The sequence below is a fragment of the Pseudomonas sp. H11T01 genome, assembly GCF_048515765.1.
Taxonomy (GTDB): domain Bacteria; phylum Pseudomonadota; class Gammaproteobacteria; order Pseudomonadales; family Pseudomonadaceae; genus Aquipseudomonas.
On sequence record NZ_JBLYED010000010.1, the window covers coordinates 1 to 110,313 of the forward strand.

Here is a 110,313-nt window from a genome sequence, read left to right on the forward strand (position 1 = left end):
ACTCAGCAGTGAAACGATGCATCGCCGATGGTAGTGTGGGGTTTCCCCATGTGAGAGTAGGTCATCGTCAAGATTAACTTCCGAAACCCCTATCTGCTTCTGCAGGTAGGGGTTTTGTTTTGCGCGCAAGAAACTCAGTCTTTTACGCTTTCTATGCAACGACTCTAGGCATGGCTATCATGCGTGCCTCATTGTGAGGCGGGATGTGCATGCTGACATTGTTAAAGCTTCTGAAGGATGGTCGATTTCACTCGGGACAGGCGCTTGGTGCTGCTTTAGGCATCAGTCGTAGTGCTGTGTGGAAACAGCTTCAGCATTTGGAGGCGGACCTGGATCTGTCCATTCACAAGGTGCGTGGTCGTGGCTATCAATTGGCTACACCGCTGACGCTTCTAGATCCTGCCGAGATCGCCAGCCAGGCCCGCGCATGCATATGGCCGGTGATGGTTTTCGACTCTATCGATTCCACTAACGCACAAGCCCTACGTTCCATCGATAAGGGGGTGGTCGCGCCATTTATTGTGCTTGCAGAGCGGCAAACTGCTGGGCGGGGTCGGCGGGGTCGAAAGTGGGCAAGCCCTTTCGCAGAAAACATCTACTACAGCCTGGTGCTGCGTATAGATGGAGGTATGCGACAGCTTGAAGGTCTCAGTCTCGTCGTCGGCTTGGCTGTAATGCAGACCCTGCGCGAGTCAGGGGTGCGGGGCGCGGGCCTGAAATGGCCGAATGATGTCCTGGTTGGTCAGAAAAAGATTGCCGGTATATTGCTGGAGTTGGTCGGAGATCCTGCTGATGTGTGTCACGTCGTCTTGGGTGTGGGCGTCAACGTGAATATGCAGGCGACCGAGGAGGTAGATCAGCAGTGGACCTCAATGCGACTCGAGTCGGGTAATACTTTCGATCGCAATCATCTAGTGGCTAGCCTGGGAATGATGCTTCAGAGGTATTTGAATCGTCATCAGGAGTCCGGCTTTGCGGCCATCCAGGCCGAATGGGAGCAGAATCACCTATGGCAAGGATGCGCGGTTTCGTTGATTGCTGGAGTTAACCAGATTGATGGCATTGTAATGGGCATTGATCGGCAGGGCGGGTTGCGTTTGAAGGTGGGTAATGTGGAGAAAGTCTTCAATGGCGGTGAGCTCAGCCTGAGGTTGCGCAATGATTCTTGAGCTCGACTGCGGTAACAGCTTCATTAAGTGGCGCGTGCTTTTTGCTGATGCAGTCGGTGTATTTGCCGAGGGTGTGGTCGATTCGGATCTCGCATTGCTCAATAGCTTGCGTGAGTGTAATGGGTTGGCTCTGAAGCACTGTCGGTTAGTAAGTGTTCGGACCAATGCAGAAACCGGTGCGCTTATTTCATCGCTGGGTGATGCGTTCGGCATATCTGTTGCCTGCGCGGTGCCGGCTCGTGAAATGTCTGGAGTTCGTAACGGTTATGAGGAATACGAACGGTTAGGTCTTGACCGCTGGCTTGCAATGCTCGGAGGGTTTCATCTGGCGTCCGGAGCTTGCGTGGTGCTCGATTTTGGTACTGCGGTGACGGCTGACTTCATTGCTGCGGATGGCGAGCACCTGGGAGGCTTTATCTGCCCGGGGATGCCGTTGATGCGTAACCAGTTACGGACCCATACACGGCGAATCCGCTATGACGATCTCGCGGCTGAGCGCGCACTGGAAAAGCTGGTGCCGGGCATCACAACGGTCGAGGCGGTCGAGCGTGGTTGCTCGCTGATGTTGAGGGGCTTCGTCCTGACCCAGCTGGAGCTGGCGCGTAGCTATTGGGGTAAGAATTTTGTTGTGTTTCTCACTGGTGGTGATGCTGGGCTGGTTTCAGGGGTTGTGCCTGAGGCTAGGGTTGTCCCGGATCTTGTCTTTGTAGGCTTGGCTATGGCGTGCCCCTTGTCCTGAGGTTTTTATGCGTTGGTTGTTTCTGCTGTTGCTGGTTCTTAATGGGTTCTATTACGTCTGGCATCAGCAAGAAGCACCTTTGCGGGCAAAAGAGGTGATGCCGCTTACCCTGTATCGTGGTTCGCAGCAGGACATCCGGCTGCTGAGTGAGTCGGCTGATAGCGTGGCGAAGGTCAAGCCAGCTGATGCGGATAGCAATTGCCTCTATGTGGGAGGCTTTGCTCGTCAGGAAGCTGCTCAGATGCTTGAGCGGCGGCTGGGAGGTCTGGATATCAAGGCCCGATTGCAGTCGGTTGGCCTCGTTGATTCTGCGGGTTACTGGCTGCGCGTGGCGCCGGAGAGTCGGCATCTCGCGGATGATTCGCTTCTGCAAAACCTTGCCAAAGAATTCAATGAGTTAAAATATAAAATAATGCCGTGCGAAGGCATTGCAACTGTCGAATAGTTTGCATAGAATGGCGCCCGCTTCGCAGTGATGATCTCTTGGGATCAAAGGTGTGAAGTGATAGTCAACGCAGCTAACCTCAGGTTTTTAATGAGAAAATGCTTGACAGAAGGGTGGCATGATATAGAATGCTGCCTCGCTTAGGAGGGGTTCCCGAGCGGCCAAAGGGATCAGACTGTAAATCTGACGTCTACGACTTCGAAGGTTCGAATCCTTCCCCCTCCACCATTTTTAGCGTGAGCTGCAAGCTTACGCGGGTATAGTTTAGTGGTAGAACCTCAGCCTTCCAAGCTGATGATGCGGGTTCGATTCCCGCTACCCGCTCCAAGTTTGCAGGTTGTGCAAAGTGTTTCGCTCTTGTAGCTCAGTTGGTAGAGCACACCCTTGGTAAGGGTGAGGTCAGCGGTTCGAATCCGCTCAAGAGCTCCATATAACAAGGCAGATATGAAAATATCTGCCTTTGTTTTAATGGATGGTTTGACTTGCTTAATTCTTCTCCTGGGGGTGATTTCGATGGCTAAGGAAAAGTTCGAACGTAATAAGCCGCACGTCAATGTTGGTACCATTGGTCACGTTGACCACGGTAAAACCACCTTGACGGCTGCCCTGACTCGCGTTTGCTCCGAAGTTTTCGGTAGCGCGAAGGTCGACTTCGACAAGATCGATAGTGCCCCGGAAGAAAAAGCTCGTGGTATCACCATTAATACCGCTCACGTTGAGTACGATTCGGCTGTGCGTCACTACGCACACGTTGACTGTCCTGGTCACGCCGACTACGTAAAAAACATGATTACCGGTGCTGCTCAGATGGATGGCGCAATCCTGGTTTGCTCGGCCGCTGATGGTCCGATGCCGCAAACCCGTGAGCACATCCTGTTGTCTCGTCAGGTTGGCGTTCCGTACATCGTTGTCTTCCTGAACAAGGCTGATATGGTTGACGACGCTGAGCTGCTGGAGCTGGTTGAGATGGAAGTGCGCGATCTGCTGAGCACTTACGATTTCCCGGGTGACGACACTCCGATCATCATCGGTTCCGCTCTGATGGCTCTGAACGGCCAAGACGACAACGAAATGGGCACTACTGCCGTTCGTAAGTTGGTTGAGACTCTGGATAGCTACATTCCAGAGCCGGTTCGTGCAATCGACAAACCGTTCCTGATGCCAATCGAAGACGTATTTTCGATCTCCGGTCGTGGCACTGTGGTAACTGGTCGTATCGAGCGCGGAATCGTCAAGATTCAGGAAGAAATCGAAATTGTTGGTTTGCGTGACACCATCAAGACTACCTGTACGGGTGTCGAGATGTTCCGCAAGCTGCTCGACGAAGGTCGTGCTGGCGAAAACTGCGGTGTGCTGCTGCGCGGCACCAAGCGTGACGATGTTGAGCGTGGCCAGGTGTTGGTCAAGCCGGGCAGCGTCAAGCCGCACACCAAGTTCGTTGCTGAAGTTTACGTTCTGAGCAAGGAAGAGGGCGGTCGTCATACTCCGTTCTTCAAAGGCTACCGTCCACAGTTCTACTTCCGTACGACTGATGTGACTGGTAACTGTGAGTTGCCAGAAGGCGTTGAAATGGTAATGCCAGGTGATAACGTTCAGATGACCGTTACCCTGATCAAGACCATTGCGATGGAGGATGGCCTGCGTTTCGCCATTCGTGAAGGCGGTCGTACCGTCGGCGCTGGTGTCGTGGCAAAAGTCATCGAGTAAGTTGTTGAAGTATCTTTGTCGGGCCGACATAATGGTCGGCCTGATTTTGTTTTTAGGTCAGTAGCTCAATTGGCAGAGCGACGGTCTCCAAAACCGTAGGTTGGGGGTTCGATTCCCTCCTGACCTGCCAGATTCACTCGGTGTGTCTGGCTTTCTTTTCACAGGATTTTCTTAGATGACTCCCAAGGCTGAAGCTCTAGGTTCTCGCTTCGATCTGCTTAAGTGGCTTGTAGTAGTCGCTTTGGTGGTTGTTGGTGTTGTGGGTAATCATCATTACTCCGGTTCGCCAATCCTGTACCGCGTACTCGCTCTGCTCGTCATTGCTGCTGTAGCTGCTTTTGTAGGCCTACAGACTGTCAAGGGCAAGTCTTTCTTTGTACTGGTTAAGGAAGCTCGCACCGAAATCCGTAAAGTCGTGTGGCCAACTCGCCAAGAAACCACGCAGACCACATTGATTGTTGTGGCTGTTGTTCTGGTTATGGCGTTGCTGCTGTGGGGGCTTGATTCCCTGCTCGGCTGGCTTGTTTCCTTGATTGTTGGCTAAGGATGTCCCGTGGCTAAGCGTTGGTACGTTGTGCATGCTTACTCGGGTTACGAGAAGCATGTTATGCGCTCGTTGGTCGAGCGTGTAAAGCTGGCTGGCATGGAAGAAGGCTTTGGCGAAATTCTGGTTCCCACTGAAGAAGTGGTTGAAATGCGTAATGGCCAGAAACGCAAAAGCGAACGTAAATTCTTCCCGGGTTATGTGCTGGTCCAGATGGACATGAATGAGGGTACTTGGCACTTGGTCAAGGATACTCCTCGCGTGATGGGTTTCATCGGCGGAACTGCCGACAAGCCTGCGCCAATCACTGACAAGGAAGCGGAAGCAATTCTGCGCCGTGTTGCTGATGGTAGCGACAAGCCGAAGCCGAAGACTTTGTTCGAGCCAGGTGAAGTTGTACGCGTGACTGATGGTCCGTTTGCGGATTTCAACGGTACTGTCGAAGAAGTTAACTACGAAAAGAGCCGGATCCAAGTGGCAGTGCTCATTTTCGGTCGCTCTACTCCGGTAGAGCTAGAGTTCAGTCAGGTCGAAAAGGCATAACTGAACAAGCATCCCATACCCCGCAGCCCTAGGCTGTGGGGTTTTGTCGTCACTGGGATAAACGCGCAAGTAACCGGGGAGCCTTTCGAGGCGTTCGAACCCGTAATTGGAGTGCCTCATGGCCAAGAAGATTACCGCTTACATCAAGCTGCAAGTGAAGGCCGCTCAGGCCAACCCAAGCCCACCCGTCGGTCCAGCTCTGGGTCAGCACGGCGTGAACATCATGGAATTCTGCAAAGCCTTCAACGCCCGTACTCAGGGTCTTGAGCCAGGTCTGCCGACTCCAGTGATCATCACTGTATACAGCGACCGTAGCTTCACCTTCGAAACCAAGTCGACCCCGGCTTCGGTTCTGTTGAAGAAGGCTGCTGGTTTGACTAGCGGTTCCGCTCGTCCGAACACTGTTAAGGTTGGCACCGTTACCCGTGCTCAGCTGGAAGAAATCGCGAAAACCAAAAACGCGGATCTGACTGCAGCTGATATGGATGCAGCCGTGCGTACTATCGCCGGTTCTGCTCGTAGCATGGGCCTTAACGTGGAGGGTGTGTAATGGCTAAGCTGACCAAGCGCCAAAAGGCTATCGCCGGCAAAATCGAAGCAGGCAAGGCCTACAGCTTTGTAGACGCTGCTGCTCTGCTGACCGAGCTGTCGACTGTCAAGTTCAGCGAGTCGGTTGACGTCGCTGTAAATCTGGGTGTTGACCCGCGTAAATCCGACCAGGTTGTTCGTAGCGCTACTGTGCTGCCACACGGCACTGGCAAGACTGTTCGCGTTGCTGTCTTCACTCAGGGTCCAGCTGCTGAAGCTGCTCTGGCTGCGGGTGCTGATCGCGTAGGTATGGACGATCTGGCTGCCGAAATGAAAGGCGGCGACCTGAACTATGACGTCGTTATTGCTTCCCCGGATGCAATGCGTGTTGTCGGTCAGTTGGGTCAGATCCTCGGTCCACGTGGTCTGATGCCTAACCCGAAAGTCGGCACCGTTACCCCGGACGTCGCTACCGCGGTTAAAAATGCCAAGGCTGGTCAGGTTCGTTATCGCACCGACAAAAACGGCATCATTCACACTTCCGTTGGCAAGGTCGGTTTCGACGCCGTTAAGCTGAAGGAAAACGTTGAAGCCCTGATCGCTGATCTGAAGCGTATCAAACCAGCTTCCTCGAAAGGCATCTACGTCAAGCGCGTTACCCTGAGCACCACTATGGGCCCAGGTCTGGTCATCGACCAAGGCTCGCTGGACGTATAAGACATAGATTGGCGCAAGCGATTGAGCCACTCGAAAAATTGGGGTCCCTGCCTGGCGGGGGCTATCCAAGACCGTAGGCGACGCAAGTCTTAAACCTCAAGCCTACGCAGATGGTGCTCCCGGTTCCTTACCGAATCAGACACCAAAACGACATTCGGCCTCGGCTGGATGAAACGGTAACAAGCAGGAGTTAAACCCGTGGCAATTAAACTTGAAGACAAGAAGGCCATCGTCGCTGAAGTCAACAAGGCTGCCCAAGTTGCTCTGTCCGCTGTCGTGGCTGATGCCCGTGGCGTAACAGTAGGCGCTATGACCGGACTCCGTAAAGAGGCTCGTGAAGCTGGCGTTTACGTACGTGTTGTACGTAACACCCTGCTCAAGCGCGCCGTTGCTGGCACTCAATATGACGTGCTCAACGACGTGTTCACAGGCCCGACCCTGGTTGCGTTCTCCAACGAACATCCTGGCGCTGCTGCCCGTTTGTTCAAGGAATTCGCCAAAGGTCAGGATAAGTTCGAGATCAAGGCAGCTGCGTTCGAGGGCAAGTTCCTCGCAGCTAACCAGATCGACGTACTGGCAACTCTGCCGACCCGTGACGAAGCAATTTCTCAGCTGATGAGCGTGATCCAAGGCGCAACCAGCAAATTGGCTCGTACTCTGGCGGCTATTCGCGACCAAAAAGAAGCTGCAGCAGCCTAAGGCTCAGCACCTCCTTTCGCGTTTTTTGTTTATTTCGATGGTCGCGTAGGCCGTCCACCCAATACAGGAAATTAGAGTCATGTCTCTGACTAACGAGCAAATCCTTGACGCAATCGGCGCGAAATCCGTTATGGAAATCGTTGAACTGATCAAGGCAATGGAAGAGAAGTTCGGCGTTACCGCTGCTGCTGCTTCCGCTGGCCCAGCTGTAGCTGCCGCCGTTGTTGAAGAACAAACTGAATTCAACGTCATGCTGCTGGAAGCTGGCGAGAAGAAAGTTAACGTGATCAAGGCTGTACGTGAGCTGACCGGTCTGGGCTTGAAAGAAGCCAAGGCTGTAGTTGACGGCGCTCCAGGCATGGTTCTGGAAGCTGTAGCTAAAGACGCTGCTGACAAAGCCAAGGCTACCTTGGAAGAAGCAGGCGCTAAAGTCGAGCTGAAATAAGCATCGACCTTGCGTCTCCAGCCCAAGCGTTAAGCAGAAGGCTGATGGCTGGTGGCTCTTGCCACCGGCCTTTTTCCGTTATTGGCAATCGACTCGGTCGTCGCCACTAACGCGCTGTAACCACCCGATGCGGTGGCGCAAACCATGGGGTTTGCAAGATTTTCTGGCTGCTCCCGTCGGGAGGGGCCAAACAAGCAGGTGACCAAGCTGGGGAACGCTGATGGCTTACTCATATACTGAGAAAAAACGTATCCGCAAGGACTTTAGCAAGTTGCCGGACGTCATGGATGTGCCGTATCTCCTGGCAATCCAGCTGGATTCGTATCGTGAATTCTTGCAGGCGGGAGCGACTAAAGATCAGTTCCGCGACGTGGGCCTGCATGCGGCCTTCAAATCCGTTTTCCCGATCATCAGCTACTCCGGCAATGCTGCGCTGGAGTACGTCGGTTATCGCCTGGGCGAACCGGCATTTGATGTCAAAGAATGCGTGCTGCGCGGTGTCACGTACGCCGTACCTTTGCGGGTAAAAGTTCGTCTGATCATTTTCGACAAAGAATCGTCGAACAAAGCGATCAAGGACATCAAAGAGCAAGAAGTCTACATGGGTGAAATCCCCCTGATGACTGAGAACGGTACCTTCGTAATCAACGGTACCGAGCGCGTAATCGTTTCCCAGTTGCACCGTTCCCCGGGCGTGTTCTTCGACCACGACCGCGGCAAGACGCACAGCTCCGGTAAACTGCTGTACTCCGCGCGTATCATCCCTTACCGCGGTTCGTGGTTGGACTTTGAGTTCGATCCGAAAGACTGCGTGTTCGTGCGTATCGACCGTCGTCGCAAGCTGCCTGCATCGGTACTGCTGCGTGCGCTCGGCTACACCACTGAACAAGTGCTCGACGCGTTCTACACCACCAACGTATTCCATGTGCAGGGCGAAAGCATCAGCCTGGAGCTGGTGCCTCAGCGTCTGCGTGGTGAAATCGCTGTCATCGATATCCTGGATGACAAGGGCAAGGTTATTGTCGAGCAGGGTCGCCGTATCACCGCTCGCCACATTAACCAGCTGGAAAAAGCCGGGATCAAAGAGTTGGTTATGCCCTTGGACTACGTCCTTGGCCGCACTACCGCCAAGGTCATCGTGCATCCGGCAACCGGCGAAATCCTGGCTGAGTGCAATACCGAGCTGAACACCGAGATCCTCGCGAAGATCGCCAAGTCTCAGGTTGTTCGCATCGAAACTCTGTACACCAACGATATCGACTGCGGTCCGTTCGTCTCCGACACTCTGAAGATCGACTCCACCAGTAACCAATTGGAAGCGCTGGTAGAGATCTATCGCATGATGCGTCCTGGCGAGCCGCCAACCAAAGACGCTGCCGAGACCCTGTTCAACAACCTGTTCTTCAGCCCTGAGCGCTATGACCTGTCTGCGGTCGGCCGGATGAAGTTCAACCGTCGTATCGGTCGTACCGAGATCGAAGGTTCGGGCGTGTTGTGCAAAGAAGATATCGTTGCGGTCCTCAAGACTCTGGTTGATATCCGTAACGGCAAAGGCATTGTCGATGACATCGACCACCTGGGTAACCGCCGTGTTCGCTGCGTAGGCGAAATGGCTGAAAACCAGTTCCGCGTTGGCCTGGTACGTGTTGAGCGTGCGGTCAAAGAGCGTCTGTCGATGGCTGAAAGCGAAGGCCTGATGCCGCAAGACCTGATCAACGCCAAGCCAGTGGCTGCGGCAGTGAAAGAGTTCTTCGGTTCCAGCCAGCTGTCCCAGTTCATGGACCAGAACAACCCGCTGTCCGAGATTACCCACAAGCGTCGCGTCTCTGCACTCGGCCCTGGCGGTTTGACTCGTGAGCGTGCTGGCTTTGAAGTTCGTGACGTACACCCGACTCACTATGGTCGTGTGTGCCCGATTGAAACGCCGGAAGGTCCGAACATCGGTCTGATCAACTCCTTGGCGGCCTATGCGCGCACCAACCAGTACGGCTTCCTTGAGAGCCCGTACCGTGTGGTGAAAGACGCTCTGGTCACCGACGAGATCGTGTTCCTGTCCGCCATCGAAGAAGCTGATCACGTGATCGCTCAGGCTTCGGCCACGATGAACGACAAGAAAATGCTGATCGACGAGCTGGTAGCTGTTCGTCACTTGAACGAGTTCACCGTCAAGGCGCCGGAAGACGTCACCTTGATGGACGTTTCACCGAAGCAGGTAGTTTCGGTTGCTGCGTCGCTGATCCCGTTCCTCGAGCACGATGACGCCAACCGTGCGTTGATGGGTTCGAACATGCAGCGTCAGGCTGTACCGACCCTGCGTGCCGACAAGCCGCTGGTGGGTACCGGCATGGAACGTAACGTTGCCCGTGACTCCGGCGTTTGCGTCGTGGCTCGTCGTGGCGGTGTGATCGACTCCGTAGACGCTAGCCGTATCGTGGTTCGTGTTGCTGATGACGAAGTTGAAACCGGTGAAGCTGGTGTCGACATCTACAACCTGACCAAGTACACCCGCTCCAACCAGAACACCTGCATTAACCAGCGTCCGCTGGTTCGCAAGGGTGATCGGGTTCAGCGCAGCGACATCATGGCTGATGGTCCGTCCACCGATATGGGTGAGCTGGCTTTGGGTCAGAACATGCGCATCGCGTTCATGGCCTGGAACGGTTACAACTTCGAAGACTCCATCTGCCTGTCCGAACGCGTTGTTCAGGAAGATCGCTTCACCACGATCCACATCCAGGAACTGACCTGTGTGGCACGTGACACCAAGCTTGGGCCAGAGGAAATCACTGCAGACATCCCGAACGTGGGTGAAGCTGCACTGAACAAGCTGGACGAAGCCGGTATCGTTTATGTAGGTGCTGAAGTTGGCGCCGGCGACATTCTGGTCGGTAAGGTCACTCCGAAAGGCGAGACCCAGCTGACTCCAGAAGAAAAGCTGTTGCGTGCAATCTTCGGTGAAAAAGCCAGCGACGTTAAAGACACCTCCCTGCGTGTACCTACTGGCACCAAGGGTACCGTCATCGACGTACAGGTCTTCACTCGTGACGGCGTCGAGCGTGATGCTCGCGCTCTGTCCATCGAGAAGACTCAGCTCGACGAGATCCGCAAGGACCTGAACGAAGAGTTCCGTATCGTTGAAGGCGCGACTTTCGAACGTCTGCGTTCCGCTCTGGTCGGCCATAAAGCCGAAGGCGGCGCCGGTCTGAAGAAAGGTCAGGAAATCACCGACGAAATTCTCGACGGTCTTGAGCATGGTCAGTGGTTCAAACTGCGCATGGCTGAAGATGCTCTGAACGAGCAGCTCGAGAAGGCTCAGGCCTACATCGTTGATCGCCGCCGTCTGTTGGACGACAAGTTCGAAGACAAGAAGCGCAAACTGCAGCAGGGCGATGACCTGGCTCCAGGCGTGCTCAAAATCGTCAAGGTTTACCTGGCAATCCGTCGCCGCATCCAGCCGGGCGACAAGATGGCCGGTCGTCACGGTAACAAAGGTGTGGTCTCCGTGATCATGCCGGTTGAAGACATGCCGCACGATGCCAATGGCACCCCGGTCGACGTCGTCCTCAACCCGTTGGGCGTACCTTCGCGTATGAACGTTGGTCAGATCCTCGAAACCCACCTGGGCCTAGCGGCCAAAGGTCTGGGTGAGAAGATCAACCGTATGATCGAAGAACAGCGCAAGGTTGCTGACCTGCGCAAGTTCCTGCACGAGATCTACAACGAGATCGGCGGTCGTAACGAAGATCTGGACAGCTTCTCCGACCAGGAAATCCTGGATCTGGCGAAGAACCTGCGTGGCGGCGTTCCAATGGCCACTCCAGTGTTCGACGGTGCCAAGGAAAGCGAAATCAAGGCCATGCTGAAACTGGCGGACCTGCCAGAAAGCGGCCAGATGCAGCTGACTGACGGCCGTACCGGCAATAAGTTCGAGCGCCCGGTTACTGTTGGCTACATGTACATGCTGAAGCTGAACCACTTGGTAGACGACAAGATGCACGCTCGTTCTACCGGTTCGTACAGCCTGGTTACCCAGCAGCCGCTGGGTGGTAAGGCGCAGTTCGGTGGTCAGCGTTTCGGGGAGATGGAGGTCTGGGCACTGGAAGCATACGGTGCTGCATACACTCTGCAAGAAATGCTCACAGTGAAGTCGGACGATGTGAACGGTCGGACCAAGATGTACAAAAACATCGTGGACGGCGATCACCGTATGGAGCCGGGCATGCCCGAGTCTTTCAACGTGTTGATCAAAGAAATTCGTTCCCTCGGCATCGATATCGATCTGGAAACCGAATAACACGTGACGCGAATCGAGAGCGGGGCAGGATTGCCCGCTCTCTGCTCCGCCAGGAGGAAAGGCCTTGAAAGACCTACTGAATTTGCTGAAAAACCAGGGTCAAGTCGAAGAGTTCGACGCCATCCGTATTGGATTGGCATCGCCTGAGATGATCCGTTCGTGGTCGTTCGGTGAAGTTAAAAAGCCGGAAACCATCAACTACCGTACGTTCAAACCTGAGCGTGACGGCCTGTTCTGCGCCAAGATCTTTGGCCCGGTAAAGGATTACGAGTGCCTGTGCGGTAAGTACAAGCGCTTGAAGCATCGTGGTGTGATCTGCGAGAAGTGCGGTGTCGAAGTCGCGCTGGCTAAAGTTCGTCGTGAGCGCATGGCGCACATCGAACTGGCCTCGCCAGTTGCCCACATCTGGTTCCTGAAATCGCTGCCGTCCCGTATCGGCCTGCTGATGGACATGACCCTGCGTGATATCGAGCGCGTTCTCTACTTCGAGAGCTATGTCGTTATCGATCCAGGCATGACCACCCTTGAAAAAGGTCAGCTGCTCAACGACGAGCAGTACTTCGAAGCGCTGGAAGAGTTCGGCGATGATTTCGATGCCCGCATGGGTGCCGAAGCTGTCCGTGAGCTGCTGCACGCTATCGACCTGGAGCACGAGATTGGCCGTCTGCGCGAAGAAATTCCGCAAACCAACTCTGAAACCAAAATCAAGAAGCTGTCCAAGCGTCTGAAGTTGATGGAAGCCTTCCAGGGTTCCGGCAACCTTCCAGAGTGGATGGTGCTGACCGTTCTGCCGGTTCTGCCGCCAGATCTGCGTCCACTGGTTCCGTTGGATGGCGGTCGTTTCGCGACTTCCGACCTCAACGACCTGTATCGTCGAGTGATCAACCGTAACAACCGTTTGAAGCGCCTGCTTGATCTGTCCGCTCCGGACATCATCGTGCGCAACGAAAAACGTATGTTGCAGGAAGCGGTCGACGCCTTGCTCGACAACGGTCGTCGTGGTCGCGCTATCACCGGTTCCAACAAGCGTCCTCTGAAATCCCTGGCTGACATGATCAAGGGTAAGCAGGGTCGTTTCCGTCAGAACTTGCTCGGCAAGCGTGTTGACTATTCCGGTCGTTCGGTAATTACCGTAGGTCCGACCCTGCGTCTGCACCAGTGCGGTCTGCCGAAGAAAATGGCTCTCGAGCTGTTCAAACCGTTCATTTTCGGTAAGTTGGAAATGCGTGGCCTGGCCACCACCATCAAAGCTGCGAAGAAAATGGTTGAGCGCGAGCTGCCAGAGGTTTGGGACGTTCTCGCTGAAGTGATTCGCGAACACCCGGTACTCCTCAACCGTGCACCGACCCTTCACCGTCTGGGTATCCAGGCGTTTGAACCGGTACTGATCGAAGGTAAGGCTATCCAGCTGCACCCGTTGGTCTGTGCTGCGTACAACGCCGACTTCGACGGCGACCAAATGGCCGTGCACGTACCGCTGACACTGGAAGCCCAGTTGGAAGCGCGTGCGTTGATGATGTCGACCAACAACATTCTGTCGCCAGCTAACGGTGAGCCAATCATCGTTCCGTCGCAGGACGTTGTATTGGGTCTGTACTACATGACTCGTGAAGCGATCAACGCCAAAGGCGAAGGTCGTGTGTTCGCGGATCTGCAGGAAGTTGACCGTGTATTCCGCGCCGGCGAAGCCGCGCTGCATGCCAAAGTCAAAGTGCGGATCAACGAAACCGTCAACGATCGTGATGGTGGCAGCGTCAAGAACACCCGTATTGTCGACACTACTGTCGGCCGTGCGCTGTTGTTCCAGGTCGTTCCACCAGGCCTGTCGTACGACGTGGTCAACCAGCCGATGAAGAAAAAGGCGATCTCCAAGCTGATCAACCAGTGCTACCGCGTGGTTGGTTTGAAAGAGACCGTGATCTTCGCTGACCAGTTGATGTACACCGGTTTTGCCTATTCGACCATTTCCGGCGTTTCCATCGGTGTTAACGACTTCGTTATCCCTGATGAGAAGGCGGCCATCATCGGTGCTGCTACCGATGAAGTGAAAGAAATCGAAAGTCAGTACGCCTCCGGCCTGGTAACCCAGGGCGAGAAGTACAACAAAGTGATCGACCTTTGGTCCAAGGCGAACGACGAAGTTTCCAAGGCGATGATGTCGAACCTCTCGAAAGAGAAGGTGATCGACCGTCACGGCGTCGAAGTCGACCAAGAGTCCTTCAACTCGATGTACATGATGGCCGACTCGGGCGCACGGGGTTCTGCTGCGCAGATCCGTCAGCTCGCCGGTATGCGTGGTCTGATGGCCAAGCCGGACGGTTCCATCATTGAAACGCCGATTACTGCGAACTTCCGTGAAGGTTTGAGCGTACTTCAGTACTTCATCTCTACTCACGGTGCTCGTAAAGGTTTGGCGGATACCGCGTTGAAAACTGCGAACTCCGGTTACCTGACTCGTCGTCTGGTAGACGTAGCGCAGGATCTGGTTGTTACCGAGATCGATTGCGGCACCGAACACGGTCTGTTGATGACTCCGCACATCGAAGGCGGCGACGTTGTAGAGCCGTTGGGTGAGCGCGTATTGGGTCGTGTTATTGCTCGCGACGTATTCAAGCCGGGTACTGAGGACGTTATCGTTCCTGCCGGCACTCTGGTCGACGAGAAGTGGGTCGAGTTCATCGAGCTGAACAGCATCGACGAAGTGATCGTGCGTTCGCCGATCAGCTGCGAAACCCGCTACGGCATCTGCGCCAAGTGCTACGGCCGTGACTTGGCTCGTGGTCACCAGGTGAACATCGGTGAAGCTGTCGGCGTTATTGCTGCTCAGTCGATCGGTGAGCCAGGTACACAGCTGACGATGCGTACGTTCCACATCGGTGGTGCGGCAAGCCGGACCTCTGCTGCTGACAGCGTTCAGGTGAAGAATGGCGGTACTGTCCGTCTGCACAACCTGAAGCACGTTGAGCGAGTGGATGGTCACCTGGTTGCTGTGTCCCGTTCCGGTGAGCTGGCAATCGCTGATGACTACGGTCGTGAGCGTGAGCGTTACAAGCTGCCGTACGGTGCTGTGATTTCTGTGAAAGAGGGTGACAAGGTCGACGCTGGCGCAATCGTGGCCAAGTGGGATCCGCACACTCACCCAATCGTTACCGAAATGAAAGGTACCGTGACCTACGTGGGCATGGAAGAAGGCATCACGATCAAGCGTCAGACTGACGAATTGACCGGTATGACCAACATTGAAGTCCTCGATGCCAAAGACCGTCCAGCTGCCGGCAAGGACATCCGTCCAGCCGTTAAGATGGTTGGTGTGGATGGCAAGGATCTGCTGTTGCCGGGTACCGACGTACCGGCTCAGTACTTCCTGCCGGCTAACGCCTTGGTTGGTGTGGCGGATGGTGTGCAGGTTGCGATCGGTGATGTTATCGCTCGTATCCCGCAAGAAACTTCGAAAACTCGCGACATCACCGGTGGTCTGCCGCGTGTTGCCGACTTGTTCGAAGCCCGTCGTCCGAAAGAAGCCTCGATTCTGGCTGAAGTCAGCGGCACCATCGCGTTCGGTAAAGAGACCAAAGGCAAGCGCCGTCTGGTCATTACCCCGAACGACGGCAGTGATCCGTACGAAGAGCTGATTCCGAAGTGGCGTCACCTGAACGTCTTCGAAGGTGAACAGGTTAACCGCGGCGAAGTTATCTCCGACGGTCCGAGCGATCCACACGACATCCTGCGTCTGCTGGGTGTGAGTGCGCTGGCCAAGTACATCGTTAACGAGATCCAGGACGTTTATCGTCTGCAAGGCGTGAAGATCAACGATAAGCACATCGAGACCATCCTGCGTCAGATGCTGCGTAAAGTTGAAATCGCTGAATCTGGCGATTCCACCTTCATCAAGGGCGACCAGATGGAGTTGACTCACGTTTTGGTCGAGAACGAGCGTTTGAGCGCCGACGAGAAATTCGTGTCCAAGTTCACTCGCGTTCTGCTGGGTATCACCAAGGCCTCTTTGTCCACCGAATCGTTCATCTCGGCAGCCTCTTTCCAAGAGACTACCCGTGTACTGACCGAGGCGGCGGTAACCGGCAAGCGCGATTACCTGCGCGGCCTGAAAGAAAACGTTGTCGTGGGTCGTTTGATCCCTGCCGGTACCGGTCTGGCTTATCACAGCGAGCGCAAGCGTCGTCGTGAAGCTGACAAACCGTTGCGCGTGAGCGCCAGTGAAGTGGAAGCTGCACTGACCGAAGCGCTGAACTCGAGCGGTAACTGAGTTCTGCGGTAAATAAGCGCCGGGCCCTGGCTGCCCCGTTCAGCGGATCGAGACATTTTGTCGAGGTTCGTTGAGCGGGGAGGTCGGGGCCTTGCCTTGACTGGGGGCAAGATCCTCTTTAGACTCTTGTACCCCTAAATTTGGCGGGAATTCGTTCCTGCCATTTTGCTTTTCTTGCAAGACAATAGCGTCGCAAGACAACAGTGGAGCTAGTAGATGGCAACTATCAACCAGCTGGTACGTCAGCCGCGTAAGCGTATCGTCGAGAAATCCGACGTGCCTGCGCTGCAGAACTGCCCGCAACGTCGTGGCGTATGCACCCGTGTGTATACCACCACGCCGAAAAAACCTAACTCGGCACTGCGTAAAGTATGCCGTGTGCGTCTGACCAACGGTTTCGAGGTTTCCTCGTACATCGGCGGTGAAGGCCACAACCTGCAAGAGCACAGCGTGGTACTGATCCGCGGCGGTCGTGTAAAAGACTTGCCAGGTGTTCGTTACCACACCGTTCGCGGTTCTTTGGATACTTCCGGCGTTAAAGGTCGTAACCAGGGTCGTTCGAAGTACGGTACCAAGAAGCCTAAGTAGTAGCGGCTTTTTGTAAAAAACTGAATTCTATTTTTCTGAGTCGATAAGAGTAAGGTCGGAGGCGTCCCGAAAGGGCACCGATTCCGAGCGAACCTGAAGACCGTTTGAGGGCTTATCCATGCCAAGAAGACGCGTAGCAGCCAAGCGCGAAGTGCTTGACGATCCAAAATACGGAAGCCAAATCCTGGCCAAGTTCATGAACCACGTAATGGAAAGCGGCAAGAAAGCCGTTGCCGAGCGTATCGTTTATGGCGCGCTGGACAAGGTTAAAGAACGCAAGAACAGCGATCCCCTGGAAATCTTCGAGAAAGCTCTCGACGCCATCGCTCCGCTGGTCGAAGTGAAGTCGCGCCGTGTAGGCGGTGCTACTTACCAGGTTCCGGTCGAAGTTCGTCCGTCCCGTCGTAACGCCCTGGCAATGCGCTGGTTGGTAGACTTCGCCCGTAAGCGCGGCGAGAAATCTATGGCCCTGCGTTTGGCTGGCGAACTGTTGGACGCTGCTGAAGGTAAAGGTGCTGCAGTTAAGAAGCGTGAAGACGTGCACCGTATGGCTGAAGCCAACAAGGCTTTCTCGCACTACCGCTTCTAATTTTAGCGTCACTAATTTTGCGAGGGCTTTATGGCTCGTACTACTCCGATTAACCGCTACCGTAACATTGGTATCGTTGCCCACGTGGATGCTGGTAAAACCACCACCACCGAGCGCGTCCTTTTTTACACTGGCGTAAACCACAAAATGGGCGAGGTGCATGACGGCGCCGCGACCATGGACTGGATGGTGCAGGAGCAGGAGCGTGGTATCACTATCACCTCCGCTGCAACCACGGCCTTCTGGTCGGGTTCTGCCAAGCAGTTCGACAAGTATCGCTTCAACATCATCGATACCCCGGGCCACGTTGACTTCACCATTGAAGTAGAGCGCTCGTTGCGCGTACTCGACGGCGCGGTCGTTGTGTTCTGTGGTACTTCGGGTGTTGAGCCTCAGTCGGAAACCGTATGGCGTCAAGCCAACAAATACGGCGTTCCACGTCTTGTTTACGTAAACAAGATGGACCGTGCTGGTGCGAACTTCCTGCGTGTGATCGGTCAGATCAAGCAGCGTCTGGGTCACACTCCGGTGCCAATCCAGTTGGCTATCGGTTCGGAAGATAACTTCCAGGGTCAGATCGATCTGATCAACATGGAAGCGGTCTACTGGGATGACGCTGACAAGGGTATGGCTCCTCGTCGTGAAGCAATTCCGGCGGACATGCTCGAGCTGGCTGAAGAATGGCGCAGCAACATGGTCGAGGCTGCGGCCGAAGCCAACGAAGAGCTGATGAACAAGTACCTCGAAGGTGAAGAGCTCACCATCGACGAAATCAAGTCTGCTCTGCGTCAGCGCACCATTGCTGGTGAGATCGTTCTGGCTGTTTGCGGTTCGTCGTTCAAGAACAAGGGTGTTCCACTGGTTCTCGACGCCGTTATCGACTACCTGCCGGCACCGGTCGACATTCCTGCCATCAAGGGTACCGACCCGGATGACGAGACTGTTGAAATGGAGCGTCATGCAGATGACAGCGAACCGTTCTCCGCTCTGGCATTCAAGATCGCTACTGACCCATTCGTGGGTACCTTGACCTTTGCTCGTGTTTATTCGGGCGTGTTGAGCTCCGGCGACGGCGTGATCAACTCGGTTAAAGGCAAGAAAGAGCGCGTGGGTCGTATGGTGCAAATGCACGCAAACACCCGCGAAGAGATCAAAGAAGTACGCGCTGGCGACATCGCGGCCCTGATCGGCATGAAGGATGTCACCACCGGTGACACCCTGTGCTCCGCTGACAAGCCAATCATCCTGGTTCGTATGGACTTCCCGGAGCCGGTTATTTCGGTTGCTGTTGAGCCTAAGACCAAGGATGACCAGGAAAAAATGGGTATCGCTCTGGGCAAACTTGCTCAGGAAGATCCATCTTTCCGCGTTAAAACTGATGAAGAGACTGGTCAGACGATCATCTCTGGCATGGGCGAGTTGCACCTGGACATCCTGGTTGACCGGATGCGCCGTGAGTTCAACGTCGAAGCCAACATCGGTAAGCCGCAGGTTTCCTATCGTGAGCGCATCACGAAGAGCTGTGAGATCGAAGGCAAATTCGTTCGCCAGTCCGGCGGTCGTGGTCAGTTCGGCCATTGCTGGATCCGTTTTGCTCCTGCTGACGAAGGTCAGGAAGGTCTGCAATTCGTGAACGAAGTAGTGGGTGGTGTGGTTCCTAAGGAATACATCCCGGCTATCCAGAAGGGTATCGAAGAGCAGATGAAGAACGGCGTAGTTGCCGGCTATCCGCTGATCGGCCTGAAGGCTACCGTTTTTGATGGTTCTTACCACGACGTCGACTCCAACGAGATGGCGTTCAAGGTGGCTGCGTCCATGGCAACCAAGCAATTGGCTACCAAGGGTGGTGGTGAGCTGCTAGAGCCGATCATGGCTGTAGAGGTTGTTACACCTGAGGACTATATGGGTGACGTGATGGGTGACCTGAACCGTCGTCGCGGCATGATCTTGGGTATGGAAGACACGGTTTCCGGCAAAGTGATTCGTGCCGAGGTTCCGCTGGGTGAGATGTTCGGTTATGCGACCGACGTCCGTTCCATGTCTCAGGGTCGCGCAAGCTACTCTATGGAATTCAAAAAATACGATACGGCTCCTGCGCACGTCGCTGAAGCTGTTACTAAAAAACAAGGCTGATTCAGCCCTTTAGGCAAGGAGTTAATTGTCGTGGCTAAAGAGAAATTTGAACGTAGCAAACCACACGTCAACGTTGGCACCATTGGTCACGTTGACCATGGTAAAACCACGCTGACCGCTGCTCTGACTCGCGTTTGCTCCGAAGTTTTCGGTAGCGCCGTTGTAGCTTTCGACAAGATCGACAGCGCTCCGGAAGAGAAGGCTCGTGGTATCACCATCAACACTGCGCACGTTGAGTACAACTCTGCGATTCGTCACTACGCTCACGTTGACTGCCCAGGTCACGCTGACTATGTGAAGAACATGATCACTGGTGCTGCCCAGATGGACGGCGCGATCCTGGTTTGCTCGGCTGCCGATGGTCCGATGCCGCAAACTCGTGAACACATCCTGCTGTCCCGTCAGGTTGGCGTTCCGTACATCGTTGTCTTCCTGAACAAGGCTGACATGGTTGACGACGCTGAGCTGCTGGAACTGGTTGAGATGGAAGTGCGCGATCTGCTGAGCACTTACGACTTCCCGGGCGACGACACTCCGATCATCATCGGTTCTGCTCTGATGGCTCTGAACGGTCAAGACGACAACGAAATGGGCACCACTGCCGTTCGTAAGCTCGTTGAGACTCTGGATAGCTACATTCCAGATCCAGTACGTGCTATCGACAAGCCGTTCCTGATGCCAATCGAAGACGTATTCTCGATCTCCGGTCGTGGCACCGTGGTAACTGGCCGTATCGAGCGTGGCATCATCAAGATCCAGGAAGAACTGGAAATCGTTGGTCTGCGTGATACCGTCAAGACTACCTGTACTGGTGTTGAGATGTTCCGTAAGCTGCTCGACGAAGGTCGTGCTGGCGAGAACTGCGGCGTGCTGCTGCGCGGCACCAAGCGTGACGACGTTGAGCGTGGCCAGGTTCTGGTCAAGCCAGGTTCGGTCAAGCCGCACACTACGTTCACTGCAGAAGTTTACGTTCTGAGCAAAGAAGAAGGCGGCCGTCATACTCCGTTCTTCAAAGGCTACCGTCCACAGTTCTACTTCCGTACAACTGACGTGACTGGTAACTGTGAGCTGCCAGAAGGCGTTGAGATGGTAATGCCAGGTGATAACATTCAAATGACTGTTACCCTGATCAAAACCATCGCGATGGAAGAAGGCCTGCGTTTCGCTATTCGTGAAGGCGGTCGTACCGTCGGCGCTGGCGTCGTAGCCAAAATCATCGCGTAAGCGTTGATTGATGAAAAAGCCCCCGCTTGCGGGGGCTTTTTTATTGGGTTGACACTATGTTGGCCCGTCTATAGAATTGCGCCTCCTTTTAACGGGCGTATTGCGCTCGGTGGGAATAGCAGCCTGGAGTCTGAAATCCAATGCAAAATCAGCAAATCCGTATCAGGTTGAAGGCTTTTGACCATCGCCTGATCGACCAATCCACCCAGGAAATCGTGGAAACCGCGAAACGTACTGGTGCTCAAGTGCGTGGTCCAATTCCACTGCCTACCCGTAAAGAGCGGTTCACCGTTCTGGTCTCCCCGCACGTCAACAAAGACGCGCGTGACCAGTACGAGATCCGTACTCATAAGCGCGTACTGGACATCGTCCAGCCAACGGATAAAACCGTTGATGCACTTATGAAGCTTGATCTTGCGGCCGGTGTGGAAGTGCAGATCAGCCTCGGCTAAGACTCGGTCTTAGTCGTGTAACGCTCTGAAATGGGCGGCCATAGCGGGTGAAAGCCCCGTACACTCATGAGGTTTACAACATGACTATTGGTGTAGTCGGTCGTAAATGCGGTATGACCCGTATTTTCACCGAAGAAGGTGTCTCCATTCCGGTCACGGTCATTGAGATCGAGCCGAATCGCGTCACCCAGTTCAAAACTGAAGAAACCGATGGCTATCGTGCAGTGCAAGTCACTGTCGGTGAGCGTCGTGCTTCGCGTGTGACTGCTGCTCAAGCAGGTCACTTCGCTAAAGCAAACGTTGCAGCTGGTCGTACCGTAATGGAATTCCGCCTTGAAGAAGGCGAGTACCAGGCAGGCGATCTGATCAACGCTGAAATCTTCGCCGCTGGTCAGCTGGTTGATGTAACCGGTCAGTCCAAAGGTAAAGGCTTCCAGGGTACGATCAAGCGTTGGAATTTCCGTGGCCAAGATAACACCCACGGTAACTCCGTTTCCCACCGCGTCCCGGGCTCTATTGGCCAGTGCCAGACTCCTGGTCGTGTATTCAAGGGCAAAAAAATGTCCGGTCATATGGGCGCTGAGCGCGTGACCGTGCAGTCCCTCGAAGTAGTGCGCGTCGACGCTGAACGCAATCTGTTGTTGGTCAAGGGTGCTGTTCCTGGCGCTACTGGCGGCAACCTGGTTGTACGTCCAGCGGCCAAGGCTCGCGGTTAAGGGGAAGCTGACATGCAATTAAATGTAAATGACGCTCAAGCGATCGAAGTTTCCGAACTGACATTTGGCGGCGAGTTCAACGAGACACTGGTTCACCAAGCAGTCGTGGCCTACATGGCCGGCGGCCGTCAGGGTACCAAGCAGCAAAAGACCCGTTCCGACGTTCGTGGTGGCGGTAAGCGCCCATGGCGTCAGAAAGGTACTGGCCGTGCTCGTGCCGGTACTATCCGTAGCCCAATCTGGCGTGGCGGCGGTACCACTTTCGCAGCTCGTCCACAGGATCACTCCCAGAAGCTGAACAAGAAGATGTATCGCGCAGCAATGCGTTCCATCCTTGCTGAGCTGGTGCGTACTGATCGTCTGGTCGTGGTTCAGGACTTCGCTGTTGAAGCACCGAAAACCAAAGATCTGCTGAACAAGCTGAATGGCATGGGTCTGACTGATGTCCTGATCGTGTCCGATGCTGTTGATCAGAATCTGTACCTGGCTGCTCGTAACCTGCCACACGTTGATGTACGTGACGTGCAAGGTTCCGATCCAGTTAGTCTGATCGCATACGACAAGGTGTTGATCACCGTGTCGGCCGTGAAGAAATTCGAGGAGCTGCTGGGATGAACCAGGAACGCGTATTTAAAGTTCTGCTTGGCCCGCACGTTTCCGAGAAGGCTACGGTTCTGGCAGACAAGAAAGGCCAGTTCGTTTTCAAGGTTGCTACTGATGCAACCAAGCTGGAAATCAAGAAGGCCGTCGAAAGCCTGTTCAGCGTGAAAGTAGAGCGTGTTACTACCCTGAATGTTCTGGGTAAGAGCAAGCGCACTGCTCGCGGTCTGGGCAAGCGTAATGACTGGAAGAAGGCAGTTATCTCCCTTCAGCCAGGCCAAGATCTCGATTTCAGCAGCAGTGCTGAGTAAGGAAGGGGTGCATCATGGCAATCGTTAAATGCAAACCGACTTCCCCTGGCCGCCGTTTTGTGGTCAAGGTGGTCAACCAGGAGCTGCATAAAGGCGCTCCTCACGCACCGCTGCTCGAGAAGAAATCGAAGACTGGTGGTCGTAACAACAATGGTCGTATTACCACTCGTCACATCGGTGGTGGCCATAAGCAGCATTATCGTCTGGTCGACTTCCGTCGCAACGACAAAGATGGCATCGCTGCCACTGTCGAGCGTATCGAATACGATCCAAACCGTACTGCTCACATTGCTCTGCTGCTGTACGCAGATGGCGAGCGCCGCTACATCATCGCCCCTAAAGGCGTGAGTGCTGGCGACCAGCTGATCGCAGGTGCTTTGGCACCGATCAAGCCGGGCAACGCTCTGCAACTGCGTAACATTCCAGTTGGTAGCACCGTACACGGCATCGAATTGAAGCCGGGTAAAGGCGCGCAAATCGCTCGTTCTGCTGGTGCTTCGGCTCAGCTGATCGCTCGTGAAGGTGTCTACGTGACCCTGCGTCTGCGCTCTGGTGAAATGCGTAAAGTATTGGCTGAATGCCGTGCAACGCTAGGCGAAGTCTCGAACTCCGAGCACAGTCTGCGTTCGCTGGGTAAAGCTGGTGCCAAACGCTGGCGTGGCGTTCGCCCAACCGTTCGTGGTGTTGCCATGAACCCGGTTGACCACCCACATGGTGGTGGTGAAGGTCGTACCTCTGGTGGTCGTCATCCGGTATCGCCATGGGGCTTCCCGACTAAGGGCGCGAAGACTCGTGGTAATAAGCGTACCGACAAAATGATCGTCCGTCGTCGCAAGTAAATAGAGGGATACGACAGTGCCACGTTCTCTGAAAAAAGGTCCTTTTATTGATCTTCACCTACTGAAGAAGATCGAAGTGGCGGCGGAAAAGAACGATCGCAAACCAGTTAAAACCTGGTCGCGCCGTTCCATGATCCTGCCACAAATGGTCGGTTTGACCATTGCTGTGCATAACGGTCGTCAACATGTTCCAGTTCTCGTGAACGAAGACATGGTCGGCCACAAACTAGGCGAGTTTGCCGGTACCCGCACATATCGTGGGCACGTGGCAGACAAGAAAGCCAAGCGTTAAGGGGTAAGGAACGATGGAAGTAGCCGCTAAGTTGTCGGGCGCTCGAATCTCCGCCCAGAAAGCCCGCTTGGTCGCCGACCAGATCCGCGGGAAGAAGGTGGGCGAAGCGCTCAACCTGTTGGCTTTCAGCAGTAAGAAAGCCGCCGAGATCATCAAGAAAGTGCTGGAGTCGGCCGTAGCCAACGCCGAGCATAACGAAGGCGCAGACGTTGACGACCTTAAAGTCGCCACCGTTTTCGTCAACGAAGGGCGTTCGCTGAAGCGCATCATGCCGCGTGCCAAAGGCCGTGCTGATCGCATCGTCAAGCGGTCTTGCCATATCACTGTCAAGGTTGCTGACAAGTAACGGAGTCGAAGAGATGGGTCAGAAAGTACATCCCATTGGCATTCGCCTGGGAATCGTCAAGGAGCACACCTCCGTCTGGTACGCAGACGGTCGGACTTATGCGGACTATTTGTTCGCTGATCTGAAGGTGCGTGAGTATCTCCAAGACAAACTAAAAAGCGCGTCCGTAAGCCGTATCGATATCCATCGTCCGGCTCAAACTGCACGTATCACCATCCACACCGCTCGTCCAGGTATCGTTATCGGGAAGAAAGGTGAAGATGTTGAGAAACTGCGTCAGGACCTGACCAAGCAAATGGGTGTGCCTGTGCACATCAATATCGAAGAGATCCGCAAGCCGGAGCTCGACGGTATGCTGGTTGCGCAGAGCGTAGCTCAGCAGCTGGAGCGTCGCGTTATGTTCCGTCGCGCTATGAAGCGCGCTGTACAAAACGCCATGCGCATTGGTGCCAAAGGCATCAAAATCCAAGTGAGCGGTCGTCTCGGCGGTGCTGAAATCGCACGTACTGAATGGTATCGCGAAGGTCGTGTGCCACTGCACACCCTGCGTGCCGACATCGACTATGCCAACTACGAAGCTCACACCACTTATGGTGTGATCGGTGTAAAGGTTTGGATCTTCAAAGGCGAAGTAATTGGTGGTCGCCAAGAAGAGCTGAAACCACAAGCACCAGCGCCTCGTAAAAAAGCTGCTAAGTAAGGGGTACGCCAAATGTTGCAACCAAAGCGTACGAAGTTCCGCAAGCAGATGACAGGCCACAACCGTGGCTTGGCTCAGCGCGGTAGCAAAGTCAGCTTCGGCGAATATGCGCTGAAGTCTGTTGCTCGTGGTCGTCTCACCGCTCGTCAGATCGAGTCAGCGCGTCGTGCTCTGACCCGTCACGTAAAACGTGGCGGCAAGATCTGGATCCGTGTATTCCCGGACAAGCCTGTCACCAAAAAGCCACTCGAAGTTCGGATGGGTAAAGGTAAGGGTAACGTGGAATATTGGGTTGCCCAGATTCAGCCAGGCAAAGTCCTGTATGAAATCGAGGGTGTTACTGAAGAGCTGGCGCGTGAGGCTTTCGCCCTGGCTGCTGCAAAGCTGCCGCTCGCCACCTCCTTTGTTAAACGGACGGTGATGTGATGAAAGCGAATGAACTTCGTGAAAAATCCGCACAGCAGCTGAACGAGCAACTGCTCGGCCTGCTGCGCGACCAGTTCAATCTGCGTATGCAGAAAGCAACTGGCCAGTTGGGGCAGTCTCATCTGCTCTCGCAAGTTAAGCGTGACATTGCTCGCGTGAAGACTGTGCTCAACCAGCAGGCAGGTAAGTAATCATGGCTGAAGCCGAAAAAACTGTCCGTACGCTGACTGGCCGTGTTGTCAGCGACAAGATGGACAAGACCATCACCGTTCTGATCGAGCGCCGCGTTAAGCACCCGATCTACGGTAAATATGTTAAGCGTTCGACTAAGCTGCACGCGCACGACGAAACCAATCAGTGCCACATCGGCGACAAAGTCACTATTCGTGAAACTCGTCCGCTGGCCAAGACCAAGTCTTGGGCATTGGTTGATGTTCTCGAACGCGCTGTGGAAGTCTAAGGACTAGGGGTCGGAGAAATTATATGATTCAGACTCAATCCATGCTCGATGTGGCCGATAACAGCGGCGCTCGCCGTGTTATGTGCATCAAGGTGCTGGGTGGCTCCCATCGTCGTTACGCTGGTATCGGTGACATCATCAAAGTTACCGTCAAGGAAGCAATTCCTCGCGGTAAGGTGAAAAAAGGCCAAGTGATGACTGCTGTTGTGGTCCGCACTCGCCACGGTGTCCGTCGTGCTGACGGCTCCATCATCCGCTTTGATGGCAACGCTGCTGTTCTGTTGAACAACAAGCAAGAGCCGATCGGCACCCGTATCTTTGGGCCAGTGACCCGTGAACTTCGTACTGAGAAGTTCATGAAGATCGTCTCGCTCGCCCCAGAAGTGCTGTAAGGAGATCCGACATGCAAAAGATTCGTCGTGACGACGAGATCATCGTGATCGCCGGCAAAGACAAAGGTAAGCGCGGTAAGGTGCTTAAGGTTCTCGCTGACGACCGTCTGGTCGTTGGTGGTCTGAACCTGGTTAAGCGTCATACCAAGCCTAACCCGGCGTCGGGCGTACAAGGCGGTATCGTCGAGAAAGAAGCGCCACTGCACGCTTCTAACGTCGCCATTTTCAACGGCGAAACCAACAAGGCTGACCGCGTTGGTTTCAAAGTAGAAGATGGCAAGAAAATTCGTGTCTTCAAGTCGACCCAAAAAGCGGTTGATGCTTGAACACTGCTAGGTAGAAGACCATGGCACGACTAAAAGAGATTTACCGGAAGGAAATCGCACCGAAACTTAAGGAAGAACTTAAGCTTTCGAACGTGATGGAAGTTCCGCGCGTTACCAAAATCACCCTGAACATGGGTCTGGGCGAAGCGATCGGCGACAAAAAAGTCATCGAGCACGCTGTTGCTGACCTGGAAAAGATCACCGGTCAAAAAGTCGTTGTGACTTACGCTCGGAAATCCATCGCTGGCTTTAAAGTCCGTGAAGGTTGGCCGATCGGCGTCAAAGTGACTCTGCGCCGTGAGCGTATGTACGAATTCCTGGATCGTCTGCTGTCGATCTCCCTGCCTCGGGTCCGCGACTTCCGCGGCCTGAATGCCAAGTCCTTCGATGGTCGTGGTAACTACAGCATGGGCGTTAAAGAGCAGATCATCTTCCCGGAAATCGACTACGACAAGATCGATGCTCTCCGCGGTCTGGACATTACCCTGACCACCACTGCCAAGAACGATGATGAAGGTCGCGCTCTTCTGCGTGCTTTCAAATTCCCGTTCCGCAACTGATTGGAGTAGGACCATGGCCAAGATGAGCATGAAAAACCGCGAGCTGAAACGTCAGCTCACGGTTGCCAAGTACGCCAAAAAGCGTGCAGCACTGAAAGCTATCATCGTTGATCTGAACGCAAGTCCAGAAGCGCGTTGGGAAGCTACAGTAGCTCTGCAGAAGCAGCCACGTGACGCAAGCGCCTCGCGCATGCGTAACCGCTGCCGCCTGACCGGTCGTCCACACGGCGTTTACCGCAAGTTCGGCCTTGGCCGTAACAAACTGCGTGAAGCGGCAATGCGTGGTGACGTACCAGGTCTGGTTAAAGCCAGCTGGTAAGTACTGTCAAAGTCTCGATGTTCGGGATCGCAAGATCCTGACCGTCGGTGGCCTTGAATCTGAATCAAGCCCCTTTTGGGGCTTGATTCATTTGTGGGGTGTGTCTAGAATACCCGGCTCGCCTGAGCCCGTACTTTTTACGTGCGGAGTTTCTCGGCGAAGGTTGTAGCCGCAAGGCTTATTTTTTTTGTATCAGGAGCGTCTAGCCCATGAGTATGCAGGACCCGTTAGCGGACATGCTAACTCGAATCCGTAATGCCCAGATGGCTGAAAAGTCCGTCGTAAGCATGCCATCTTCCACGTTGAAGGTAGCTGTAGCCAAAGTCCTCAAGGACGAAGGTTACATCGCGGGTTATCAGATCAGCAGCGAAATCAAACCGTTGCTGTCCATCGAGCTGAAATATTTCGAAGGCCGTCCGGTCATCGAAGAAGTGAAGCGCGTTAGTCGTCCAGGCCTGCGTCAGTACAAGTCCGTCGATGATCTGCCAAAAGTTCGTGGCGGTCTCGGTGTGTCTATCGTCTCCACCAACAAAGGTGTGATGACGGATCGTGCTGCGCGCGCTGCCGGTGTCGGCGGCGAAGTTCTTTGCACTGTGTTCTAAGGGGGGATAAGCATGTCACGCGTCGCTAAGAACCCCGTTAAGCTGCCAGCTGGTGTCGAAGTAAAATTCGCCGGCCAACAGCTTTCGGTGAAGGGTACCAAGGGTACTCTAGAGCTGAACATCCATTCGTCTGTTGAGATCGTTGAAGAAGCTGGTGAGCTGCGTTTCGCTGCTCGCAATGGCGATCAACAAACTCGCGCAATGGCCGGTACCACTCGTGCGTTGGTAAACAACATGGTCCAAGGCGTAAGCCAAGGCTTCGAGCGTAAGCTCCAGCTGGTCGGTGTTGGTTACAAAGCGCAAGCTAAAGGCGAAGTGCTGTCCCTGGCTCTCGGCTTCTCGCACCCAGTGGAATACGAACTGCCGAAAGGCATCACCGCTGAGACCCCTAGCCAGACCGATATCCTCATCCGAGGAATCGATAAGCAGCTGGTAGGTCAAGTGGCCGCTGAGATCCGCGACTTCCGTCCACCAGAGCCTTACAAAGGCAAAGGTGTGCGTTACGCGGACGAAGTCGTCCGCCGTAAAGAAGCCAAGAAGAAGTAGGGCATAGCAAATGACCGACAAAAAAGTTACTCGACTGCGTCGCGCTCGCAAAGCACGCCTGAAAATGCACGAACTCGAAGTCGTGCGTCTCTGCGTGTTCCGCTCTTCGCAGCACATCTACGCCCAGGTCATCTCGGCCGACGGCAACAAAGTCCTGGCAAGCGCCTCGACTTTGGATAAAGAACTGCGTGATGGCGCCACTGGCAACATCGACGCGGCCACTAAGGTTGGCCAGCTGGTCGCTACGCGTGCTAAAGCCGCTGGCGTCTCGCAGGTGGCTTTCGACCGCTCTGGCTTCAAGTACCACGGCCGCGTCAAGGCGCTGGCTGATGCTGCTCGTGAAGCTGGGCTGGAGTTCTAAGTTATGTCAAATAACGACCAAAAGCGCGACGAAGGCTACATCGAGAAGCTGGTTCAAGTTAACCGCGTTGCTAAAACCGTTAAAGGCGGCCGTATCTTCACCTTCACCGCGTTGACCGTGGTTGGTGATGGCAAGGGCCGTGTTGGTTTCGGTCGTGGCAAGTCACGTGAAGTGCCTGCTGCGATCCAGAAAGCAATGGAAGCTGCTCGTCGCAACATGATTCAAGTGGACCTTAATGGCACCACTTTGCAGTACGCAATGAAATCCGCCCATGGCGCTTCCAAGGTGTACATGCAGCCTGCTTCTGAAGGTACCGGTATCATCGCTGGCGGCGCTATGCGTGCTGTCCTCGAGGTTGCTGGTGTTCAGAACGTCCTGGCCAAGTGCTACGGCTCGACTAACCCGGTAAACGTGGTTCACGCCACTTTCAAAGGTTTGAAAGCAATGCAGTCTCCTGAATCCATTGCCGCCAAGCGTGGCAAAAGCGTCAAGGAGATCTTCTGATCATGGCTACCGTTAAAGTAACGCTGATCAAAAGCATGACCGGCCGTATCCCTAATCACAAATTGTGCATTAAGGGTTTGGGTCTGCGTCGCATCGGTCACACTGTAGAAGTACTTGATACTCCCGAGAATCGCGGGATGATCAACAAGGCTTACTACATGCTGCGAGTCGAGGGTTAATCGATGAAACTCAATGATCTGAGTCCTGCGCCGGGTTCCCGTCGCGAGAAGCATCGTCCGGGCCGTGGTATCGGTAGTGGTTTGGGTAAGACTGGTGGCCGTGGTCACAAAGGTCAGTCCTCCCGCTCCGGTGGCACCATTGCTCCGGGCTTTGAAGGCGGTCAACAGCCGCTGCATCGTCGTCTGCCGAAATTCGGTTTCGTTTCCCTGAAAGCCATGGATCGCGCAGAAGTGCGTTTGTCCGAACTGGCTAAAGTGGAAGGCGACATCGTCACCGTGCAGTCCCTGAAGGATGCCAACGTGATTAACCAAAACGTACAGCGTGTGAAAATCATGCTGTCCGGTGAAGTTACTCGCGCGGTCACCATCAAGGGTATCGCAGCCACCAAAGGTGCGCGTGCGGCTATCGAAGCAGCTGGCGGCAAGTTCGAGGAATAAATGGCTAAGCAAGGTGCTCTCTCAGCGCTCAGCAAAGGCGGGTTATCCGAGCTCTGGGCTCGACTGCGTTTTCTATTCCTGGCGATTATCGTCTACCGGATAGGCGCACACATCCCAGTTCCTGGTATCAACCCGGACCGGCTGGCGGACCTGTTTCGACAGAATGAGGGGACCATTCTTAGCTTGTTCAACATGTTTTCCGGCGGCGCGCTGGAACGGATGAGCATCTTTGCATTGGGGATCATGCCGTACATTTCGGCATCGATCATCATGCAGCTGATGACCGCCGTCAGTCCGCAGCTGGAGCAGTTGAAGAAGGAAGGTGAGGCTGGTCGTCGTAAGATCAGCCAATACACCCGCTATGGCACTGTCGTCCTCGCTCTCGTTCAGGCTATCGGCATGTCCGTTGGTTTGGCGGGGCAGGGCGTTGCGTTCACTGGTGACTTTGGCTTCCATTTCGTTGCGGTATCCACGTTTGTGGCTGGTGCGATGTTCATGATGTGGCTGGGTGAGCAGATTACTGAACGTGGTGTTGGTAACGGTATCTCGATGTTGATTTTTTCGGGTATCGTCGCCGGTCTTCCGAGAGCGATCGGGCAGTCTTTCGAGTCTGCACGTCAGGGTGATATCAATATCTTCGCCCTGGTTGCCATCGGTTTGCTGGCAGTAGCGATTATCGGTTTCGTGGTGTTCATTGAGCGTGGTCAGCGGCGTATCGCCGTTCATTACGCCAAGCGTCAGCAGGGCCGCAAGGTGTTTGCTGCGCAGACTAGCCACTTGCCGCTAAAAGTGAATATGGCCGGTGTTATTCCTGCTATTTTCGCGAGCAGCATTTTGCTGTTCCCGGCTTCGTTGGGTGCCTGGTTTGGTCAGTCTGAAGGTATGGGCTGGTTGCAGGACATCTCGCAGTCGATCGCTCCTGGTCAGCCGTTGAATATTCTGCTGTTTAGTGCAGGGATTATTTTCTTCTGCTTCTTCTATACGGCGTTGATGTTCAATCCGAAAGACGTAGCGGAAAACCTGAAGAAGTCCGGTGCCTTTATTCCGGGCATCCGTCCAGGTGAGCAGTCCGCGCGCTATATTGATGGCGTTCTGACTCGCTTGACCATGTTCGGTGCTCTATATATGACGGCCGTGTGCCTGTTGCCCCAGTTCCTGGTGGTTGCAGCAAACGTTCCGTTCTACCTTGGCGGGACCTCGTTGCTGATCGTGGTCGTGGTTGTTATGGACTTCATGTCCCAAGTACAATCGCACCTCGTTTCGCACCAGTACGAATCCCTGATGAAGAAAGCCAACCTGAAGGGTTACGGCAGCGGCATGTTGCGCTGAGTACCCATAAGGTTCGAGGAGTTGGTGATGAAAGTTCGTGCATCGGTGAAAAAGCTGTGCCGTAACTGCAAAATTATTCGCCGCGAAGGTGTTGTTCGAGTAATTTGCAGCGCGGAACCGCGTCACAAACAGCGCCAAGGCTGAGTGTGATCCGCTTGAAGCCCAGCAGCTAGTGCGCTGCTGGGTTGATTATTTGTTATTACAGCGATATTATCTCGCGCCCTATTTCTTGGCTTCCGGGGCGTAGGTAGCTGTCAATTGGAGTCCCACTGAATGGCCCGTATTGCAGGCGTTAACATTCCAGATAACAAGCACACTGTTATCTCGCTGACCTACATCTATGGTGTTGGTCGCACTACTGCACAGAAAATTTGTGCAGTAACTGGGGTAAACCCAGCCGCAAAGATCAAGGATCTGAGCGACGAGCAGATTGAACAGCTGCGTGGCGAAGTGGCGAAGTTCACCACTGAAGGTGACCTGCGTCGCGAAATCAACATGAAAATCAAGCGTTTGATGGACCTCGGTTGCTATCGCGGTCTGCGTCATCGTCGTGGTCTTCCAGTACGCGGTCAGCGTACCAAGACTAACGCGCGTACCCGTAAAGGTCCGCGTAAGCCGATCCGCAAGTAATCGCCCCAGCGAATCGACAGGAAATTAATCATGGCAAAACCTGCTGCTCGTCCTCGTAAAAAAGTCAAAAAGACAGTGGTTGATGGCATCGCCCACATCCACGCGTCTTTTAACAACACCATCGTGACCATCACCGACCGTCAAGGTAATGCGCTTTCTTGGGCTACCTCCGGTGGTTCGGGTTTCCGCGGTTCTCGCAAGTCCACGCCGTTCGCTGCTCAAGTAGCTGCTGAACGTGCTGGTCAAGCTGCGCTGGAATATGGCCTGAAAAACCTTGACGTCAACGTCAAAGGTCCAGGTCCAGGTCGTGAGTCCGCTGTCCGTGCATTGAACGGCTGTGGCTATAAGATCGCCAGCATCACCGACGTGACGCCAATCCCGCACAACGGGTGCCGTCCGCCGAAGAAGCGCCGCGTGTAATCCAGGAGATTGTAAAGAATGGCTCGTTACATTGGTCCAAAATGCAAACTCGCTCGTCGCGAAGGCACCGATCTCTTCCTGAAGAGCGGCGTGCGCGCGATCGAATCGAAGTGCAACATTGAAGCAGCACCTGGTATCCACGGCCAACGCCGCGGTCGTCAGTCCGATTACGGCACCCAACTGCGTGAAAAGCAGAAGGTCCGTCGTATTTATGGCGTTCTCGAGCGTCAGTTCAGCGGTTACTACAAAGAAGCAGCCGGCAAGAAAGGCGCTACTGGTGAGAACCTGTTGCAGCTGCTCGAATGCCGTCTGGACAACGTTGTATACCGTATGGGCTTTGGCTCTACTCGTGCCGAATCCCGTCAGCTGGTATCGCACAAATCCGTCAGCGTTAACGGTCAGACCGTAAACGTCCCGTCCTACCAGGTTCGTGCTGGTGACGTGGTCGCGATTCGCGAGAAAGCAAAGAACCAACTTCGCATTGTCCAAGCTCTCGATCTGTGTGCCCAACGTGGCCGCGTAGAATGGGTAGAAGTAGACACTGAGAAGAAGTCGGGCGTTTTCAAGAACGTTCCTGCTCGCAGTGATCTGTCCGCCGACATCAACGAAAGCCTGATTGTCGAGCTCTACTCCAAGTAAGGGCTAGAAAATAGGTGCATCCATGCAGATTTCGGTAAATGAGTTCCTGACACCCCGCCATATTGATGTGCAGGTTGTCAGTCCAACCCGCGCCAAGATCACTCTCGAGCCTCTCGAGCGTGGTTTCGGCCACACCCTGGGCAACGCGCTGCGCCGCATCCTGTTGTCCTCAATGCCCGGCTGTGCAGTAGTCGAGGCCGAGATTGACGGTGTGCTCCACGAGTACAGCGCCATCGAAGGTGTACAGGAAGACGTAATTGAAATCCTGTTGAACCTTAAAGGTCTGGCTATCAAGCTGCACGGCCGTGACGAAGTTACGCTGACCTTGTCGAAGAAGGGTTCGGGGGTGGTTACCGCTGCCGATATTCAGCTGGATCATGATGTCGAGATCGTTAATCCCGATCACGTAATCGCTAACCTGGCGTCTAACGGCGCCCTGAACATGAAGCTCACTGTAGCTCGTGGTCGTGGTTATGAACCGGCCGACTCGCGTCAGAGCGATGAAGACGAAAGCCGCAGCATCGGTCGCTTGCAGCTTGACTCTTCGTTCAGCCCGGTTCGCCGTATCGCATACGTGGTGGAAAACGCCCGTGTCGAGCAGCGTACTAACCTGGATAAGCTGGTTATTGATCTGGAAACCAACGGTACTCTGGATCCTGAAGAGGCTATCCGTCGTGCTGCAACCATCCTGCAACAGCAGTTGGCTGCGTTCGTCGACCTCAAAGGTGACAGTGAGCCAGTGGTAATCGAGCAAGAAGACGAGATCGATCCGATCCTGCTTCGCCCGGTTGACGATCTGGAACTGACTGTACGTTCGGCTAACTGCCTTAAGGCGGAAAACATTTACTACATCGGCGACCTGATTCAGCGTACCGAAGTAGAACTGTTGAAGACTCCGAACCTGGGCAAGAAATCCTTGACTGAAATCAAGGACGTTCTGGCCTCCCGCGGTCTGTCCCTCGGCATGCGCCTCGACAACTGGCCGCCTGCAAGTCTTAAGAAGGACGACAAGGCGACTGCCTGATCGTCGTAATCACCGAACGTGAGTTTGGTAAGGAATGAACCATGCGTCATCGTAAAAGTGGTCGTCACCTGAGCCGTACCAGCTCGCACCGCAAGGCCATGTTTCAAAACATGGCGGTGTCGCTGTTCGAGCACGAGCTGATCAAAACTACACTGCCAAAAGCCAAAGAGCTGCGTCGCGTTGCTGAGCCGCTGATCACTTTGGCCAAGACAGACAGCCTGGCTAACCGCCGTCTGGCCTTCGACCGTACTCGTTCGAAAGCCATCGTTGGTAAGCTCTTCAACGACCTGGGCAAGCGTTACGCTACCCGTGAGGGTGGCTACCTGCGCATCCTCAAGTGCGGTTTCCGCGCTGGTGACAACGCGCCGATGGCGTACGTTGAGCTGATCGATCGTCCAGTTGGCGGTGAAGCTGTATCCGCTGAGTAAGACGTCAGTCTGTAACGAAGAACCGGGCCTAGTGCCCGGTTTTTTGTGTCCGTCATATTAGAAAATTTCTATCGATAGTCATTATTTAATGAATTTGATGGTGTCATGTCGATGGCCAATACTCCCTCTCAGCCGATTAGCCGGCAGTTCAAAGACTGACAGAGGGAAGATTGAGCATGAGCCAGAATAAAACGCTTACTACAGCCAGTGGCGCTCCTGTCGCCGATAACCAGAATTCCCGTTCCGCCGGCCCACGAGGCCCGCTGCTGCTCGACGATTTTCACTTGATCGAGAAGCTTGCCCACTTCAACCGCGAAAACATCCCCGAACGACGTGTTCACGCCAAAGGTTCGGGTGCTTACGGTGCGTTCACTGTTACCCGCGATATCACCCAGTACACCAGCGCCAAATTGTTTGAGTCCGTCGGCAAGCAAACCCCAACTTTCCTGCGTTTCTCTACCGTAGGCGGTGAGCGCGGTTCGGCCGACACCGAGCGTGATCCACGTGGCTTTGCTTTGAAGTTCTATACCGAAGAAGGCAACTGGGACATTGTTGGCAACAACACTCCGGTGTTCTTTATCCGTGACCCGCTGAAATTCCCAGATTTTATCCACACCCAAAAACGTCTGCCGCAGAGCAATCTGAAAAGCGCTCAGATGATGTGGGACTTCTGGTCGCATTCGCCTGAGGCGCTGCACCAAGTCACCATACTGTTCTCGGATCGTGGGATCCCGGATGGCTACCGTCACATGCACGGTTTCGGCAGCCACACCTACAGCCTGATCAACGCCAAGGGAGAGCGCCATTGGGTGAAATGGCACTACAAAACCAAGCAGGGCATCAAGAACCTGGCGCCGGCAGAAGCCGCACGCCTGGCCGGTACCGATCCGGACTACGCACAGCGCGACCTGTTCGGCGCGATTGAGCGCGGTGACTTCCCGAAATGGTGCGTGTGCATACAGATCATGACCGAGGCTCAAGCTGCGGCGCACTACGAGAACCCGTTTGACGTGACCAAGACCTGGTCGCAGAAAGAGTTCCCGCTGATCGAAGTGGGTGAACTGGAACTCAATCGTAATCCGCAGAATTACTTCGCTGAAGTCGAACAGGCGGCTTTTGGTCCGAGCAACATGGTGCCGGGTGTTGGTCTGTCACCGGATCGCATGCTGCAAGGCCGTGTATTTGCCTATGCCGATGCGCACCGCTACCGTATTGGAACCAATCATCAGCATTTGCCGGTGAATGCGCCGAAGAGTCCGGTCAACAGCTACCAGCGTGATGGTTCCATGGCATTCGGTAGCAACGGTGGCGCAGCTCCGAACTACGAGCCAAACAGCTACGCTGACGCACCGAAACAGGCGCCGCAGTATGCCGAGCCGGCGTTGGCCTTGAGTGGCGCGGCAGATCGTTACGATCATCGCGAGGATACGGACTACTACAGCCATGCCGGAGCGTTGTTCCGCTTGATGAGCGACGAGCAGAAAGCACTGCTGATCAACAACATTGCAGGTGCGATGGCGGGAGTTTCTGCTGACGTGGTTCAGCGCCAACTGCAGCACTTCTCCAAAGCAGATAGTGCTTACGGCGAAGGTGTCGCCAAGGCGTTGGGTGTACAGCTTAACTAAGTCTAAGTGATAAACGAAACCGCCCTCATTTGGGCGGTTTTCGTTTCCGTTCGCCGGTTTTTCTCGACTATTTCGCACTTTCCAAATCTTTTTGAAGTGACCTGCAAGTCAGCTTGGTTCAAACTACAGACTTTCAAGCAGGGAGATGTAGGGCGATGCAAGGCCATCCAGATGTAATCGATTACCTCAACACGTTACTGACGGGCGAACTGGCGGCGCGCGATCAATATTTCATCCATTCGCGGATGTATGAGGACTGGGGCTTCACTGAGCTCTACGAGCGCATCAATCACGAGATGGAAGAAGAGACCCAGCACGCTGACGCCTTGATGCGTCGCATCCTGATGCTCGAAGGTACGCCGCGCATGCGTGCGGACGATCTGGACATCGGTACCACGGTGCCTGACATGCTCGCCAGCGACCTGCGGCTGGAATATAAGGTGCGTGCCGCGCTCTGCAAGGGCATCGAGCTCTGCGAGCTGCACAAGGACTACGTCAGTCGCGAGATCCTGCGTGTCCAGTTGGCCGACACCGAAGAAGATCACACCTACTGGCTGGAGAAACAGCTGGGTCTGATTAAATTGGTGGGCCTGGAGAACTACCTGCAATCGCAGTTCTGATTCTTCAACAGACACAAAAAAGCCCCTGTCACTGACGAAGTGACAGGGGCTTTTTCATTGGGCTCAGGCCCTGTCGCGTTCCAGCAGCGGCTTCAAGTAGTAGCCGGTGTAGGACTGCGGCATTTCAGCCACTTCTTCCGGTGTGCCGACGGCAATGATCTGTCCGCCTTTGGAGCCGCCTTCTGGGCCGAGATCCACCAGCCAGTCAGCGGTCTTGATCACGTCCAGGTTGTGTTCGATCACCACCACGGTGTTGCCATGGTCGCGCAGGCGATGCAGGACATCGAGCAATTGCTGGATATCGGCGAAGTGCAGGCCAGTGGTCGGCTCGTCGAGGATATACAGCGTTTTGCCGGTATCGCGCTTGGACAGTTCACGGGAGAGCTTGACCCGCTGCGCCTCGCCACCGGACAGGGTGGTTGCCGATTGCCCCAGCTTGATATACGACAAACCCACGTCCATCAGTGTTTGCAGCTTGCGCGCCAGGGCCGGAACCGCGTCAAAGAACACTCGCGCTTCTTCGATGGTCATTTCCAGCGTCTCGTGGATGCTCTTGCCCTTGTACTTGATCTCCAGCGTTTCGCGGTTGTAGCGCTTGCTCTTGCAGACGTCGCACGGCACGTAGATGTCCGGCAGAAAGTGCATTTCCACCTTGATCAAACCATCGCCCTGACAGGCCTCGCAGCGTCCGCCCTTCACGTTGAACGAGAAGCGCCCAGGACCGTAGCCACGGGAACGCGATTCCGGCACGCCGGCGAACAATTCACGTATCGGCGTGAACAACCCGGTATAGGTCGCCGGGTTCGAACGCGGTGTACGACCGATCGGGCTTTGGTCGATATCCACCACTTTGTCCAGATGCTGCAAGCCATTGATGCTGTCGTGAGCCGACGCCTCAAGGGTGGTTGCACCATTCAGTGCCGTGGCGCTGAGCGGGAACAGAGTGTTGTTGATCAACGTCGATTTGCCTGAGCCGGATACACCGGTGACGCAGGTCAGCAGGCCGATCGGGATATCCAGGTTGACATCGCGCAGGTTGTTGCCACGGGCGCCCTTGAGCGACAGCGAGAGCTTCTTGTTGCGCGGTGTACGTTTGGCTGGAACTTCGATCTTCACTCGGCCGGACAGGTACTTGCCGGTCAGCGAGTCAGGGTGAGCCATGACTTCGGCCGGTGTGCCTTCAGCGACGATATGCCCACCGTGCACGCCAGCGCCAGGGCCGATATCCACTACGTAGTCGGCCAGGCGAATCGCGTCTTCGTCGTGCTCGACCACGATCACCGTGTTGCCGATATCCCGCAGATGTTTCAGGGTGCCGAGCAGTCGATCGTTATCGCGTTGATGCAAACCAATCGACGGTTCGTCGAGGATGTACAGCACCCCGACCAGGCCGGCACCGATTTGACTGGCCAGGCGAATACGCTGGGCTTCGCCACCAGACAGGGTGTCGGCACTGCGATCAAGGGACAGGTAGTCGAGACCGACGTTGACCAGGAACTGCAAGCGCTCGCGGATTTCCTTGAGAATCTTGTCGGCAATTTCGCCACGTCGACCGGTCAGTTTCAGTACGCCAAAATATTCACACGCATCGCCAATCGGCAGGTTGGTGACCGCCGGCAGGGTCTTCTCGCCCACCCACACATGACGCGCCTCGCGACGCAGCCGGGTGCCGCGGCAATCCGGGCACGGTTGGGTACTGAGGAACTTGGCCAGCTCTTCACGTACGGAGGCCGACTCGGTTTCACGGTAGCGACGATCCAGATTCGGCACGATGCCTTCGAACGGGTGCGAGCGTTTGACGATATCGCCACGATCGTTCAGGTACTTGAAATCGACGTTCTGCGAACCGCTGCCATGCAGGACGACTTTTTGTTGGTCCGCCGGTAGTTCATTGAATGGCACTTCCAGGCTGAAGCCATAATGGGAGGCCAGGGAGCCAAGCATCTGGAAGTAATAAACGTTGCGTCGGTCCCAGCCGCGAATTGCGCCCTCAGCCAGCGTCAACTCGCCATTGACCAGACGCTTGATGTCGAAGAACTGCTTCACCCCCAAGCCATCACAGGTCGGGCAAGCACCCGCTGGGTTGTTAAAGGAGAACAGTTTGGGTTCGAGTTCGCTGATGGCGTGGCCGCAGATCGGGCAGGCGAAACGCGCAGAGAAGATAATTTCTTCGCCAGGCTCGTCGTCCATTGGGGCGACCAGGGCAATACCGTCAGCGAGTTTCAACGCGGTTTCGAATGACTCAGCCAGACGTTGCTGCAGATCGGCGCGAACTTTGAAGCGATCGACCACGACGTCGATGGAATGCTTCTTCTGTTTGTCCAGCTTCGGCAGTTCGTCCAGCTCGCAGAGCTTGCCATTGACCCGGGCGCGCACGAAGCCTTGGGCGCGTAGCTCTTCGAACACCGAAAGGTGCTCGCCTTTGCGTTCGCGAATCACCGGCGCCAGCAGCATCAGTTTGCTGCCTTCGGGTTGCGCCATGACCAGGTCGACCATTTGGCTGACGGTCTGCGCTTCAAGCGGGATGTCATGGTCCGGGCAACGTGGAATACCGACGCGAGCGTAAAGTAGACGCAGGTAGTCGTAGATTTCGGTGATGGTGCCGACGGTCGAACGCGGGTTGTGCGAGGTCGATTTTTGTTCGATGGAGATCGCTGGCGACAGACCTTCGATGGTGTCGACGTCAGGCTTTTCCATCATCGACAAGAACTGCCGGGCATAGGCCGACAGCGACTCGACATAGCGGCGCTGTCCTTCGGCATACAAGGTGTCGAAAGCCAAGGATGATTTGCCGGATCCGGACAGTCCGGTGATGACGATCAGTTTGTCCCGTGGCAGGGTCAGGTCGATGTTCTTCAGGTTGTGGGTTCGTGCCCCACGTATCAGGATCTTGTCCAAGGTGGCCTCGCTCGGCGGGCGTAAACGTAGGAGTATAAAACTAAATACTGGATGGATGCACACTATCAAATGAGAGCGCTTGAGCCGCCCATGACAGGACGCGGCACAAGTGCGCGGAGCTAGCTCGCGACAAAGCGTCGCCATATACCCTCTCAATCGATGGGACTGGTAGAATCGCCGCCGGTTCACATGAGGTTTATCCATGCACGATCCCCACAGCGAACGCATGAGTGGCAGCGAGACCCGCGCAGCAAGCGGTCTGGCCCTGGTGTTCGCCTTCCGTATGCTTGGCATGTTTATGGTGTTGCCGGTCCTGGCGACCTATGGAATGGATCTCGCAGGAGCGACCCCGGCCCTCATCGGGCTGGCGATAGGCGCTTACGGCTTGACCCAGGCAATCTTCCAGATCCCGTTCGGTTTCATTTCCGATCGCATTGGTCGGCGCCCGGTGATTTATCTGGGGCTGATAGTTTTCGCCCTTGGCAGTGTGCTGGCGGCCAATGCCGATTCGATCTGGGGCGTGATCGCCGGACGAATCCTGCAAGGCGCCGGGGCGATTTCTGCCGCGGTCATGGCCTTGTTGTCAGACCTGACCCGCGAGCAGCACCGCACCAAAGCCATGGCCATGATCGGCATGACCATTGGTCTGTCCTTCGCGGTCGCCATGGTGGTCGGTCCGTTGCTGACCCGTGCGTTTGGGTTGTCCGGGCTGTTCCTCGCAACCGGGGGCATGGCACTGTTTGGCATCGTGATTGTGATGTTCATGGTGCCGCGCTCAACCGGGCCGCTGCAGCATCGCGAGTCGGGCATAGCGCGTCAGGCTCTTATACCGACGCTCAAACATCCGGACCTACTGCGTCTGGACCTGGGCATCTTTGTTTTGCACGCGATGCTGATGTCCAGCTTCGTCGCCTTGCCTCTGGCACTGGTGGAAAAAGCCGGGTTGCCTAAAGAGCAGCATTGGTGGGTTTATCTGACGGCTTTGTTGATTTCGTTCTTCGCCATGATTCCGTTCATTATCTATGGCGAGAAGAAACGCAAAATGAAACGAGTTTTACTCGGTGCAGTCAGTACGCTGATGCTCACTGAGCTATTCTTCTGGCAGTTCGGCGACAGCTTGCAGGCTCTGGTGATTGGTACGGTGGTGTTCTTCACCGCGTTCAATCTGCTGGAAGCCTCCTTGCCGTCGCTGATCAGCAAGGTTTCACCGGCGGGCGGCAAGGGCACGGCAATGGGGGTTTATTCCACCAGCCAGTTCCTCGGTTCGGCACTGGGCGGGATCATGGGCGGTTGGCTGTTCCAGCATGGCGGTCTGTCGGTTGTGTTCCTCGGATGCGCAGGTCTGGCTGCCCTCTGGTTGGCCTTTGCTGTTACCATGCGCGAACCCCCCTATGTGACGAGCCTGCGCTTGCCGTTATCGCCTGAAGCGATCCGCGAAGCTGGTCTGGTCGAGCGCCTGCTGGCCGTCGTTGGGGTAACAGATGCAGTGGTGGTCGCTGATGAAGCGGCCATTTACATCAAATTGGACACCGAACTATTGGATCGCACCACCCTCGAGAGCCTGGTCAACAACCCGGTCCCGACAGCGTGCGAAGCCTAGGAGAACGTTATGGCCCGTGGGGTTAACAAAGTCATATTGGTCGGCACTTGCGGCCAGGATCCCGAAGTTCGCTACTTGCCTAACGGTAACGCCGTGACCAACCTGAGTCTGGCGACCAGCGAACAGTGGACCGACAAGCAAACCGGTCAGAAAGTCGAGAAAACCGAATGGCACCGTGTGTCGATGTTCGGCAAGGTTGCAGAAATTGCTGGCGAATACCTGCGTAAAGGTTCGCAGGTCTACATCGAAGGCAAACTGCAAACCCGCGAGTGGGAAAAAGACGGCATCAAGCGTTACACCACTGAAATCGTGGTCGACATGCAAGGCACCATGCAATTGCTGGGCGGCCGTCCACAGGGCGACCAGCAAGGCCAGGGCGGCATGTCCAACTCGGCACCGCGTCCTCAACAGTCGCGTCCGCAGCAGTCCCAGCCGTCGCAGCAACCACAGCGTGAGTCGCGTCCAGCGCCACAGCAGGCCGCACCGCAGCCGGCTCCGGATTTCGACAGCTTTGATGACGATATCCCGTTCTAGAAATAACTTTTCATAAGTGAAAACAAAGGCCCGTAAGTTTATGACGTACGGGCTTTTTTAATGTATTGCGTTTTTTCAGGGCTCTGCTGTGGTTTTTGTTATCGAATAACTATCGTTTCGGTAAACACATGGCTTTGAGCGCTGGTCCGATCATAAGCTATCAAGCACCCACTTTTGAACTGCCGCAGTATCATTTATGTCCCCGTCAAAGATAAATGGCGGATCATAACTTTGATTGTTTCCTCGCGTTCGGTCTCTCCATACCTTTAACGGTATCCAGAACTGGGCACCGCTCGGCAGTGATTGAGAGCCTATATCAATATACAGTGTGTCGGCGCTCGTTGGTAATCCCAGATGGACAACCCCCGGAATAGCAAGAACGACGTCCGCAAAGTCTAGACAGGCGCTAGCGCAAAATGAGTCAGTCACCAGCGCAAGCTTACCTTTAAAGCCTTGGGCATTGAATCCTTTCAAAATCTCTTGATCGATTGAGGAAGTGCTCGGTTGTCGTAACCACTCTTTCTTCTCGTGAAGCGCGAGCTCCATGGACTGGGTTAAACTAAAAACAACTTTGTAAATTTCACTGTTTTTTCCATAATCGCGCTCCATGGAATTTAGAACGTTACTGAGCGTTGAGAATGCAAAAGGAGAAACTCGCCACATCGCATACGCACGAGATTGCTCATCTAAGCTACTTACTACTTGCGAGCCTAATAGCGCAGACAGTATTTCAATGCCAACTAAACTGTTACCACCGCGATTGCCACGTGTATCAAGCACAACCAGATTGGCATCATTGATATTTTTGATACGGCTGAGCATTGTATCGAGGGATGCATTCTCAGCGGCTGATGGCATAAAATTTGATACCTGTATCCAATAGCGCCCGCCCCCCAGGTTTTGGAGAGTTTGTGGCGGTTGAGGCTGGCGCAGGAAAGATTCCAACTCTCCGCGTTCTTCTTGCCATAGCAAAGTAAAGTTTTGTCGAGCTCCATTTGGGAGCACAACTAAACAGTTTTTTGGTAAGGCTCTGCCCAGCACGGGATAGTTGGCATCATCGACAGTTAAATGCATGGCCAAATGTAACCATGTCGACTGTAGATTAAGTCTGCGATCAATATAGGGCGATAGTTTACTCTCAAGTATCTCAGGGGCTGATTTGTTATCGCATGCTATGATCTTGGAGCCAATCGGCGGTAAAGGCACGGGCCAATTTTCAGAGATATTTTTTACAACGAAATTCCGCCCCTGCCTACCCAAAATAAAACCTGCCCAAGTAGACTTTTCCTGATTAGGTTGATTCAGCCCTACGTGCCCATCCTTGAAGCCAGCAATGTAAAAACGGAGTACGGCTAGAGAATCTTTCCTTGACTTGACACGTTTGGATAGCTGGCTCGCTTCTAAATAGCCCCGCTCAACCCAATCGGTAAAATCTTTATTATTACTATCTAAAGCACCTGGATGAGAGCTGACTATCAGTTGATGCATGGCAGAAAGATCACTGATAGTTAAAGCTTCCCAGTTTTTTATATTGCTTTCTTTGGCCATGGCGAAAGAGGGTGCAAAAATAATGAAAAAAAAGATTAAGCATCTGTTCTTGGGAAAACATATATTGGCAATAAAAGTCATTTTAAAACGCCACGAAGATAGATTGACCTTATGCCGAAGGCATCGAGTGGCGCGCTGAAGCGTGTACAGGCGATATCCCTTTCGGCAGTATCGTGTTGAAAGTACCGGCTCGGTGATGGCAAGTCCACTCCTGTAGTACCGAGTCGAAGGTTGTCTGCGATGCAAATCCGTATGTTTATCTTTTTCAGGTATGCATAACCGTTCTAAGAGATAGATCTCTCTAACGGCAAACAAAAGGCCCGTAGCGCTCAAACGCTACGGGCCTTTTGGTTTTTGGCGCTTTGATCAGCTCTTGGCAAACGCAGCATGTCCGCGTTGACCCTTTCCTTGTGGGTATCCGTCAGCCCATGGGGCGCACCCGGATACACAATCAACTCGGCACGCTCGATCAACCGCTTGCTCTCCAGCCCCGCGGGCTGGATGGGCACGATGGGTGAGGCTTAGTGGCTGGCAGCCAGGAAATCGTTGGTGGACACCACGCTTGCATAGGCAAAGCCCAGTGCCGACATGAAAGCGGCATGCACGTGGGCGGCCGGAACAGTCAGGCCATTGAACTCAAGATCACGGGTGGCACAGGCGTCGTGGATCACTGTGACCTTGTAGCCAAGGTCGGCTGCAGCTCGAGTGATGCCGTCGACGCACATGTGGCTCATGTTGCCGACGATCACCAGGTTCTCGATGTCCTGCTGGTCGAGGATTGACTGTAGTTCGGTTTCGCGGAACGAGTTGACGAAGTGTTTGAGCACCACCGGCTCGTCGGCGCGGTTGATGACTTTGGGGTGCAGGTGCGCGCCTTCAGAGCCTGGGGTGAAGAACGGCGCCGTGTCGGAGGTGAATTCGTGACGGATGTGCACCACCGCGTCACCGGCATCGCGAAAGGCCTGAATCATCCGTGCGGCGTTGTCGGCGGCGGCTTCGACGCCCACCAGCGGCCATTTGCCGTCGGGGAAGTAGTCATTCTGGATATCGACTACGATGAGTGCTTGCTTGGCCATGACTGTTTCCTCGGAGTGGGTGTGGGATCCAGTATTGGGTTTTCCACAGCGCCCGAGGATTGGCCGCACCGACAATAGAAGGGGGAAAACTGACAATGGGTGTAGAAAGCGCAGTCGTCGAATTGGGTGTGCTGATCTATCCCGGCGCGCAGATGGCGGCGGTTCATGGCTTGACCGATTTGTTTGGTGTCGCAAACCGCATTGCTACCGAACATCAGACTACGCAACTGCCGCTACTGCGGGTCAGCCATTGGCGGGCCGATGCAGATGAGGTGCCGGTGCGGGTGTTTGACAGCCATCCGGGGCCTGGCGGTGCACTGGCGGCGGTACTGATTCCGCCGTCGATTGCCGGGTTTTCTGCCGGTCAGGCTCCGTCAGCGCTGACCCAATGGATTCGCCAGCAACACGCCAGCGGTGCGATCCTCGGCGGGGTGTGCGTGGGTTCTGTGCTGATGGCTGAAAGCGGTTTGCTCAATGGCCGCAGCGCGACCACTCACTGGACCTCGGCGAAACAATTCGCCGAGCGTTACCCTGCGGTCAAGCTCAACGCCGACAAACCCATCGTCGATGACGGCGACCTGATTACCACTGCAGGCCTCATGGCCTGGGCCGAACTGGGTTTGCGCCTGGTGGACCGTTTGCTAGGGCCGAGCATGGCGACCAGCACTGCACGGTTTCTGGTGATCGAGCACAGCGACAGTGCGAGCCAGTGCGGCAGTAACTTTGCACCGATACTCGGCCATGGCGACCCGGCAATCCTCAAGGTACAGCATTGGCTGCAAGGTAACGGTGCGGTGGAGGTCTCGCTGACGGCGATGGCTCTGCAGGCCGGGCTGGAAGAACGCACCTTCCTGCGGCGCTTTCGAACGGCGACCGGTCTGAAGCCCACTGAGTACTGTCAGCATTTGCGGGTCGGCAAGGCCCGGGAAATGCTTGAGTTCACCAACGGCACCATCGACCACATTGCCTGGACCGTCGGCTATCAGGACCCGAGTGCATTTCGCGCCACGTTCAAGAAAATCACCGGTCTTGCACCCAGCGATTACCGGAGTCGCTTCGGCGTGAGTGCGCCAGCGGTGGTGGCGCGAGTTGAACAGGACTGAAGCACCCATCGTGCAAAATGCGCTGCCCACCACAGCGGTCGTGCAAAATAAGACAGGCTAAATGCCAGTAGCTTCCGATCAAGCCACTGATCCGGGGGATGTTGCGTCAGTCGGGTTGTTGGCCTGATCCCTGCACTTCTCCAATGACACCCATTACGCGCATTGCCAGAGGGGGAAAGCATGACCCCGGCACAACGCAAAAAACTGGTGGTCGCCCATTCAGTCCGGCCTCGGGCGCCACAGCATGAAGTCGAAACCAACCGTGCGCTGGCGCGATGGCTGGCGCAGATTCTCGGCCTCAAGTTCGGCGGTAGTTATGACGTCGGGCGACACGCCACGCGCGACCTTTATCTGGTGCCGACGCAAACCATCGTCGGCGTGCAGGGCGCGAGGCAATTCAGGCTCAAAGGCCCCAATGACCTGTGGGGTGGCTACGTTGAGCATGACTTTATCTGCACCAAAGCCATCACTCATGGCCTGTTGAATAAAGATGCGGTAGCACCCAAGGGCTGGGCGCCGCAGTTTTGCGAAAGAGTCCGCACCGTGGTGTTGGACGGCATCAGCGTTTTTTCGCTCAAGGATGCCCGGCCGGCGGCCACCCATCTGCTCTACAGCGGCCCGATCCGGATGAAGCCGATTCACGCCTGCGCCGGTCGTGGTCAGGAGGTTATCAACAGCCTCGATCAATTCGATGAAATCCTTGCTCGGCCTGAGGCGGCCAAGCTGTTCCGCGAAGGCGTGGTACTCGAACAGGATCTGCAAAACGTCATGACCCACAGCGTTGGCCAGACCGCTATTGCTGGCAAGCTCTTGAGCTATTGCGGCGAGCAGTACCTGACCGAAGACGGCCAGGGTGAAAAAGTCTACGGCGGCTCGGACTTGCTGGTGGTGCAGGGTGGCTATGACGATTTGCGGGCTCTTGAACTGCCGGATGAGGTACGTCTGGCCATCCAGCAGGCACAAGTGTTCGATGCAGCGGCGGATGAGGCTTATCCCGCATTCTTCGCTTCGCGACGCAATTACGACATCGTGCAAGGGCTGGATGCCAATGGCCAGCGTCGCAGCGGCGTGCTGGAGCAATCATGGCGCATGGGTGGCGCCAGCAGCGCGGAAGTGGCGGCGCTGCAGGCATTCGTCAACGATCCCGGGATGCGCGCGATCCGGGTGTCTTCGGTGGAGACCTATACTGATCAGGCGTTGCCGGCGGATACGATCGAAGTGTTCCGCGGCCCGGCTGAAAGCAGTGATTTTCTTCTCAAGTATGTAACGGTCAAACCCTATGACGGCTAGAAGCGAAACGATTCAGATCGATATCGACGATGAGCAGATGAGCGGGACCTTTCTCAGCCCCAAATCGAAAGTCCCGGGAGTGTTGTTTGTGCACGGCTGGGGCGGCAGTCAGGAACGGGACCTCGAACGGGCCAAAGGCATCGCCGGGCTGGGTTGCGTGTGTCTGACGTTCGATTTGCGCGGCCACGCCGGTAGCGGCATTGCGCTGTCGCGGGTCACCCGCGAAGACAACCTGCGCGACTTGCTCGCCGCCTATGACCGTTTGTTGGCGCATCCGGCGCTCGATACTTCAGCGATTGCCGTCGTCGGCACCAGCTATGGCGGTTATCTGGCGAGCATCCTGACCTCGTTGCGGCCGGTGCGCTGGCTGGCGCTGAGAGTCCCGGCGCTGTACCGCGATGACCTGTGGCACACACCCAAGCGCGATCTGGATAAAGCCGATTTGCTCGATTACCGCAGCAGTCTGGTACATGCCGGCAGCAATCGTGCGCTGCACGCGTGTTCGGCGTTTACCGGGGATGTGCTGATCGTTGAATCCGAACACGATGAGCATGTACCCCACGCGACCATCATGAGTTACCGCGCGGCCTGTCAGCAGACTCACTCGCTGACCCACCGAATCATTGATGGCGCCGATCATGCGCTGTGCGATCCGGTTTCCCAGCAGGCTTACACCTCGATTCTGGTGGGCTGGATCACCGAGATGGTGGTGGGCGAGCGGTTGAGCATTATTCAGTCGCAATGAGGGTGGTTTCAAAGTGATTGGGTTTAGCCTGTCGGTTTCTTCTTCACCCGCGGCGCCTTGGCCTTTGCCTCGATCAGCAGGTACATCACCAGCGCAATCAGCAGCGGCACAATGAAATAAATGGCGCGATAGGCAATCATCCCGGCCAGCACACTGCTGCGCGATGCCTCATGTTGCAGCAACGTGATGAACACCGCTTCCAGCACACCGAGCCCGGCCGGGATGTGGGTAATGATCACGGCGACGCTGCCGATCAGCAAAACGCCCAGCACCATCGGGTAGTCGAGTTGCTTGGGCAGCAAGGTGAAAATCACCGCGGCCATCAATGACCAGCTGAGCGTGCCCAATAGCAATTGCAGCAAGGCCATGCGCAATGAAGGCAGGTTGATTGCGATACCGCGTAACGTCCAGGTCCGGCGCCGGGAGAAGTGACAGGCGAGGAGATAGGCTGCGCTCAGCACCAGCAACACAAACCCCACCGCGCGCAAGGCATCGCTACTGAGCTTCCAGCCTGGCGGCAGATTCACCAGACCACTGCTGAATATTGATCCGGCCAGCGTCATATAGCCCAGCCAGTTCGTGGCAATGCTCAGACCCAGGATCCTGGCGATATTGCCGGTGCTCACCCCCAGGTGCGAATACAGCCGATAACGCATGGCGATACCGCCGATCCAGGCGCCCAGGTTGAGGTTGAAGGCATAGCTGATGATCCCCACCGGCAAAATCTGTCGCCAGCCCAGATCTTGCCGAATATAGGTCCGGCTGATCAGGTCAAAGCTGGCATACACCAGAAAATTCACCAGTGTCAGGCCGGCGGCGAGGGCCAGCGTACGCAATTTGAAGTCGGCCAGGGTCTCGATCACCTCCGTCCAGTCGATACGCCGCGCGAGGATCGTGAACAGCACGATCAATAGCAAAAAGAACACAGCGGTCAGCGCACGCTTCAAGCGTTTCCAGCCCTGTTTTCCATGGGCGGTGTCATGTTGTGCCGGATGCGAGTCGGGGGGGCTCATGGCGCCTGTTCCCCGGCGCCCTGCGACGCTTGCGGCTTATGGGTAAAGGGCTTGAGGCGCGGTTTGTGTGCCGGCAGCCAACCGGCCCAGGCCGGAAAGTGCCGCAGAATGTGGAACACCAGAAAACCAATGGTCAAGTGCCATAGCCGGCCGCGTGGGGTGCGATTTTCCGGCAGGGTCGTGCAGTGCTCACGGGTCAGTTCATCGAGTCGCTCGAACAGCTCGCGATTGAACGCACGATCGCGAATCAGCACGTTGGCTTCCAGATTCAGCGCCAGGCTCAATGGGTCAAGGTTGCTCGAACCCACAGTGCTCCACTCCTCATCCACCAGCGCGACCTTGCCGTGCAGCGGCCGGTCGCAATACTCGTAGATCACCACACCATCCTTGAGCAGATAGTCGTAGAGCAGGCGCGCCGCGAGCTTGGCGACCAGCATGTCTGGCTGGCCTTGCAAAATCAGCCGTACCTGGACCCCGCGTCGGGCCGCGTTGCGGATCTCACGCAGCAAGCGATAGCCGGGAAAGAAGTAGGCGTTGGCGATAACCACCCGACGCTGAGCGTTGCGCAGGACCTGTAAATACACCTCCTCGATATCCGTTTGATGCTCGCGGTTGTCGCGATACACCAACCGCACCTGGCCGTCATGTTCGCTGAACGCCAATTCAGAACGGCGTCGATGGCGACGTTGCCACCCATATTTGGCATGGGTCGGGCGACCGCTTTGCAGCAGGGCGAAATGATGGATGTCGACCACCGCCGGGCCCCGCACCTCGACCGCGTAATCCTGCTTGGCTGCGGGGCCAAAGTCGGCAAGGTGATCGGCGGAAAAGTTGATCCCGCCAAGGAACGCGATTTCGCCGTCGACCACCACGATCTTGCGATGCAGACGGCGGAACCAGTTAGTCCGCAGGAGACCAAGGGTCAGCGGCGCCGGATCGAATATTTGCAGGCGCACCCCGGCAGCGCTCAAGGCCGCTAGAAAATCAGTACTCAGTTCACCGCAGCCGAAACCGTCCAGGCTCATGGTGATCCGCACACCGCGTTGTGCAGCTTCGATCAGGATGCTTTGCAGTTCGTTGCCCACCTTGTCCTCGAACAAAATGAAGGTCTCGATGAGGATTTCGCTCTGCGCCTGGCGAAGGGCTTCGAACACCCTGGGGAAATACGCTTCGCCATTTTCCAGCAGCTCGACCCGGTTGTTGCTCTGCCAGTCGTACTCGATGTCTTCAAGCGCCCGGTCTCGTGAGGATGGGGTTGTGGATAAGTTGTCCACCGGCGTTATCTCCATCGGCGCGCTGCTCATAGCTCAACCTCCACCGACAGTGGTGCATGATCAGACAGATGCGACCAAGGACGTGTCTTCAATACTTTCGGATGCTGTGCCTTCAGATTGCGCACGTAAATTCGGTCCAGACGTAATGTAGGCAGCCGCGCCGGGAAACTGCGCGCCGGCTTGCCGTAGTGTTCGACGAACACTTCGTGCAAGCCGCAGGGGTTGAGCAGAGCATCGGCCCGCTGGCGCCAATCGTTGAAATCGCCGGCGACAATCAGGGGGGTGTCGGCGGGGAGTTCTTCCAGGCGTTGTGCCAATAGCTGCAACTGCTGACGGCGATGGGTTTCGAACAACCCAAGGTGAACGCAGATCGCGTGTACTTCACGGCTGTCACCGGGCAAGCGCAATACGCAATGCAACAGCCCGCGGTTTTCCCGCTTGGAGCCTGCGATCGATACGTCGAGATTGTCATGACGAATGATCTGGAATTTCGACAACAGCGCGTTGCCGTGGTCGCCGTCGGGATACACCGCGTTACGCCCATAGGCGAACTGCGGCCAGATGCTGTCGGCGAGGAATTCGTACTGCGGCATCGTCGGCCAGTTGCTGTAGCGTCGTGAGTGATGTGTGTGAATTCCGTGCACCTCCTGGAGAAACACCACATCGGCGGACACGCTACGCACCGCTTCGCGCAGTTCCGGCAAAATAAAGCGTCGATTGAAGGCGGTGAAGCCCATGTGGATATTGACGGTCAGCACGGTGAAGCGGCAGATCGCGGTACTGCCCAGGGTCATGTCGCAATGTTTGCCCGTCGGTTCCGCAAGGCTCATGGCAATACCCCAGGTGCAGGTGGTTTGCCCGGTTCGGTCGCCAGTGCTGTATCAAGACCCAAGCGCTGCAGCAGGCTGCGGGCATCGAAGGGCGCCCGGACTTTGACGTCATTGTCGAAATAACAAAACACCTCGCGGGTTTTTCGCGGTTTGGGCTTTTGCTCGGGGTCGATCAATTGCGCATCGGACGGTTGTTTGCCATGGGTCCAGGCTTCGATTCGATTCCCCCAGCGTTCCAGCGCCTCGGGTGTGTAACCGCTGGCGTAGAGCTCTTTGTCACCGTGCAAGCGCATATAGACGAAATCACCGGTCAGGTCTTCGCGGTAGGGCCACTTGCCAGCCGTGTCGGCGATGACCAGTGCGGCTCGATAACGCTTGAGCAGGCTGACAAATTCCGGGACGACAAAGCTTTCGTGGCGGATTTCCACGGCGTGCCGTAGCGGTTTATTCGCGTAGGCTTTCATGCTGGCTTTGCCGTTTAAACGGGGTTCGTGCTGACGGGCGAGGGCCGCGGCTTGCTCGGTATCGGTGGGTAATTGATCGAGAAAGGTTTCGAACAACTCAGGGTTGAACGTGAAGCTTGGCGGGAATTGCCAAAGGATCGGTCCGAGCTTGTCCTTGAGTTCCAGAACCCCTGAGGCGAAGAAATTGGCCAAGGGTTGGTGGACGTCCTGCAGACGCAGGATATGAGTGATGTAGCGGGGCGCTTTGACGCTGAAGACAAAGTCTTGCGGGGAATCGGCGTACCAGTTGGCATAGCGTTCGGGCGTTTGCAGCGCATAGAACGAGCCGTTGATTTCAATGCTGTTGACCGCCCGCGAAGCGAACTGCAATTCGCGGTTTTGGGCCAGCCCTTCGGGGTAGAAATCACCTCGCCAAGGCGTGTAGCGCCAGCCGGAAATACCGATATGAATCGCCGCCATGTGTCCTCCCCTCGTTTTGCCGTCCCATCACCTCCATTCTTTTGATGACTGCGTTGTTGGCGGGAAAGTTTCGACGGGTTTACAGACGGTGCAGATACTTACTGTCGCCAAACTCTGTGGGAGCGGGCTTGCCCGCGAAGACGGTATTTCAGTCGACACATGTGCCGGAGCGACCATCGCTTTCGCGGGCAAGCCCGCTCCCACAAGTAGCCAAAGCCCAGGGCGCAAACAAAAACGCAGCCCGAAGGCTGCGTTGATTTAGCGGCTATCGATCAATGACCGCCAACCACTCGTGCCATACCTTCAGCAGGTTCTGCATACACTGGCCCCAGGCGATCGAGGCGACCGCTCCAGGCGGTCAATGCCAGGGCGATCATCACCACCAGCCCGCCGATCCATGCAGTGTGGATCAGACCCATGTGGGCGACGATCAGACCACCACCCCAGGCGCCACCGGCAATGCCGAGGTTGAAAGCGGCGATGTTCAGCCCGGACGCCACGTCCACCGCGTTCGGGGTGTGATGTTCGGCCTGGCGTACGACATAAACCTGCAGACCAGGTACGTTGCCGAAGGCAACCGCGCCCCAGACCAGCACGGTGGCCAGTGCCAGCCAAGGATTGCCGGCGGTGAAGGTCAGCACAAAGAGCACGGCGGCGAGCAGAGCGAAGATGATTTTCAGGGCGCTGATCGGGCCGCGTTTATCGGCCAGTTTGCCGCCCCAGATATTACCGACGGCCACCGAGATGCCGTAGACCAACAGCACCAGGCTGACGGTGCCGGCGCTGAAACCAGAGATGTCCTGAAGAATCGGTGCCAGGAAAGTGAAGGCGATGAACGAGCCGCCATAACCGACCGCAGTCATGGCGTATACCAGCAGCAGCCGCGGTTGTTTCAGTACTTGCAGCTGTTGCAGCAACGAAGCGGGTTTGCTGTGGGCAATGTTTTTCGGCACGTAGATCAGGCTACCGATAAAGGCGATCACGCCCAGGGCCGAAACCGCGAGGAAGGTTTCACGCCAGCCGAAGTGTTGGCCGATGAAGGTGCCCAGCGGCACGCCAGTGACCAGGGCCACGGTCAGACCGGTAAACATGATTGCAATTGCGCTGGCGGCTTTTTCCTTGGGCACCAGGCTGGTGGCGATGGTCGAGCCAATAGAGAAAAACACGCCGTGGGCGAGACCGGTGACGATTCGCGCAATGATTAGCGACTCATAGCTCGGTGCTTTCCAGGCCAGCAGGTTACCGAGGGTAAACAACACCATCAGCGACAGCAGCAACAGTTTGCGCGGCACTTTACCGGTCAACGCGGTGAGCACCGGCGCGCCAATGGCAACGCCGAGCGCGTATAGGCTGACCAGCAGGCCGGCGGACGGCAGGTCGACCCCAAGGTCAGCGCCGATAGTGGGTAACAGGCCAACGATGACGAACTCGGTCGTCCCGATGGCGAATGCGCTTAGGGTCAGCGCGAGCAAGGCAATGGGCATGGCTGCAACTCCAGTGGGTTTAATCTGGAGCGCAGTGTCGGTGTTTGACTCGTGCGGAAAAATAGCGGTATCGGCACAAGATATTTGACCTGAAGTCAAAGATCCTTGTGGCGAGGGAGCTTGCTCCCGTTCGGCTGCGAAGCAGTCGCAAATCCTGTCAATGTGATTTCCCTGAAAAAACTCGCTGACCGATTTTAGGACCGCTTCGCAGCCCAGCGGGAGCAAGCTCCCTCGCCACAGGGTTTTGGGTCGCCTCGGCCTAGCGGTGTTGGATCAGTTTGCTGCGCAGCTCAGCACTGGCCTGCTGATCCAGTTCCAGCCAGAAATGCTGCTTGCCGGCAATTTCGGCGGCGGCGGGCAAGCCATCGCGGTACACCAAGCGATTGCTGACCAGCGCCGGGACTTTGCTGCCGGGTAGCAGCGTGCCAGCGAGGTTCAGCGGATCAACGCCGCAGACACCGATCAGGCTGCCGTCATGGGGGCGTCGACGCACTTCTCGCAACAGGGGAATCGCCTCCGGTAACGCGAACTGCTCGCCCGCCAAACCACTGACAAAACGCCCGCCGCGAATCTCGCCTCGGGCCTCCAGTCGATGGAACGTGCGCAGCAGTTCGCGCCAGCTTGGCAGCCAGTCGGCCTCTCGCTCCAGCAGTCGCCAGAACACCACGCCATAACGCCGAAGCAAGGTCATCGCGACATGCTCCAGAGTCGCCGTCGGGGTCTGCCCGGGGCGAATAGTTTCGTTCACCGCTGCTGGCGCGGGGCGTCGCAACAAGGCCCAGCGCCCGGCGTCGTCCATTCCGCCAACAAAGGCGCCGCGCCCACGGCGACTGCTGCGAGCCTGACGTTTGCTGGCCGGGGTGATCAATGCGCGCAGCCCGGCGAAGCTGTCGGCATTCACCAGCCCGGCGCCCACCAGTTCCTGCAACGCGGTTTCCAGTTCGCTGCGCAGCAGATGAGCTTCATGCAGCAATTCGTCGAAGAACAAGGCGCCGTGCTGCGTCAGGGCCTGATGAACTTTTCGGGTTTTTGGTGACAACTCGCTACTGTCGGTCTGCTCGGTCAAACCGCTCCAGAGCGCAACCTGGCTGCGTGGCAACAATACGATGGGTGTACTGCGCAGCGCCGAACTCGCGGGCTTATTGCGCGCAGTCAAACGGGTCCAGACCACTTTGCCGCTGCGGCACAGGTCATCCAGCCAGCTGGCTGAATAGCCTTTCAGCCGCGCTGGAAAAATATCGCTGTCCCACGCTGAGGCTGCGGCCGGATAGCCTTCGAACTGGTTGACGATCTCTGGCAAAACGGCGCTGCCCTGACCCTGAGTGGCGGTTGAGAGATGCTGCCAGTCGAACAGAAAGCGCATGAAATCCTGCAACGCCACCGGCTCGATTTCCCGGCGCAGGCGTTTGACCGTGTAGCGATGAATGCGCGCCAGCAAATGCCGTTCGCACCATTGATCCAGGGTGGCGCCCGGACTGAAGCGTCCACGCAGCACATAACCTTCGCCTTCCAGTTGCGCCAAGGCCTGGGTGACGTTGGCCATCGGCAGTCCCAGTGGTTCGGCGATCTCGCTCAACGGCAAAGGACCGAAACCGCTGAGGCGAGCGCGGATCACTTCCACCAACGCCTCATCGACATTCCAGGCTTCATCGAAACCGGGCAGGGCCTGCAACGCCGGGTGCAGCGCGGCCTCGGGATAGAGTGCCTGCAGACACGTCAGCCGCTCCAGCGCCAGCCATAACGACTGCTCGGCATTGATCTGCAAGCGGCTGGCGCGACCACTGTCGGCCAAGGCCTGCAACCAGGTCAGCCATTGCGCATTGACCTGCGCTTCGGCATCGCTGATGCACGCCAGACTCATCAGCGCTTCGTGCATTTCATCGACGTTTGTGGGGGCGGGCCAGGCCTCGTCGCGTACCGCCTGAATCGCTTCGCTATCCAGCGCGCCCAGATCATCGGTCGATTGCGGGTCGCTCCAGCGGCGGTTGAGCACGGCTTGGGTACGGCGCTCTTCCAGCGGCGCGTCATCGAGAAAGGTGTAGGGGCGGGCGCTAAGAATCTCGGCGGCCAAGGGCGAGGGCGCCGGCAGGTCGCGGCTGATCAGGCGGACCTCACCGTTCTCCATGCGTCGCAGCAACGCGAGCCAGCCTTCGCTGTCCATGGCGTCGTGCAGGCAGTCGTCGAGGGTTTGCTCCACCAGCGGATGATCGGGAATTTCCCGTTCGCCGGCGAGATTCTCCAAGCAGGCGATTTGATCAGGAAACACACTGGCGATCAGGTCTTCGCTTTTCATTCGCTGGATCTGCGGCGGGACTTTGCGTCCGCCGGAGTAACGGGGCAGGGCCAACGCGACACCGGCATTCCAGCGCCAGCGCACACCGAACAACGGTGCCTCCAGCACGGCTTGAGTCAGGATGTGTTCGGCGCTGTTGCTGTGCAGGTAACGCCAGACCTCGTCCAGTTCAAAGCTGTGGCTGGTGGACAGCGACAGCACGATGGCGTCTTCGCTGGCGGCGGCCTGCAATTCGAAATTGAAGGTGCGGCAAAAACGCTTGCGTAGCGCCAGGCCCCAAGCGCGATTGATGCGGCTGCCAAACGGCGTATGGATGATCAGTTGGGTGCCGCCGGACTCATCGAAAAAGCGCTCCATGATCAGCGTGTCCTGGGACGGCAATGCGCCCAGGGTCAAACGTGCGCGCGCCAGATACTCCACCAGTTGCTCGGCGCTGGCGATATTCAATCCCAGACTGTCGATCAACCAGTCGATGCAAGGTTGTAACTCGCCGGGGCTGGCGCTGAGCAACTCATCGAGCTGTGCTTGCAGGCGTGCCACGGCGAACGACAGTTCCGCACTGCGACCGGGTGCTTCGCCAAGCCAGAATGGAATGGTCGGCGGCTGGCCCTGGGCGTCTTCGACCCGCACTTTGCCGGTTTCGATGCGCAGGATCCGGTACGAGGTATTGCCCAACTGGAAGATATCGCCGGCGATGCTTTCGACGGCAAAGTCCTCGTTGACGCTGCCGATGTTCAGGCTCTGTGGCTCCAGTAACACGCTGTAATCGGCGTTGTCCGGGATCGTTCCGCCGCTGGTCACGGCGGTCAGTTTGCTGCCGCGACGGCCGCGCAGGGTGCGGGTCAGGGCATCGCGATGCAGGTAGGCGCTGCGGATGCCCTGACGACCGTTGTAGCCCTCGGCGAGCATCTGCAACAACGCCTGAAAATGCGCTTCATCGAGGGTTGCATAGGGCGAAGCGCGGCGGATCATTTCCAGCAGCGGCTGCTCTTGCCATTCCTGGCAACTGACCTCGGCGATGATCTGCTGGGCCAGTACGTCCAGCGGCGCCGTGGGGATCAGCAAGGTGTCGAGTTCACCGCGACGCACACAGTCGAGCAGGGCCGCGCATTCGATCAGGTCGTCTCGTGTGGTGGCGAATAACCTTCCCTTAGGCGTGCCGCCGACCTGGTGCCCGGAGCGGCCGACCCGTTGCAGAAACGCGGCAATCGAACGCGGTGAGCCGATCTGGCAGACCAGCTCGACATCGCCGATATCGATGCCCAGCTCCAGCGATGCGGTGGCGATCAGCACTTGCAGGTCGCCGCGCTTGAGCCGCTGTTCGGCGTCCAGGCGGAATTCTTTGGCCAGACTGCCGTGGTGGGCGGCCACCGCCTCTTTGCCGAGGCGTTCGCTTAAATGCCGGCTCAGACGCTCGGCCAGACGCCGGGTGTTGACGAAAATCAGCGTGGTTTTGTGTTCACGGGCCAGCGCGGCGAGCCGGTCATAGACCAGATCCCAGACATCATTGGCCATCACCGCCGACAACGGCACCGGCGGCACTTCGATACCCAAGTCCCGTGGGCGAGCGTGGCCGATGTCAACGATCTCGCACGGCCGATCACGACCGACTAAAAAGCGCGACACCGCTTCGATGGGTTTTTGCGTGGCGGACAAACCGATACGCATCAACGGCTCAGGGCATAACGCCTGCAAACGCTCCAGACTCAGTGCCAGATGACTGCCGCGCTTGCTGGCGGCGATGGCATGGATTTCATCGACGATGAGTGTGCGGGTGCTGGCGAGCATGCGTCGGCCGGAGTCCGAACCGAGCAAGACATAAAGGGATTCCGGGGTGGTCACCAGAATATGCGGCGCGTTTTTGCGCATGGCCGTGCGGTCTTTTTGCGTGGTGTCGCCGGTCCGCACGGCGGTGTTGATCTGTAATTCGGGCAGCCCCATGCGCCGCAATTGCTCGGTAATCCCGGCGAGCGGGTTTTGCAGGTTGATCTGAATGTCGTTGGACAGCGCCTTGAGCGGCGAGACGTAGACCACCAGCGTCTCGTCTGGCAGTTTGCCGCCATGCTCCAGTCCCTGATGGACCAGGTCATCCAGCACCGCGAGAAACGCGGTGAGGGTTTTCCCGGAGCCGGTGGGCGCGGCAACCAGGATTGAGCGGCGCTGGCGGATCAACGGCCACGCCTGGGCCTGGGCGGCGGTGACCGACGGGAACGTCGCGTTGAACCAGGCGCTGACGGCGGGGTGAAAGCCGGTCAGGGCGTTGTCCGCTGATTCGGGAAGATTCATGGGGAGATTTATGCGACTGATGGGCGGAACTTGCAACCCCGTAGCAGCTGCCGGAGGCTGCGTTCGGCTCGGGCCGCGTTCGGACGCAGCAGTCGTAATTGGACTGACTCATTCAACCTGACAGATCACGATGGCATGTTTTGCGACCGCTTCGCGGCCGAACGCAGCCTTCGGCAGCTGCTACGCCCGGATGCCATGCAGCACTTTATAAGTGACGGTTGCGCTGGAAACCCGCAAAATGCAACGATTCCGGCAAATGCCAACGGCAACGCCTCATGGCTTTTCCGATAAAAACCATTGTTCTACACAGACTGGGCCTGCTGACTCTATGCGAATGCGCCTTATGTTACTGGGCGGCGGAAATGCCCTTGGGCAAGCGCTGATTCGCCTCGGTGCGGAGGAAGACATCGGTTTCCTCGCCCCCCGTCCGCCGCAAGACGGCTGGGATGCCGCGAGCCTGACGCAACTGCTCGACGACACCCGCCCGGATGCCTTGATCAACCTTGCCTACTACTTCGACTGGTTTCAGGCGGAGACAGTCGGCGAGGCGCGTCTGGCCGGGCAGGAGCGATCGATCGAGCGGCTTGCCGAACTGTGCCAGCATCACAATATCGTCCTTGTGCAGCCCTCCAGCTATCGGGTCTTCGATGGTTCGCGGGCTACCGCCTACAGCGAAAAAGATGAACCTGTGCCGCTGGGTCTACGTGGCCAGGCGTTGTGGCGAATCGAGCAGAGTGTACGTGCGACCTGTCCGCAACATGTTTTGTTGCGCTTTGGCTGGCTGCTCGATGATAGCCCAGATGGCACCCTTGGGCGCTTTCTGGCCCGAGCCGAACAACCCGAAGAACTGCTGATGGCCGATGATCGACGCGGCAATCCAACCCCTGTGGATGATGCGGCGCGAGTGATTATCTCGGTGCTCAAGCAACTCGACTGCGCGGCGCCGCTGTGGGGCACTTACCACTACGCCGGGCATGAGGCGACCACGCCGCTGGCATTGGGTCAGGCGATCCTGACCGAGGCTCGTCAGCTGCATCCGCTGGCGATCGAGTCGCCGACTGCGCAAGCCCACGCTGCGCGCCTTGATGCTGCGGAAGAACCGCAACACGCGGTATTGGCCTGTAAGAAAATTCTGCACACCTTTGGAATCAAGCCACGCGCCTGGCGCGCGGCACTCCCGGGCTTACTGGATAGGTTTTATCGCCATGGCTGACGGCCCTGTTTTGATCACCGGCGGCGCCGGATTTATTGGTTCGCATCTGGTCGATGCCTTGCTCGCCAAGGGGCATTCGGTGCGCATTCTCGATGACTTGTCCACCGGCAAACGCAGCAACCTGCCGCTGGATAATCCTCGGGTCGAATTGATTGAAGGCGACGTCGCCGATGCTGCTTTGGTGGCGCGGGCGATGGTGGATTGCCGGGCCGTCGCCCATCTCGCAGCAGTGGCTTCGGTGCAAGCCTCGGTGGACGATCCGGTGCGCACCCACCAGAGCAATTTCATCGGCACGCTTAATGTTTGTGAAGCCATGCGTCAGGCCGGGGTCAAGCGCGTGCTGTACGCGTCAAGCGCGGCGGTCTATGGCAACAATGGCGAAGGCGAGTCGATTGACGAAGACACGCCCAAGGCGCCGTTGACGCCTTACGCCTCGGACAAGCTGGCGAGCGAGTACTACCTTGATTTCTACCGTCGTCAGCACGGGCTGGAACCGGTGGTGTTCCGCTTCTTCAACATCTTCGGTCCGCGTCAGGATCCGTCGTCGCCGTATTCTGGCGTGATCAGCATTTTCAGCGAGCGGGCGCAAAAAGGTCTGCCGATCACCGTGTTCGGAGACGGCGAGCAAACCCGTGATTTCGTTTACGTTGAAGACCTGGTGGACGTGCTGGTGCAAGCCATCGAAGCACCTCAGGTCGAAGAGGGCGCGGTCAACGTCGGACTGAATCAGGCGACCACGCTTAAGCAGATGCTCCAGGCATTGGCTGAGGTCGTGGGGGAGTTGCCGCCGGTGAGCTACGGTCCGGCGCGTTTAGGCGATATCCGTCATTCCCGGGCGAACAATCAACGGTTGCTGCAGCGCTTCACATTCCCCGAGCAGACGCCGATGAGTGTCGGACTGGCGCGGTTGTTGGGGCGTTGATCGTTCCCACACTCCTGCGTGGGAATGCCTCACTGGACGCTCTGCGTCCGCTTTGGCAGTGACGCGGAGCGTCACGGGCTGCATTCCCACGCAGAGCGTGGGAACGATCAGCTACAGGGCTGAATCAGAACTTGTAACCAACACCGACCATGTAAACCCATGGATCGACATCCACGTCGACTTTGGTCTGGCCGACGCCCAGTGCGGTCGGGCCGTCGACGGTGGCTTTGGTGTCGATGTCGACGTACCAGACCGAGGCGTTGAATAGCATGTGGTCGGTGATCATGTAGTCGAAGCCTAGTTGCCCGGCGATACCCACCGAGTCCTTCATTTTCAGGTTACTGAAACCTTCGTTTTTACGCTGGTGGGTCAGGTCTTCGCCAAAGAACATCGTGTAGTTGATACCGATACCGGCATACGGCTGGAATTTGGACGAAGCGTCCAGCGGGTAGTACTGCAGCGACAGGGTCGGTGGCAGTTGCTTGATGTCGGCGAGCTTGCCGTCCAGTGCCGGGCCAAGGCCTTTGACGCCAACTTCGTGCTGGAACGGTGTGGCCGCCAGCAGTTCGAGACCGATGTGGTTGGTGAACATGTAGGCGAATGCCAGGCCTAACTGGGTATCGCTGGTCAGGGTCGCTTTAGTACCGGAGATCTTCGCACCGTCGAGCTTTAACTCACCGCTGTCTTCGTTAGGCGCGGTGGTAGCGGCACCGGCACGGACGATGAAATCACCGGCCTGGTGAGCATGAGCGAGTGGGGCTGCGAGCGTGAGCGCAAACAGGGAAGCGCTAAGCAAAGACTTGTGCATGGAGGCTCCAAAGGACGATTCAAGTTGACTGTGTCCAATGGTAAAGAGCGTCAAGAACGAGGCTTTGACTCAGCTCAATGGAATCATGACGGGGATTTGACTCAGCTCAATGAAATGATGATGGGGTATTTGGGCGGGGAACCTTTTGCGCCTGCTTCGCAGTCGATCGCGAGCAGGTCGGATCGCCGCACCGTCGCTCCCACAGGGATTTGTGTTGGATGCAAATTCTGCAGCCAATGGAGATCAAATGTGGGAGCGGGCTTGCTCGCGATGGCTATCTTGCAGGCGATGAACAACTACCTGACTTACTCCGGCAATTCGTAAACGTAGATTTTTTCGGCATCCATCTGATACCCGGCATCAGCCAGCTCACTGGTGGACGCTTTGACCTGCAACGCGCCTTCGATCCAGTACGGCTGATACAGCTCATCGAGCTTCACCCCGACCTCGCTTTTGACGTGGACGATCTGGTTCGACGGCGGTGGCGGGACATGGATGCAGGCGCCGAAATACGGCACCAGCAGAAACTCAGTAGCGCGGCCTTCTTCGCTGACTTCCAGCGGCACGATGTAACCCGGCAAGCGAATCCGTTGCCCGTCCAGGCTCTTCACCACCGGCGCGTTGGGCAGCTCTTGCTTGGCCGCCGGTGCAGCTTCGGCGGCCAGGGCGTCGCTCATCTTCGACAGGTCGTGCAGCGGCGTCATGTTCGGCACTTCCGGCGCCGCATCCGGGGGGATCATCTCTGACCAGGTCAGGTCTTTCGGTTCGGCGGCCCACAATGGCATGGCGACCAGTAACAACAGCGCAAGCAGGGCGCGGGACATGACATGGCTCCTCATGAAACGGAAGGTCATAAACAGATGCTCATAAACGAATGGACAGGCCATCGGCCAACGATTGTCGGTAGGCGCGCCAGGCCGGCACGCTGCCCATCAGCAACGCGGCGATCAGGATACCGCCGAGCAACGTCCACTCATATTCGCTCGGCCAGGCCAGCGGCAGGTACAAACCGTAAGTCGACTGCACATAACCTTGCGCCAGGGCGATGCTCAGGTACAACAGCCCCAACCCGGCAATCACCCCGGATAGCGCCAGGGCAAAAGCTTCAAGTACCAGCAAGGTCGCGATATGCCACGGCCGTGCGCCGACCGAACGCAGGATCGCCATCTCTCGCCGGCGTTCGTTGAGGCTGGTGAGAATCGCGGTGAGCATGCCGATCAAACCGGTCAGCACCACGAACAACGAAATCACAAACAAGGCTTTTTCCGCCGTGCCCATCATGCTCCAGAGCTCCTGCAAGGCCACGCCTGGCAGGATCGCCAGCATCGGCTCGCCACGGAATTCGTTGATCTCACGCTGCATGGCGAAGGTCGAAATCTTGTTGTTGAGGCCGAGCATGAACGCGGTGATGGCTTGCGGCGTCAGGTCCATGTTGCGTGCCTGATCGGCGCTGATGCGGCCGTTGCCCTGAGCTGGCACGCCGTTATGCCAGTCGATGTGGATCGCTTCCATGCCGCCGAGGCTGATGTGCAGCGTGCGGTCCACCGGGGTGCCCGTACGCTTCAAAATGCCGACCACGGTGAACGGCTTGTCGTCGTGTTTGACCAAGCTGATCACCGCCACGCCGTGGGCCAGCACCAGTTTGTCACCGAGTTTGTAATGCAGGGCGTCGGCAACTTCGGCCCCGAGCACCACTTCAAACGGGTCGGTATTGAAGGCGCGGCCACTGGCCAGTTGCAGGCTTTGTTGGCGACCGTATTGGTAGTGCTGGAAGTAGGCGTCAGTGGTGCCCATGACGCGATAACCGCGATGGGAATCACCGAGGGAAATCGGAATTGCCCACTTCACTTTCGGGTTGCTTGCGAAGTGCTCGAAGCTGTCCCAGCGGATGTTATTGGTGGCGTTGCCGATACGAAATACCGAGTACAGCAGCAGATTGACCGAGCCGGAACGGGCACCGACGATCAGGTCAGTACCGCTAATGGTGCTGGCGAAACTGGCGCGAGCTTCGGTGCGCACACGCTCGACCGCCAACAGCAAACACACCGACAGAGCGATGGCGAACGCGGTGAGGATCGCGGTAAAGCGGCGGTTAGCCAGGCTGGCCATGGCTAGACGAAACAAATACATCTCAAACCTCTGCAGGCGTGGCGGCGCGATTGAGATCGGCCAGCGACAAGTTGCGATCAAACAGCGGCGCCAGGCTCTGGTCGTGGCTGACAAACAGCAGGCTGGCCCCCGCTTCGCGGCACTCGGCGAACAACAAACGGATAAACGCCTCGCGGGCGTCATAGTCCAGGGCCGAGGTCGGTTCGTCGGCGATCACCAGTTCTGGCTGGCCGATCAGCGCACGTGCGGCGGCAACCCGTTGTTGCTGGCCGATGGACAGCGAGTCGGCGCGGCGGCCTAGCAGGTTCGGATCTTTCAAACCCAAATGGGCGAGCAGGGTTGCGGCGGCCTGATCGACACTGCCATGGCGCTGGATCGCACGGCTGGCGCGCAGTTTGGAGAAGTGGCAGGGCAATTCGACGTTCTCGCGCACCGAGAGAAACGGCAGCAAGTTGAACTGCTGGAAAATGTAGCCGGTGTGATCGACGCGGAAGCGGTCGCGAGCGCCGGCCGAGAGTTCGGTCAATTCCTGGCCGAGCAAGCGAATGCTGCCGCGATTGGGCTTTTGCACCCCGCCGAGCAAGCCGAGCAGGGTGGTCTTGCCACTGCCGCTGGGCCCTTTGAGGAACAGCGTTTCACCGGGTTCGAGGCGAAACGCCGGGATGTCCAGCAACTGTGGATGACCGGGCCAGCTGAAGCCCAGGTCGGACAGTTCGATAAGTGCTTGGGTCATGTGGCCGACTTCATGGGAAATGAGTTCTTGTGGGAGCGTGGCTTGCCCGCGAAAAATGATGACGCGAATTGTCTGAATAAACGCGGTGCGGCCTTCGCGGGCAAGCCCACTCCCACAGGTTCAGTGTCAAATCCGGGCTCTCCTGATTCAGAATTTCAGGGTTGCAGCCTTCGCCGTCGCTTCAACGCCTTGCTGACCACTCGGGCTGATGAGTTGTACCTGAATTTTCTGAGTAGCAGGGAAGGTCTTGAAGACTTGCGTCAGGTCCAGATTCTTCAGCGCACTCGGTGTGGCGCAGGTGAATTGATAGTGGGCGTGGATCTCGCTGTGTTCGTGGTGATGTTCGTGGCCGTTGGCATCTTTGACGTCTTCGTCATGGTCTTCATCTTCGTCGTGCTCATCGGCATCCGGCTTATCGCCGAACAACGGGCTTTCCAGTTCTTGCTTGGCAATCACGCAACCAGCGGCTTTTGGCAGGGTGAACAGCACCAGTGGTTTCTCCAGCTGAGCGCGGGCTGCGGCGACTTTGGCTTTGTCTTCATCGGTGCTAGCAACGTGTTCGAAGCCCACCAGGTTCATCGCCGGGCTTTCGAGCTCCAGCTCCAGAGCCTGACCGTCCAGCACTGCGTTCAAACGCCCGACACCATGTTCGTGGGCGCCGAGGCTGCCGTGTTCATGCTCGTGATCATGAACCTCGGCGGCATGAGCGACAGCCAGCGGCAGCAGGGCAAACGGCAAGGCGAGAAGCAGGCGGCGCATATCAAGTCTCCGGACATGAAGATGAAAGTTTTGTTATGTGATCTTATAACAATTAGGGCAGGAGTTTGACCGCATGCTTGGCGTTGCGCAAGACGCGTGGGAGCATGCTCGTCATAAATGTGAGGGAAAACCTATGTTGCGGATTCGCGGAAGCATCGGCGACTGGCCGGTGGACTTGACCCTGGAGCTCGATGAGGGTGATTGGGCGCAGTTGGGCGCGCAGTTGCAGGCGACCAAGCCTGAGGGCAGTGCGCCGCTGGTCAAACCAGTGAATCAGGACGATGCGCTGTGGCAGATCGCCAAGGATCTGCTGCGCAAAGCCGGGCAGATGAGCGGGCCGGATCTGCTCGAGCAGATGGAGGCCTTGACCGGCAGCGCCGCAGCCGGTAAACGCTTGCTGGTGCGCTTGCGCCACTGCGCTGAGGTCAAGGTGGTGAGCGGCGCCGATACGCCGCTTTATAGCTGGATCGAGCCAGCGTAGGGGCCGGGTGTAAATCCCGATCAATACAACGCGGCAAACAACTTGCGGCGGTACGCGGTGACCAGCGGGTGATCGTTGCCCAGCAGATCGAACACTTGCAGCAGGGTTTTGTGCGGCAGACCTTCGCTGTAACTGCGGTTGCGGATGAACAGCTTGAGCAGCCCGTCCAGCGCAGCGTCGTACTGCTGACGAGCCAGTTGCTGGACTGCCAGTTGGTAGACGGCTTCATCATCCAGCGGGTTTTGCGCCAGGCGGGTTTTCAGGTCGGCGACATCCGGCAGGTCCGCGGCCTGACCCAGAAACTTCAGTTGCGCCTTGGCACCGGCCAGCGCAGCTTTGTGCTCATCACCCTGGACTGAGTCGAGCACGATTTGCGCTTCGCCCAGCTCACCGCGTTCGGCCAGGCAGCGGGCGTACAGAATCAGCGCTTTGGCGTTGCTGTTGTCTTCGCCCAGCAGGGTTTTCAGCGTGGCTTCGGCATCGGCAAAACGACCTTCGTCGAACAGCGCTTGAGCCTGTTCAAATGGATCGGCTGCGGCTGGAGGCGGCATTTGAACGTGCGGTTCGAGCAAGGCACGGACGGCGGACTCTGGTTGCGCACCGGCAAAGCCGTCCACCGGTTGACCGTCCTTGAACAGCACCACGGTTGGCAGGCTGCGGATGCCAAAGCGCGAAACGATGTCCGGCTCGGCGTCGCAATTGACCTTGGCCAGCAGCAACTCGCCCTGATAGCTCTCGGCAATCTGCTGCAGCATCGGCATCAGCGCCTTGCACGGCGCGCACCATTCGGCCCAGAAATCCACCAGCACCGGTTTGTGGAAAGAGTTCTCGATCACCGACTGGTCGAAATCGACAGTGGTGGCGTCGAAGATATACGGCGTGTCTTGACTCATGGGGCATCTCTTGGAAGCGTGAATGGGCTCACTATAAGGGCTGGAGGGGGGTGGCTGAAAGCGGGGTGGCAGTTGCAGGTGTGTTGCCCGATAGATCGCCTTCGCGAGCAAGCCCGCTCCCACACTAAATTCGCGTCAACCCACAATGCTGCGATCAACAAATATCTAATGTGGGAGCGGGCTTGCTCGCGAAGCTCTTAGCCACGCCGCGCGTGATACAGGCTGACGTTGCGAAACTCTTCAGGCTCCGCCAGATCCGGCAAGGTAAACGCTTCCAGCATTTCCAGCCGCTGATACAACGGATGCCGAAAGTCCCGCACTCGCGAATCCGCCACCAGCGCTTCACGCCCGCGACTCAAAAACTCATCAAGCAACGGCAGATTGGCGCGGTCGTAGAGCACATCGGCGACCAGAATCAGGTCAAAACGATCTGCCTCGGCGAAAAAGTCCGTCGAGTAGCTGAGTTCCACCTCATTGAGTTCGGCATTCGCCCGGCAGGCCGCGATTGCCAGCGGATCAAGATCACAGGCCACCACTTCCAGTGCACCGGCTTTGGCCGCGGCGATCCCGGCAACCCCGGAGCCGGCGCCGAAATCCAGCACCCGTTTACCTTCGACCCACTGCGGGCGCTCGGCGAGATAGCGCGCCAACGCCAGGCCGCTGGCCCAGCAGAAACTCCAGTAAGGCGGCTCATGCAGAATTCGCCGGGTTTCTTCCGGCGTGAAGGCGCGGTCCATGTTTTCGGCGTCGATCAGCCAGAGCTTCAGTTCGGTCTCTGGTAACTGACAGGAGACAAGCTTCGCATCACCGAGCAGTTCTCCCAGAGCCTGTTGCAGGTCGAACGGTACAATCATGGTGCTTTGAAGAACTGCAACTGACCCAGCGCCTGGGTAATCGGTTGATCAATGCGTCGCGAAGGCAAATGCAGAATCAGTTGCCCGGACTGGCTGGCGCGGCCGCGCAATTCGACGCGAGCACCGAGCGGGAAGGATTCCGGATTGAAACGCAGGTGAAACGGCAGCACCTGGTTGTTGCCGATCAGGCTGGAGCTGGCCAGCAATTGTTGCGGCCGGCCGCGTTCGTCGATCACCAGCAGCGCCAGTTCGACTTCAGCGCCGGCCGGTACGCCTTGCAGGCTGCCGCTCAATTCGCGTTGAAAGGCCGGCAGTGGACCGAGGTTGGCCGACTCCTGAGCTTTCTTCTGCGCCTGCTGTGGTGCTGGCCCAGGCACCGGTGGTGCAGGCTTGGGCGTATTGCTGCCGCACGCGACCAGCAGGCTGAAAAGACTGAGCAAAACGAGCGGTCGTAGCGGCATGTGAAGCTCCAGCAAGGCTAAGTTCCGTGTGCATTCATAATAGCCGGTCTATATACCGTAAAGCCTATGGCTTGTCTTGCCAGTGAGATGCGCTACCATGGCCCTCCCTTTTTTTGTTGCCTGCCACCATGCACTGTCCCTTCTGCGGTGCCAACGACACCAAGGTCATCGACTCGCGTCTGGTCGCCGAAGGCGAACAGGTGCGCCGCCGGCGTGAATGCCTGGCCTGCGGTGAGCGTTTCACCACCTTCGAAACCGCCGAACTGGTGTTGCCACGCCTGATCAAAACCGACGGCAGCCGTCAGCCGTTCGACGAAGAAAAACTCCGTGCCGGCATGCAGCGCGCCCTGGAAAAACGTCCGGTAAGCGTCGAGCGCCTGGAATCGTCGCTGGCGCACATCAAGCACAAGCTGCGGGCGACTGGCGAGCGTGAGGTCAAGTCGCTGGTGGTCGGTGAACTGGTGATGGCCGAGCTGCAAAAGCTCGATGAAGTCGCCTACATTCGTTTCGCTTCGGTTTATCGGCGCTTCCAGGACCTCAACGAGTTCCGCGAAGAGATCGATCGCCTTGCCCGTGAGCCCGCCAAAGAATGACTATTTCCTCTGAACAAGCGGTCCTTGACGCCCACTACATGGCCCGAGCCCTGGAGCTGGCGCGCAAAGGCTTCTATACCACTCATCCGAACCCACGCGTCGGTTGTGTGATCGTGCGTGACGGGCAGATTGTCGGCGAAGGCTGGCATGTGCGCACCGGTGAGCCCCATGCCGAAGTTCACGCGTTGCGCGCTGCCGGTGAAAACGCCCGGGGCGCTACCGCCTATGTGACCCTCGAACCTTGCAGCCATCACGGCCGCACGCCGCCCTGTGCTGACGCGCTGGTGAATGCTGGCGTGGTGCGGGTCGTCGCGGCCATGCAGGACCCGAATCCGGAAGTCGCCGGCCGTGGCATGCAGCGTCTGGCTCAGGCCGGGATCGCCATCCACAGCGGCGTGCTCGAAGGTCAGGCACGCGCCATCAACCAGGGTTTCCTCAAGCGCATGGAACACGGCCTGCCCTTTGTGCGAGTCAAACTGGCCATGAGCCTGGACGGTCGCACAGCGATGGCCAGTGGCGAGAGCCAGTGGATCACCGGCCCGGCCGCGCGTTCCGCCGTGCAGCGCCTGCGGGCTCAGGCCAGTGTGGTGCTGACCGGTGCCGACACAGTATTGGCGGACGGCGCCCGATTGACCGTGCGTGCGGATGAGCTAGGACTGGATGCCGAGCAGACAGCGCTGGCGCTGACCCGACCACCCTTGCGCGTGCTGATCGATGGCCGCTTGCGGGTGCCGCTCGACGCGCCGTTCTTCAAGGCCGGTCCGGCATTGGTCGCTACCTGTGTCGCGGTGGAAGAACAGTACGCCAATGGCCCGGAATGCCTGATCGTGCCCGGTGACGATGGCCAGGTTGATCTGCGCAAGCTGCTGACCGAACTGGCGGCCCGTGGCGTCAACGAGGTGCTGGTGGAAGCCGGTCCGCGCCTGGCAGGGGCTTTCGCTCAGCAAGGTTTGGTGGATGAATTCCAGATATTTATCGCCGGCAAGTTTCTAGGCTCTACAGCTCGGCCGTTGCTGGACTGGCCGCTGGCGCACATGAAAGACGCGCCTGAGCTCAAAATCACCGAAATCCGCGCGGTTGGCGATGATTGGCGAGTGACCGCCATTCCTGTGCCATCAGCAGGCGTATAATTCCCGGCCTGCGCTAAGCGACGGCCCTGTTCTCGAGGAGGACTTCATGTTTACCGGCATCATCGAATCCATCGGCAGCATTCGTGCATTGACCCCAAAAGGCGGCGATGTGCGGGTTTATGTAGAGACTGGCAAGCTTGATCTGTCCGACGTCAAACTCGGCGACAGTATCGCGGTCAACGGCGTTTGCCTGACTGCGGTTGAATTGCCGGGCAATGGCTTTCTGGCGGATGTCAGTCGCGAAACCCTCGACTGCACCGCGATGAATGACCTGAAAAGCGGCAGCCCAGTCAACCTGGAAAAAGCCCTGACCCCGACCACCCGCCTCGGTGGGCATCTGGTCAGCGGCCACGTCGATGGCGTGGGCGAAGTGGTTGCCCGTACCGAAAATGCTCGCGCTGTGGAATTCCGCATCCGGGCCCCGAAAGACCTGGCCAAATACATCGCGCACAAAGGTTCGATCACCGTCGACGGCACCAGCCTTACGGTGAACGCGGTCGATGGTGCCGAGTTCTTGCTGACGATCATTCCCCACACCCTGAGCGAAACCATCATGGCGTCTTACCAGCCTGGTCGCCGAGTGAATCTCGAAGTCGACTTGCTGGCGCGTTATCTGGAGCGCCTGCTTATGGGCGATAAGGCCGCAGAGCCGGGCGACTCTTCGCAAAAGCCGGGCAACATCACTGAAAGCTTTCTGGCCGCCAACGGCTACCTCAAATCCTGACCCAAGGGGGTGCCGCGTGGCGCTCAATAGCATCGAAGAACTGGTCGAAGACATCCGCCAAGGCAAGATGGTCATCCTCATGGATGACGAAGACCGTGAGAATGAAGGCGACCTGATCATGGCCGCCGAGTGCTGCTTGCCTGAGCACATCAACTTCATGGCCAAGCACGCCCGCGGCCTGATCTGCATGCCGATGAGCCGCGAGCGCTGCGAACTGCTCAAACTGCCGTTGATGGCGCCGCGCAACGGTTCCGGTTTCGGTACCAAGTTCACCGTCTCGATCGAAGCCGCTGAAGGCGTCACCACCGGTATTTCCGCTGCTGACCGCGCACGCACCGTTCAGGCCGCCGCCGCCAAAGACGCCAAGGCCGAAGACATCGTCAGCCCGGGCCACATTTTCCCGCTGATGGCCCAGGCCGGCGGTACGCTGGCTCGCGCCGGCCACACCGAAGCCGCCTGCGACCTGGCGCGGATGGCCGGTTTCGAGCCTAGCGGAGTGATCTGCGAAGTGATGAACGACGACGGCACCATGTCCCGTCGTGCCGAACTGGAAGCTTTCGCTGCCGAACACAACATCAAAATCGGCACCATTGCCGACCTGATTCACTACCGGATGATCCACGAACGTACCGTTCAGCGGATTGCCGAGCAGCCATTGGACAGCGAACTGGGCCAGTTCAATCTGGTGACCTATCGTGATTCAGTGGAGGGCGACGTGCACATGGCGCTGACCCTGGGCACCATTTGCGCTGAAGAGCCGACCCTGGTTCGCGTTCACAACATGGACCCGCTGCGCGACCTGTTGATGGTCAAGCAGCCCGGCCGCTGGAGCCTGCGCGCGGCTATGAGTGCAGTGGCCGAGGCCGGCAGCGGTGTGGTGCTGTTGCTCGGTCACCCACTCGATGGTGACGTGGTGCTGGCGCATATTCGTGAAACCGCGGAGCACGCCCCGGTGAAAAAACCGACCACCTACAGCATCGTCGGTGCCGGTTCGCAGATCCTGCGTGACCTGGGCGTACGCAAAATGCGCCTGATGAGTGCTCCGATGAAATTTAATGCGATATCCGGTTTCGATCTGGAAGTTGTAGAATACGTGCCCTCCGAATAAAGACCGGCTGTTTTTGTCTTGAATTCGCGGTTCAAATATCACTGAGGGACGCGTACTGAACGCGTCCCGGCTCTTTAAGAGATTTGTCGAATGACCCTGAAGACCATCGAAGGTACCTTCATCGCCCCCAAAGGCCGCTACGCCCTGGTGGTCGGCCGCTTCAACAGCTTCGTCGTCGAAAGCCTGGTGAGCGGTGCTGTTGATGCCCTGGTTCGCCATGGCGTGAGCGAAAGCGACATCACCATCATCCGTGCACCTGGCGCCTTCGAAATTCCGCTGGTTGCGCAGAAAGTTGCTCAGCAAAGCGAATACGCGGCGATCATCGCCTTGGGCGCGGTCATTCGTGGTGGCACTCCGCACTTCGAATACGTGGCTGGCGAATGCACCAAGGGCCTGGCCCAGGTGTCCATGGAGTTCGGCGTACCGGTCGCCTTTGGCGTGCTGACCGTCGACTCGATCGAGCAAGCCATTGAACGTTCCGGCACCAAAGCCGGCAACAAAGGTGCCGAAGCTGCCTTGTCCGCTCTGGAAATGGTCAGCCTGCTGGCGCAGTTGGAGGCCAAGTGATTAGCGACGAAAGCGATCGTTTCAACCCGCGCGATCCGAAACCTGCGGACGCTGGCAAGCCATCCAAGAGCGTCAAGCGTCGCGAAGCCCGTCAGCTCGCGACTCAGGCGCTGTACCAATGGCATATGGCCAAAACTTCGCTGAACGAAATCGAAGCGCAGTTCCGGGTCGATAACGATTTCACCGACGTTGATTCGGCGTACTTCCGTGAAATCCTGCACGGCGTGCCGGCGCACAAGACCGAGATCGATTCTGCCCTCGCTCCGTGCCTGGACATCACCATTGATGAGCTCGATCCGGTTGAACTGGCGGTCCTGCGCCTGTCCACCTGGGAGCTGCTCAAGCGCGTCGACGTTCCGTATCGCGTGGTGATCAACGAAGGGATCGAGCTGGCCAAGGTCTACGGTTCCACCGACGGTCACAAATTCGTCAACGGTGTGCTGGACAAGCTGGCCCCGCGTCTGCGTGAAGCTGAAGTGAAGGCGTTCAAGCGCTGATTCGCGCTTGCAGTGTCCTGTCTTGCCAATGCGTTCCTTTTTTGGTGAGTGGCTGTTGTTGCCAGGCAAGGCGCCGCGACAAGTCATAGCCCGCTATGGCGAGGAGCGGCAACGCAGTATGGCGACAACAGACACCGCCCAAAAAAAGAACAGTATTGGTGAGACAGGATACCCAATGGGCGAGTTTGAACTGATTCGTAACTACTTCGCTGCCGCGCCTTGTGCGCAGGCCGGCGAAGGCGTTGCACTGGGGATCGGCGATGATTGCGCCTTGCTGGCTGTTCCCGCTGGGGAACAGTTGGCTATCTCCACCGACACCCTCGTGGCCGGTGTGCATTTCGCAGACCCCTGCGACCCTTTTCTGCTCGGTCAGCGTTCGCTGGCGGTGGCGGTCAGTGATCTGGCAGCCATGGGCGCAACACCTCTCGCATTTACCCTTGCCCTGACCTTGCCGATGGATTCCGCCGATTGGCTGCAAGCTTTTGCCCGTGGTTTGAACGCCATGGCGCAAAGCTGCGGTGTGCGGTTGGTGGGCGGCGATACCACTCGCGGCCCGCTGAGCCTGACCATGACCGTGCTTGGCCGCGTGCCAACAGGTTTGGCCCTGACCCGTAGCGGTGCGCAACCGGGTGATCTGCTGTGTGTCGGTGGCGAATTGGGTAATGCGGCCGGTGCTTTGCCGCTGGTATTGGGGCAGCGCACGGCCGAACCGGCTATCGCCGAGCCGTTGCTGGCGCACTACTGGTCGCCACAGCCGCAGCTGGCGTTGGGCCAGGCGTTGCGTGGCAAGGCGACTTCGGCGCTGGATATCTCGGACGGTCTGCTGGCCGATTGCGGGCATATCGCGACGGCTTCAGCTGTCGGCTTGCTGATCGAAAGTGAAAAGCTGCCGTTGTCCAAGGCGCTGCGGGCGTTTCTCGGCCAGAATGCGGCCCGGGTCGCGGCCCTCAGCGGCGGCGACGATTACGTCCTGGCCTTCACCTTGCCGCCCGCCGAGTTACCGCAGTTGTTGGCGGACGGCTGGCCGGTGCATGTGGTCGGTCGCGTCGTGGCGGGGCAGGGTGTCACGCTGTTGGCCGCCGACGGACAAGACATCACCCCGGCTACCCGGGGTTATCAACATTTTCGGGAGACACCGTGACAGATCACCCCAAACAGGCCCCGGCGGAGTCCGTACCGCATTCGGTCTGGCGTAATCCCTGGCATTTCCTGGCATTCGGTTTCGGTTCGGGCACCCTGCCAAAAGCGCCCGGCACTTGGGGTTCGTTGGTGGCGCTGCCCTTTATCCCGTTGTGGCAGATGTTGCCCGACTGGGGTTATTGGCTGATGCTCGGCATCACCATGCTGTTCGGCTTCTGGTTATGCGGCAAGGTTGCCGATGATCTGCGGGTCCGCGACCACCAAGGCATCGTCTGGGACGAAATGGTCGGGATGTGGATCACTCTGTGGCTAGTGCCTGAAGGTTGGTACTGGTTATTGGCAGGCTTCCTGATGTTCCGCTTCTTCGACATTCTCAAGCCATGGCCGATTCGCTGGATCGACCGGCATGTGCACGGCGGTGTCGGAATCATGCTCGACGATGTGTTGGCGGGTGTGTTTGCCTGGCTGGCGATGCAAGGATTGGTGTGGTGTTTCGTCTGAGGGACCAGGGATGAGTGGCCGCTGGCTGTTGATACTGCTGTGCGTATTGTCGTGCTCTGCGGCAAGGGCGAGTGAATCGTCGATGACACCCACCCAGATTCGTCTGGCCAGTGAAGAGTGGAGCAACTACACCGCGGCCGATGGTCATGGTCTGGCCTGGGATGTGCTGCGGGCAGTCTTCGAACCGGCCGGGGTCACGCTGCAAATCCGCATGGTGCCTTACACGCGCTCGGTCGGTTTGGTTCAGCGCGGCGAGGTGGATGCCTGGGTCGGTTCTTACCGAGAAGAAGTCGGTGGCGTGCTCTATCCCCGTTGGCACTACGACTATGACCATGTTTACGCGCTCGGTCTGGCCAGCAACCCAGCGCCAACCGCGGCCACGCTGGGAGACTATCGCCTGGCCTGGGTGCGGGGTTATCACTATCAAAATTACTTTCCCAACATCCATCGCTTCAATGAAATCCAGCGTCGCACCGGGATTTTGCCGATGCTGCTGTACGGCCGTGCCGATTACTACATCGATGCGTTGACCGAGGTTGATTACGTGCTCGGTGGTGCACAGAACCCTGCGCTATTCCGGCGAACGCATTTGGCCGAACTACCGGTTTTTCTGGGGTTCGCCGATAATTCCAAGGGCCGGGCGCTGCTGACACTGTTCGATCAGCGCATGGAATTGTTGGTTAAAAGTGGTCAGTTGCGACCGATCTTCGAGCGCTGGAAACAGCCATACCCGTTCGAAGAAAACAGCACGCCTGCGGTGCAGTGATCAAACTTCTTGATCTTTATGGCCGATAATTCAGCCTAAGCGTCTGTAGGAACCTGCTGTTACAATGCCGCCTCTGCGAATCTCCAGTCCTCATACAGATCAGGAGCACACGGTGCCCGTCGTTTTCGTCGCTGCTTCCAAGCTGCCAACCCCTTTTGCGCAATTCACCATGCATGGTTTTCTCGATGAGGCCACTGGCCGCGAGCACGTTGTGCTCAGTCTGGGTGACTTCGCCGATGGCGCACCGGTACTCGGCCGGTTGCACTCCGAGTGCCTGACCGGCGATGCCTTGTTCAGTCAGCGTTGCGACTGCGGCTCGCAACTTGAGGCCGCCTTGCAGGCGATCGCCCGCGAAGGTCGTGGCGTGCTGCTGTATTTGCGTCAGGAAGGCCGTGGCATTGGCTTGCTGAACAAGATCCGCGCCTATGAATTGCAGGACGGTGGTGCCGATACCGTTGAGGCCAACGAGCGTCTGGGCTTTGCTGCTGACCAGCGCGACTACGCTATCTGTCTGCCGATGCTTGAGCACCTGGGTGTGAAATCCTTGCGCCTGATGACCAACAACCCGCGCAAGGTCAAAGCCATGACCGACATGGGCATCGTGGTCGCCGAGCGCGTGCCGCTGCACACCGGCCACAACCCGCACAACAAACTCTACCTGGCCACCAAGGCCAGCAAGCTCGACCACATGATGGGCAACGAGCACCAGGGCGAGGCTGATCGGGCGTGACCCGCGGTCAAGTGCGGCGGCGATTGGCCGTCAACTGGTGGCAGTACCTGGCGTTGGCGTTACTGCCGTTGTTCGTGATCAATGCTGTGTTCGGCAAGACTGAGGCGGTGTTGCCGGTTCTGGCCATGCCGTTCTTTATTGCTGGCATGGCGGCGATGTTCGTCAGCCTGCGTTTCTTTGGCGGCTACAAGCATGCTTTGATCGCCACCCAGAAAGCCCTCGACACCCCTGAAGAGCCTGCCGCCTGGGTTGCTTTGGCTGCCAAACGCCGTACAGCGTTTCTGGCCGCCGCGCTGCCGGCCTGGATCGGTGCGCTAGCGGTGTTCGTTGGTCTTGAAGCGGTGCCGCTGATTCTGCTGGCGCTGTCCACGACGGTACTGTTCTACCTCTACCGTATTCCGCGTCAACTCAGTTGATGCGCGGTTGGCTGGCGGTCCTGCTGCTGGCCGTCAGTGGCTCCGCGGCCGCCGTGGAGCGCGTGGTCAGCCTCGCACCGTCTCTCTCCGAAATTGTCGTTGAACTTCGCTCTGCCGATCTGCTGGTTGGCGTGCTCGATGCCGGTGAGCGTCCGCCTGAGTTGAAAGCCGTGCCCTCGGTCGGGCGCTACGGTCAGTTGGATATGGAGCGTCTGCTCAGTCTCAAGCCGGATCTACTGTTGCTCTGGCCCGGCAGCGTCGGTCCGGCACAGCGCGAGCAGCTCAAGCGACTGAACATTCCCACCTACGTCGCCGAACCCCATAGCCTCGAACAACTCATCACACAAATTGAAGTGATTGCCGAACAACTCGGCCGGCCGCAGCGTGGCCGAGCACTGGCCGTGGACTTGCGAAAACAGCTTGAGGGCCTGCGTCAGCGTTATCAGCGGGAAAAGCCGCTAGAGGTGTTTTATCAGGTCTGGGATCAGCCGCTGTACACCGTCGGCGGCGGGCAGATCATCAGCGATGCATTAAAGGTCTGCGGTGCACGCAATGTGTTCGCCGACCTGAAATTGCCAGCACCACAGGTCAATCTGGAGTCGGTGCTGCAGCGCAATCCTGAGGTGATTCTGGCCGGCAGCCAGGCGCAGCTCGACGCCTGGAAAGCCTGGCCGCAGGTGAGGGCGGTGGCACAGGGGCAATTGCTGCTGGTGGTGGATAAAGGTCTGGAGCGACCGAGCGGGCAGATGATTGCGGCTACGGCCAAGTTGTGTGAGTTGATCGCGCCGAGCAAATGAGGGTGAAGCGCGGCGCACGAGCGTGCGCCGTTTTGCTCAGAGATCGAGTAGTTGCAAACGCTCGCGAACGGACGCTTCTATGCCGTCTTCGTCCAGACCGCACTCGGCAAGCATTTGCGCCGGTTTGGCATGCTCGACGTAAGCGTCCGGCAAGCCCAGATGCAGCATGGACTTGAGGATGTTTTCCCGGGCAAGAAACTCGCTGACAGCACCACCGGCGCCGCCCATGATCGCGTTCTCTTCGATCGTCACTAGCAGCTCGTGGCTGGCGGCCACCTCCCGAACCAGGGCTTCATCCAGCGGCTTGACGAAGCGCATGTCGACCACAGTCGCATCGAGTTTTTCTGCGACTTTCAGCGCTGCGGCCAGTTGCACACCGAACACCAGCAGAGCGACGTTGCTGCCCTGGCGGCGAATCACGCCTTTGCCGATTTCAATCGGCTCGAGGTTTTTCTCGATCGGTGCATTCGGCCCAGTGCCACGCGGGTAACGCACAGCGGCCGGGCCGTTGTAGAGGTGACCGGTGCTGAGCATTTTGCGCAGTTCGTTCTCGTCGCTCGGGGTCATCACCAGCATGCCGGGGATGCAGCGCAGGAATGACAGGTCGAAACTGCCTGCGTGGGTCGGACCGTCTTCGCCCACCAGGCCTGCGCGGTCGATGGCAAACAACACGTCGAGGTTCTGTACCGCGACGTCATGCACCAGTTGGTCGTAACCGCGTTGCAGGAAGGTCGAATAGATCGCCACGACGGGTTTGGCGCCTTCGCAGGCCATGCCGGCAGCGAAGGTCACAGCGTGCTGCTCGGCAATAGCGACGTCGAAATAGCGCAGCGGGAAACGCTCGCTGAAAGCTACCAGGTCGGAGCCTTCCTTCATCGCGGGAGTGATCCCGACCAGGCGAGGATCGGCGGCAGCCATGTCACACAGCCACTCGCCAAACACGCTGGAATACTTCGGCCCGCCGGCTTTTTTCGGCGCTGCGGCCGGAGCATCCAGGGGTTCGAGTTTGGTGATGGCGTGGTAGCCGATCGGGTCGACTTCCGCTGGAGCGAAACCTTTGCCTTTCTTGGTCACCACGTGCAGGAACTGCGGACCCTTGAGGTCACGCATGTTGCGCAGGGTGGCGATCAGGGTCGGCAGGTCATGGCCGTCGATAGGGCCGATGTAGTTCCAGCCCAGCTCTTCGAAGAGGGTGCCGGGAACCAACATGCCTTTTGCGTATTCTTCAGTGCGACGTGCGATTTCCCAGGCGTGGGGCAGACGCGACAGCACTTTTTTGCTGCCCTCACGCATGCTCGCGTAAGTGCGGCTGGAAAGAATCTTCGCCAGATAATTCGACAGCCCGCCGACGTTGCGCGAGATCGACATGTCGTTATCGTTAAGGATCACCAACATGTTGGCATTGACTTCCGGCGCATGGTTCAGCGCTTCGAACGCCATGCCCGCGGTCAAGGCGCCGTCGCCGATGACGGCGATGGCCTTGCGCTCGCTGTTTTGCAGGCGGGCGGCAATCGCCATGCCCAGCGCAGCACTGATCGAGGTACTGGAGTGGCCGACGCCAAAGGTGTCGTACTCGCTCTCGGTACGGCGCGGGAAGGCAGCGATGCCGTCCTTCTGGCGCAGAGTGCTCATGCGCTCGCGACGGCCGGTGAGGATCTTGTGCGGATAAGCCTGATGGCCCACGTCCCACACCAGCCGGTCGTCCGGGGTGTCGAAGACGTAATGCAGCGCAACGGTCAGCTCGATGACGCCAAGGCCGGCACCGAAATGCCCTCCTGTCTGGCCGACCGTATAGAGCAGCTCCTGGCGCAACTCATCGGCCAGGGTTTCGAGCTCGGCTTCACCTAACCGGCGCAGGCCGGCCGGCGTGTCGGCGCGGTCGAGCAGGGGCGTGGTAGGGCGTTTGCGGGGAATCTCATGAAACGTCGTGGGCATCAGGCGAATCGTTATAGGTCTAGAAGAGGCGGCAGTTTACCTTATGGATCGCAAGCTGCCCACGCGGAGGTCGGAAGTTGACCAATATGCAGTCCAGAGTCGCGGCTTTTTTAGCTGCGACGCTCGACTATATAGCGCGCCAGGTCCCGCAATGGCTCGGCCGATGCGTCAAACGGTCGCAGGGCATGCAAGGCTTGATCGCGCAGTTCCAGGGCATAAGCCTTGGCCGCTTCCAGGCCGAGCAGGGCCGGATAGGTCGGTTTGTCCCGAGCGATATCGGCGCCCTGGCGTTTGCCGAGGGTCTGGGTATCGCTTTCGACATCGAGGATGTCGTCCTGCACCTGAAACGCCAAACCGATGGCCTGTGCGTAAGTCTGCAAGGATTTGAGTTCGGCTTTTTCGGCGCGCCCGCTGGCCAGGGCGCCCAGTTTGACGCTGGCTTCGATCAGTGCGCCGGTCTTGTGCCGGTGCATGTATTCCAGCGCCGCTTGATCGAGTTTGAGGCCAACCGAACCGAGATCGATGGCCTGGCCACCGACCATGCCCGCCGGGCCTGCCGCCAACGCCAGGGCGCTGACCATGCTCAAACGGGTTTCGGCATCCGATGCGCTCAGGCGCGGGTCGAGCAAGGCACTGAACGCCAGGCTTTGCAGGCCGTCACCGGCGAGAATCGCGCAGGCTTCATCGAAAGCTTTATGAGTGGTGGGTTGGCCGCGACGCAGATCGTCGTCGTCCATCGCCGGCAAATCGTCATGCACCAGCGAATACGCGTGAATCAACTCCACCGCACAGGCCGCACCGTTGGCTTGCTCAGGCAGCCCGCCGAGGGCTTCGCAAGCCGCATAGGCGAGCAGCGGGCGCACGCGCTTGCCGCCATTCATCACGCTGTAGCGCATGGCTTCATACAGACGGGTCAGCTCAGGGCTGGGGGCGTGGAACAGGGTTTCCAGTGCAGCATTGACGCGAGCCTGACTGCTGGCCTGATAGGCGGCAATCATTCCGGCTGTTCCGCGTCGAAGGGTTCCTCAGTCAGCTCCCCGTCGCGTTCGAGCAATACCTGCACCTTCTGCTCAGCCTGGGCCAACGCAGCCTGGCAATCGCGGGTCAGACCGATGCCTTGTTCGAAGGCAGTCAACGAGTCTTCCAGCGACAGCTCGCCGTTCTCCAGACGCTCGACCAGCGTTTGCAGGTCAGCGAGAGATTGTTCGAAATCCAGTGCAGCTTTTTTGCGGGCCATGGCGGCTATCCCGGTTGACGTTAAACCGGCGCGACACTAGCAGACATGGGGGGTTGGGGCAAATCGGGGGGGCTAGACCCAACCGGCTCAGGCTCCGGTATCGCCTGAGTAATTGATCTGATATCGGGTGCTGCGACCACCGCCGGGCAGGCGGACCAGATAGCCTTTGTCCAACAGATCGGACAGATGACGGGTGGCAGTGGCTTTGGAGACCTTTGCCACGGCTTGGTACTGGACTGCGCTGATACCTTCCTCAAAACCGTTTTCACCGCCATCGAGCAGGCGATTGAGCACTTTGATTTGTTCTAAAGACAGGGTCTGTTGTCGATGCAGCTGCCAGAAGCGCGCCTTGCCAAGCACCCGATCAATACGAGCCATCGCTTGTTGAAGGCTATTCAATAGTGTTTGCAGAAACCACTCCAGCCACTCGGTGATGTCGAGCGTGGCTTTCTGAGAGGCTTCCAGCACGCGGTAATAACCGGTACGGTCATCCAGAATGCTGGCGGACATGGCGTAGAAACGGATGGCCTGGTTCTCACCCTGAGCAAGCGCCAAGTCAGTGAGGGCACGGGTCAAACGACCATTGCCGTCGTCAAAGGGGTGGAGAGTCACAAACCAGAAATGTGCGATGCCAGCTCGTAGCAATGGATCGAGTTGCGTCTCGGCGCGACTGGTTTCGAACCAGTGGAGAAAGGCATTCAGTTGCGGCTCCAGGCCGTCCCGCGCAGGTGCTTCGAAATGGACGGTCGGCCGATCCAGGCGACCGGAAACCACCTGCATCGGCTCATCACCGCGCAAAGCACCGACGCGGATATGTCGCGTACTGAAGTCTTCTTCCTGCGCAGGAAACAACCATTCATGCCAACGCAGCAGGCGTGCAAGATCAAGTGGTTCAGCGAAATGCTGAGTGGCGTCCAGCATCAACTCCGCCAGTCCTTCACTACGCTTGCTCACGCGACTGTCGCCGACATCCTCCAGACCCAGACGTCGGGCCAGCGAAGAGCGGACCGAACCCACATTCAGTTGTTCGCCTTCGATGGCGGATGACGTCACGATGTTCTGTAGCAAAGAATCCAGCTCACTTTGCGCACTGAGCGCTCCACCCGCCGAACTGGACATCCCAAGCAGCCGACCTTGCGCCTGCACACACTCACGCAATAGCGGCGCCAAGCGCTCGGATTGCCAGTGAAAGTGCGGCCAGGTGGGCTGTTGCCAGATCCAGCGAGGGTGGTGCATTGGCTTTTACTCGTGACGTGAGCCGAATAGAGGGTTTATTCGGCTCATTTGATGAGCCGATTGTGTTGGGGATTTGGCTCAGGGTCTAGTGTTTTACTGCAAAGCTACTAATGGAACTCCGAGGGGGAGCGAACCAAAGTGCCTCGTCGACCAACTTGGGCAGTGGGCTGCTACCCAGGTCGAATTGGGCGATGCTTTGATGAGAACCGTGCATGTTGATTTCTGGTAAAAGGCTGACGTAGGCTGAGCCTGTTCATCGTGTCGGTCATTTCTCAAGGTTGAGAGATTGAATGCACGCATCACTCATGGTCATTGATATTTCCATGCCCACCAGCGTACTCAATCCAAATCGCTTGAACTCGATTGTTCGATCGGGTCTCGCCGTCTCGCAAAACCACTGTGCGAACAGCCGCCGTCGCAGCATTTTGTTCGCCTTCACGTTTTCCCCGCCCCGGCCAAAAACACTAAGTCGTTATTGATTCGTTCGCTGCATTGATTGGTGTTGGGGCTCTTGCCCGTTGCCTCAATGAGCGAGCGCTTTGTGTTGCCTGAAGTTTTTTGGGGTGGATTTATGAGCGTCATTATCAACAGAGCTGTATTTGCGGCGCTGATACTCGGCGTGTCTATCGTGGGGTTAAGTGTCGGCTCGACAGTGCCGGTGGTCGCTCTGCGTCTGTATCAGGCGGGATTCTCGAACGCGCAGATTGGCCTGATGTCCGCTCTGCCAGCGGCCGGCATGATGCTCTCGGCTTTTACGGTGGATTGGATCTATCAGCGGTTGGGCCGTCGGCAGATCTATCTCTGCTGCTTCGCGCTTTCTGCACTCAGCATTGCGGTCGTGGAAGTGTTCGCATCGACACTGTATGGGCTGGGAGTGGCCAGGCTGGTGATGGGGCTGGCCGCTGGAGTCATCATTATTCTCGGGGAGTCCTGGGTCAACGAAATAGCCGAGGACGCCAATCGGGGGCGGATTGTCGCGGTCTATACGACTTGCTTTACAGTCTTCCAGTTACTGGGCCCGGGGATGGTCGCGTTATTTGGCCCTGATGGCCCGCTGGTGATTGTCAGTGTCATTGCCGGACATCTGCTGGCTATTGGCGTGATCTGGTTCACCTTGCCTCGACAACTGATCGGTCAAGGGCACTCGCAGAGTCGGACGTTCTCGGTGCTGGGCTTCATTCAAGTGGCGCCAGCGTTGTGCATGGGGATTATCTTCTTCTCATTTTTCGATAGCGTGATTTTGTCGATGTTTGCGGTATATGCCGCCGATCATGGTTACGCCATCAAGCTGGCGGCGTTAATGGTGACGGTCATCCTGCTCGGCGACGCGGCCTTTCAGTTCCCGTTGGGCTGGCTGTCGGACAAAGTTGGAAGGCCGCCTATCTACCTGGTTTGCGGTGTTCTGTCTTTGTTAGTCGGCGTGTGCCTGCCTTGGCTAATGAACAGTTCCATGCTGCTCTGGCCAAGTTTGGTGGTATTGGGTGCGGTAGCCGGTGGCGTCTATACCTTGGCGATCATCCTGATAGGGCAGGATTTCAAGGGCGCAGATCTGGTGACGGCCAATGCCAGCGCGGGTTTTTTGTGGGGGGTAGGCAGCTTGCTCGGGCCTCTGATCAGCGGCGCAGCGATGTCCACCAGTACACAGGGTCTGCCGCTGGCGCTATCTGCTGCGGCGGCGCTGTTCGTGCTGTTCGCGCTGTCGCTGTTCAGGAGGGCGGTTCAGGTCAAAGGGCTCGGGTAAGAAGTAATCTTTATCCACCGCCTTCGATACATTTTGTGATTTTTATTTTGTAGAAGTTGGGAGTACTAGATAGGGCGTCGCCTACTAAACAGGAACGCCCTCACGTGAATGACCTCAGCGCCATCGCGCCATCCCCTGATGCTAGCTTTAATGAAATCACCCAACTGATTGTTGTTGCTCGCCAGCGGGCGGCACAGGCGGTTAACACCGAGTTGATCGAACTGTATTGGCAAGTGGGGGCTTATATCAGTCGAAAGCTTGAAGCGGCGGAGTGGGGCTATGGGGGTGGTTGATCAGCTGGCAGACTACCTGGCGCGAACCCAGCCGGGATTAAGGGGCTTTACCCGGCGCAATCTGTTCGCATGCGCCAGTTTTACGACGTCTATAGGCACGAGGAAAAAGTGTCGGCACTGCTGACACAATTGCCCTGGACCCAAAACCTGATCAGGTCGGTGCTCGCGACTTTGCGCTGGATCTTCTGTTCTTCCATCGCGGTCTGAATTGCCTCGTGGCGATTGAGCTCAAGGTTGGGCGCTTCGAGCCGGAGTATCTGGGCAAGCTGGATTTTTATCTTGAGGCCCTGGACCGCAACGTCCGTAAGTCCCATGAGAATCCGGCCCTCGGCGTATTGCTCTGTGCCAGTAAAGACGATGAGGTGGTGGAATACGCCCTCAACCGTTCGCTCTCGCCGGCCCTGATTGCGGAGTACCAGACACAGTTGCCAGACAAGAAATTGCTGCAGGCTAAGCTGCATGAGTTTTACGCCCTGAATACTGACGACTGTTGAGCCGGTACCGGCGCAGAATTGCTTTTCTGCAGGCATTAAAAAGCCGGCTTGTGGCCGGCTTCTCGGGGACTGGCTTGGCTTATTTTTGGTAAGCCGCGCCAGCCTTCAAAACGTACATCCAGATTCTTGCGTCTGGCTGTGGGACTCGGCGAGAAAATTATCTGCCGCGTCGGTGCGATCTGGCCGTGTTAAACGGTCGATGCGCAAATGTGGGGCGCAGCATACTGATTTTTTTGAGAAATTCCCAGCCCAAAGGGCGATCCAGAGCCGTCGCTTTCTCATCGTTGGTCCAGGTCTTACTTGAACGGTACCGGTGGGCGAGGTTTGTTGAGGGTCGACCACCAGAATACCCAGCCGAGGATGTGAATGTTCTGCGTCTGGATCTGCTCGGCACTGAACACTTCGTCGGGGTATTCGGCGCTGTTGTGGCTGCGCAGTCGCAAGGCGCCGCCGGGGAGACGGTAGAGGTATTTCACTCGCAGCATGCCGTCGTGTTCGAGGGCGTAGATGACGCCATCCACCACTTGCGTCAGGCTGCGGTCGATGGCGAGGGTGGAGCCGTTCTCGATCTTTTCCGCCATGCTGTTGCCCGTCATCAGTGCGCAGATGGCTTGCGCCGGATCGACTTCGAGAGACTCCAGATGACTTCGCGGCAAGCGAACGCTGACTCCCGGGACTTCGATAACGTGTGTTTTATTTGAGTCGGGTGTGATGGATGTTTCTTTATAAAAAGGCAGCTCTACATCTGCCAAGTCGGCAATCACAGTGTAGATACCGTGAACTTCCCGAGCTTCAAAGATATTGCCTGACTGATCGGTAACATGCAGGCGGCCAGGATGCTTTGGACCTTCGCCAGTGCGCAACCAAAAGCTGTTAACGGTCAATAATCCGGCAATCTCATCCATTCGGTAGGACGGTACGCCGCGGTTGTACCAATTGTTCACGTCCTGAGGCTTCACGTTGTACAGCTTCGCGAAGTCCGAGGATCTGATGTTGGCCTCATTGAGGAGGGCTTTAAATCGATCGCCGCTGGATATCTTCATGCACACGAAGTTTACGGATGAGCGATGGTGGTTTAAATAAACAACACGTTCAATTTGTGCGAGTAAAAATGACGCGCCTGAAAGAGTGTTTCAATGCATAAGAAACATGGTTAAACAAGTTTCTTAGTTGCTTAAACATGCAGTTTATTTTCTGCTTTTATCCGGGCATAAAAAACCCCGGATAACCGGGGTTTTTTGAAAAGGTCAGTGGCGATCAGCCAATGCCGTCTCAGCCTTTATAGGCGGCAACCGACTTCATGATCTCGGCGCGGGCGGCTTCTGCATCGCCCCAACCTTCGATCTTCACCCATTTGCCTTTTTCGAGGTCTTTGTAGTTCTCGAAGAAGTGCTTGATTTGCTCGAGCAGCAGACCTGGCAGGTCGGTGTACTCTTTGACGTCGACGTACAGCTGCGACAGTTTGTCGTGCGGTACCGCGATCACTTTGGCATCGCCGCCGCCATCGTCGGTCATGTGCAGGATGCCGACAGGGCGCGCGCGGATCACCGAGCCTGGAGCAACCGGGTAAGGGGTCACGACCAGCACGTCGAGGGGATCACCGTCGTCGGCCAGGGTGTTAGGGATGAAACCGTAGTTGGCCGGGTAGAACATTGGGGTGGCCATGAAACGGTCAACGAACAGGCAGTCGCTGTCTTTGTCGATTTCGTATTTGATCGGCGCGTGGTTGGCCGGAATCTCGATGGCGACGTAGATGTCGTTCGGCAGGTCATTGCCAGCCGGAATCTTGCTGTAGCTCATTGGGCGGTGCCCCCGTGGTTGGCCAATATTACTTGGCCGGATTGACCAAAAAGTGGCGGCGATTATAGGCATATTCCGCCGTCGATGCCACGTGCCAGAGGTCGTGTAGACCTTAGTCGTGTACCTGATAAGCCGGATGGCTTAATTGTAAATGCTTGAGTCTGGTCAGCGGGTCCTGGCGATAAAACAGCTGCAATTGCTGGTAGACCTTCGGATAGGCACTGTTCAGCAAGTCCGGTGCGCTGAAGAAGTACTCGCTGGTGACGGCAAAAAATTCGGCCGGGTTTTCCGCGGCATAAGGATCGATGTGTGTTTCAGCGTTGGGGTTGCGATCCAGTTGGCGATTGAGATTGTCGTAGGCGCTCTGCATCACCGAAGCCCATTCACTGGCGCGCATATTGCCGTGTAGCGGCGGCTGGCCATTGGCATTGCCGTTGAGCATGTCGAGTTTGTGCGCCAGTTCGTGAATCACCAAGTTGTAGCCTTCCCAGCCACCGCTGGCAAGTACGCCGGGCCATGCCAGAATCACCGGCCCCTGTTGCCAGGCTTCACCGCTGTGCTCGCCGTTCCACTCATGCTCGACGCCGCTGGCATCGCGATGCCGCTGCGGGCTGAGGAAGTCGTCAGGGTAGAGCACGATTTCGTGGAAGCCCTGATACCAGTTCAGATCGCCCAGATGAAGCAGCGGCAATTGCGCCTGTGCAGCCAGTAGCAGGCGCTCTTCCTGGTGAAGTTCGACGCCGTGCAGGGCGGTCAGGTGCTTTTCTTGCAGAAAAAGCACGCTTGACTCGCGTAGCCATTGGTCTTCGGCGTCGCTCAGACCATCGAGAAAACTCAGGTGTTGACGCACCCGCTGCCAGGTTTCAGCTGCAACGGGATGCTTGGCCAGCGTGCGCTGCCGACGCCAGGCGCTGAGTGACCACATGGGCGATCAGCGCGATCCGGCTTTTGAGGTCGCGTTGGCGAGACGGCTACGTACGATGCCGATAATCATCGGCAGCAACGACACCAGGATGATTCCCACGACCAGCAGCGACAGGTTCTTCTTGATGAAGGGGACGTTGCCGAAGAAGTAGCCTAGGGTGACCAGCCCGCCGACCCATGCAATGGTGCCGGCAACGCTGAAAGCGAAGAATCGTGGATAAGGCATTTTGGCTATGCCGGCGACGAACGGAGCGAAGGTCCGAATGATCGGCATGAAGCGCGCCAGACTCACGGTTTTGCCGCCGTGCTTGTCATAAAAATCGTGGGTTTGCTGCAGGTAGTCGCGGCGGAAGATTTTCGAGTTCGGGTTGCTGAACAAGCGTTCGCCGGCCGTTCGTCCAATCACATAGTTGGTGCTGTCACCGAGGATCGCCGCCAGCATCAGCAATCCGCCCAGCAGCACCGGATCCATTCCGCCACCCGCGGCTACGGCACCGGCGATGAACAGCAGCGAATCACCCGGCAGGAACGGTGTTATCACTAGACCCGTTTCGCAGAAAATCACCAAAAACAGGATGGCGTAGATCCATGCCCCGTAGTTGGTTACCAGCATATCGAGATAGACGTCGAGATGCAGAATAAGGTCGAGCGGGTTGAAATCCATGGTTGGCACCTGTGGTGATGGCCCGACTCAGCAGGCCTGTGCGAAAGCTTCGGGTTATTAGGCTACAAGAAAATGTAGTTTTTCTTACGGCCGGTGAAGTTCGGCATTATACGATCTGAGATGTGAATTGCGTGTTGAGTTTGTAGCGGGGAATGTCACGGGGTGAGTGGTCGAGATCGTCAATATCGCAGCCTTCGGCGGCTCCTACGTCGACCGGGTATAAACCCATCCTGTAGGAGCTGCCGCAGGTTCGGGCCGCGTTCGGACGATCTTTTTAGTCGCGCCGACATTTAGCTGTCGTGCGTCAGGATCAATCTTCGCTGATAGGCAGTATGTAGTTCTTGAACTCGGTGTCTTCGCGAAAACCGATGGATTCGTAGGTTTTCTGCGCCACTTCGTTGTTGCTGCTGGTAGAAACCCGCATGCGCACGGCATGGGTTTCCTTGGCCATTTTTTTTGCGGTGCGGATCAGGTTGTCGGCCACCAGCTGCCGACGGGCGTCTTCGGCGACATAAATGTCGTTGAGGATCCACACGCGTTTCAGCGAAAGGGAAGAGAAGCTTGGGTACAGCTGACAGAAACCCAGCAATTTACTGTTGTCTTCATCGGACAGGGCCAGGTAGATCACCGATTCCTTGCGCCGCAGACGCTTTTCGAGAAAGGCTCGAGAGGAGTCGGGAAATGCCAGCGCACCATAGAACTCGCGGTATTTGACGAATAATGGGGTCAGCAGGTCCAGGTGTTCCAGGGTCGCTTGAGTAATCCGCATGATTGGCCTCAGCTTCAAATGGGTATGACGGCAAACGGGTCATTACTCGGGCAGCCGTCATTCGATGCTGCCTAAAGCCTGCATAAAGCGCAATCAGGATGCTGTCAATTACACCGGTTTTGAGAGTAGGAAGTTGCCATTTGAGTGTGTGGAAACGTCCGAATCCAATGTCTGAACCTGTGCTTCGTCCTTCAGATTGACTCCCGACAGCTGCCGGCGACAAGCCTCGCGCATCAAATACAGCAGGCGATGGGCGGCCATCCCGTAACTTAACCCTTCCAGCCGAACATTGGAGATGCAATTGCGGTAGGCATCAGTCAGGCCGACCTTGGGATTATAGGTGAAGTACAGGCCGAGACTGTCCGGCGAGCTAAGGCCCGGGCGTTCGCCGATCAGGATGACCACCATTTTTGCGCTGAGCAGTTCACCGATTTCATCGGCCACCGCGACTCGTCCCTGTTCCACCAGAACCACCGGTGACAGCGACCAGCCTTCGGCCAGGGCCTGTTCCTCCATACGCGCCAGAAACGGCAGGGTATGCCGATGCACCGCCAGTGCCGAGAGGCCATCAGCCACCACCACGGCTAAATCTACGCCGCCGGGGTGTGCCACCGCATAGTCCCGCAGCTTTTGCGCCGAGTCGTCGCTCAGGCGTCGACCGAGATCGGGGCGTTGGAGGTAGCTGTTGCGATCGGTGGCGGCACTGTGCAGTAACAGGCTGTCGCGCCCGCCCTCGGCCAGCTGTGTGCTGAGCCCGGCATGATCGAAGGGTAGATGCACCGCGTCACGGGCCTGGGCGTGGGCGTACTGGAAGTCCAACTGCGCACTGGTCGGCATGCTGGTGCCGGTGCGGCCTAGGGCGATCCGGGCCGGGGTCAGGCGACGTAGCGCCAGCCACGGGTTCTGGCTGTCGGTTGGCGGTTTATCCATCACTCGATCACTCATCCCAGTTGCGCCATAGCTTGGCGGAAGGCCGGCGGCAGGCTGTTGCCGAAATGCACCTTGCCATCAGCTTGAGTAAAGATGCCCATGTTCGCCAGCCATCGCTCGAATTCCGGCGCCGGCTTGAGGCCAAGGGTCTGCCGGGCATAGAGCGCGTCGTGGAACGAGGTGGTCTGGTAGTTGAGCATGATGTCGTCGGAGCCGGGGATGCCCATGATGAAGTTGATCCCGGCAACGCCGAGCAAGGTCAGCAGGGTGTCCATGTCGTCCTGATCGGCTTCGGCATGGTTGGTGTAGCAGATGTCGCAGCCCATTGGCACGCCCAGCAGCTTGCCGCAGAAGTGATCTTCCAGCCCGGCGCGGATGATTTGCTTGCCGTTATAAAGGTATTCCGGGCCGATGAAGCCGACCACCGTGTTCACCAAAAACGGTTTGAAGTGCCGTGCCACGGCGTAGGCGCGGGTTTCGCAGGTTTGCTGGTCAATACCATGGTGGGCATTGGCCGACAGGGCGCTGCCCTGGCCGGTCTCGAAATACATCAGGTTTTGCCCCAGCGTCCCGCGATTGAGGCTCAGACCAGCGTCGTAGCCTTCCTGCAAGACGTTCAGGTTGATCCCGAAACTGGCATTGGCCGCTTCGGTGCCGGCAATCGACTGGAACACCAGATCCAGCGGCACGCCACGGTTGATCGCCTCGATGGAGGTGGTGACGTGGGTCAGTACGCAGGCCTGGGTGGGGATTTCGTAGCGCTGGATGATCGCGTCGAGCATTTCCAGCATCGCGCAGATCGAGGCGATGCTGTCGGTGGCCGGGTTGATGCCGATCATCGCGTCGCCGTTACCGTAGAGCAAGCCATCGAGAATGCTCGCGGCGATCCCGGCCGGTTCGTCGGTCGGGTGGTTCGGTTGCAGGCGGGTGGACAGCCGCCCGCGCAGGCCCATGGTGCCGCGGAATTGGGTCACTACACGAATTTTCTGCGCCACCAGCACCAGATCCTGCACGCGCATGATTTTTGATACGGCGGCGGCCATTTCCGGGGTCAGCCCCGGCGCCAGGGCGCGCAGGCTTTGCTCGTCGGCCGCGTCGCTGAGCAGCCAATCGCGAAAACCACCAACGGTGAGGTGGCTGACCGCGGCAAAAGCGGCCTTGTCGTGGCTGTCGATGATCAGTCGGGTGACTTCATCGCTTTCATAAGGGATCAGCACTTCTTCGAGAAAATGCTTGAGCGCGATGTCTGCAAGCGCCATCTGCGCGGCAACCCGTTCGCCATCGTTGAGGGCGGCGACGCCGGCCAGAAAATCCCCGGAGCGTGCCGGACTGGCCTTGGCCATGACTTCTTTGAGGCTGTCGAAGCGGTAGGTCTGGGCGCCGACGGTATGGGCAAATATGGCCATGGGCGGTGTCCTCCTGGTTTCTGTGAATGTCTTGATAGCTCTGGGTACCTAATGTGGGAGCGGGCTTGCTCGCGATTGCATCACCGCGGTCATCCTGACAGACCGTGTCGCCTGCATCGCGAGCAAGCCCGCTCCCACACTGGAACTCAGTGCACTTCAATGGGGCATGTGCCGGGGATCAGCCCGGCGCAGGTGCACCTTAGATCCCGGTCAGCATCGCGTCAGCCGGTGCATCGAATCGTTGTTTGGCGGTCAACTGGAAGTAGATGAAGCCAGCCGCCATGAAGCCAAGGAAGATCAGACCGATCAGCGTATTGAACCAGGCCATCGCCACCAGGCAGACCACCGCTAGAAACAAGGCGATTCCCGGCACGATCGGATAGCCCGGCGCACGGAAGGTACGCTCCAGGTTAGGCTCGGTTTTACGCAGTTTGAACAGGCTGAGCATGCTGATGATATACATCACGATGGCGCCGAATACTGACATGGTGATCATCGCAGCGGTCAGGGTCATGCCTTGCAGGTTGACCAGGCCATCGCTGTAGATCGCCGCAATGCCGATCACGCCGCCGGCCAGAATCGCCCGGTGTGGGGTTTGGAAGCGGTTGAGCTTAGCCAGCCCTGCGGGCAAGTAACCGGCACGGGCCAAGGCGAAGAACTGCCGCGAATAGCCAAGGATGATGCCGTGAAAGCTCGCCACCAGACCGAACAGGCCTATCCACACCAGCATGTGCATCCAGTTGGAGTTATTACCGACCACTGTTTTCATCGCTTGTGGCAGTGGATCGTTGATGTTGGCCAGTTGACGCCAGTCGCCGACACCGCCGGCCAGGACCATCACACCGATCGCCAGGAACACCAGGGTCAGAATGCCGCTGACATAGGCTTTGGGGATGGTGCGTTTAGGGTCCTTGGCTTCTTCGGCGGCCATGGCCGCGCCTTCAATGGCCAGGAAGAACCAGATGGCAAAGGGGATCGCCGCGAAAATCCCGGGGATCGACGCAATGGTAAATTCGTTGGAGCCGGACCAGCCATTGAGTACGAAATTGCTGAAGCTGAAGCCCGGCGCGACCACGCCCATGAACACCAGCAACTCGGCCACCGCCAGTACCGTGACCACCAGTTCGAAGGTCGCGGCGATACTCACGCCGAGGATATTGAGGGTCATGAACACGAAATAGGCGCCGACCGCGGCGATTTTCGGGTCCAGTTCCGGGTATTGCACGTTCAAGTAGGCGCCGATGGCCATGGCGATAGCCGGCGGCGCAAAGACGAATTCGATCAGTGTGGCGATCCCGGCGATCAGTCCGCCTTTTTCGCCAAACGCCCGACGGCTATAGGCAAACGGCCCGCCAGCATGGGGGATGGCCGTGGTCAATTCGGTGAAGCTGAAGATGAAGCAGGTGTACATCGTCGCCACCATCAATGCGGTGACGAGAAAGCCCAGTGTGCCGGCCGTACCCCAGCCGTAGCTCCAGCCGAAATACTCGCCGGAAATCACTAGACCCACGGCAATGCCCCATAAGTGCAGGGTGCCGAGGGTGGGTTTGAGCTGTGTTGTAGAAGTCATAAGTCCTCTCTGTATTTTTATTGTTTGATCTATTGGACTTTCAGTAGCGGGTGTTTAGGTTAGAGAGCGCTGTTCACGCAGCTGTTTTCTTGAATGACACGCACGCAAAGCTTGTGCCAGAGCGGCAGGGCAATGTTTGTTGAGTCAATGGAGGCGCCATCGCTGGCAAGCCATGCTCCTACAGGTGCGGCGCGATCCTGTGGGAGCCGGGCTTGCCCGCGATAGCCGTTACGCGATATCGCGCCGGGTTAGAAGAAGCCCAGTGGATTGATGTCGTAGCTCACCAGCAGGTTTTTCGTCTGTTGGTAGTGGTCGAGCATCATTTTGTGGGTTTCACGACCGACGCCGGATTTTTTGTAGCCACCGAACGCGGCGTGCGCCGGGTACAGGTGGTAGCAGTTGGTCCAGACGCGACCGGCCTTGATGGCCCGGCCCATGCGGTAGGCACGGTTGATGTCGCGGGTCCAGAGACCGGCGCCAAGGCCGAACTCGGTGTCGTTGGCAATCGCCAGGGCTTCGGCTTCGTCCTTGAAGGTGGTGATGCTCACCACTGGGCCGAAGATTTCTTCCTGGAACACGCGCATCTTGTTGGTGCCCTTGAGCAGGGTCGGCTGGATGTAGTAACCGCTGGCAAGATTGCCTTCGAGTTTTTCCACCTTGCCGCCGGTCAGCAGCTCGGCACCTTCGCCCTTGGCGATTTCCAGGTAGGACAGGATCTTGTCGAATTGCTGCTCGGACGCTTGAGCGCCGACCATGGTGTCGGTGTCCAGCGGGTCGCCGCGTTTGATTTGCAGGACCTTCTTCATCACCACTTTCATGAAATCGTCGTAGATCGACTCTTGCACCAGTGCACGGGAAGGGCAGGTGCAGACTTCGCCCTGGTTGAAGAATGCCAGCACCAGACCTTCGGCCGCTTTTTCGATAAAGGTCGGTTCGGCTTGCATGATGTCGGCGAAGAAGATGTTCGGCGACTTACCGCCCAGTTCAACGGTCGACGGAATGATGTTTTCGGCTGCGCATTTCATGATGTGCGAACCGACCGGGGTGGAGCCTGTGAACGCGATCTTGGCGATGCGTTTGCTGGTGGCCAGGGCTTCACCGGCTTCACGGCCGAAACCTTGCACTACGTTGAGCACGCCCGGTGGCAGCAGGTCGCCGATCAGCTCCATCAATACCGTAATGCCCAGCGGGGTTTGCTCGGCAGGCTTGAGGACGACGCAGTTACCGGCAGCCAGGGCTGGTGCAAGTTTCCAGGCGGCCATCAGGATCGGGAAGTTCCACGGGATGATCTGCCCGACCACGCCCAGTGGTTCATGGATGTGATAAGCGACGGTGTTGCCGTCGATTTCCGCGGCGCTGCCTTCCTGGGCGCGAATGCAGCCGGCGAAGTAACGGAAGTGGTCAGCGGCCAGCGGGATGTCGGCGTTCAGGGTTTCGCGTACGGCTTTGCCGTTGTCCCAGCTTTCGGTGACCGCGAGGATTTCCAGGTTCTGTTCGATGCGGTCGGCGATTTTCAGCAGCACCAGCGAGCGGGCCTGCGCCGAGGTCGAGCCCCAGGCATCCGCTGCGGCGTGGGCGGCGTCCAGCGCTTTGTCGATGTCTTCGGCGGTGGAGCGCGGGAATTCTGCAATAGGTTGGCCGTTTACCGGCGAGGTATTGGTGAAGTACTGACCTTTGACAGGCGCGACGAATTCGCCGCCGATGTAGTTACCGTACTGGCTTTTGAACGAAACGATAGCGCCTTCAGTACCGGGGTGAGCGTAACGCATGGTGGGTATCTCCTTGGCTTTTGTGCTTATTAGGGAGGACGCGCTGTTGCGCTTATAAAGCGTAGAGCAAAGGTCGGGCCAGTGCTTTGCAGGTCAATGAATTCAAGGGGTTACGGGTTTCACACGTGACGGGAAAATGGGGCGTGTGGCAGTTGTGGCACAGCCTGAGTGACACTTTGTGCCACAAGCGGTACAGCCTGTGACTCGCCGGTCGAGGCGCGATTGCAATAAGTTGGAGGCAGGAGGATGCTGGGCGTCACCTTTCGCAAGGCAGTTGAGCGCTCAGGGAGAACAATAAGAAATGCAAAACAATCATTTGAGTCGGCACGCCCAGCAGGTGCTGACCGTGACTCAGGGCAAAGCCCACTTACATGGCCCGGGCAGCGATCCGTCCATTGCCCGTTCCTGGCTGCGCTGCCTTGAGGACTATCACCTTGATCCGGCCCTGAGCATTGCGCCGACGGTGCTTGAGCATGGTCGCGTGCTGGAAAGCCGTGAGCGTCTGCAGCAAGTGCTACAAATTGCCGGCAACGAAATGAGCAGCCTCCATCAACAGCTCTCCGGCGCCGGCCATGCCGTGCTGCTCACCGATGCCCGAGGGGTAATTCTCAACTGCGTCACCGCGCCTGCCGAACGCAAGATTTTCGAACGCGCCGGGCTCTGGCTCGGTGCAGACTGGAGTGAAGCCTGCGAAGGGACTAACGGTATCGGCACCTGCCTGATAGAGCGCCAGTCGCTGACCATCCATCAAGATGAACATTTTCGCGGTCGCCACACGGGCCTTACGTGCTCGGCGAGCCCGGTGTTCGATCCACACGGTGAACTGCTGGCGGTGCTCGATGTGTCGTCGGCGCGCCATGACGTCTCGCGTCAGAGCCAGTTCCATACCATGGCGCTGGTCAATCTCTCGGCGAAGATGATCGAGAGCTGCTATTTCCTGCGTTACTTCGACAATCAATGGTTGCTGCGCTTTCATTTGCAGGCCGAGTCCGTTGGTCTGTTCAGCGAAGGGTTGCTGGCATTCGATGGGGAAGGGCGGATCAGCGCGGTCAACCAGAGCGCCTTGAATCTACTGGGGCACGTGCGCGGCGGGCTGCTCGGCAAACCGGTGGAAGCCTTTTTCGATTGCTCCCTGGATGAGTTGCTCGGTCGTGCCAGCGTGAACGCCAACGCCAGTTGGCCGCTGCGCACCCGTGACGGGCGCGGTCTGTTCGCGGTGTTGCGTGGTCAGCCGCGTAGCGTGCCGACCCCAGTGATACTGACTCCGCTGGTCACCGAGCGCTCGCAGGTGTCCGGCATCTGTCTGGGTGATGCAGCGTTGCAAAACGACTTCCGCAAAGCCTTGCGGGTGTTCGAGCGCGATGTGCCGCTACTGATCAACGGCGAAACCGGTTCCGGCAAAGAAGCTTTTGCCAAGGCCGTGCATCACGCCAGTCAGCGTGCGGAGAAAGCCTTCGTCGCGCTCAATTGCGCGGCGATCCCGGAAAGCCTGATCGAGAGTGAACTGTTCGGTTATCGCGGCGGCAGTTTCACCGGCGCGCGCAAAGAAGGCATGCGCGGCAAGTTGCAACAGGCCGATGGCGGCACCTTGTTCCTCGATGAAATCGGCGACATGCCGCTGGCCTTGCAGACCCGTCTATTAAGAGTGCTGGAGGACCGGCTGGTGGTGCCCATCGGCGGCGAGCCGCAGGCGGTGAACGTCCGAATTATCAGCGCGACTCACCGTAACTTGCTCGATCGGGTGCAGGACGGCAGTTTTCGTGAGGACTTGTATTACCGGCTCAATGGCCTGGAAATCGCTTTGCCGGCGTTGCGCGAGCGTAGCGACAAGTCGCAGTTGCTGGACTTTCTGCTGGCTGAAGAGGCCGCAGAACAAAACGTTCTGCTCGACGGGCCCGCGCGACAGGCGCTGCTGGACTTCGCCTGGCCGGGCAACGTGCGTCAGTTGCGTAATGTGCTGCGGACCTTGGCGGCGCTGTGCGAAGACGGGCTGATCGGTTTTGAGGATTTACCGGTGATGATCCGCCAAAGCCGACCGGCGCCGATGCTGATGGTCGTCGACGAACCCTCTGAACGTCCCCTCGACGACGCCGAACGCCTCGCCCTGCTCAATACCCTGGAGCAGCAACGCTGGCACATGACCCACACCGCCGAGCAGTTGGGGGTTAGCCGCAATACCCTCTATAGAAAGCTGCGCAAGCATGGGATAGCGCGGTAGAACTGGCTTTTGATCCTTCCCACGCTCCTGCGTGGGAAGGATCATCTAAACTCTGAAATCCCCCACAGTCATTTAGCCCCAGTCACCTAAAGAGTGCGAATTTTCCCACCCTACGCTAACCTGCCTCGATGTTTTACGAGGTCGACTATGCACATTCATATTCTTGGTATTTGCGGCACATTCATGGGTTCGATGGCGGTTCTGGCCAAAGAGCTGGGCCATCGCGTGACCGGCTCTGATGCCAACGTCTATCCGCCGATGAGCACCCAGTTGCAGGCTCAGGGCATCGAGCTGACACAGGGCTACGATCCCGCCCAACTCGACCCGGCGCCGGATCTGGTGGTGATTGGCAATGCGCTGTCCCGTGGTAACCCGGCGGTTGAATACGTGCTGAACAAAGGCCTGCCCTACGTTTCCGGTCCGCAATGGCTGGCCGATCATGTGCTGCAAGGTCGCTGGGTGCTGGCGGTTGCCGGGACTCACGGTAAAACCACTACCAGCAGCATGCTCGCCTGGGTACTGGAGCACGCAGGCATGAGCCCAGGCTTCCTGATCGGCGGTGTGCCGCAGAACTTTGCCGTGTCGGCGCGTTTGGGCGATACGCCGTTCTTCGTGATCGAGGCCGATGAATATGACAGCGCCTTTTTCGACAAGCGCTCCAAATTTGTTCACTACCGCCCACGGACGGCGATCCTGAACAATCTTGAGTTCGATCACGCCGACATCTTTCCCGATCTACCCGCCATCGAGCGGCAGTTCCACCATTTGGTGCGGACCATCCCGAGCGAAGGCCTGGTGATCCATCCGACCACTGAGCCTGCGTTGCAGCGGGTGATCGACATGGGTTGCTGGACCCCGGTACAAACCACCGGCGTCGGCGGACAATGGCAGGTCAAGCTGCTCAGCGAAGACGGCTCGAAGTTTGAAGTGATGTTCGAAGGCGTTGCCCAAGGCGTGGTCGAGTGGGACATGACCGGTCAGCACAACGTCGCTAACGCTCTCGCGACCCTCGCTGCGGCGCGGCATGTCGGCGTCGTGCCGTCCATGGGCATTGCCGCATTGAGCGCATTCAAAAGTGTTAAGCGTCGTATGGAGAAAGTGGCCGAAGTCCACGGCGTCAGCATCTACGACGACTTCGCTCACCACCCGACCGCGATTGCCACCACCCTCGATGGCCTGCGCAAACGCATCGGCGACGCACCATTGATCGCGATCATCGAGCCGCGCTCCAACTCCATGAAACTCGGCGCGCACCGTGATGGTTTGCCGGAAAGCGTGGTCGATGCCGATCAGGTGATCTGGTACTCACCCGCCAATCTTGGCTGGGATCTGGGCGCAACTGCGGCGCTGTGCACCGTGCCGTCGATCGTCAGCGATTCGCTTGAAGGCATCATCGATCGAGTGAAAAGCCAGGCTAAACCCGGCACCCACGTGGTGATCATGAGCAATGGCGGCTTCGGCGGCCTGCACGGCAAACTCGCCGAGGCACTGCAATGAACAACAGCCCGGAACGCATCACCCTGGCGATGACCGGTGCCTCCGGCGCGCAATACGGTTTGCGCCTGCTCGACTGTCTGGTGCGCGAAGACCGCGAGGTGCATTTCCTGATCTCGAAAGCCGCGCAACTGGTGATGTCCACCGAGACCGACGTTACGCTGCCACCGAAAACCCAGATGATGCAGGCCTTCCTCACCGAATACACCGGCGCCGCCGCCGGGCAGATTCGCGTGTATGGCAAGGAAGACTGGATGTCACCCGTGGCCTCCGGATCCGGCTCGCCGAGTGCGATGGTGGTGGTGCCGTGCTCCACCGGGACCTTGTCGGCGATCGCCACGGGTGCGTGCAACAACCTGATCGAGCGCGCCGCGGACGTCACGCTGAAGGAGCGTCGTCAGCTGATTCTGGTGCCCCGTGAAGCACCGTATTCCAGCATCCACCTGGAAAACATGCTCAAGCTGTCGAACATGGGCGTGACCATCCTGCCGGCTTCGCCGGGTTTCTATCATCAGCCACAGACCATCGACGACCTGATCGACTTCGTCGTGGCGCGGATTCTCAATCTGCTGAACATCCCGCAAGACATGCTGCCGCGTTGGGGCGAACACCATTTGAGCAGCGATGAATAAGCTGCTGAGTATTGTCCTGGCCCTGCAGTTGGGCGGCTGCGCCACGGCGCGAACTCTGGACGCCGCCAAGCCCGGGGCGCCGCTCGTGTATTCGGGCACGCGACTGGATCTGTATGCGATGCACGGCGGGTGCTGTGCCATGGACCGCTTCGGCGCCGAAGCGCCGAGCTATCCGGGCGTCGATCTACCGGCCAGCGCGTTGCTCGATACCTTACTGTTGCCGCTGTCGTTGTTGACGGTGATAGGGGTTGGGTTTCAGGCAACAGGTGGGTTGTAAGGTTGATCGGTCTTGCGCTGAACTATTTGCCGAGTTTGCGCAACTCATCCGACTCGACGATTCGCACCCCATCCTGTTCTTCCAGTGCCAGACGCCACATGGCCCGGACCAGTTGGCAGGCTTCGATGCCGTGGTATTTGCCGGGTAACAGTCTGGAAAATGGTGCTGCCAGTTGTTCGGCCAGGCGCGGCTCCAGACGCTCGCCCAGCAAAAGGGACGGGCGGACGATGGTCAGCTGCGGCCAGTCCTGAGCCTTCAAGGCATATTCCATTTCGCCTTTGACTCGGTTGTAGAGCACCGAGGACCTCCGATCAGCACCGATGGCGCTGATCACGATCAGATGCCGCGCGCCCATCTCCCGGGCGCGTTTGCCGAAGGCCACGACCAGGTCTAAGTCCACCGCCCGAAAGGCTTGCTCGGAGCCGGCCTTTTTGATGGTAGTGCCCAGACAGCAGAAAGCGAGATCCACGCGTCCACTGAGCTGTGGGAGAACTACTGCGGGGTCGCCCACCGGGTTTTCCAGGTGAGGATGCTTGGCCAAGGGCCGGCGTGAGGGTGCCAATACACGGGTAATCGTCGGCTCATTGAGCAGCCGGTCGAGTAAATGTTCACCGGTCAGACCGGTGGCTCCGGCAAGCAAGACATGCTGAGGCGTCAAGTACATAGTGTTTCCCCCTTGATACTGTTTCAGCTTAGTTGCTCTTTGCTTCCTTGTTATTGCGTGAGGCACTTTCGAGTGCCTTTCGTGCTTGCTGCTTGCGTAGCAGCTGCCAGCGTGCAAGGACCCCCTTGGGTGCCCAGATCTGTGGTTCCGAGGCTTCGAAGTTGTCCGCTTGCTCGCGCTCGGCGACGGTCGCCTTGGCCAGGGTGAAGGCTTGCTGCAAGTCGTCGGTCTGGTTCAGTGCCTGGGCGAACAACGCGTCGCCGAAGTAGGTGAAATCCGCTTCTTCCGAGCAACCGAAAGACACCCGATCCGCCCGCGAAGCGGTCATGATCAGCGTCCGGTCATCTTTGAGCGCGGGGATAAAACCGCCGGAGTAGCAGGCCGAGATCACAATGATCTTGTCGCGATTTTTCAAGGGTGCGAGCACTGTGGCTAACTCGTCGGCCGGCAGATCGGCGAGTTCCAGACGCGGCTCATCCAGCACCAGTTCATGTTCGTGAGTACCGTGGCTCGTCAGGTAGATGAATATTAAGTCTTCTGGACCGCTGCGTTCGGCCAGGGTCAGTGCCGCGCGTCGCAGGCTTTCTCGGGTCGCCATAGGGCGATCGCCGAGGTGGTCGCGGTGGTTGACCAGACGGATCCGGCCATAGGCGCCAAAGCGACTGGTGAGCATATTGCTGACATAGTCGGCCTCGCGCAGGAACACACTTTGTTTGCCGTCACCGGCCAGCGTCAGGCTGTACAGCTCGACCGCCGGAGTGGAGGCAGGCACGTCGGCCAGGGCTTGTTCGAGCAAGCGACCTTGAGCCAGCAAGCCGACCTCGAGAGTGTCCGGCAGCAGCTTGCCATCGGCATCGCGAACCCGCTGGCCGTTGACCCAATAGCCACTTTGAACGGTGCCATCGTGCAGCACCAGCGTGCCGTGGCCCTGATAGCTGTCGCTGTCGAACTCGCCGATATAAAAACTGCCGTCGCTGAGGTTCAAGCGGCCAAGGCCTGTAAAGCGCCAGTCACTGAACTGCCCGATGTAATGGCTGCCGTCGACGCCGATCAGTTCACCTTTGCCGCTCAGTGCACCTTCTTTGAACTGGCCAATCCAGACATCACCGTCGGCGTTTTCGTAGCGGCCTTTGCCGTGCAACTGGTTCTGCTTGAAGCCGCCGACGTACATGTCGCCCTCGGCGCTATTGAAGGTGCCGTTGCCTTCCAGTTGCCCATCGACGAAATGGCCGGTGAACTGGTTGCCGCTGACGTCACTACGCTGGCCTTCGCCGTTGGGTTTACCGTGGGCGAACTGGCCCTGATATTGGCTGCCGTCTTCGAGTTCCAGACGGCCGAGCCCGGAATATTGGTCTGCCTTGAATTCACCGCGGTAGGTCATGCCGCCTTCTTTAAGGGTGCCTTCACCTTCGCGCCGACCGAGCTTGAAACCGCCGGTGTAACTGCTGCCACTGGTGGTCAGGGTGCCTTGGCCATCGAACAGACCTTGCTGGAACTGCCCTTTGTATGCCTCGCCATTGCTGCCGTGCCACTCGCCCTGGCCATGCCACTGGCCCTTGTCGAACTGACCGGCGTACCAGCTGCCATTCGGATAGTCGATACGGCCCTGACCCTGCAACAACCCGTTGATCACATCACCGCGATAGCGCCCGCCGTCCGGCAAGCGGGCATCGGGCGGCAACAGCGATTCGCCGTCGCCGCACGCGGTGAGTAACAGGGTCAGAGCAAGGGGTGCAAGTGAGCGCATAGCGGGATCCGGGCAATTAGGCGACCGAGTATGCCGCAGCTATAAGTCTTATATAAGGGGCGAGTATAAGGGGCGAGCGAAACAGCAAACGCTGTTTCGCCTCAGGCATGTGTCAGACGAAGCACAGAGACAATGGTTCAGCGATATACGCCGGTTTCTCCTGGCCTTCGATTTCCAGGGTCGCGGTGGCTTTGAGCAACCACTGGCCGGGTTTCTTTTCGGTAACTTCAGTCAGGTCGACCTTGAGTCGAACCTTGGAGTTGACCTTGACCGGCTGGATGAATCGCACGCTGTCCAGGCCATAGTTGACAACCATCTTCAGACCTTCCGGCAAAATCAGAATGTCTTCCATCAGTTTTGGAATCAGCGACAGCGACAGGAAACCGTGGGCAATCGTGCCGCCAAACGGTGTTTGCGCGGCCTTCACTGGATCAACGTGGATGAACTGAAAATCGCCTGTGGCTTCAGCGAACAGGTTGATGCGTTCCTGGTCGATCGTAAGCCAATCGGAACGTCCGAGTTCCTTGCCGACATAATCTTTGAGCTCTGCAACTGGAACATAGGGCATTGAGACTCTCCTTGGGTTCATCGGTTTTATAGTTTTTTGAGTGGGGGGCTGACCCCCTGGAAACCGCTTTAGATCATCATGGCATCTTGCTCCGGTCAACCATTTATGGTTTTTGCGAATGCCGGTTCATAGCGTGCGGCGTGCTTATAATGCCCGGCGCGATTTTGCTGGAGAGGATGGATGTTGTTACGCGGCCTGACCTGGCTGGTGCTGTTTCAATTGCTCGGCACCGCTATCAATCACTTGTTTTTGCCGGTGCTGCCGGGGCCGATTGTCGGCCTGCTGCTGTTGCTGGTGTTTCTGATTGCCCGCGGCGAAGTCGCTGAGCCGATCAGCCTGGCGGCCAGTAGTTTGCTGCGCTATTTGCCGTTGCTGCTGGTGCCGCCAGCGGTGGGGGTGATGGTCTATGCCGCTGACATCGCCGCGGATTTCTGGGCGATCGTCGGTTCGCTGGTGTTGTCGCTGGTGATCGCCATGGCCTTCGCTGGTGTGCTGATGCAGAAACTGCTCAAGCGCCAGGCGCGCCGGGAGGATACCCAATGACCTTCGATTGGCAGGGCGCCTTGGGGGCAGTCATACACCATCCGTTGTTTGGCATCGGCATTACCCTGGGCGCCTACCAGCTGGTGCTGGCGGCGTTTGAGAAAACCCGCTGGATCTTTTTGCAGCCAGTGTTGGGGTCGATGCTACTGGTGATCAGCGTGCTGGTAGGTTGCGGCCTGACCTACGCCGAGTATCGCAAGAGCACCGAAATCCTCAGCATCCTGCTGGGACCTGCCACCGTCGCCCTTGCCGTACCGCTCTATCTCAATCTTCGGCGGATTCGGCAGTTGTTCTGGCCGATTTTTACTACGCTGGTGATAGGTGGGGTGGTGGCGACTGGCCTCGGTGTGTTGCTGGGTTGGTCGTTCGGCGCTGAGCACATGATTTTGATGACCATGGCGCCCAAGTCGGTGACCTCACCGATCGCTATGTTGGTGGCTGAACAGATTGGCGGTGTCGCGGCGTTGGCGGCGGTCTTTGTGCTGATCACTGGTGTGATCGGGGCGATTGTCGGGCCGAGCCTATTGACCCGTTTAGGTGTCCATAGCCCTGAGGCTCGCGGCATGGCATTGGGCATGACGGCCCATGCGGTCGGCACTTCGGTGGCGTTACAGGAAAGTGAGGAGTGCGGCGCCTTTGCCGCGTTGGCGATGAGTTTGATGGGCGTGGCCACGGCGGTATTCCTGCCGCTGGCCGTGTCGATGGTGGTTTAAGGAATCTTTTATGAGCCTGGCGCTATTCCCTCTGAACACGGTGTTGTTCCCCGGTTGCACCCTCGACCTGCAGATTTTCGAGGCGCGTTACCTAGACATGATCAGCCGCTGCATGAAGCAAAGCAGCGGCTTTGGTGTGGTGTGCATTCTCGAGGGCGAGGAAGTCGGTGTCGCACCTGAGGGGTATGCCCTGGTGGGCTGCGAGGCGTTGATCCGTGATTTCAAACAGCAGGACAACGGCCTGCTGGGGATTCGCGTCGAGGGTGGGCGTAGGTTTCACGTGCTGCGCACCGAAGTGCAGCGAGATCAATTGATGGTGGCCGACGTCGAGTGGCTGGACGAGGTGCCCGAGCAACCCTTGCAGGATGAAGACGCCGACCTGGTCGCCCTGCTCAAGGCCCTGGCCGAGCACCCGATGGTCGAAGCCTTGAACATGGGCACCGAGGCAACGGGCCAGCAATCACTGGCTAATCAGCTGGCTTATCTGCTGCCGTTTTCCGAGCTGGACAAGATCGACCTGCTGCAACTCGACGATCCGCAACAACGCCTGGATGCGATTCAGGCGTTGCTTGATGAGTTGCAGGGGGAGTTGTTTACCTGAGATTTACCGAAAGCCACGCATCGTGTGGCTGTGGATCACCGCTATATCACCCTGGCGCTGCTGATCGCCCCAATGGCAGCTTCATAGTCCGCGCCGGCGAGTTGGGCGCTGTAGTGCTCCCGCAGTTCGGCCTCCCACCCCATTACCCGATCAAGAATTGCCTCGGCGGCCTCAATATCAAGCCCGAAGTGTTCATGGTGGCTGAGCATGTTTTGTCGGCTGATCCGCGTGCCCTCACGACCGAGAGCCATTGCCATTGTGGTGGGTGATTCAACCGGAGACGGCACCACGTCATACATGGGTGAAAGGCGCCAGGTCCCTTCCTGCCAGATAATGGCCAGGTTCTTGGCGTGTGCATCGTCATTTCCGACCAAAACGTGGAAGCGCATTTGCACGAAAAACTCTTCCAGGTCCTGCTGAGGCACTCCGCGCCTGCGCATTTCGTCTGCAACACCTGCATAGCGCCAACGACTGTGGTCAGTTGAGTTCCAGTCGGCATCCAGCAGTGTCAGCGCACTGAGCATCGGTACCCGGCGTATGCGACCGTCCACTTCCACGCGGTCAAAGCGATCCACGAGTAATGTTGAGCGTTGGTCGGTGATCAATCGTGTTCTTGCGGTGCGGATGCCTTTTAAGGCCGCGAACGTCATGCAGGCATGCTCAATTGCAGGTATGTCGACCGTGTCGAAGCGGTCTCGGGCTTTGGCCAGCACAAGCATACTGCCATCGCGCAGTGTCCTTTTGGGGCGGGCGCCGCCAAGGGACGATCGCTGGCGTATAAGCCGGATTTTTTGTTTGTCGAGATCGATCAACTGGTGGCTCTGAATGATGTCAGCCGTATCGATGAACTCACTCAGGCCAATGAGAGTAGGAATTTGTTCTCCTCCGATACCTTGCGGGGGAACTCGTACCAGTCCGGCCATCAGGTTGCCGGAGCGATCATTGTTTGGGGATCTGATCAGCATTTCTACAGCCGTCATGGTCTGGCCGTGCAGTGATTTGAGGAATGTCTCGCCCCATGAATCAGGCATGCAGTCTCGTATGAAGCCTGGGACGCCTTGGTTCGTCACCACGCGAAAGACCCGATCACTCGGCGGATAGCGAATAGGATCGGGCACCCATTGGTTTTGCCCGATGTACGCAGGGGAGTACGCGAAGTCGCAACCTCCGTCGCGGGCCATACTGAGGCGTCCCAAGGTGACCGTCTCGCCCGAGAGGGCGTGTTCCATGTAGATGTAGGCCGCTGCCGTACTCATCAGAAATTCTCTTCGGTCATGCGTTTGATGCGCACACGCTGGCTTGGGAGCTCAGGAGGAGCCTTACTGATCGGCGTCTCATTAAAAATTTCCGAGAGAAGACCCAGGTGCCATAGCACCAGCATGAACGTGCGAAGTTCAACGACCGGGTCGCCCGCCTCGATTTTTCCAATAGTGCCCGCAGACACACCCACCAACTTGGCGAGGTCCTTTTGCCTTAAGCCACGTTCTTGGCGTCGTTTTTTAGCCAGAAGGCCAATTTTCATGAGGCTTTCAGAGCAGTCTATCGGGAAAAAATGTGTCATTAAGAATCGCCAAGATGATCTTTAAAGCTGTTAAGCAACAGTATAGAAGGCTTTATAAGTCCGCAAGGCGGGATGGAAGGCTTGCTTGAAGTGCGCCAGCACGTTTCAGTGATGCTGGCGCGTTGTTTCAGCGAGTGCGTGGACCCAGGTGTTCGATGGACTGGTCGACCATGGCTTTGGCGATTTCGAGTAGATGCCACACGGCGAAGACCATGGCGCGCTCGGTGCCCTTCAGGTGTTCACCGCATTCGTAAGCCGTGACCGATGCACAGCGCAGCAGGTCGGCGGTGTAGAACATCGAGTCTTCGAAACTCACATCTTTGCTGACGTTGTAAAACCGCTGTTCGTCGGGCGCGGCGGGGTTGGCATCGGGCAAGTAGTAATCCAGAGCGCGGTACAGCGCAGCGCGATCCTTGAGCAGGTCGCGGGTGAAGGCGTTGTCCATTGACGGGGTGACGGGTGGAATGGGTGGGTCGGGGGTTATTTTGTCCATGTGGCGGATCTCCAATCAGAAAGTTGGAGCTGCCAGGTATCGCGACTAAACGAACGGGTGGCAGCTGCGCACAGGTTAGTCGACCGGTCGATTGGGAAACCGGCGCACCCGAAGGCGCCCTGCGCACAGCCACCATAAAGTGCAGGCGAAGAAACGCCTGACTCAGGGATTACCTGTGCGCCAATCTATACCGGGCGACTAAACCCGATCACTGCTTTTGCAGCGACGGCCGAAGACTAGCCACGAGATGGGGTGGGCACAAGCCGAAAGGATTTTCTAGGAAACGTCCTTCAAAGGAAAGAGAGTTGTCTCGCAAGGGCAGCCAGTCAGTTAAGAAACTGAAAGTCGAACGCGGACTCTGTGGCGAGGGAGCAAGCTCCCTCGCCACAAATGTCACCAGACTGAAGAATTGCGTTAACTGACAGGCTTTGAGGCTTGCCCGCGAAGACGGCCTCACAGCTCATGTAAATCTGGGGGGCTGGAAATCTCTATTCAATGCGCATACCGCGCCATGGCATTAGACAAATGCGACAGCGCGAAGAACCCAAACAACGCCACCAGCGCTGGCAGCACCAGCCACCAGACCTTGGTCGGCATCGCGTTCAAGGGCGCCTGGCGTTGGCTCAGGTTCAGGCTGGCCGCGCAAACGCAGGCGGCGAGCATGGCGCCTGCCAGCACATCGGTCGGCCAATGCGCCCCGAGATATACCCGTGACACTGCGATCGCCGCCGCTGGTAAACCGCCCACCAATAGCCAGGTCAGGCGCATCCGTGGCGGTTGGCCGCGACCGGCGAGCACCGCCAGGGTCAGGAACAGTGCGAACGAACCAGAGCTGTGGCCGCTGGGCATGCTGTAGCTGGTCAGTGGGTCGGTCAGTACTTCCGGGCGCACGCGGGCAAAAAACCATTTGGTCCCGGTATTGCCCAGCGCGGTGCAGAGCAGGGTGCCGCCAGCGAAGATCGCTTGGCGCCATTGCCGGACGGCCAGCAGCAGGATCGTCAGCAGAGCGCTGAACAGCAGCATCGTGCGAAATTCGCCGAGCTGCGTCAGGGCCACCATCAGCTCATCCATCGGCGGGCTGCGGTGTTCCTGGACCAGTGTCATCAAGCCTTGATCGAACTGGGTCAGGTAGGGGTAGCCGATAAACAGTCCTGCCAGAATCACCAGGCTCAGGCCTGCTATCAGCACCGTGGCTTTGCGGTGACGGCGCAGGCTGCTGGTGATGCTCAGGCCCAACATCACGACGATGCTGCCCACGACGATTCCGGCTTGTGGCCAGAAGCCCTCGGGCAACGGTAAGCGGATGGCTGCGCCCGTGGCCCAGCCCGGCAGTATGTAGGCGACCGACCAGCCTGCCGCTGCCAGTACACTGACGGCGATAAAGCGCGGAAACGGCATGTCGAACATTCCGGCCACCATCGGCAACATTGGCCGCAACGGACCAATAAAACGTCCGACCAGAAGGCTGGCAATGCCATAACGCTGGAAATACGCCTCGGCGCCGCCGATCCATTCCGGGTGATGACGCAGCCCCGGCAAGCGCCGGATATTCTGGTGGAAGCGTCTGCCGAGCAGATATGACACTGCATCGCCGAGCAATCCGCCGAGAAAACCCATTAAGAGGGCTTCGCCCAAGGGCAGGGCGCCGCTCCCGGCCATTACGGTGATAGCGAACAACAACACCGTGCCCGGCACAATCAGTCCGACAATCGCCAGGCACTCGCCGCAGGCCACGATGAATACCGCTGCAGCCAACCATTGCGGGTTTGCCGTCAACCAGACGGTCAGGCTATCGAGCCATAGGCCCATAAAAACAACTCCATCAGAATTTTTAATCGGCCTTAAGGGATGTACGCAATCTTCACAACACTACAGATCCCACATGAGACTGCTTTTGCATCAAGTCCGAGCACATCTCAGGACAGCAGAAAGTAGTCGCGCCCTTCGACCTGGCCACGCCGCAGCGGGTTCTGGGTGCAATAAGGTGCATAGGCGGCATCGACGAAGCGGTACATCAAGTGTTCGTCGCGCCCGTGCGGGATGCCCAGGCGAGTGGTTTGAATGACGTGCATCGGTGGCGTGCCGACATCTTCGACAAACAGCAGCTCGTGATCGAAGCGTTTGGCGTCCCAGGTCGGCACTTTCAGACCCAGTGCCTTGCAGAGCAAGGTCTGGCCGGCGCAGAGCTTCTGCGAGGGGCGCGGTCGGCCATTGGCGTCGGGATTGTTCAACAGCATTTGCGCCAGGCTGGCGGGTCCAGACCATTCGTCGACCCACGGATAGGCCGATTTGATCAGAACAGCATTGCCTGGCCCCTGGGCGCTGAAGTTCAGCGAGTCGCCGCCACGGGCGTAGTACATATAGATGTGGCCGCCATCCAGAAACAAAGCTTTACGTTTCTCTGTGTAACCGAGGGAGGCATGGCTGCCTTTCTCGGCACAGTAATAGGCTTCGGTCTCGATAATTCGCGCCGAAAGCCACAAATCACCGACGCGATGGCGGATGATTTTGCCCAGTAAATCGCGGGCAAGCATCTGAGCGTCTCGGTTAAAAAAGCGGTCGGGCAGGGCATTGGGTAGGTTATCGGTGGTCAGGTTGGACATGATGACCAAGTGCAATTCGGCTAAATGTGACCGAATGATAACAACTTGAGCCTTAATCGAGGCTGAACACTGGGTATTTGCGCCCCATTTCGACCATCCGCCCGTCACCGCTGTTAGTAGGAGAGCGCGACAGCTATAATCTGCCGCTTTCCTCTTTGCCAAGACCACAACAGACCATGACTGAGTCCGTTCTTGACTACATGACCCGCTTGGGTCGCGCTGCCCGCGAAGCCTCCCGCGTGATCGGCCGTGCCAGTACCGCGCAGAAAAACCGCGCGCTGCACGCTGCTGCCGCTGCTTTGGATGCCGCTCGCGCCGAGTTGACCGCCGCCAATGAACTGGACCTGGCCGCTGGTCGGGCCAATGGCCTTGAGCCGGCCATGCTCGAGCGTCTGGCACTGACCCCCGCACGGATCGACAGCATGATTGTCGGTTTGCGCCAGGTGGCCAGCCTGCCGGACCCGATTGGTGCGATCCGCGACATGAGCTATCGGCCGTCGGGGATTCAAGTCGGCAAGATGCGCGTGCCGTTGGGCGTTGTGGGAATCATCTATGAGTCGCGTCCGAACGTGACCATCGACGCCGCGAGCCTGTGTCTGAAGTCGGGCAACGCGACCATCCTGCGTGGCGGCTCTGAGGCTATTCATTCCAACCGCGCCATTGCCACCTGTATTCAGCAGGGCCTGGCCGAAGCCGGTTTGCCGGCTGCCGTGGTGCAAGTGGTCGAAGTGACTGACCGTGCCGCTGTTGGCGCGCTGATTACCATGCCCGAATACGTGGACGTGATCGTGCCCCGTGGCGGTAAAGGCCTGATCGAGCGCGTCAGCCGTGACGCCCGTGTGCCAGTGATCAAGCACCTGGACGGCATCTGCCACATTTATGTCAGTGCCTACGCCGAGCTGTCGAAAGCCCAGCGCATTGCATTCAACGCCAAGACTTACCGTTACGGCATTTGCGGAGCCATGGAAACCTTGCTGGTTGACCAGGCAGTCGCCGCCGACTTCCTGCCGGCCATGGCCGAGCAGTTTCGCGCCAAGGGTGTCGAGTTGCGGGGATGCGAGCGCACACGCGCGATCATCGACGCCGTTGCGGCCACCGAAGAGGACTGGAACACCGAATACCTGGCGCCGATCCTGTCGATCCGTGTGGTCGACGGGCTGGACGAGGCCATCGAACATATCAACCATTACGGCTCTCATCACACCGATTCGATCGTCACCGAACATCAGGGCCAAGCCCGGCGTTTCGTTGCTGAGGTCGACTCCAGTTCCGTGATGATCAACACCCCGACCTGCTTCGCCGATGGCTTCGAGTACGGATTGGGTGCCGAGATTGGCATTTCTACTGATAAGCTGCACGCCCGCGGCCCAGTGGGTCTCGAGGGTTTGACCTGCGAGAAGTACATCGTGGTCGGTGATGGCCAGTTGCGCGGTCAGGAGTCGGTCTGACTTGGCCGATAAACGCCAGTCAGTTGCCGTGACCCCAAGCGAACCTCTGTCTCGACGCATTGGCGTGCTGGGCGGAACCTTCGATCCGGTGCACATCGGCCATTTGCGCAGTGCGCTGGAAGTGGCCGAATCGCTGGCACTCGATGAGCTGCGTCTGACACCCAGTGCCAGACCACCGCATCGGGATACGCCGCAGGTTTCGGCCGTCGACCGTCTGGCGATGGTCGAATGTGCGGTGGCGGGCGTTGCGCCGTTGGTGGTGGACGCCCGCGAGCTGCAACGGGACAAGCCGTCCTACACGATCGACACCCTGGAACACATGCGGGCCGAGTTGGCCGCTGATGACCAGTTATTTCTACTTTTGGGCTGGGACGCATTTTGCGGCCTGCCCACTTGGCACCGTTGGGAAGAGTTGCTCCAGCATTGCCACATCCTGGTGCTGCAACGCCCGGATGCCGACAGCGAACCGCCGGATGCCTTGCGCAACCTGCTGGCAGCGCGCTCGGTGAGCGACCCGCTGGCCCTCAAGGGGCCGAGCGGACACATTGCATTCGTCTGGCAGACGCCGCTCGCGGTATCCGCCACCCAGATCCGTCAACTGCTGGCCAGCGGTAAGTCGGTACGTTTCCTGGTGCCTGACGCGGTCCTGGCCTACATCGATGCGCACGGGCTGTACCGTGCGTCGAACTGAAAATAAGGGTGCGCTTCAAGGCACGTGATCACGTGTATCGAAACGCCCGAACATACGAGCAAAACGAGTTTTATATGACTGACAAAGACGTAACTAAAGTAAAGCGCAAGGGCACGTTCAAGAGCGTCCCGCTGCCGGAAGCGGCAGCACCCGCCCAGGCACTCCTCGGCGAAGAGCTGGTCAAGGTCGCCGTAGCAGCCCTGGAAGACGTCAAGGCCCAGGACATTCAGGTGATCGACGTTCGTGAAAAGCAGAGCATCACTGACTTCATGATCATCGCTACAGGTACTTCCAACCGCCAGATCGGCGCGATGCTGGATAAGGTCCGCGAGGCGGTCAAGGCTCAGGGCGTCAAGCCGCTGGGTGAAGAAGGCAAGGGCGACAGCGACTGGGTGCTGCTGGACATGGATGATGTCATCGTTCACATGATGACCGCCTCCGCCCGTCAGTTCTACGACCTGGAGCGTCTGTGGTCTGGCGCTGAACAGAGCCGTGCTCTGAACGCTGCTCACCACAGCCCGGAAAACTCCCACGAGCACTTCATCAAGCTCAACCGCGACCAGGAATAAGGGACCGCTGTGCGACTGCGTCTGATCGCCGTCGGTTCTCGCATGCCCAAGTGGGTGGAAGAAGGCTGGCATGAATATGCCAAGCGTCTGCCATCCGAGTTGGCGCTGGAACTGGTGGAAATACCGCTCAACACCCGTGGCAAGAACGCTGACGTGGCACGCTTCATCCGTCAGGAAGGCGAAGCCATGCTGGCCAAGGTTGGCCCTGCTGATCGGATTGTCACGCTCGAAGTGCACGGTAAGCCCTGGAGCACCGAGCAACTGGCGGTCGAACTGGATCGCTGGCGGCTGGATTCGCGCACGGTGAATTTTATGGTCGGCGGCCCCGAGGGGCTGGCGCCGGAAGTGTGCGCGCGGGCCGATCAGCGCTGGTCGCTGTCGCCCCTGACATTGCCGCATCCGCTGGTGCGGATTCTGATCGGTGAACAGCTGTATCGCGCCTGGACAGTTCTGTCCGGGCACCCTTATCACAAATAGCATCGCGCCCTAAATGTCCCAACCGATCCGCATCAAGGACCACGAGAAAGACGCCCGTCTGGTGCGTGGCCGGGTCGTGTTCGGTGCAATAGCGGTGGTGTTCCTGATTGGGGTGCTGATCGCACGGCTGTATTTTCTTCAGGTGATCCAGTACGAGTATCACTCCACGCTGTCGGAGAACAACCGGGTTCATGTGCAGCCGATTCCGCCAACTCGCGGGCTGATCTTCGACCGTAATGGCGTGGTGGTGGCCGATAACCGGCCCAGCTTCAGCCTGAGCATGACCCGGGAACGTTCCGGGGACTGGCAGCAAGTGCTCGACGTGATCGTCGAGGTCTTGCAGCTGACACCGGAAGATCGGGTGATCTTCGAAAAACGCATGCGGCAGGGGCGGCGGCCGTTCGAGCCGGTGCCGATCCTGTTCGAGCTGACCGA

At 57.7% G+C, this 110,313-nt stretch carries 118 protein-coding genes, 4 tRNA genes and 2 pseudogenes (1 of these 124 only partly in view); 85 read left to right on the plus strand and 39 right to left on the minus strand.

Annotation, left to right across the window (positions count from 1 at the left end):
• The first annotated feature begins 209 nt into the window (after positions 1-209).
• The 50 genes from birA (at position 210) to bfr (ending at position 36,712) form a co-directional block, all read left to right on the plus strand.
• Entirely contained in the window at positions 210-1,169 is a 960-nt protein-coding gene (birA, locus tag ACN1C3_RS14820; protein WP_419116561.1) for a bifunctional biotin--[acetyl-CoA-carboxylase] ligase/biotin operon repressor BirA, read from the plus strand.
• Positions 1,159-1,908, plus strand: a complete 750-nt coding sequence (locus ACN1C3_RS14825; RefSeq protein WP_419116562.1) for a pantothenate kinase — start codon at positions 1,159-1,161, stop codon at positions 1,906-1,908. The genes birA and ACN1C3_RS14825 overlap by 11 nt, the downstream gene beginning before the upstream one ends.
• A 7-nt stretch (positions 1,909-1,915) precedes the next feature.
• Positions 1,916-2,353: a hypothetical protein gene (locus ACN1C3_RS14830; protein ID WP_419116563.1), complete on the plus strand. Its 438-nt coding sequence runs from the start codon at positions 1,916-1,918 to the stop codon at positions 2,351-2,353.
• Between the two features lie 143 nt (positions 2,354-2,496).
• Positions 2,497-2,581 (plus strand) — tRNA-Tyr (locus ACN1C3_RS14835).
• 25 nt (positions 2,582-2,606) lie between these two features.
• A tRNA-Gly gene (locus tag ACN1C3_RS14840) sits at positions 2,607-2,680 on the plus strand.
• 26 nt (positions 2,681-2,706) lie between these two features.
• Positions 2,707-2,782, plus strand: a tRNA-Thr gene (locus ACN1C3_RS14845).
• Between the two features lie 84 nt (positions 2,783-2,866).
• A complete protein-coding gene (tuf, locus tag ACN1C3_RS14850) occupies positions 2,867-4,060 on the plus strand; it encodes an elongation factor Tu (protein WP_150804250.1) in 1,194 nt (397 codons plus the stop codon).
• A 54-nt stretch (positions 4,061-4,114) separates the two neighbouring features.
• A tRNA-Trp gene (locus tag ACN1C3_RS14855) sits at positions 4,115-4,190 on the plus strand.
• Between the two features lie 45 nt (positions 4,191-4,235).
• Complete coding sequence (secE, locus tag ACN1C3_RS14860) at positions 4,236-4,604, plus strand: preprotein translocase subunit SecE (RefSeq protein WP_419116564.1); 369 nt, start codon at positions 4,236-4,238, stop codon at positions 4,602-4,604.
• Between the two features lie 9 nt (positions 4,605-4,613).
• On the plus strand, positions 4,614-5,147 hold the full coding sequence (gene nusG / locus ACN1C3_RS14865) for a transcription termination/antitermination protein NusG (RefSeq protein WP_004883648.1): 534 nt from the start codon (positions 4,614-4,616) through the stop codon (positions 5,145-5,147).
• Between the two features lie 118 nt (positions 5,148-5,265).
• Positions 5,266-5,697 carry a 50S ribosomal protein L11 gene (gene rplK / locus ACN1C3_RS14870; RefSeq protein ID WP_003176435.1) on the plus strand — a complete coding sequence of 144 codons (432 nt, stop codon included), beginning with the start codon at positions 5,266-5,268 and terminating at the stop codon, positions 5,695-5,697.
• Positions 5,697-6,392, plus strand: a complete 696-nt coding sequence (rplA, locus tag ACN1C3_RS14875) for a 50S ribosomal protein L1 (protein WP_032884532.1) — start codon at positions 5,697-5,699, stop codon at positions 6,390-6,392. The genes rplK and rplA overlap by 1 nt, the downstream gene beginning before the upstream one ends.
• A 198-nt stretch (positions 6,393-6,590) precedes the next feature.
• Positions 6,591-7,091 carry a 50S ribosomal protein L10 gene (gene rplJ / locus ACN1C3_RS14880; RefSeq protein ID WP_419116565.1) on the plus strand — a complete coding sequence of 167 codons (501 nt, stop codon included), beginning with the start codon at positions 6,591-6,593 and terminating at the stop codon, positions 7,089-7,091.
• Positions 7,092-7,170: 79 nt separating this feature from the next.
• On the plus strand, positions 7,171-7,536 hold the full coding sequence (gene rplL, locus ACN1C3_RS14885) for a 50S ribosomal protein L7/L12 (RefSeq protein ID WP_419116566.1): 366 nt from the start codon (positions 7,171-7,173) through the stop codon (positions 7,534-7,536).
• Positions 7,537-7,756: 220 nt separating this feature from the next.
• Positions 7,757-11,830, plus strand: a complete 4,074-nt coding sequence (gene rpoB, locus ACN1C3_RS14890; protein ID WP_419116567.1) for a DNA-directed RNA polymerase subunit beta — start codon at positions 7,757-7,759, stop codon at positions 11,828-11,830.
• A gap of 64 nt (positions 11,831-11,894) precedes the next feature.
• Positions 11,895-16,094 (plus strand): DNA-directed RNA polymerase subunit beta', encoded by a 4,200-nt coding sequence (rpoC, locus tag ACN1C3_RS14895; RefSeq protein ID WP_419116568.1) that lies wholly within the window; start codon positions 11,895-11,897, stop codon positions 16,092-16,094.
• Between the two features lie 216 nt (positions 16,095-16,310).
• Complete coding sequence (gene rpsL / locus ACN1C3_RS14900; RefSeq protein ID WP_002555494.1) at positions 16,311-16,682, plus strand: 30S ribosomal protein S12; 372 nt, start codon at positions 16,311-16,313, stop codon at positions 16,680-16,682.
• 118 nt (positions 16,683-16,800) lie between these two features.
• A complete protein-coding gene (gene rpsG, locus ACN1C3_RS14905; protein WP_010490886.1) occupies positions 16,801-17,271 on the plus strand; it encodes a 30S ribosomal protein S7 in 471 nt (156 codons plus the stop codon).
• A gap of 30 nt (positions 17,272-17,301) precedes the next feature.
• A complete protein-coding gene (fusA, locus tag ACN1C3_RS14910; protein ID WP_419116569.1) occupies positions 17,302-19,404 on the plus strand; it encodes an elongation factor G in 2,103 nt (700 codons plus the stop codon).
• A 30-nt stretch (positions 19,405-19,434) separates the two neighbouring features.
• A complete protein-coding gene (gene tuf / locus ACN1C3_RS14915; protein WP_419116570.1) occupies positions 19,435-20,628 on the plus strand; it encodes an elongation factor Tu in 1,194 nt (397 codons plus the stop codon).
• A 140-nt stretch (positions 20,629-20,768) separates the two neighbouring features.
• Complete coding sequence (rpsJ, locus tag ACN1C3_RS14920; protein WP_003186070.1) at positions 20,769-21,080, plus strand: 30S ribosomal protein S10; 312 nt, start codon at positions 20,769-20,771, stop codon at positions 21,078-21,080.
• An 80-nt stretch (positions 21,081-21,160) separates the two neighbouring features.
• On the plus strand, positions 21,161-21,796 hold the full coding sequence (gene rplC / locus ACN1C3_RS14925) for a 50S ribosomal protein L3 (RefSeq protein WP_003186059.1): 636 nt from the start codon (positions 21,161-21,163) through the stop codon (positions 21,794-21,796).
• 12 nt (positions 21,797-21,808) lie between these two features.
• On the plus strand, positions 21,809-22,411 hold the full coding sequence (rplD, locus tag ACN1C3_RS14930; protein WP_150642942.1) for a 50S ribosomal protein L4: 603 nt from the start codon (positions 21,809-21,811) through the stop codon (positions 22,409-22,411).
• Positions 22,408-22,707 (plus strand): 50S ribosomal protein L23, encoded by a 300-nt coding sequence (rplW, locus tag ACN1C3_RS14935; protein ID WP_002555488.1) that lies wholly within the window; start codon positions 22,408-22,410, stop codon positions 22,705-22,707. The genes rplD and rplW overlap by 4 nt, the downstream gene beginning before the upstream one ends.
• A 14-nt stretch (positions 22,708-22,721) precedes the next feature.
• Positions 22,722-23,546: a 50S ribosomal protein L2 gene (rplB, locus tag ACN1C3_RS14940; RefSeq protein WP_003210080.1), complete on the plus strand. Its 825-nt coding sequence runs from the start codon at positions 22,722-22,724 to the stop codon at positions 23,544-23,546.
• 16 nt (positions 23,547-23,562) lie between these two features.
• Positions 23,563-23,838, plus strand: a complete 276-nt coding sequence (gene rpsS, locus ACN1C3_RS14945; RefSeq protein WP_002555486.1) for a 30S ribosomal protein S19 — start codon at positions 23,563-23,565, stop codon at positions 23,836-23,838.
• Positions 23,839-23,851: 13 nt separating this feature from the next.
• Positions 23,852-24,184, plus strand: coding sequence for a 50S ribosomal protein L22 (gene rplV, locus ACN1C3_RS14950; RefSeq protein ID WP_419116571.1), 333 nt, complete (start codon positions 23,852-23,854; stop codon positions 24,182-24,184).
• A gap of 13 nt (positions 24,185-24,197) precedes the next feature.
• Positions 24,198-24,884 (plus strand): 30S ribosomal protein S3, encoded by a 687-nt coding sequence (rpsC, locus tag ACN1C3_RS14955; protein ID WP_003176422.1) that lies wholly within the window; start codon positions 24,198-24,200, stop codon positions 24,882-24,884.
• A gap of 12 nt (positions 24,885-24,896) precedes the next feature.
• Positions 24,897-25,310 (plus strand): 50S ribosomal protein L16, encoded by a 414-nt coding sequence (gene rplP, locus ACN1C3_RS14960; protein WP_095080428.1) that lies wholly within the window; start codon positions 24,897-24,899, stop codon positions 25,308-25,310.
• Complete coding sequence (rpmC, locus tag ACN1C3_RS14965; RefSeq protein ID WP_002555481.1) at positions 25,310-25,501, plus strand: 50S ribosomal protein L29; 192 nt, start codon at positions 25,310-25,312, stop codon at positions 25,499-25,501. Before rplP ends, rpmC begins: the two co-directional genes overlap by 1 nt.
• Positions 25,502-25,503: 2 nt before the next feature.
• Positions 25,504-25,770 carry a 30S ribosomal protein S17 gene (gene rpsQ / locus ACN1C3_RS14970; RefSeq protein ID WP_003176419.1) on the plus strand — a complete coding sequence of 89 codons (267 nt, stop codon included), beginning with the start codon at positions 25,504-25,506 and terminating at the stop codon, positions 25,768-25,770.
• Between the two features lie 23 nt (positions 25,771-25,793).
• Positions 25,794-26,162 (plus strand): 50S ribosomal protein L14, encoded by a 369-nt coding sequence (gene rplN, locus ACN1C3_RS14975; protein ID WP_002555479.1) that lies wholly within the window; start codon positions 25,794-25,796, stop codon positions 26,160-26,162.
• Positions 26,163-26,173: 11 nt separating this feature from the next.
• On the plus strand, positions 26,174-26,488 hold the full coding sequence (gene rplX / locus ACN1C3_RS14980; protein ID WP_033059465.1) for a 50S ribosomal protein L24: 315 nt from the start codon (positions 26,174-26,176) through the stop codon (positions 26,486-26,488).
• Between the two features lie 20 nt (positions 26,489-26,508).
• Positions 26,509-27,048: a 50S ribosomal protein L5 gene (gene rplE, locus ACN1C3_RS14985; protein WP_003210069.1), complete on the plus strand. Its 540-nt coding sequence runs from the start codon at positions 26,509-26,511 to the stop codon at positions 27,046-27,048.
• A 13-nt stretch (positions 27,049-27,061) separates the two neighbouring features.
• Positions 27,062-27,367, plus strand: coding sequence for a 30S ribosomal protein S14 (gene rpsN, locus ACN1C3_RS14990; RefSeq protein WP_003176414.1), 306 nt, complete (start codon positions 27,062-27,064; stop codon positions 27,365-27,367).
• 209 nt (positions 27,368-27,576) lie between these two features.
• Positions 27,577-27,969, plus strand: a complete 393-nt coding sequence (gene rpsH / locus ACN1C3_RS14995; protein WP_003186040.1) for a 30S ribosomal protein S8 — start codon at positions 27,577-27,579, stop codon at positions 27,967-27,969.
• A 12-nt stretch (positions 27,970-27,981) separates the two neighbouring features.
• The gene (rplF, locus tag ACN1C3_RS15000) at positions 27,982-28,515 is read left to right on the plus strand and encodes a 50S ribosomal protein L6 (protein ID WP_419116572.1); all 534 of its coding nucleotides are present in this window, start codon (positions 27,982-27,984) and stop codon (positions 28,513-28,515) included.
• 10 nt (positions 28,516-28,525) lie between these two features.
• On the plus strand, positions 28,526-28,876 hold the full coding sequence (gene rplR / locus ACN1C3_RS15005; RefSeq protein ID WP_003186037.1) for a 50S ribosomal protein L18: 351 nt from the start codon (positions 28,526-28,528) through the stop codon (positions 28,874-28,876).
• Positions 28,877-28,879: 3 nt separating this feature from the next.
• Positions 28,880-29,380: a 30S ribosomal protein S5 gene (rpsE, locus tag ACN1C3_RS15010; protein WP_003186035.1), complete on the plus strand. Its 501-nt coding sequence runs from the start codon at positions 28,880-28,882 to the stop codon at positions 29,378-29,380.
• 2 nt (positions 29,381-29,382) lie between these two features.
• Positions 29,383-29,559, plus strand: a complete 177-nt coding sequence (gene rpmD / locus ACN1C3_RS15015) for a 50S ribosomal protein L30 (protein ID WP_003444363.1) — start codon at positions 29,383-29,385, stop codon at positions 29,557-29,559.
• Positions 29,560-29,562: 3 nt separating this feature from the next.
• Positions 29,563-29,997 carry a 50S ribosomal protein L15 gene (gene rplO, locus ACN1C3_RS15020; RefSeq protein WP_002555470.1) on the plus strand — a complete coding sequence of 145 codons (435 nt, stop codon included), beginning with the start codon at positions 29,563-29,565 and terminating at the stop codon, positions 29,995-29,997.
• Entirely contained in the window at positions 29,998-31,326 is a 1,329-nt protein-coding gene (gene secY, locus ACN1C3_RS15025; RefSeq protein WP_419116573.1) for a preprotein translocase subunit SecY, read from the plus strand. It abuts the gene before it with no gap.
• Between the two features lie 27 nt (positions 31,327-31,353).
• On the plus strand, positions 31,354-31,470 hold the full coding sequence (rpmJ, locus tag ACN1C3_RS15030; protein ID WP_002555468.1) for a 50S ribosomal protein L36: 117 nt from the start codon (positions 31,354-31,356) through the stop codon (positions 31,468-31,470).
• A gap of 129 nt (positions 31,471-31,599) precedes the next feature.
• On the plus strand, positions 31,600-31,956 hold the full coding sequence (gene rpsM / locus ACN1C3_RS15035; protein WP_003186020.1) for a 30S ribosomal protein S13: 357 nt from the start codon (positions 31,600-31,602) through the stop codon (positions 31,954-31,956).
• Between the two features lie 30 nt (positions 31,957-31,986).
• On the plus strand, positions 31,987-32,376 hold the full coding sequence (gene rpsK / locus ACN1C3_RS15040; RefSeq protein ID WP_002555466.1) for a 30S ribosomal protein S11: 390 nt from the start codon (positions 31,987-31,989) through the stop codon (positions 32,374-32,376).
• Between the two features lie 18 nt (positions 32,377-32,394).
• Positions 32,395-33,015: a 30S ribosomal protein S4 gene (gene rpsD, locus ACN1C3_RS15045; protein ID WP_003210056.1), complete on the plus strand. Its 621-nt coding sequence runs from the start codon at positions 32,395-32,397 to the stop codon at positions 33,013-33,015.
• A gap of 22 nt (positions 33,016-33,037) precedes the next feature.
• Complete coding sequence (locus ACN1C3_RS15050; RefSeq protein ID WP_003176403.1) at positions 33,038-34,039, plus strand: DNA-directed RNA polymerase subunit alpha; 1,002 nt, start codon at positions 33,038-33,040, stop codon at positions 34,037-34,039.
• Between the two features lie 41 nt (positions 34,040-34,080).
• On the plus strand, positions 34,081-34,467 hold the full coding sequence (gene rplQ, locus ACN1C3_RS15055; RefSeq protein ID WP_003210053.1) for a 50S ribosomal protein L17: 387 nt from the start codon (positions 34,081-34,083) through the stop codon (positions 34,465-34,467).
• Positions 34,468-34,643: 176 nt separating this feature from the next.
• Entirely contained in the window at positions 34,644-36,092 is a 1,449-nt protein-coding gene (locus ACN1C3_RS15060; protein WP_419116574.1) for a catalase, read from the plus strand.
• 155 nt (positions 36,093-36,247) lie between these two features.
• Positions 36,248-36,712 carry a bacterioferritin gene (bfr, locus tag ACN1C3_RS15065; RefSeq protein ID WP_419116575.1) on the plus strand — a complete coding sequence of 155 codons (465 nt, stop codon included), beginning with the start codon at positions 36,248-36,250 and terminating at the stop codon, positions 36,710-36,712.
• A gap of 63 nt (positions 36,713-36,775) precedes the next feature.
• On the opposite strand, the gene uvrA is transcribed toward bfr, so the two are convergent.
• A complete protein-coding gene (gene uvrA, locus ACN1C3_RS15070; RefSeq protein WP_419116576.1) occupies positions 36,776-39,610 on the minus strand; it encodes an excinuclease ABC subunit UvrA in 2,835 nt (944 codons plus the stop codon).
• A gap of 202 nt (positions 39,611-39,812) precedes the next feature.
• Here uvrA and ACN1C3_RS15075 point away from each other — a divergent pair, with 202 nt between their 5' ends.
• Together ACN1C3_RS15075 and ACN1C3_RS15080 are read left to right on the plus strand one after the other, a co-directional pair.
• The gene (locus ACN1C3_RS15075; RefSeq protein WP_419116577.1) at positions 39,813-41,210 is read left to right on the plus strand and encodes an MFS transporter; all 1,398 of its coding nucleotides are present in this window, start codon (positions 39,813-39,815) and stop codon (positions 41,208-41,210) included.
• 9 nt (positions 41,211-41,219) lie between these two features.
• Positions 41,220-41,744: a single-stranded DNA-binding protein gene (locus ACN1C3_RS15080; RefSeq protein ID WP_419116578.1), complete on the plus strand. Its 525-nt coding sequence runs from the start codon at positions 41,220-41,222 to the stop codon at positions 41,742-41,744.
• A 150-nt stretch (positions 41,745-41,894) separates the two neighbouring features.
• Here ACN1C3_RS15080 and ACN1C3_RS15085 read toward each other — a convergent pair whose 3' ends face one another.
• From ACN1C3_RS15085 to ACN1C3_RS15095, 3 genes and pseudogenes are all read right to left on the minus strand, one after another.
• The gene (locus ACN1C3_RS15085) at positions 41,895-43,373 is read right to left on the minus strand and encodes a S41 family peptidase (protein WP_419116579.1); all 1,479 of its coding nucleotides are present in this window, start codon (positions 43,371-43,373) and stop codon (positions 41,895-41,897) included.
• A gap of 248 nt (positions 43,374-43,621) precedes the next feature.
• Positions 43,622-43,804 (minus strand): annotated as a pseudogene (locus ACN1C3_RS15090) (hypothetical protein); the annotation flags it as partial.
• A 9-nt stretch (positions 43,805-43,813) separates the two neighbouring features.
• Positions 43,814-44,368: a cysteine hydrolase family protein gene (locus tag ACN1C3_RS15095; RefSeq protein ID WP_419116580.1), complete on the minus strand. Its 555-nt coding sequence runs from the start codon at positions 44,366-44,368 to the stop codon at positions 43,814-43,816.
• 95 nt (positions 44,369-44,463) lie between these two features.
• Between ACN1C3_RS15095 and ACN1C3_RS15100 the strand changes: the two genes are divergently transcribed.
• The 3 genes from ACN1C3_RS15100 (at position 44,464) to ACN1C3_RS15110 (ending at position 47,506) form a co-directional block, all read left to right on the plus strand.
• The gene (locus tag ACN1C3_RS15100; RefSeq protein ID WP_419116581.1) at positions 44,464-45,471 is read left to right on the plus strand and encodes a GlxA family transcriptional regulator; all 1,008 of its coding nucleotides are present in this window, start codon (positions 44,464-44,466) and stop codon (positions 45,469-45,471) included.
• Between the two features lie 180 nt (positions 45,472-45,651).
• The gene (locus tag ACN1C3_RS15105; RefSeq protein ID WP_419116582.1) at positions 45,652-46,761 is read left to right on the plus strand and encodes a DUF3182 family protein; all 1,110 of its coding nucleotides are present in this window, start codon (positions 45,652-45,654) and stop codon (positions 46,759-46,761) included.
• Positions 46,751-47,506: an alpha/beta hydrolase family protein gene (locus ACN1C3_RS15110; protein ID WP_419116583.1), complete on the plus strand. Its 756-nt coding sequence runs from the start codon at positions 46,751-46,753 to the stop codon at positions 47,504-47,506. The genes ACN1C3_RS15105 and ACN1C3_RS15110 overlap by 11 nt, the downstream gene beginning before the upstream one ends.
• 23 nt (positions 47,507-47,529) lie before the next feature.
• On the opposite strand, the gene ACN1C3_RS15115 is transcribed toward ACN1C3_RS15110, so the two are convergent.
• The 6 genes from ACN1C3_RS15115 to ACN1C3_RS15140 all read right to left on the minus strand — a co-directional run bounded on the left by ACN1C3_RS15115 (position 47,530) and on the right by ACN1C3_RS15140 (position 57,609).
• Complete coding sequence (locus tag ACN1C3_RS15115; RefSeq protein ID WP_419116584.1) at positions 47,530-48,519, minus strand: lysylphosphatidylglycerol synthase domain-containing protein; 990 nt, start codon at positions 48,517-48,519, stop codon at positions 47,530-47,532.
• Positions 48,516-49,823, minus strand: coding sequence for a cardiolipin synthase ClsB (clsB, locus tag ACN1C3_RS15120; RefSeq protein ID WP_419116585.1), 1,308 nt, complete (start codon positions 49,821-49,823; stop codon positions 48,516-48,518). Before clsB ends, ACN1C3_RS15115 begins: the two co-directional genes overlap by 4 nt.
• On the minus strand, positions 49,820-50,623 hold the full coding sequence (locus ACN1C3_RS15125) for an endonuclease/exonuclease/phosphatase family protein (protein WP_419116586.1): 804 nt from the start codon (positions 50,621-50,623) through the stop codon (positions 49,820-49,822). Before ACN1C3_RS15125 ends, clsB begins: the two co-directional genes overlap by 4 nt.
• Entirely contained in the window at positions 50,620-51,546 is a 927-nt protein-coding gene (locus tag ACN1C3_RS15130; RefSeq protein ID WP_419116587.1) for a DUF72 domain-containing protein, read from the minus strand. The genes ACN1C3_RS15125 and ACN1C3_RS15130 overlap by 4 nt, the downstream gene beginning before the upstream one ends.
• A gap of 272 nt (positions 51,547-51,818) precedes the next feature.
• Entirely contained in the window at positions 51,819-53,030 is a 1,212-nt protein-coding gene (locus ACN1C3_RS15135; protein WP_419116588.1) for an MFS transporter, read from the minus strand.
• 259 nt (positions 53,031-53,289) lie between these two features.
• Positions 53,290-57,609: a DEAD/DEAH box helicase gene (locus ACN1C3_RS15140; RefSeq protein WP_419116589.1), complete on the minus strand. Its 4,320-nt coding sequence runs from the start codon at positions 57,607-57,609 to the stop codon at positions 53,290-53,292.
• A gap of 328 nt (positions 57,610-57,937) precedes the next feature.
• On the opposite strand from ACN1C3_RS15140, the gene ACN1C3_RS15145 reads away from it, so the two are divergent.
• Together ACN1C3_RS15145 and ACN1C3_RS15150 are read left to right on the plus strand one after the other, a co-directional pair.
• The gene (locus ACN1C3_RS15145; RefSeq protein ID WP_419116590.1) at positions 57,938-58,822 is read left to right on the plus strand and encodes a sugar nucleotide-binding protein; all 885 of its coding nucleotides are present in this window, start codon (positions 57,938-57,940) and stop codon (positions 58,820-58,822) included.
• Positions 58,815-59,744, plus strand: coding sequence for an NAD-dependent epimerase/dehydratase family protein (locus ACN1C3_RS15150; RefSeq protein WP_419116591.1), 930 nt, complete (start codon positions 58,815-58,817; stop codon positions 59,742-59,744). Before ACN1C3_RS15145 ends, ACN1C3_RS15150 begins: the two co-directional genes overlap by 8 nt.
• Before the next feature lie 124 nt (positions 59,745-59,868).
• Here ACN1C3_RS15150 and ACN1C3_RS15155 read toward each other — a convergent pair whose 3' ends face one another.
• A complete protein-coding gene (locus tag ACN1C3_RS15155) occupies positions 59,869-60,552 on the minus strand; it encodes an OmpW/AlkL family protein (RefSeq protein WP_419116592.1) in 684 nt (227 codons plus the stop codon).
• A 24-nt stretch (positions 60,553-60,576) separates the two neighbouring features.
• Here ACN1C3_RS15155 and ACN1C3_RS15160 point away from each other — a divergent pair, with 24 nt between their 5' ends.
• Positions 60,577-60,876 (plus strand): hypothetical protein, encoded by a 300-nt coding sequence (locus tag ACN1C3_RS15160; protein ID WP_419116593.1) that lies wholly within the window; start codon positions 60,577-60,579, stop codon positions 60,874-60,876.
• On the opposite strand, the gene ACN1C3_RS15165 is transcribed toward ACN1C3_RS15160, so the two are convergent.
• From ACN1C3_RS15165 to ACN1C3_RS15180, 4 genes are all read right to left on the minus strand, one after another.
• Positions 60,858-61,376 carry a DUF3299 domain-containing protein gene (locus ACN1C3_RS15165; protein WP_419116594.1) on the minus strand — a complete coding sequence of 173 codons (519 nt, stop codon included), beginning with the start codon at positions 61,374-61,376 and terminating at the stop codon, positions 60,858-60,860. The two genes, ACN1C3_RS15160 and ACN1C3_RS15165, sit on opposite strands and share 19 nt — an antisense overlap.
• Positions 61,377-61,416: 40 nt before the next feature.
• Positions 61,417-62,682: an ABC transporter permease gene (locus ACN1C3_RS15170; protein WP_419116595.1), complete on the minus strand. Its 1,266-nt coding sequence runs from the start codon at positions 62,680-62,682 to the stop codon at positions 61,417-61,419.
• A gap of 1 nt (position 62,683) precedes the next feature.
• Complete coding sequence (locus tag ACN1C3_RS15175) at positions 62,684-63,394, minus strand: ABC transporter ATP-binding protein (protein ID WP_419116596.1); 711 nt, start codon at positions 63,392-63,394, stop codon at positions 62,684-62,686.
• Between the two features lie 147 nt (positions 63,395-63,541).
• Complete coding sequence (locus tag ACN1C3_RS15180) at positions 63,542-64,153, minus strand: DUF2796 domain-containing protein (protein WP_419116597.1); 612 nt, start codon at positions 64,151-64,153, stop codon at positions 63,542-63,544.
• Between the two features lie 133 nt (positions 64,154-64,286).
• Between ACN1C3_RS15180 and ACN1C3_RS15185 the strand changes: the two genes are divergently transcribed.
• Positions 64,287-64,634, plus strand: a complete 348-nt coding sequence (locus ACN1C3_RS15185; protein ID WP_419116598.1) for a hypothetical protein — start codon at positions 64,287-64,289, stop codon at positions 64,632-64,634.
• A 20-nt stretch (positions 64,635-64,654) separates the two neighbouring features.
• On the opposite strand, the gene trxA is transcribed toward ACN1C3_RS15185, so the two are convergent.
• The 3 genes from trxA to ACN1C3_RS15200 form a co-directional block, all read right to left on the minus strand.
• Positions 64,655-65,527, minus strand: coding sequence for a thioredoxin (trxA, locus tag ACN1C3_RS15190; RefSeq protein WP_419116599.1), 873 nt, complete (start codon positions 65,525-65,527; stop codon positions 64,655-64,657).
• 197 nt (positions 65,528-65,724) lie between these two features.
• Positions 65,725-66,381 carry a class I SAM-dependent methyltransferase gene (locus tag ACN1C3_RS15195; RefSeq protein ID WP_419116600.1) on the minus strand — a complete coding sequence of 219 codons (657 nt, stop codon included), beginning with the start codon at positions 66,379-66,381 and terminating at the stop codon, positions 65,725-65,727.
• Complete coding sequence (locus ACN1C3_RS15200) at positions 66,378-66,842, minus strand: hypothetical protein (RefSeq protein ID WP_419116601.1); 465 nt, start codon at positions 66,840-66,842, stop codon at positions 66,378-66,380. The genes ACN1C3_RS15195 and ACN1C3_RS15200 overlap by 4 nt, the downstream gene beginning before the upstream one ends.
• Before the next feature lie 128 nt (positions 66,843-66,970).
• On the opposite strand from ACN1C3_RS15200, the gene nrdR reads away from it, so the two are divergent.
• The 12 genes from nrdR to ACN1C3_RS15260 all read left to right on the plus strand — a co-directional run bounded on the left by nrdR (position 66,971) and on the right by ACN1C3_RS15260 (position 75,811).
• On the plus strand, positions 66,971-67,435 hold the full coding sequence (gene nrdR, locus ACN1C3_RS15205; protein WP_419116602.1) for a transcriptional regulator NrdR: 465 nt from the start codon (positions 66,971-66,973) through the stop codon (positions 67,433-67,435).
• Positions 67,432-68,565, plus strand: a complete 1,134-nt coding sequence (ribD, locus tag ACN1C3_RS15210) for a bifunctional diaminohydroxyphosphoribosylaminopyrimidine deaminase/5-amino-6-(5-phosphoribosylamino)uracil reductase RibD (RefSeq protein ID WP_419116603.1) — start codon at positions 67,432-67,434, stop codon at positions 68,563-68,565. Before nrdR ends, ribD begins: the two co-directional genes overlap by 4 nt.
• Positions 68,566-68,611: 46 nt before the next feature.
• Positions 68,612-69,289 (plus strand): riboflavin synthase, encoded by a 678-nt coding sequence (locus tag ACN1C3_RS15215; RefSeq protein ID WP_419116604.1) that lies wholly within the window; start codon positions 68,612-68,614, stop codon positions 69,287-69,289.
• A gap of 16 nt (positions 69,290-69,305) precedes the next feature.
• Entirely contained in the window at positions 69,306-70,397 is a 1,092-nt protein-coding gene (gene ribBA / locus ACN1C3_RS15220; protein ID WP_419116605.1) for a bifunctional 3,4-dihydroxy-2-butanone-4-phosphate synthase/GTP cyclohydrolase II, read from the plus strand.
• Positions 70,398-70,487: 90 nt separating this feature from the next.
• Positions 70,488-70,964 carry a 6,7-dimethyl-8-ribityllumazine synthase gene (gene ribE / locus ACN1C3_RS15225; RefSeq protein WP_028944446.1) on the plus strand — a complete coding sequence of 159 codons (477 nt, stop codon included), beginning with the start codon at positions 70,488-70,490 and terminating at the stop codon, positions 70,962-70,964.
• Complete coding sequence (nusB, locus tag ACN1C3_RS15230) at positions 70,961-71,461, plus strand: transcription antitermination factor NusB (protein ID WP_419116606.1); 501 nt, start codon at positions 70,961-70,963, stop codon at positions 71,459-71,461. Before ribE ends, nusB begins: the two co-directional genes overlap by 4 nt.
• Positions 71,462-71,636: 175 nt before the next feature.
• Entirely contained in the window at positions 71,637-72,602 is a 966-nt protein-coding gene (gene thiL / locus ACN1C3_RS15235; protein ID WP_419116607.1) for a thiamine-phosphate kinase, read from the plus strand.
• Positions 72,599-73,102: a phosphatidylglycerophosphatase A gene (locus ACN1C3_RS15240; RefSeq protein WP_419116608.1), complete on the plus strand. Its 504-nt coding sequence runs from the start codon at positions 72,599-72,601 to the stop codon at positions 73,100-73,102. Before thiL ends, ACN1C3_RS15240 begins: the two co-directional genes overlap by 4 nt.
• 10 nt (positions 73,103-73,112) lie before the next feature.
• Positions 73,113-73,868 (plus strand): substrate-binding periplasmic protein, encoded by a 756-nt coding sequence (locus ACN1C3_RS15245; protein WP_419116609.1) that lies wholly within the window; start codon positions 73,113-73,115, stop codon positions 73,866-73,868.
• Positions 73,869-73,980: 112 nt separating this feature from the next.
• The gene (ribA, locus tag ACN1C3_RS15250; RefSeq protein ID WP_419116610.1) at positions 73,981-74,598 is read left to right on the plus strand and encodes a GTP cyclohydrolase II; all 618 of its coding nucleotides are present in this window, start codon (positions 73,981-73,983) and stop codon (positions 74,596-74,598) included.
• The gene (locus ACN1C3_RS15255; protein WP_419116611.1) at positions 74,595-75,014 is read left to right on the plus strand and encodes an MFS transporter; all 420 of its coding nucleotides are present in this window, start codon (positions 74,595-74,597) and stop codon (positions 75,012-75,014) included. The genes ribA and ACN1C3_RS15255 overlap by 4 nt, the downstream gene beginning before the upstream one ends.
• A complete protein-coding gene (locus tag ACN1C3_RS15260) occupies positions 75,014-75,811 on the plus strand; it encodes a cobalamin-binding protein (RefSeq protein WP_419116612.1) in 798 nt (265 codons plus the stop codon). The genes ACN1C3_RS15255 and ACN1C3_RS15260 overlap by 1 nt, the downstream gene beginning before the upstream one ends.
• Positions 75,812-75,847: 36 nt before the next feature.
• Here ACN1C3_RS15260 and dxs read toward each other — a convergent pair whose 3' ends face one another.
• The 4 genes from dxs to ACN1C3_RS15280 all read right to left on the minus strand — a co-directional run bounded on the left by dxs (position 75,848) and on the right by ACN1C3_RS15280 (position 80,219).
• On the minus strand, positions 75,848-77,746 hold the full coding sequence (dxs, locus tag ACN1C3_RS15265) for a 1-deoxy-D-xylulose-5-phosphate synthase (protein WP_419116613.1): 1,899 nt from the start codon (positions 77,744-77,746) through the stop codon (positions 75,848-75,850).
• 110 nt (positions 77,747-77,856) lie between these two features.
• Complete coding sequence (gene ispA / locus ACN1C3_RS15270) at positions 77,857-78,744, minus strand: (2E,6E)-farnesyl diphosphate synthase (RefSeq protein ID WP_419116614.1); 888 nt, start codon at positions 78,742-78,744, stop codon at positions 77,857-77,859.
• Positions 78,741-78,983: an exodeoxyribonuclease VII small subunit gene (locus ACN1C3_RS15275; RefSeq protein WP_419116615.1), complete on the minus strand. Its 243-nt coding sequence runs from the start codon at positions 78,981-78,983 to the stop codon at positions 78,741-78,743. The genes ispA and ACN1C3_RS15275 overlap by 4 nt, the downstream gene beginning before the upstream one ends.
• Before the next feature lie 87 nt (positions 78,984-79,070).
• Positions 79,071-80,219 (minus strand): Fic family protein, encoded by a 1,149-nt coding sequence (locus tag ACN1C3_RS15280; RefSeq protein WP_419116616.1) that lies wholly within the window; start codon positions 80,217-80,219, stop codon positions 79,071-79,073.
• A gap of 571 nt (positions 80,220-80,790) precedes the next feature.
• On the opposite strand from ACN1C3_RS15280, the gene ACN1C3_RS15285 reads away from it, so the two are divergent.
• Together ACN1C3_RS15285 and ACN1C3_RS15290 are read left to right on the plus strand one after the other, a co-directional pair.
• Positions 80,791-81,960, plus strand: a complete 1,170-nt coding sequence (locus ACN1C3_RS15285) for an MFS transporter (protein ID WP_419116617.1) — start codon at positions 80,791-80,793, stop codon at positions 81,958-81,960.
• A 104-nt stretch (positions 81,961-82,064) separates the two neighbouring features.
• Positions 82,065-82,747, plus strand: a pseudogene (locus tag ACN1C3_RS15290) (PDDEXK nuclease domain-containing protein).
• A 296-nt stretch (positions 82,748-83,043) separates the two neighbouring features.
• Here ACN1C3_RS15290 and ACN1C3_RS15295 read toward each other — a convergent pair.
• The 9 genes from ACN1C3_RS15295 to ACN1C3_RS15335 all read right to left on the minus strand — a co-directional run bounded on the left by ACN1C3_RS15295 (position 83,044) and on the right by ACN1C3_RS15335 (position 92,579).
• Positions 83,044-83,790: a S24 family peptidase gene (locus tag ACN1C3_RS15295; protein WP_419116618.1), complete on the minus strand. Its 747-nt coding sequence runs from the start codon at positions 83,788-83,790 to the stop codon at positions 83,044-83,046.
• Positions 83,791-84,019: 229 nt separating this feature from the next.
• Positions 84,020-84,547, minus strand: a complete 528-nt coding sequence (gene ppa / locus ACN1C3_RS15300; protein ID WP_419116619.1) for an inorganic diphosphatase — start codon at positions 84,545-84,547, stop codon at positions 84,020-84,022.
• Positions 84,548-84,659: 112 nt separating this feature from the next.
• Positions 84,660-85,472, minus strand: a complete 813-nt coding sequence (locus tag ACN1C3_RS15305) for a zinc-dependent peptidase (RefSeq protein ID WP_419116620.1) — start codon at positions 85,470-85,472, stop codon at positions 84,660-84,662.
• 6 nt (positions 85,473-85,478) lie between these two features.
• The gene (locus ACN1C3_RS15310) at positions 85,479-86,135 is read right to left on the minus strand and encodes a DedA family protein (protein ID WP_419116621.1); all 657 of its coding nucleotides are present in this window, start codon (positions 86,133-86,135) and stop codon (positions 85,479-85,481) included.
• 310 nt (positions 86,136-86,445) lie between these two features.
• On the minus strand, positions 86,446-86,904 hold the full coding sequence (locus ACN1C3_RS15315) for a GNAT family N-acetyltransferase (protein WP_419116622.1): 459 nt from the start codon (positions 86,902-86,904) through the stop codon (positions 86,446-86,448).
• Positions 86,905-87,012: 108 nt separating this feature from the next.
• Entirely contained in the window at positions 87,013-87,834 is an 822-nt protein-coding gene (gene eutC / locus ACN1C3_RS15320) for an ethanolamine ammonia-lyase subunit EutC (RefSeq protein ID WP_419116623.1), read from the minus strand.
• Positions 87,835-87,845: 11 nt separating this feature from the next.
• Positions 87,846-89,240, minus strand: a complete 1,395-nt coding sequence (locus ACN1C3_RS15325; RefSeq protein WP_419116624.1) for an ethanolamine ammonia-lyase subunit EutB — start codon at positions 89,238-89,240, stop codon at positions 87,846-87,848.
• Between the two features lie 199 nt (positions 89,241-89,439).
• Positions 89,440-90,810, minus strand: a complete 1,371-nt coding sequence (gene eat, locus ACN1C3_RS15330; protein WP_419116625.1) for an ethanolamine permease — start codon at positions 90,808-90,810, stop codon at positions 89,440-89,442.
• Between the two features lie 248 nt (positions 90,811-91,058).
• Positions 91,059-92,579 (minus strand): aldehyde dehydrogenase family protein, encoded by a 1,521-nt coding sequence (locus ACN1C3_RS15335; RefSeq protein WP_419116626.1) that lies wholly within the window; start codon positions 92,577-92,579, stop codon positions 91,059-91,061.
• A gap of 301 nt (positions 92,580-92,880) precedes the next feature.
• On the opposite strand from ACN1C3_RS15335, the gene ACN1C3_RS15340 reads away from it, so the two are divergent.
• The 4 genes from ACN1C3_RS15340 (at position 92,881) to ACN1C3_RS15355 (ending at position 97,200) form a co-directional block, all read left to right on the plus strand.
• Positions 92,881-94,797 carry a sigma-54-dependent Fis family transcriptional regulator gene (locus tag ACN1C3_RS15340; RefSeq protein WP_419116627.1) on the plus strand — a complete coding sequence of 639 codons (1,917 nt, stop codon included), beginning with the start codon at positions 92,881-92,883 and terminating at the stop codon, positions 94,795-94,797.
• A 147-nt stretch (positions 94,798-94,944) separates the two neighbouring features.
• Positions 94,945-96,294, plus strand: a complete 1,350-nt coding sequence (mpl, locus tag ACN1C3_RS15345; RefSeq protein ID WP_419116628.1) for a UDP-N-acetylmuramate:L-alanyl-gamma-D-glutamyl-meso-diaminopimelate ligase — start codon at positions 94,945-94,947, stop codon at positions 96,292-96,294.
• Positions 96,291-96,923, plus strand: a complete 633-nt coding sequence (gene ubiX, locus ACN1C3_RS15350; RefSeq protein WP_419116629.1) for a flavin prenyltransferase UbiX — start codon at positions 96,291-96,293, stop codon at positions 96,921-96,923. The genes mpl and ubiX overlap by 4 nt, the downstream gene beginning before the upstream one ends.
• On the plus strand, positions 96,916-97,200 hold the full coding sequence (locus tag ACN1C3_RS15355; protein WP_419116630.1) for a YceK/YidQ family lipoprotein: 285 nt from the start codon (positions 96,916-96,918) through the stop codon (positions 97,198-97,200). The genes ubiX and ACN1C3_RS15355 overlap by 8 nt, the downstream gene beginning before the upstream one ends.
• Before the next feature lie 22 nt (positions 97,201-97,222).
• Here ACN1C3_RS15355 and ACN1C3_RS15360 read toward each other — a convergent pair whose 3' ends face one another.
• The 3 genes from ACN1C3_RS15360 to ACN1C3_RS15370 all read right to left on the minus strand — a co-directional run bounded on the left by ACN1C3_RS15360 (position 97,223) and on the right by ACN1C3_RS15370 (position 100,179).
• The gene (locus tag ACN1C3_RS15360) at positions 97,223-97,864 is read right to left on the minus strand and encodes an oxidoreductase (RefSeq protein WP_419116631.1); all 642 of its coding nucleotides are present in this window, start codon (positions 97,862-97,864) and stop codon (positions 97,223-97,225) included.
• A gap of 28 nt (positions 97,865-97,892) precedes the next feature.
• On the minus strand, positions 97,893-99,611 hold the full coding sequence (locus tag ACN1C3_RS15365) for a C13 family peptidase (RefSeq protein WP_419116632.1): 1,719 nt from the start codon (positions 99,609-99,611) through the stop codon (positions 97,893-97,895).
• Between the two features lie 112 nt (positions 99,612-99,723).
• Positions 99,724-100,179 (minus strand): MaoC family dehydratase, encoded by a 456-nt coding sequence (locus ACN1C3_RS15370; RefSeq protein ID WP_419116633.1) that lies wholly within the window; start codon positions 100,177-100,179, stop codon positions 99,724-99,726.
• 180 nt (positions 100,180-100,359) lie between these two features.
• Here ACN1C3_RS15370 and ACN1C3_RS15375 point away from each other — a divergent pair, with 180 nt between their 5' ends.
• Genes ACN1C3_RS15375 through ACN1C3_RS15385 form a run of 3 tightly spaced genes read left to right on the plus strand, consistent with a single transcriptional unit; the run spans position 100,360 to position 102,036 of the window.
• Entirely contained in the window at positions 100,360-100,722 is a 363-nt protein-coding gene (locus tag ACN1C3_RS15375) for a CidA/LrgA family protein (RefSeq protein ID WP_419116634.1), read from the plus strand.
• A complete protein-coding gene (locus tag ACN1C3_RS15380; RefSeq protein ID WP_419116635.1) occupies positions 100,719-101,435 on the plus strand; it encodes an LrgB family protein in 717 nt (238 codons plus the stop codon). Before ACN1C3_RS15375 ends, ACN1C3_RS15380 begins: the two co-directional genes overlap by 4 nt.
• 10 nt (positions 101,436-101,445) lie before the next feature.
• A complete protein-coding gene (locus ACN1C3_RS15385) occupies positions 101,446-102,036 on the plus strand; it encodes an LON peptidase substrate-binding domain-containing protein (RefSeq protein WP_419116636.1) in 591 nt (196 codons plus the stop codon).
• Positions 102,037-102,077: 41 nt separating this feature from the next.
• Here ACN1C3_RS15385 and ACN1C3_RS15390 read toward each other — a convergent pair whose 3' ends face one another.
• The 5 genes from ACN1C3_RS15390 to ACN1C3_RS15410 form a co-directional block, all read right to left on the minus strand.
• On the minus strand, positions 102,078-103,292 hold the full coding sequence (locus ACN1C3_RS15390) for a type II toxin-antitoxin system HipA family toxin (RefSeq protein ID WP_419116637.1): 1,215 nt from the start codon (positions 103,290-103,292) through the stop codon (positions 102,078-102,080).
• Complete coding sequence (locus ACN1C3_RS15395; RefSeq protein WP_419116638.1) at positions 103,292-103,558, minus strand: helix-turn-helix domain-containing protein; 267 nt, start codon at positions 103,556-103,558, stop codon at positions 103,292-103,294. Before ACN1C3_RS15395 ends, ACN1C3_RS15390 begins: the two co-directional genes overlap by 1 nt.
• 166 nt (positions 103,559-103,724) lie before the next feature.
• Entirely contained in the window at positions 103,725-104,090 is a 366-nt protein-coding gene (locus ACN1C3_RS15400; RefSeq protein ID WP_419116639.1) for a DUF6124 family protein, read from the minus strand.
• A 492-nt stretch (positions 104,091-104,582) separates the two neighbouring features.
• The gene (locus tag ACN1C3_RS15405) at positions 104,583-105,899 is read right to left on the minus strand and encodes a bifunctional DedA family/phosphatase PAP2 family protein (RefSeq protein ID WP_419116640.1); all 1,317 of its coding nucleotides are present in this window, start codon (positions 105,897-105,899) and stop codon (positions 104,583-104,585) included.
• Between the two features lie 107 nt (positions 105,900-106,006).
• Complete coding sequence (locus tag ACN1C3_RS15410; protein ID WP_419116641.1) at positions 106,007-106,693, minus strand: DNA-3-methyladenine glycosylase; 687 nt, start codon at positions 106,691-106,693, stop codon at positions 106,007-106,009.
• Positions 106,694-106,869: 176 nt separating this feature from the next.
• On the opposite strand from ACN1C3_RS15410, the gene ACN1C3_RS15415 reads away from it, so the two are divergent.
• From ACN1C3_RS15415 to mrdA, 5 genes are all read left to right on the plus strand, one after another.
• Positions 106,870-108,141 carry a glutamate-5-semialdehyde dehydrogenase gene (locus tag ACN1C3_RS15415; RefSeq protein ID WP_419116642.1) on the plus strand — a complete coding sequence of 424 codons (1,272 nt, stop codon included), beginning with the start codon at positions 106,870-106,872 and terminating at the stop codon, positions 108,139-108,141.
• Positions 108,142-108,187: 46 nt separating this feature from the next.
• Positions 108,188-108,832, plus strand: a complete 645-nt coding sequence (nadD, locus tag ACN1C3_RS15420; protein WP_419116758.1) for a nicotinate-nucleotide adenylyltransferase — start codon at positions 108,188-108,190, stop codon at positions 108,830-108,832.
• Positions 108,833-108,906: 74 nt separating this feature from the next.
• Complete coding sequence (gene rsfS / locus ACN1C3_RS15425) at positions 108,907-109,401, plus strand: ribosome silencing factor (protein WP_419116643.1); 495 nt, start codon at positions 108,907-108,909, stop codon at positions 109,399-109,401.
• Positions 109,402-109,410: 9 nt separating this feature from the next.
• Positions 109,411-109,878, plus strand: a complete 468-nt coding sequence (gene rlmH, locus ACN1C3_RS15430) for a 23S rRNA (pseudouridine(1915)-N(3))-methyltransferase RlmH (protein ID WP_419116644.1) — start codon at positions 109,411-109,413, stop codon at positions 109,876-109,878.
• A 13-nt stretch (positions 109,879-109,891) separates the two neighbouring features.
• On the plus strand, positions 109,892-110,313 hold the beginning of the coding sequence (gene mrdA / locus ACN1C3_RS15435) for a penicillin-binding protein 2 (protein ID WP_419116645.1). The gene runs 1,474 nt beyond the window's last position; 422 of the gene's 1,896 nt are visible here — the first part of the coding sequence; its start codon is at positions 109,892-109,894; its stop codon lies beyond the right edge, outside the window.

What these genes read in the sequence shown, in the direction of transcription:
- rpsD (WP_003210056.1), top strand. Translation starts at nt 32,395, where the DNA reads ATGGCTCGTTACATTGGTCCAAAATGCAAACTCGCTCGTCGCGAAGGC.
- rplR (WP_003186037.1), top strand. Translation starts at nt 28,526, where the DNA reads ATGACCGACAAAAAAGTTACTCGACTGCGTCGCGCTCGCAAAGCACGC.
- ACN1C3_RS15155 (WP_419116592.1), bottom strand. Translation starts at nt 60,552, where the DNA reads ATGCACAAGTCTTTGCTTAGCGCTTCCCTGTTTGCGCTCACGCTCGCA.
- rplW (WP_002555488.1), top strand. Translation starts at nt 22,408, where the DNA reads ATGAACCAGGAACGCGTATTTAAAGTTCTGCTTGGCCCGCACGTTTCC.
- ubiX (WP_419116629.1), top strand. Translation starts at nt 96,291, where the DNA reads ATGAACAACAGCCCGGAACGCATCACCCTGGCGATGACCGGTGCCTCC.
- rpmD (WP_003444363.1), top strand. Translation starts at nt 29,383, where the DNA reads ATGGCTACCGTTAAAGTAACGCTGATCAAAAGCATGACCGGCCGTATC.
- ACN1C3_RS15260 (WP_419116612.1), top strand. Translation starts at nt 75,014, where the DNA reads ATGCGCGGTTGGCTGGCGGTCCTGCTGCTGGCCGTCAGTGGCTCCGCG.
- mpl (WP_419116628.1), top strand. Translation starts at nt 94,945, where the DNA reads ATGCACATTCATATTCTTGGTATTTGCGGCACATTCATGGGTTCGATG.
- rpsL (WP_002555494.1), top strand. Translation starts at nt 16,311, where the DNA reads ATGGCAACTATCAACCAGCTGGTACGTCAGCCGCGTAAGCGTATCGTC.
- rplA (WP_032884532.1), top strand. Translation starts at nt 5,697, where the DNA reads ATGGCTAAGCTGACCAAGCGCCAAAAGGCTATCGCCGGCAAAATCGAA.
- ACN1C3_RS15360 (WP_419116631.1), bottom strand. Translation starts at nt 97,864, where the DNA reads ATGTACTTGACGCCTCAGCATGTCTTGCTTGCCGGAGCCACCGGTCTG.
- rpsJ (WP_003186070.1), top strand. Translation starts at nt 20,769, where the DNA reads ATGCAAAATCAGCAAATCCGTATCAGGTTGAAGGCTTTTGACCATCGC.
- ACN1C3_RS15170 (WP_419116595.1), bottom strand. Translation starts at nt 62,682, where the DNA reads ATGTATTTGTTTCGTCTAGCCATGGCCAGCCTGGCTAACCGCCGCTTT.
- ACN1C3_RS15185 (WP_419116598.1), top strand. Translation starts at nt 64,287, where the DNA reads ATGTTGCGGATTCGCGGAAGCATCGGCGACTGGCCGGTGGACTTGACC.
- ACN1C3_RS15150 (WP_419116591.1), top strand. Translation starts at nt 58,815, where the DNA reads ATGGCTGACGGCCCTGTTTTGATCACCGGCGGCGCCGGATTTATTGGT.
- ACN1C3_RS15415 (WP_419116642.1), top strand. Translation starts at nt 106,870, where the DNA reads ATGACTGAGTCCGTTCTTGACTACATGACCCGCTTGGGTCGCGCTGCC.
- rpsG (WP_010490886.1), top strand. Translation starts at nt 16,801, where the DNA reads ATGCCAAGAAGACGCGTAGCAGCCAAGCGCGAAGTGCTTGACGATCCA.
- ACN1C3_RS15275 (WP_419116615.1), bottom strand. Translation starts at nt 78,983, where the DNA reads ATGGCCCGCAAAAAAGCTGCACTGGATTTCGAACAATCTCTCGCTGAC.
- rpsM (WP_003186020.1), top strand. Translation starts at nt 31,600, where the DNA reads ATGGCCCGTATTGCAGGCGTTAACATTCCAGATAACAAGCACACTGTT.
- rpmC (WP_002555481.1), top strand. Translation starts at nt 25,310, where the DNA reads ATGAAAGCGAATGAACTTCGTGAAAAATCCGCACAGCAGCTGAACGAG.
- ispA (WP_419116614.1), bottom strand. Translation starts at nt 78,744, where the DNA reads ATGATTGCCGCCTATCAGGCCAGCAGTCAGGCTCGCGTCAATGCTGCA.
- rplF (WP_419116572.1), top strand. Translation starts at nt 27,982, where the DNA reads ATGTCACGCGTCGCTAAGAACCCCGTTAAGCTGCCAGCTGGTGTCGAA.
- ACN1C3_RS15285 (WP_419116617.1), top strand. Translation starts at nt 80,791, where the DNA reads ATGAGCGTCATTATCAACAGAGCTGTATTTGCGGCGCTGATACTCGGC.
- dxs (WP_419116613.1), bottom strand. Translation starts at nt 77,746, where the DNA reads ATGCCCACGACGTTTCATGAGATTCCCCGCAAACGCCCTACCACGCCC.
- rplX (WP_033059465.1), top strand. Translation starts at nt 26,174, where the DNA reads ATGCAAAAGATTCGTCGTGACGACGAGATCATCGTGATCGCCGGCAAA.
- rpsH (WP_003186040.1), top strand. Translation starts at nt 27,577, where the DNA reads ATGAGTATGCAGGACCCGTTAGCGGACATGCTAACTCGAATCCGTAAT.
- ACN1C3_RS15165 (WP_419116594.1), bottom strand. Translation starts at nt 61,376, where the DNA reads ATGTCCCGCGCCCTGCTTGCGCTGTTGTTACTGGTCGCCATGCCATTG.
- rplL (WP_419116566.1), top strand. Translation starts at nt 7,171, where the DNA reads ATGTCTCTGACTAACGAGCAAATCCTTGACGCAATCGGCGCGAAATCC.
- trxA (WP_419116599.1), bottom strand. Translation starts at nt 65,527, where the DNA reads ATGAGTCAAGACACGCCGTATATCTTCGACGCCACCACTGTCGATTTC.
- ACN1C3_RS15335 (WP_419116626.1), bottom strand. Translation starts at nt 92,579, where the DNA reads ATGCGTTACGCTCACCCCGGTACTGAAGGCGCTATCGTTTCGTTCAAA.
- ACN1C3_RS15200 (WP_419116601.1), bottom strand. Translation starts at nt 66,842, where the DNA reads ATGCCGCTACGACCGCTCGTTTTGCTCAGTCTTTTCAGCCTGCTGGTC.
- eutC (WP_419116623.1), bottom strand. Translation starts at nt 87,834, where the DNA reads ATGGATAAACCGCCAACCGACAGCCAGAACCCGTGGCTGGCGCTACGT.
- ACN1C3_RS15175 (WP_419116596.1), bottom strand. Translation starts at nt 63,394, where the DNA reads ATGACCCAAGCACTTATCGAACTGTCCGACCTGGGCTTCAGCTGGCCC.
- rplC (WP_003186059.1), top strand. Translation starts at nt 21,161, where the DNA reads ATGACTATTGGTGTAGTCGGTCGTAAATGCGGTATGACCCGTATTTTC.
- rplE (WP_003210069.1), top strand. Translation starts at nt 26,509, where the DNA reads ATGGCACGACTAAAAGAGATTTACCGGAAGGAAATCGCACCGAAACTT.
- rplD (WP_150642942.1), top strand. Translation starts at nt 21,809, where the DNA reads ATGCAATTAAATGTAAATGACGCTCAAGCGATCGAAGTTTCCGAACTG.
- secY (WP_419116573.1), top strand. Translation starts at nt 29,998, where the DNA reads ATGGCTAAGCAAGGTGCTCTCTCAGCGCTCAGCAAAGGCGGGTTATCC.
- bfr (WP_419116575.1), top strand. Translation starts at nt 36,248, where the DNA reads ATGCAAGGCCATCCAGATGTAATCGATTACCTCAACACGTTACTGACG.
- rpsQ (WP_003176419.1), top strand. Translation starts at nt 25,504, where the DNA reads ATGGCTGAAGCCGAAAAAACTGTCCGTACGCTGACTGGCCGTGTTGTC.
- clsB (WP_419116585.1), bottom strand. Translation starts at nt 49,823, where the DNA reads ATGAGCAGCGCGCCGATGGAGATAACGCCGGTGGACAACTTATCCACA.
- ACN1C3_RS15340 (WP_419116627.1), top strand. Translation starts at nt 92,881, where the DNA reads ATGCAAAACAATCATTTGAGTCGGCACGCCCAGCAGGTGCTGACCGTG.
- ACN1C3_RS15215 (WP_419116604.1), top strand. Translation starts at nt 68,612, where the DNA reads ATGTTTACCGGCATCATCGAATCCATCGGCAGCATTCGTGCATTGACC.
- rpsN (WP_003176414.1), top strand. Translation starts at nt 27,062, where the DNA reads ATGGCCAAGATGAGCATGAAAAACCGCGAGCTGAAACGTCAGCTCACG.
- ribD (WP_419116603.1), top strand. Translation starts at nt 67,432, where the DNA reads ATGACTATTTCCTCTGAACAAGCGGTCCTTGACGCCCACTACATGGCC.
- thiL (WP_419116607.1), top strand. Translation starts at nt 71,637, where the DNA reads ATGGGCGAGTTTGAACTGATTCGTAACTACTTCGCTGCCGCGCCTTGT.
- birA (WP_419116561.1), top strand. Translation starts at nt 210, where the DNA reads ATGCTGACATTGTTAAAGCTTCTGAAGGATGGTCGATTTCACTCGGGA.
- ACN1C3_RS15105 (WP_419116582.1), top strand. Translation starts at nt 45,652, where the DNA reads ATGACCCCGGCACAACGCAAAAAACTGGTGGTCGCCCATTCAGTCCGG.
- ACN1C3_RS15375 (WP_419116634.1), top strand. Translation starts at nt 100,360, where the DNA reads ATGTTGTTACGCGGCCTGACCTGGCTGGTGCTGTTTCAATTGCTCGGC.
- ACN1C3_RS15295 (WP_419116618.1), bottom strand. Translation starts at nt 83,790, where the DNA reads ATGAAGATATCCAGCGGCGATCGATTTAAAGCCCTCCTCAATGAGGCC.
- rpsK (WP_002555466.1), top strand. Translation starts at nt 31,987, where the DNA reads ATGGCAAAACCTGCTGCTCGTCCTCGTAAAAAAGTCAAAAAGACAGTG.
- ACN1C3_RS15400 (WP_419116639.1), bottom strand. Translation starts at nt 104,090, where the DNA reads ATGGACAAAATAACCCCCGACCCACCCATTCCACCCGTCACCCCGTCA.
- ACN1C3_RS15405 (WP_419116640.1), bottom strand. Translation starts at nt 105,899, where the DNA reads ATGGGCCTATGGCTCGATAGCCTGACCGTCTGGTTGACGGCAAACCCG.
- ACN1C3_RS15305 (WP_419116620.1), bottom strand. Translation starts at nt 85,472, where the DNA reads ATGTGGTCACTCAGCGCCTGGCGTCGGCAGCGCACGCTGGCCAAGCAT.
- rplV (WP_419116571.1), top strand. Translation starts at nt 23,852, where the DNA reads ATGGAAGTAGCCGCTAAGTTGTCGGGCGCTCGAATCTCCGCCCAGAAA.
- ACN1C3_RS15315 (WP_419116622.1), bottom strand. Translation starts at nt 86,904, where the DNA reads ATGCGGATTACTCAAGCGACCCTGGAACACCTGGACCTGCTGACCCCA.
- ACN1C3_RS15180 (WP_419116597.1), bottom strand. Translation starts at nt 64,153, where the DNA reads ATGCGCCGCCTGCTTCTCGCCTTGCCGTTTGCCCTGCTGCCGCTGGCT.
- ACN1C3_RS15370 (WP_419116633.1), bottom strand. Translation starts at nt 100,179, where the DNA reads ATGCCCTATGTTCCAGTTGCAGAGCTCAAAGATTATGTCGGCAAGGAA.
- tuf (WP_150804250.1), top strand. Translation starts at nt 2,867, where the DNA reads ATGGCTAAGGAAAAGTTCGAACGTAATAAGCCGCACGTCAATGTTGGT.
- ACN1C3_RS15395 (WP_419116638.1), bottom strand. Translation starts at nt 103,558, where the DNA reads ATGAAAATTGGCCTTCTGGCTAAAAAACGACGCCAAGAACGTGGCTTA.
- ACN1C3_RS15115 (WP_419116584.1), bottom strand. Translation starts at nt 48,519, where the DNA reads ATGAGCCCCCCCGACTCGCATCCGGCACAACATGACACCGCCCATGGA.
- rplN (WP_002555479.1), top strand. Translation starts at nt 25,794, where the DNA reads ATGATTCAGACTCAATCCATGCTCGATGTGGCCGATAACAGCGGCGCT.
- ribE (WP_028944446.1), top strand. Translation starts at nt 70,488, where the DNA reads ATGACCCTGAAGACCATCGAAGGTACCTTCATCGCCCCCAAAGGCCGC.
- ACN1C3_RS15410 (WP_419116641.1), bottom strand. Translation starts at nt 106,693, where the DNA reads ATGTCCAACCTGACCACCGATAACCTACCCAATGCCCTGCCCGACCGC.
- rsfS (WP_419116643.1), top strand. Translation starts at nt 108,907, where the DNA reads ATGACTGACAAAGACGTAACTAAAGTAAAGCGCAAGGGCACGTTCAAG.
- ACN1C3_RS15365 (WP_419116632.1), bottom strand. Translation starts at nt 99,611, where the DNA reads ATGCGCTCACTTGCACCCCTTGCTCTGACCCTGTTACTCACCGCGTGC.
- eat (WP_419116625.1), bottom strand. Translation starts at nt 90,810, where the DNA reads ATGACTTCTACAACACAGCTCAAACCCACCCTCGGCACCCTGCACTTA.
- ACN1C3_RS15380 (WP_419116635.1), top strand. Translation starts at nt 100,719, where the DNA reads ATGACCTTCGATTGGCAGGGCGCCTTGGGGGCAGTCATACACCATCCG.
- ACN1C3_RS15390 (WP_419116637.1), bottom strand. Translation starts at nt 103,292, where the DNA reads ATGAGTACGGCAGCGGCCTACATCTACATGGAACACGCCCTCTCGGGC.
- rpsC (WP_003176422.1), top strand. Translation starts at nt 24,198, where the DNA reads ATGGGTCAGAAAGTACATCCCATTGGCATTCGCCTGGGAATCGTCAAG.
- nrdR (WP_419116602.1), top strand. Translation starts at nt 66,971, where the DNA reads ATGCACTGTCCCTTCTGCGGTGCCAACGACACCAAGGTCATCGACTCG.
- ACN1C3_RS15195 (WP_419116600.1), bottom strand. Translation starts at nt 66,381, where the DNA reads ATGATTGTACCGTTCGACCTGCAACAGGCTCTGGGAGAACTGCTCGGT.
- ACN1C3_RS14830 (WP_419116563.1), top strand. Translation starts at nt 1,916, where the DNA reads ATGCGTTGGTTGTTTCTGCTGTTGCTGGTTCTTAATGGGTTCTATTAC.
- rpmJ (WP_002555468.1), top strand. Translation starts at nt 31,354, where the DNA reads ATGAAAGTTCGTGCATCGGTGAAAAAGCTGTGCCGTAACTGCAAAATT.
- ACN1C3_RS15075 (WP_419116577.1), top strand. Translation starts at nt 39,813, where the DNA reads ATGCACGATCCCCACAGCGAACGCATGAGTGGCAGCGAGACCCGCGCA.
- ACN1C3_RS15325 (WP_419116624.1), bottom strand. Translation starts at nt 89,240, where the DNA reads ATGGCCATATTTGCCCATACCGTCGGCGCCCAGACCTACCGCTTCGAC.
- rplB (WP_003210080.1), top strand. Translation starts at nt 22,722, where the DNA reads ATGGCAATCGTTAAATGCAAACCGACTTCCCCTGGCCGCCGTTTTGTG.
- ACN1C3_RS15050 (WP_003176403.1), top strand. Translation starts at nt 33,038, where the DNA reads ATGCAGATTTCGGTAAATGAGTTCCTGACACCCCGCCATATTGATGTG.
- ACN1C3_RS15085 (WP_419116579.1), bottom strand. Translation starts at nt 43,373, where the DNA reads ATGACTTTTATTGCCAATATATGTTTTCCCAAGAACAGATGCTTAATC.
- ACN1C3_RS15245 (WP_419116609.1), top strand. Translation starts at nt 73,113, where the DNA reads ATGAGTGGCCGCTGGCTGTTGATACTGCTGTGCGTATTGTCGTGCTCT.
- ACN1C3_RS15355 (WP_419116630.1), top strand. Translation starts at nt 96,916, where the DNA reads ATGAATAAGCTGCTGAGTATTGTCCTGGCCCTGCAGTTGGGCGGCTGC.
- secE (WP_419116564.1), top strand. Translation starts at nt 4,236, where the DNA reads ATGACTCCCAAGGCTGAAGCTCTAGGTTCTCGCTTCGATCTGCTTAAG.
- ACN1C3_RS15280 (WP_419116616.1), bottom strand. Translation starts at nt 80,219, where the DNA reads ATGCACCACCCTCGCTGGATCTGGCAACAGCCCACCTGGCCGCACTTT.
- rplQ (WP_003210053.1), top strand. Translation starts at nt 34,081, where the DNA reads ATGCGTCATCGTAAAAGTGGTCGTCACCTGAGCCGTACCAGCTCGCAC.
- ACN1C3_RS15310 (WP_419116621.1), bottom strand. Translation starts at nt 86,135, where the DNA reads ATGGATTTCAACCCGCTCGACCTTATTCTGCATCTCGACGTCTATCTC.
- rpsE (WP_003186035.1), top strand. Translation starts at nt 28,880, where the DNA reads ATGTCAAATAACGACCAAAAGCGCGACGAAGGCTACATCGAGAAGCTG.
- ACN1C3_RS15135 (WP_419116588.1), bottom strand. Translation starts at nt 53,030, where the DNA reads ATGCCCATTGCCTTGCTCGCGCTGACCCTAAGCGCATTCGCCATCGGG.
- ACN1C3_RS15385 (WP_419116636.1), top strand. Translation starts at nt 101,446, where the DNA reads ATGAGCCTGGCGCTATTCCCTCTGAACACGGTGTTGTTCCCCGGTTGC.
- ppa (WP_419116619.1), bottom strand. Translation starts at nt 84,547, where the DNA reads ATGAGCTACAGCAAGATTCCGGCTGGCAATGACCTGCCGAACGACATC.
- ACN1C3_RS15060 (WP_419116574.1), top strand. Translation starts at nt 34,644, where the DNA reads ATGAGCCAGAATAAAACGCTTACTACAGCCAGTGGCGCTCCTGTCGCC.
- rpoB (WP_419116567.1), top strand. Translation starts at nt 7,757, where the DNA reads ATGGCTTACTCATATACTGAGAAAAAACGTATCCGCAAGGACTTTAGC.
- ACN1C3_RS15145 (WP_419116590.1), top strand. Translation starts at nt 57,938, where the DNA reads ATGCGAATGCGCCTTATGTTACTGGGCGGCGGAAATGCCCTTGGGCAA.
- ACN1C3_RS15125 (WP_419116586.1), bottom strand. Translation starts at nt 50,623, where the DNA reads ATGAGCCTTGCGGAACCGACGGGCAAACATTGCGACATGACCCTGGGC.
- ACN1C3_RS15140 (WP_419116589.1), bottom strand. Translation starts at nt 57,609, where the DNA reads ATGAATCTTCCCGAATCAGCGGACAACGCCCTGACCGGCTTTCACCCC.
- ACN1C3_RS15130 (WP_419116587.1), bottom strand. Translation starts at nt 51,546, where the DNA reads ATGGCGGCGATTCATATCGGTATTTCCGGCTGGCGCTACACGCCTTGG.
- rplK (WP_003176435.1), top strand. Translation starts at nt 5,266, where the DNA reads ATGGCCAAGAAGATTACCGCTTACATCAAGCTGCAAGTGAAGGCCGCT.
- ACN1C3_RS15110 (WP_419116583.1), top strand. Translation starts at nt 46,751, where the DNA reads ATGACGGCTAGAAGCGAAACGATTCAGATCGATATCGACGATGAGCAG.
- ACN1C3_RS15095 (WP_419116580.1), bottom strand. Translation starts at nt 44,368, where the DNA reads ATGGCCAAGCAAGCACTCATCGTAGTCGATATCCAGAATGACTACTTC.
- fusA (WP_419116569.1), top strand. Translation starts at nt 17,302, where the DNA reads ATGGCTCGTACTACTCCGATTAACCGCTACCGTAACATTGGTATCGTT.
- ACN1C3_RS15100 (WP_419116581.1), top strand. Translation starts at nt 44,464, where the DNA reads ATGGGTGTAGAAAGCGCAGTCGTCGAATTGGGTGTGCTGATCTATCCC.
- ACN1C3_RS14825 (WP_419116562.1), top strand. Translation starts at nt 1,159, where the DNA reads ATGATTCTTGAGCTCGACTGCGGTAACAGCTTCATTAAGTGGCGCGTG.
- rplP (WP_095080428.1), top strand. Translation starts at nt 24,897, where the DNA reads ATGTTGCAACCAAAGCGTACGAAGTTCCGCAAGCAGATGACAGGCCAC.
- rplO (WP_002555470.1), top strand. Translation starts at nt 29,563, where the DNA reads ATGAAACTCAATGATCTGAGTCCTGCGCCGGGTTCCCGTCGCGAGAAG.
- ACN1C3_RS15080 (WP_419116578.1), top strand. Translation starts at nt 41,220, where the DNA reads ATGGCCCGTGGGGTTAACAAAGTCATATTGGTCGGCACTTGCGGCCAG.